The organism is Streptomyces sp. NPDC088400 (assembly GCF_044753355.1).
Classification (GTDB): domain Bacteria; phylum Actinomycetota; class Actinomycetes; order Streptomycetales; family Streptomycetaceae; genus Streptomyces.
In genome coordinates this window covers 611,618-724,252 of record NZ_JBIVMZ010000003.1, presented here as the reverse complement: position 1 = coordinate 724,252, position 112,635 = coordinate 611,618, and the positions used below count along the sequence as shown (strand labels likewise).

Annotated in this window: 106 protein-coding genes; 62 read left to right on the top strand and 44 right to left on the bottom strand. The window is 69.8% G+C overall.

All coding sequences use genetic code 11. The annotated features are described in order from the left end of the window. Positions 1 to 224: 224 nt before the first annotated feature. From ACIQD6_RS10765 to ACIQD6_RS10755, 3 genes are all read left to right on the top strand, one after another. Positions 225 to 1,250, top strand: a complete 1,026-nt coding sequence (locus ACIQD6_RS10765; RefSeq protein ID WP_401880548.1) for a LacI family DNA-binding transcriptional regulator — start codon at positions 225 to 227, stop codon at positions 1,248 to 1,250. A gap of 147 nt (positions 1,251 to 1,397) precedes the next feature. Beyond that, the gene (locus ACIQD6_RS10760; RefSeq protein WP_401880546.1) at positions 1,398 to 1,688 is read left to right on the top strand and encodes a hypothetical protein; all 291 of its coding nucleotides are present in this window, start codon (positions 1,398 to 1,400) and stop codon (positions 1,686 to 1,688) included. A 282-nt stretch (positions 1,689 to 1,970) separates the two neighbouring features. Next, positions 1,971 to 3,161 carry a thiolase family protein gene (locus tag ACIQD6_RS10755; RefSeq protein WP_401880544.1) on the top strand — a complete coding sequence of 397 codons (1,191 nt, stop codon included), beginning with the start codon at positions 1,971 to 1,973 and terminating at the stop codon, positions 3,159 to 3,161. Between the two features lie 259 nt (positions 3,162 to 3,420). On the opposite strand, the gene trxA is transcribed toward ACIQD6_RS10755, so the two are convergent. Then, complete coding sequence (trxA, locus tag ACIQD6_RS10750) at positions 3,421 to 3,831, bottom strand: thioredoxin (protein ID WP_401880543.1); 411 nt, start codon at positions 3,829 to 3,831, stop codon at positions 3,421 to 3,423. A 128-nt stretch (positions 3,832 to 3,959) separates the two neighbouring features. Here trxA and ACIQD6_RS10745 point away from each other — a divergent pair, with 128 nt between their 5' ends. Then, entirely contained in the window at positions 3,960 to 5,426 is a 1,467-nt protein-coding gene (locus ACIQD6_RS10745; protein WP_401880542.1) for a dihydrolipoyl dehydrogenase family protein, read from the top strand. Positions 5,427 to 5,525: 99 nt separating this feature from the next. On the opposite strand, the gene ACIQD6_RS10740 is transcribed toward ACIQD6_RS10745, so the two are convergent. Then, complete coding sequence (locus ACIQD6_RS10740; protein ID WP_401880540.1) at positions 5,526 to 6,884, bottom strand: M14 family metallopeptidase; 1,359 nt, start codon at positions 6,882 to 6,884, stop codon at positions 5,526 to 5,528. A 390-nt stretch (positions 6,885 to 7,274) separates the two neighbouring features. Between ACIQD6_RS10740 and ACIQD6_RS10735 the strand changes: the two genes are divergently transcribed. After that, positions 7,275 to 9,677: an alpha-L-fucosidase gene (locus ACIQD6_RS10735; protein WP_401880538.1), complete on the top strand. Its 2,403-nt coding sequence runs from the start codon at positions 7,275 to 7,277 to the stop codon at positions 9,675 to 9,677. A gap of 15 nt (positions 9,678 to 9,692) precedes the next feature. Here the strand turns inward: ACIQD6_RS10735 and ACIQD6_RS10730 are convergent, their stop codons facing one another. From ACIQD6_RS10730 to ACIQD6_RS10720, 3 genes are all read right to left on the bottom strand, one after another. Continuing rightward, a complete protein-coding gene (locus ACIQD6_RS10730) occupies positions 9,693 to 10,163 on the bottom strand; it encodes a hypothetical protein (RefSeq protein ID WP_401880537.1) in 471 nt (156 codons plus the stop codon). 67 nt (positions 10,164 to 10,230) lie between these two features. Beyond that, positions 10,231 to 11,640 (bottom strand): FAD-binding oxidoreductase, encoded by a 1,410-nt coding sequence (locus ACIQD6_RS10725; RefSeq protein WP_401880535.1) that lies wholly within the window; start codon positions 11,638 to 11,640, stop codon positions 10,231 to 10,233. Positions 11,641 to 11,785: 145 nt separating this feature from the next. Next, positions 11,786 to 12,151: a DUF488 domain-containing protein gene (locus tag ACIQD6_RS10720; RefSeq protein WP_401880533.1), complete on the bottom strand. Its 366-nt coding sequence runs from the start codon at positions 12,149 to 12,151 to the stop codon at positions 11,786 to 11,788. Positions 12,152 to 12,342: 191 nt separating this feature from the next. Between ACIQD6_RS10720 and ACIQD6_RS10715 the strand changes: the two genes are divergently transcribed. Then, on the top strand, positions 12,343 to 13,362 hold the full coding sequence (locus tag ACIQD6_RS10715; RefSeq protein WP_401880531.1) for an alcohol dehydrogenase: 1,020 nt from the start codon (positions 12,343 to 12,345) through the stop codon (positions 13,360 to 13,362). Between the two features lie 75 nt (positions 13,363 to 13,437). Here ACIQD6_RS10715 and ACIQD6_RS10710 read toward each other — a convergent pair whose 3' ends face one another. From ACIQD6_RS10710 to ACIQD6_RS10700, 3 genes are all read right to left on the bottom strand, one after another. Next, the gene (locus ACIQD6_RS10710) at positions 13,438 to 14,466 is read right to left on the bottom strand and encodes an L-idonate 5-dehydrogenase (protein ID WP_401880529.1); all 1,029 of its coding nucleotides are present in this window, start codon (positions 14,464 to 14,466) and stop codon (positions 13,438 to 13,440) included. 95 nt (positions 14,467 to 14,561) lie between these two features. Further along, positions 14,562 to 15,332, bottom strand: a complete 771-nt coding sequence (locus ACIQD6_RS10705; protein WP_401880527.1) for an SDR family oxidoreductase — start codon at positions 15,330 to 15,332, stop codon at positions 14,562 to 14,564. Beyond that, positions 15,329 to 16,345 (bottom strand): 2-hydroxyacid dehydrogenase, encoded by a 1,017-nt coding sequence (locus ACIQD6_RS10700; RefSeq protein ID WP_401880526.1) that lies wholly within the window; start codon positions 16,343 to 16,345, stop codon positions 15,329 to 15,331. The genes ACIQD6_RS10705 and ACIQD6_RS10700 overlap by 4 nt, the downstream gene beginning before the upstream one ends. 162 nt (positions 16,346 to 16,507) lie before the next feature. Between ACIQD6_RS10700 and ACIQD6_RS10695 the strand changes: the two genes are divergently transcribed. Continuing rightward, positions 16,508 to 17,275, top strand: a complete 768-nt coding sequence (locus ACIQD6_RS10695; protein WP_401880524.1) for an IclR family transcriptional regulator — start codon at positions 16,508 to 16,510, stop codon at positions 17,273 to 17,275. 49 nt (positions 17,276 to 17,324) lie between these two features. Here ACIQD6_RS10695 and nac read toward each other — a convergent pair whose 3' ends face one another. Then, positions 17,325 to 18,269, bottom strand: coding sequence for a nitrogen assimilation transcriptional regulator NAC (nac, locus tag ACIQD6_RS10690; protein WP_401880522.1), 945 nt, complete (start codon positions 18,267 to 18,269; stop codon positions 17,325 to 17,327). Between the two features lie 260 nt (positions 18,270 to 18,529). On the opposite strand from nac, the gene ACIQD6_RS10685 reads away from it, so the two are divergent. From ACIQD6_RS10685 to ACIQD6_RS10655, 7 genes are all read left to right on the top strand, one after another. Continuing rightward, positions 18,530 to 19,324, top strand: a complete 795-nt coding sequence (locus tag ACIQD6_RS10685; RefSeq protein ID WP_401880521.1) for a LamB/YcsF family protein — start codon at positions 18,530 to 18,532, stop codon at positions 19,322 to 19,324. Between the two features lies 1 nt (position 19,325). Further along, positions 19,326 to 20,105, top strand: coding sequence for an allophanate hydrolase subunit 1 (locus ACIQD6_RS10680; RefSeq protein ID WP_401880519.1), 780 nt, complete (start codon positions 19,326 to 19,328; stop codon positions 20,103 to 20,105). Next, positions 20,098 to 21,081 (top strand): biotin-dependent carboxyltransferase family protein, encoded by a 984-nt coding sequence (locus tag ACIQD6_RS10675; protein ID WP_401880517.1) that lies wholly within the window; start codon positions 20,098 to 20,100, stop codon positions 21,079 to 21,081. The genes ACIQD6_RS10680 and ACIQD6_RS10675 overlap by 8 nt, the downstream gene beginning before the upstream one ends. 73 nt (positions 21,082 to 21,154) lie before the next feature. After that, a complete protein-coding gene (locus ACIQD6_RS10670; RefSeq protein ID WP_401880516.1) occupies positions 21,155 to 22,522 on the top strand; it encodes an MFS transporter in 1,368 nt (455 codons plus the stop codon). 74 nt (positions 22,523 to 22,596) lie between these two features. Beyond that, positions 22,597 to 23,340, top strand: a complete 744-nt coding sequence (locus ACIQD6_RS10665) for an SDR family oxidoreductase (RefSeq protein ID WP_401880514.1) — start codon at positions 22,597 to 22,599, stop codon at positions 23,338 to 23,340. Between the two features lies 1 nt (position 23,341). Then, on the top strand, positions 23,342 to 24,556 hold the full coding sequence (locus ACIQD6_RS10660) for an aspartate transaminase (protein ID WP_401880512.1): 1,215 nt from the start codon (positions 23,342 to 23,344) through the stop codon (positions 24,554 to 24,556). A 57-nt stretch (positions 24,557 to 24,613) separates the two neighbouring features. Next, the gene (locus ACIQD6_RS10655) at positions 24,614 to 25,288 is read left to right on the top strand and encodes a 4-carboxy-4-hydroxy-2-oxoadipate aldolase/oxaloacetate decarboxylase (protein ID WP_401880510.1); all 675 of its coding nucleotides are present in this window, start codon (positions 24,614 to 24,616) and stop codon (positions 25,286 to 25,288) included. On the opposite strand, the gene ACIQD6_RS10650 is transcribed toward ACIQD6_RS10655, so the two are convergent. The 3 genes from ACIQD6_RS10650 to ACIQD6_RS10640 all read right to left on the bottom strand — a co-directional run bounded on the left by ACIQD6_RS10650 (position 25,257) and on the right by ACIQD6_RS10640 (position 29,710). Further along, positions 25,257 to 26,474 carry a PP2C family protein-serine/threonine phosphatase gene (locus ACIQD6_RS10650; RefSeq protein ID WP_401880508.1) on the bottom strand — a complete coding sequence of 406 codons (1,218 nt, stop codon included), beginning with the start codon at positions 26,472 to 26,474 and terminating at the stop codon, positions 25,257 to 25,259. The genes ACIQD6_RS10655 and ACIQD6_RS10650 overlap by 32 nt on opposite strands. A 150-nt stretch (positions 26,475 to 26,624) precedes the next feature. Beyond that, the gene (locus tag ACIQD6_RS10645; RefSeq protein WP_401880506.1) at positions 26,625 to 28,160 is read right to left on the bottom strand and encodes an amidohydrolase family protein; all 1,536 of its coding nucleotides are present in this window, start codon (positions 28,158 to 28,160) and stop codon (positions 26,625 to 26,627) included. 44 nt (positions 28,161 to 28,204) lie between these two features. Next, on the bottom strand, positions 28,205 to 29,710 hold the full coding sequence (locus ACIQD6_RS10640) for a M14 family zinc carboxypeptidase (RefSeq protein WP_401880505.1): 1,506 nt from the start codon (positions 29,708 to 29,710) through the stop codon (positions 28,205 to 28,207). A 347-nt stretch (positions 29,711 to 30,057) separates the two neighbouring features. Between ACIQD6_RS10640 and ACIQD6_RS10635 the strand changes: the two genes are divergently transcribed. From ACIQD6_RS10635 to ACIQD6_RS10595, 9 genes are all read left to right on the top strand, one after another. Continuing rightward, positions 30,058 to 31,779 carry a purine-cytosine permease family protein gene (locus ACIQD6_RS10635; RefSeq protein WP_401880503.1) on the top strand — a complete coding sequence of 574 codons (1,722 nt, stop codon included), beginning with the start codon at positions 30,058 to 30,060 and terminating at the stop codon, positions 31,777 to 31,779. Between the two features lie 228 nt (positions 31,780 to 32,007). Next, positions 32,008 to 32,745: a FadR/GntR family transcriptional regulator gene (locus ACIQD6_RS10630; protein ID WP_401880502.1), complete on the top strand. Its 738-nt coding sequence runs from the start codon at positions 32,008 to 32,010 to the stop codon at positions 32,743 to 32,745. Next, entirely contained in the window at positions 32,742 to 34,340 is a 1,599-nt protein-coding gene (locus ACIQD6_RS10625; protein ID WP_401880500.1) for an amino acid permease, read from the top strand. Before ACIQD6_RS10630 ends, ACIQD6_RS10625 begins: the two co-directional genes overlap by 4 nt. 2 nt (positions 34,341 to 34,342) lie before the next feature. Further along, positions 34,343 to 35,404 (top strand): asparaginase, encoded by a 1,062-nt coding sequence (locus tag ACIQD6_RS10620; protein WP_401880498.1) that lies wholly within the window; start codon positions 34,343 to 34,345, stop codon positions 35,402 to 35,404. 141 nt (positions 35,405 to 35,545) lie between these two features. Then, a complete protein-coding gene (aspA, locus tag ACIQD6_RS10615; RefSeq protein ID WP_401880496.1) occupies positions 35,546 to 36,949 on the top strand; it encodes an aspartate ammonia-lyase in 1,404 nt (467 codons plus the stop codon). 63 nt (positions 36,950 to 37,012) lie between these two features. After that, positions 37,013 to 37,279: a hypothetical protein gene (locus ACIQD6_RS10610; RefSeq protein WP_401880495.1), complete on the top strand. Its 267-nt coding sequence runs from the start codon at positions 37,013 to 37,015 to the stop codon at positions 37,277 to 37,279. Between the two features lie 149 nt (positions 37,280 to 37,428). After that, positions 37,429 to 38,301 (top strand): serine protease, encoded by an 873-nt coding sequence (locus tag ACIQD6_RS10605; protein ID WP_401880493.1) that lies wholly within the window; start codon positions 37,429 to 37,431, stop codon positions 38,299 to 38,301. Positions 38,302 to 38,550: 249 nt separating this feature from the next. Next, entirely contained in the window at positions 38,551 to 39,414 is an 864-nt protein-coding gene (locus tag ACIQD6_RS10600) for a helix-turn-helix domain-containing protein (protein WP_401880491.1), read from the top strand. A gap of 121 nt (positions 39,415 to 39,535) precedes the next feature. After that, positions 39,536 to 40,321, top strand: a complete 786-nt coding sequence (locus ACIQD6_RS10595) for an SAM-dependent methyltransferase (RefSeq protein ID WP_401880489.1) — start codon at positions 39,536 to 39,538, stop codon at positions 40,319 to 40,321. 250 nt (positions 40,322 to 40,571) lie between these two features. Here ACIQD6_RS10595 and ACIQD6_RS10590 read toward each other — a convergent pair whose 3' ends face one another. From ACIQD6_RS10590 to ACIQD6_RS10580, 3 genes are read right to left on the bottom strand one after another with little or no spacing between them, the layout of a single operon-like run. Further along, positions 40,572 to 41,222, bottom strand: a complete 651-nt coding sequence (locus tag ACIQD6_RS10590; protein WP_401880487.1) for an RraA family protein — start codon at positions 41,220 to 41,222, stop codon at positions 40,572 to 40,574. A gap of 2 nt (positions 41,223 to 41,224) precedes the next feature. Continuing rightward, positions 41,225 to 41,614: a RidA family protein gene (locus ACIQD6_RS10585; protein WP_401880485.1), complete on the bottom strand. Its 390-nt coding sequence runs from the start codon at positions 41,612 to 41,614 to the stop codon at positions 41,225 to 41,227. Then, positions 41,611 to 43,011 carry an MFS transporter gene (locus tag ACIQD6_RS10580; protein ID WP_401880483.1) on the bottom strand — a complete coding sequence of 467 codons (1,401 nt, stop codon included), beginning with the start codon at positions 43,009 to 43,011 and terminating at the stop codon, positions 41,611 to 41,613. Before ACIQD6_RS10580 ends, ACIQD6_RS10585 begins: the two co-directional genes overlap by 4 nt. Before the next feature lie 395 nt (positions 43,012 to 43,406). Here ACIQD6_RS10580 and ACIQD6_RS10575 point away from each other — a divergent pair, with 395 nt between their 5' ends. The 12 genes from ACIQD6_RS10575 to ACIQD6_RS10520 all read left to right on the top strand — a co-directional run bounded on the left by ACIQD6_RS10575 (position 43,407) and on the right by ACIQD6_RS10520 (position 56,069). After that, positions 43,407 to 45,137: a thiamine pyrophosphate-dependent enzyme gene (locus tag ACIQD6_RS10575; protein ID WP_401880481.1), complete on the top strand. Its 1,731-nt coding sequence runs from the start codon at positions 43,407 to 43,409 to the stop codon at positions 45,135 to 45,137. 160 nt (positions 45,138 to 45,297) lie between these two features. After that, positions 45,298 to 46,590 (top strand): M20 family metallo-hydrolase, encoded by a 1,293-nt coding sequence (locus tag ACIQD6_RS10570; protein WP_401880479.1) that lies wholly within the window; start codon positions 45,298 to 45,300, stop codon positions 46,588 to 46,590. A gap of 201 nt (positions 46,591 to 46,791) precedes the next feature. After that, positions 46,792 to 47,898 carry a phenazine antibiotic biosynthesis protein gene (locus tag ACIQD6_RS10565; RefSeq protein ID WP_401880477.1) on the top strand — a complete coding sequence of 369 codons (1,107 nt, stop codon included), beginning with the start codon at positions 46,792 to 46,794 and terminating at the stop codon, positions 47,896 to 47,898. Next, positions 47,898 to 49,337, top strand: a complete 1,440-nt coding sequence (locus ACIQD6_RS10560) for an aldehyde dehydrogenase family protein (protein WP_401880475.1) — start codon at positions 47,898 to 47,900, stop codon at positions 49,335 to 49,337. Before ACIQD6_RS10565 ends, ACIQD6_RS10560 begins: the two co-directional genes overlap by 1 nt. 83 nt (positions 49,338 to 49,420) lie before the next feature. Beyond that, complete coding sequence (locus tag ACIQD6_RS10555) at positions 49,421 to 49,930, top strand: MaoC family dehydratase N-terminal domain-containing protein (protein WP_401880474.1); 510 nt, start codon at positions 49,421 to 49,423, stop codon at positions 49,928 to 49,930. A gap of 2 nt (positions 49,931 to 49,932) precedes the next feature. Next, positions 49,933 to 50,364 (top strand): MaoC/PaaZ C-terminal domain-containing protein, encoded by a 432-nt coding sequence (locus tag ACIQD6_RS10550; RefSeq protein ID WP_401880806.1) that lies wholly within the window; start codon positions 49,933 to 49,935, stop codon positions 50,362 to 50,364. Between the two features lie 116 nt (positions 50,365 to 50,480). Beyond that, positions 50,481 to 50,744: an acyl carrier protein gene (locus ACIQD6_RS10545; RefSeq protein WP_401880472.1), complete on the top strand. Its 264-nt coding sequence runs from the start codon at positions 50,481 to 50,483 to the stop codon at positions 50,742 to 50,744. A 6-nt stretch (positions 50,745 to 50,750) separates the two neighbouring features. Beyond that, complete coding sequence (locus tag ACIQD6_RS10540) at positions 50,751 to 52,022, top strand: beta-ketoacyl-[acyl-carrier-protein] synthase family protein (protein ID WP_401880470.1); 1,272 nt, start codon at positions 50,751 to 50,753, stop codon at positions 52,020 to 52,022. Further along, positions 52,019 to 53,221, top strand: coding sequence for a beta-ketoacyl synthase N-terminal-like domain-containing protein (locus ACIQD6_RS10535; RefSeq protein WP_401880469.1), 1,203 nt, complete (start codon positions 52,019 to 52,021; stop codon positions 53,219 to 53,221). The genes ACIQD6_RS10540 and ACIQD6_RS10535 overlap by 4 nt, the downstream gene beginning before the upstream one ends. A 143-nt stretch (positions 53,222 to 53,364) precedes the next feature. Then, positions 53,365 to 54,081, top strand: a complete 717-nt coding sequence (fabG, locus tag ACIQD6_RS10530) for a 3-oxoacyl-[acyl-carrier-protein] reductase (protein ID WP_401880467.1) — start codon at positions 53,365 to 53,367, stop codon at positions 54,079 to 54,081. A gap of 84 nt (positions 54,082 to 54,165) precedes the next feature. Continuing rightward, entirely contained in the window at positions 54,166 to 54,900 is a 735-nt protein-coding gene (locus ACIQD6_RS10525; RefSeq protein ID WP_401880466.1) for a 2-hydroxychromene-2-carboxylate isomerase, read from the top strand. Between the two features lie 290 nt (positions 54,901 to 55,190). Further along, entirely contained in the window at positions 55,191 to 56,069 is an 879-nt protein-coding gene (locus ACIQD6_RS10520; protein ID WP_401880804.1) for an endonuclease/exonuclease/phosphatase family protein, read from the top strand. Positions 56,070 to 56,172: 103 nt separating this feature from the next. Here the strand turns inward: ACIQD6_RS10520 and ACIQD6_RS10515 are convergent, their stop codons facing one another. The 3 genes from ACIQD6_RS10515 to ACIQD6_RS10505 all read right to left on the bottom strand — a co-directional run bounded on the left by ACIQD6_RS10515 (position 56,173) and on the right by ACIQD6_RS10505 (position 60,360). Next, complete coding sequence (locus ACIQD6_RS10515; protein ID WP_401880464.1) at positions 56,173 to 56,883, bottom strand: hypothetical protein; 711 nt, start codon at positions 56,881 to 56,883, stop codon at positions 56,173 to 56,175. A gap of 42 nt (positions 56,884 to 56,925) precedes the next feature. Next, positions 56,926 to 59,214, bottom strand: a complete 2,289-nt coding sequence (gene pabB / locus ACIQD6_RS10510; RefSeq protein WP_401880462.1) for an aminodeoxychorismate synthase component I — start codon at positions 59,212 to 59,214, stop codon at positions 56,926 to 56,928. A 126-nt stretch (positions 59,215 to 59,340) separates the two neighbouring features. Further along, positions 59,341 to 60,360, bottom strand: a complete 1,020-nt coding sequence (locus ACIQD6_RS10505) for a diiron oxygenase (protein WP_401880460.1) — start codon at positions 60,358 to 60,360, stop codon at positions 59,341 to 59,343. Between the two features lie 77 nt (positions 60,361 to 60,437). Here ACIQD6_RS10505 and ACIQD6_RS10500 point away from each other — a divergent pair, with 77 nt between their 5' ends. The 4 genes from ACIQD6_RS10500 to ACIQD6_RS10485 all read left to right on the top strand — a co-directional run bounded on the left by ACIQD6_RS10500 (position 60,438) and on the right by ACIQD6_RS10485 (position 63,799). Next, a complete protein-coding gene (locus tag ACIQD6_RS10500; protein ID WP_401880458.1) occupies positions 60,438 to 61,730 on the top strand; it encodes a 3-deoxy-7-phosphoheptulonate synthase in 1,293 nt (430 codons plus the stop codon). A gap of 324 nt (positions 61,731 to 62,054) precedes the next feature. After that, positions 62,055 to 62,645, top strand: coding sequence for a hypothetical protein (locus ACIQD6_RS10495; RefSeq protein ID WP_401880456.1), 591 nt, complete (start codon positions 62,055 to 62,057; stop codon positions 62,643 to 62,645). Between the two features lie 191 nt (positions 62,646 to 62,836). Next, complete coding sequence (locus ACIQD6_RS10490) at positions 62,837 to 63,283, top strand: MarR family winged helix-turn-helix transcriptional regulator (RefSeq protein WP_401880454.1); 447 nt, start codon at positions 62,837 to 62,839, stop codon at positions 63,281 to 63,283. Between the two features lie 162 nt (positions 63,284 to 63,445). Then, the gene (locus ACIQD6_RS10485) at positions 63,446 to 63,799 is read left to right on the top strand and encodes a nuclear transport factor 2 family protein (RefSeq protein WP_401880452.1); all 354 of its coding nucleotides are present in this window, start codon (positions 63,446 to 63,448) and stop codon (positions 63,797 to 63,799) included. Positions 63,800 to 63,864: 65 nt separating this feature from the next. Here ACIQD6_RS10485 and ACIQD6_RS10480 read toward each other — a convergent pair whose 3' ends face one another. Further along, positions 63,865 to 64,329: a hypothetical protein gene (locus tag ACIQD6_RS10480; protein ID WP_401880451.1), complete on the bottom strand. Its 465-nt coding sequence runs from the start codon at positions 64,327 to 64,329 to the stop codon at positions 63,865 to 63,867. 296 nt (positions 64,330 to 64,625) lie between these two features. On the opposite strand from ACIQD6_RS10480, the gene ACIQD6_RS10475 reads away from it, so the two are divergent. After that, the gene (locus tag ACIQD6_RS10475; protein ID WP_401880449.1) at positions 64,626 to 66,020 is read left to right on the top strand and encodes an LCP family protein; all 1,395 of its coding nucleotides are present in this window, start codon (positions 64,626 to 64,628) and stop codon (positions 66,018 to 66,020) included. Positions 66,021 to 66,116: 96 nt separating this feature from the next. On the opposite strand, the gene ACIQD6_RS10470 is transcribed toward ACIQD6_RS10475, so the two are convergent. From ACIQD6_RS10470 to ACIQD6_RS10440, 7 genes are all read right to left on the bottom strand, one after another. Further along, a complete protein-coding gene (locus tag ACIQD6_RS10470; RefSeq protein ID WP_401880802.1) occupies positions 66,117 to 68,063 on the bottom strand; it encodes an APC family permease in 1,947 nt (648 codons plus the stop codon). Between the two features lie 628 nt (positions 68,064 to 68,691). Further along, positions 68,692 to 69,681, bottom strand: coding sequence for an ABC transporter substrate-binding protein (locus ACIQD6_RS10465; protein WP_401880447.1), 990 nt, complete (start codon positions 69,679 to 69,681; stop codon positions 68,692 to 68,694). 61 nt (positions 69,682 to 69,742) lie between these two features. Then, positions 69,743 to 70,495 (bottom strand): amino acid ABC transporter ATP-binding protein, encoded by a 753-nt coding sequence (locus tag ACIQD6_RS10460; protein WP_401880800.1) that lies wholly within the window; start codon positions 70,493 to 70,495, stop codon positions 69,743 to 69,745. A 98-nt stretch (positions 70,496 to 70,593) separates the two neighbouring features. Beyond that, positions 70,594 to 71,661, bottom strand: a complete 1,068-nt coding sequence (locus tag ACIQD6_RS10455) for an amino acid ABC transporter permease (protein ID WP_401880445.1) — start codon at positions 71,659 to 71,661, stop codon at positions 70,594 to 70,596. Positions 71,662 to 71,702: 41 nt separating this feature from the next. Continuing rightward, positions 71,703 to 72,659, bottom strand: a complete 957-nt coding sequence (locus ACIQD6_RS10450) for an ABC transporter substrate-binding protein (RefSeq protein ID WP_401880798.1) — start codon at positions 72,657 to 72,659, stop codon at positions 71,703 to 71,705. Positions 72,660 to 72,672: 13 nt separating this feature from the next. After that, positions 72,673 to 73,353: a GNAT family N-acetyltransferase gene (locus tag ACIQD6_RS10445; protein WP_401880443.1), complete on the bottom strand. Its 681-nt coding sequence runs from the start codon at positions 73,351 to 73,353 to the stop codon at positions 72,673 to 72,675. Next, positions 73,353 to 74,486, bottom strand: a complete 1,134-nt coding sequence (locus ACIQD6_RS10440; RefSeq protein ID WP_401880441.1) for an LLM class flavin-dependent oxidoreductase — start codon at positions 74,484 to 74,486, stop codon at positions 73,353 to 73,355. Before ACIQD6_RS10440 ends, ACIQD6_RS10445 begins: the two co-directional genes overlap by 1 nt. Before the next feature lie 687 nt (positions 74,487 to 75,173). Here ACIQD6_RS10440 and ACIQD6_RS10435 point away from each other — a divergent pair. Beyond that, positions 75,174 to 76,262 carry an amino acid ABC transporter permease gene (locus ACIQD6_RS10435; RefSeq protein ID WP_401880439.1) on the top strand — a complete coding sequence of 363 codons (1,089 nt, stop codon included), beginning with the start codon at positions 75,174 to 75,176 and terminating at the stop codon, positions 76,260 to 76,262. Positions 76,263 to 76,290: 28 nt separating this feature from the next. On the opposite strand, the gene ACIQD6_RS10430 is transcribed toward ACIQD6_RS10435, so the two are convergent. After that, on the bottom strand, positions 76,291 to 76,671 hold the full coding sequence (locus ACIQD6_RS10430; protein WP_401880437.1) for a VOC family protein: 381 nt from the start codon (positions 76,669 to 76,671) through the stop codon (positions 76,291 to 76,293). A gap of 151 nt (positions 76,672 to 76,822) precedes the next feature. On the opposite strand from ACIQD6_RS10430, the gene ACIQD6_RS10425 reads away from it, so the two are divergent. The 3 genes from ACIQD6_RS10425 (at position 76,823) to ACIQD6_RS10415 (ending at position 78,354) form a co-directional block, all read left to right on the top strand. Further along, on the top strand, positions 76,823 to 77,086 hold the full coding sequence (locus tag ACIQD6_RS10425) for a hypothetical protein (protein WP_401880435.1): 264 nt from the start codon (positions 76,823 to 76,825) through the stop codon (positions 77,084 to 77,086). A gap of 150 nt (positions 77,087 to 77,236) precedes the next feature. Beyond that, positions 77,237 to 77,635: a hypothetical protein gene (locus ACIQD6_RS10420; protein WP_401880433.1), complete on the top strand. Its 399-nt coding sequence runs from the start codon at positions 77,237 to 77,239 to the stop codon at positions 77,633 to 77,635. A 170-nt stretch (positions 77,636 to 77,805) separates the two neighbouring features. Beyond that, positions 77,806 to 78,354, top strand: coding sequence for an ATP-binding protein (locus ACIQD6_RS10415; RefSeq protein WP_401880431.1), 549 nt, complete (start codon positions 77,806 to 77,808; stop codon positions 78,352 to 78,354). Between the two features lie 203 nt (positions 78,355 to 78,557). Here the strand turns inward: ACIQD6_RS10415 and ACIQD6_RS10410 are convergent, their stop codons facing one another. Further along, the gene (locus tag ACIQD6_RS10410) at positions 78,558 to 79,037 is read right to left on the bottom strand and encodes a DUF5709 domain-containing protein (RefSeq protein ID WP_401880796.1); all 480 of its coding nucleotides are present in this window, start codon (positions 79,035 to 79,037) and stop codon (positions 78,558 to 78,560) included. A 135-nt stretch (positions 79,038 to 79,172) separates the two neighbouring features. Then, on the bottom strand, positions 79,173 to 80,318 hold the full coding sequence (locus ACIQD6_RS10405; protein WP_401880430.1) for a glutathione-independent formaldehyde dehydrogenase: 1,146 nt from the start codon (positions 80,316 to 80,318) through the stop codon (positions 79,173 to 79,175). Between the two features lie 361 nt (positions 80,319 to 80,679). On the opposite strand from ACIQD6_RS10405, the gene ACIQD6_RS10400 reads away from it, so the two are divergent. The 5 genes from ACIQD6_RS10400 (at position 80,680) to ACIQD6_RS10380 (ending at position 86,216) form a co-directional block, all read left to right on the top strand. After that, positions 80,680 to 82,038, top strand: a complete 1,359-nt coding sequence (locus ACIQD6_RS10400) for an NAD(P)/FAD-dependent oxidoreductase (RefSeq protein ID WP_401880429.1) — start codon at positions 80,680 to 80,682, stop codon at positions 82,036 to 82,038. A gap of 1 nt (position 82,039) precedes the next feature. Further along, positions 82,040 to 83,890, top strand: coding sequence for a transketolase (locus tag ACIQD6_RS10395; protein ID WP_401880427.1), 1,851 nt, complete (start codon positions 82,040 to 82,042; stop codon positions 83,888 to 83,890). A gap of 169 nt (positions 83,891 to 84,059) precedes the next feature. After that, positions 84,060 to 84,242, top strand: a complete 183-nt coding sequence (locus ACIQD6_RS10390) for a hypothetical protein (protein WP_401880425.1) — start codon at positions 84,060 to 84,062, stop codon at positions 84,240 to 84,242. A gap of 36 nt (positions 84,243 to 84,278) precedes the next feature. After that, positions 84,279 to 84,614: a WhiB family transcriptional regulator gene (locus ACIQD6_RS10385; RefSeq protein ID WP_401880794.1), complete on the top strand. Its 336-nt coding sequence runs from the start codon at positions 84,279 to 84,281 to the stop codon at positions 84,612 to 84,614. A gap of 192 nt (positions 84,615 to 84,806) precedes the next feature. Then, positions 84,807 to 86,216, top strand: coding sequence for an NADP-dependent succinic semialdehyde dehydrogenase (locus ACIQD6_RS10380; protein WP_401880423.1), 1,410 nt, complete (start codon positions 84,807 to 84,809; stop codon positions 86,214 to 86,216). 109 nt (positions 86,217 to 86,325) lie between these two features. On the opposite strand, the gene ACIQD6_RS10375 is transcribed toward ACIQD6_RS10380, so the two are convergent. Beyond that, a complete protein-coding gene (locus ACIQD6_RS10375) occupies positions 86,326 to 86,673 on the bottom strand; it encodes a tetratricopeptide repeat protein (protein ID WP_401880422.1) in 348 nt (115 codons plus the stop codon). Between the two features lie 134 nt (positions 86,674 to 86,807). Between ACIQD6_RS10375 and ACIQD6_RS10370 the strand changes: the two genes are divergently transcribed. Continuing rightward, entirely contained in the window at positions 86,808 to 87,773 is a 966-nt protein-coding gene (locus tag ACIQD6_RS10370; protein ID WP_401880421.1) for a pirin family protein, read from the top strand. Positions 87,774 to 87,935: 162 nt separating this feature from the next. On the opposite strand, the gene ACIQD6_RS10365 is transcribed toward ACIQD6_RS10370, so the two are convergent. Continuing rightward, positions 87,936 to 88,925, bottom strand: coding sequence for a LacI family DNA-binding transcriptional regulator (locus ACIQD6_RS10365; RefSeq protein WP_401880419.1), 990 nt, complete (start codon positions 88,923 to 88,925; stop codon positions 87,936 to 87,938). 137 nt (positions 88,926 to 89,062) lie between these two features. Here ACIQD6_RS10365 and ACIQD6_RS10360 point away from each other — a divergent pair, with 137 nt between their 5' ends. From ACIQD6_RS10360 to ACIQD6_RS10335, 6 genes are all read left to right on the top strand, one after another. Next, positions 89,063 to 89,893 (top strand): ABC transporter permease, encoded by an 831-nt coding sequence (locus tag ACIQD6_RS10360; protein WP_401880418.1) that lies wholly within the window; start codon positions 89,063 to 89,065, stop codon positions 89,891 to 89,893. Then, a complete protein-coding gene (locus ACIQD6_RS10355; RefSeq protein ID WP_401880417.1) occupies positions 89,890 to 90,678 on the top strand; it encodes an ABC transporter permease in 789 nt (262 codons plus the stop codon). The genes ACIQD6_RS10360 and ACIQD6_RS10355 overlap by 4 nt, the downstream gene beginning before the upstream one ends. Before the next feature lie 50 nt (positions 90,679 to 90,728). After that, a complete protein-coding gene (locus ACIQD6_RS10350; RefSeq protein ID WP_401880415.1) occupies positions 90,729 to 91,805 on the top strand; it encodes an ABC transporter ATP-binding protein in 1,077 nt (358 codons plus the stop codon). Continuing rightward, the gene (locus tag ACIQD6_RS10345) at positions 91,802 to 92,848 is read left to right on the top strand and encodes an ABC transporter substrate-binding protein (protein ID WP_401880414.1); all 1,047 of its coding nucleotides are present in this window, start codon (positions 91,802 to 91,804) and stop codon (positions 92,846 to 92,848) included. Before ACIQD6_RS10350 ends, ACIQD6_RS10345 begins: the two co-directional genes overlap by 4 nt. Next, positions 92,845 to 93,822: a nucleoside hydrolase gene (locus ACIQD6_RS10340; protein WP_401880412.1), complete on the top strand. Its 978-nt coding sequence runs from the start codon at positions 92,845 to 92,847 to the stop codon at positions 93,820 to 93,822. Before ACIQD6_RS10345 ends, ACIQD6_RS10340 begins: the two co-directional genes overlap by 4 nt. 196 nt (positions 93,823 to 94,018) lie before the next feature. After that, complete coding sequence (locus ACIQD6_RS10335) at positions 94,019 to 95,707, top strand: adenine deaminase (protein ID WP_401880410.1); 1,689 nt, start codon at positions 94,019 to 94,021, stop codon at positions 95,705 to 95,707. 86 nt (positions 95,708 to 95,793) lie between these two features. Here ACIQD6_RS10335 and ACIQD6_RS10330 read toward each other — a convergent pair whose 3' ends face one another. The 4 genes from ACIQD6_RS10330 to ACIQD6_RS10315 all read right to left on the bottom strand — a co-directional run bounded on the left by ACIQD6_RS10330 (position 95,794) and on the right by ACIQD6_RS10315 (position 98,117). Next, complete coding sequence (locus ACIQD6_RS10330) at positions 95,794 to 96,564, bottom strand: 2OG-Fe(II) oxygenase (RefSeq protein WP_401880408.1); 771 nt, start codon at positions 96,562 to 96,564, stop codon at positions 95,794 to 95,796. 26 nt (positions 96,565 to 96,590) lie between these two features. Continuing rightward, on the bottom strand, positions 96,591 to 96,971 hold the full coding sequence (locus tag ACIQD6_RS10325) for a tail fiber domain-containing protein (RefSeq protein ID WP_401880792.1): 381 nt from the start codon (positions 96,969 to 96,971) through the stop codon (positions 96,591 to 96,593). 2 nt (positions 96,972 to 96,973) lie between these two features. Continuing rightward, on the bottom strand, positions 96,974 to 97,513 hold the full coding sequence (locus tag ACIQD6_RS10320; protein WP_401880406.1) for a hypothetical protein: 540 nt from the start codon (positions 97,511 to 97,513) through the stop codon (positions 96,974 to 96,976). Between the two features lie 466 nt (positions 97,514 to 97,979). Beyond that, entirely contained in the window at positions 97,980 to 98,117 is a 138-nt protein-coding gene (locus ACIQD6_RS10315; protein ID WP_401880405.1) for a hypothetical protein, read from the bottom strand. Between the two features lie 26 nt (positions 98,118 to 98,143). Here ACIQD6_RS10315 and ACIQD6_RS10310 point away from each other — a divergent pair, with 26 nt between their 5' ends. Next, the gene (locus ACIQD6_RS10310) at positions 98,144 to 98,512 is read left to right on the top strand and encodes a hypothetical protein (protein WP_401880404.1); all 369 of its coding nucleotides are present in this window, start codon (positions 98,144 to 98,146) and stop codon (positions 98,510 to 98,512) included. A gap of 256 nt (positions 98,513 to 98,768) precedes the next feature. Continuing rightward, positions 98,769 to 99,470 (top strand): 2-phosphosulfolactate phosphatase, encoded by a 702-nt coding sequence (locus ACIQD6_RS10305; RefSeq protein ID WP_401880403.1) that lies wholly within the window; start codon positions 98,769 to 98,771, stop codon positions 99,468 to 99,470. 120 nt (positions 99,471 to 99,590) lie between these two features. Here the strand turns inward: ACIQD6_RS10305 and ACIQD6_RS10300 are convergent, their stop codons facing one another. Then, positions 99,591 to 100,247, bottom strand: coding sequence for a molybdopterin-dependent oxidoreductase (locus ACIQD6_RS10300; protein WP_401880401.1), 657 nt, complete (start codon positions 100,245 to 100,247; stop codon positions 99,591 to 99,593). A 203-nt stretch (positions 100,248 to 100,450) separates the two neighbouring features. On the opposite strand from ACIQD6_RS10300, the gene ACIQD6_RS10295 reads away from it, so the two are divergent. Beyond that, the gene (locus tag ACIQD6_RS10295; RefSeq protein ID WP_401880400.1) at positions 100,451 to 100,879 is read left to right on the top strand and encodes a hypothetical protein; all 429 of its coding nucleotides are present in this window, start codon (positions 100,451 to 100,453) and stop codon (positions 100,877 to 100,879) included. Positions 100,880 to 100,957: 78 nt separating this feature from the next. On the opposite strand, the gene ACIQD6_RS10290 is transcribed toward ACIQD6_RS10295, so the two are convergent. Beyond that, positions 100,958 to 102,424: a tetratricopeptide repeat protein gene (locus ACIQD6_RS10290; RefSeq protein ID WP_401880398.1), complete on the bottom strand. Its 1,467-nt coding sequence runs from the start codon at positions 102,422 to 102,424 to the stop codon at positions 100,958 to 100,960. Between the two features lie 447 nt (positions 102,425 to 102,871). On the opposite strand from ACIQD6_RS10290, the gene ACIQD6_RS10285 reads away from it, so the two are divergent. Next, positions 102,872 to 103,390 carry a trypsin-like serine protease gene (locus ACIQD6_RS10285; RefSeq protein WP_401880397.1) on the top strand — a complete coding sequence of 173 codons (519 nt, stop codon included), beginning with the start codon at positions 102,872 to 102,874 and terminating at the stop codon, positions 103,388 to 103,390. Positions 103,391 to 103,521: 131 nt separating this feature from the next. On the opposite strand, the gene ACIQD6_RS10280 is transcribed toward ACIQD6_RS10285, so the two are convergent. The 4 genes from ACIQD6_RS10280 to ACIQD6_RS10265 form a co-directional block, all read right to left on the bottom strand. After that, positions 103,522 to 104,295 (bottom strand): amino acid ABC transporter ATP-binding protein, encoded by a 774-nt coding sequence (locus ACIQD6_RS10280; RefSeq protein WP_401880395.1) that lies wholly within the window; start codon positions 104,293 to 104,295, stop codon positions 103,522 to 103,524. Continuing rightward, a complete protein-coding gene (locus ACIQD6_RS10275; protein WP_401880393.1) occupies positions 104,292 to 105,170 on the bottom strand; it encodes an amino acid ABC transporter permease in 879 nt (292 codons plus the stop codon). Before ACIQD6_RS10275 ends, ACIQD6_RS10280 begins: the two co-directional genes overlap by 4 nt. Next, a complete protein-coding gene (locus ACIQD6_RS10270; protein ID WP_401880391.1) occupies positions 105,167 to 106,042 on the bottom strand; it encodes an ABC transporter substrate-binding protein in 876 nt (291 codons plus the stop codon). Before ACIQD6_RS10270 ends, ACIQD6_RS10275 begins: the two co-directional genes overlap by 4 nt. A 193-nt stretch (positions 106,043 to 106,235) precedes the next feature. Further along, positions 106,236 to 107,180, bottom strand: a complete 945-nt coding sequence (locus ACIQD6_RS10265; RefSeq protein WP_401880389.1) for an aldo/keto reductase — start codon at positions 107,178 to 107,180, stop codon at positions 106,236 to 106,238. A gap of 84 nt (positions 107,181 to 107,264) precedes the next feature. Between ACIQD6_RS10265 and ACIQD6_RS10260 the strand changes: the two genes are divergently transcribed. Continuing rightward, the gene (locus ACIQD6_RS10260) at positions 107,265 to 107,897 is read left to right on the top strand and encodes a TetR/AcrR family transcriptional regulator (RefSeq protein WP_401880387.1); all 633 of its coding nucleotides are present in this window, start codon (positions 107,265 to 107,267) and stop codon (positions 107,895 to 107,897) included. A gap of 139 nt (positions 107,898 to 108,036) precedes the next feature. Here the strand turns inward: ACIQD6_RS10260 and ACIQD6_RS10255 are convergent, their stop codons facing one another. The 3 genes from ACIQD6_RS10255 to ACIQD6_RS10245 all read right to left on the bottom strand — a co-directional run bounded on the left by ACIQD6_RS10255 (position 108,037) and on the right by ACIQD6_RS10245 (position 110,885). Next, positions 108,037 to 108,498 carry a hypothetical protein gene (locus ACIQD6_RS10255; RefSeq protein ID WP_401880386.1) on the bottom strand — a complete coding sequence of 154 codons (462 nt, stop codon included), beginning with the start codon at positions 108,496 to 108,498 and terminating at the stop codon, positions 108,037 to 108,039. 198 nt (positions 108,499 to 108,696) lie between these two features. Then, a complete protein-coding gene (locus ACIQD6_RS10250) occupies positions 108,697 to 109,968 on the bottom strand; it encodes a glucarate dehydratase family protein (RefSeq protein WP_401880384.1) in 1,272 nt (423 codons plus the stop codon). Positions 109,969 to 109,970: 2 nt separating this feature from the next. Continuing rightward, the gene (locus ACIQD6_RS10245) at positions 109,971 to 110,885 is read right to left on the bottom strand and encodes a 5-dehydro-4-deoxyglucarate dehydratase (protein WP_401880382.1); all 915 of its coding nucleotides are present in this window, start codon (positions 110,883 to 110,885) and stop codon (positions 109,971 to 109,973) included. 370 nt (positions 110,886 to 111,255) lie between these two features. Between ACIQD6_RS10245 and ACIQD6_RS10240 the strand changes: the two genes are divergently transcribed. Beyond that, complete coding sequence (locus ACIQD6_RS10240; RefSeq protein WP_401880381.1) at positions 111,256 to 112,614, top strand: MFS transporter; 1,359 nt, start codon at positions 111,256 to 111,258, stop codon at positions 112,612 to 112,614. Positions 112,615 to 112,635 lie beyond the last annotated feature (21 nt).

The window sequence follows — 112,635 nt, the reverse complement described above, 5'->3', positions numbered from 1 at the left end:
TGTCGTCGTTGGCGTGATGGGTGTCGCGGTTGCCGCTGCCGGCATCGGAGAAGGGCCTCATCCGCACGACGTTAGATCCCGTCCACCGAGGTCCGTCGGCCGGGTCTCCACACCGGCCGGAAGGCCGCGGTGGACGGGGTTCTGGACCAACTGGCATCCGTTGTCGGTGATTAACCGGCATCCGCCGGACCGCGCCGTCGGCCGTCTGGAAGGATCCGGGAGCGATGAACCACTTACCTGAGCAGTTCTCCGCCGACCACCCCGTTCCGACCAGTGCCGATGTCGCACGACTGGCCGGAGTCTCGCGGGCCACCGTCTCGTACGTACTGAACAACACCTCGGCCGTACGGATCAGCGAACCCACCCGGATCAAGGTGCGCGAGGCCGCCGAACGACTGGGCTATGTGCCGCACGCCGCCGCCCGCAGTCTGCGGGCCGGGCACACCCGGATCGTGCTCCTGCCCTCGGGCCGAGTCCCCGTCGGGCGGTTCTACAGCCGCTTCTTCAACGAACTCCAGTGGGCCCTGCGCCGGCTCGACTACACCGTGGTGCAGTACGGCAGCCTGGGCCTCGACGGGGACGGGGCGGCCCGTGCCTGGGCCGAGTTGCGGCCCGTCGCCGTCGTCTCGCTCGGCGAGGTCACGCTGACACCGCAGGGAGTGGACACACTCAAACGGTCCGGCGCGCGAGCCGTCATAACGCTCGGGCCGGAACCGGTCGAGGGCGCCCACGCCCTGGTCATGGACCAGCGCGAGATCGGCAGCCGGGCGGTGGCCCATCTCATCGAGCGCGGCTACCGGCGGATCGGTGTGGTGATGCCGGACGAACCCGGGCTGGAAGTCTTCGCCGAGCTGCGCCTGACGGGCGCCCGCGCCGCCGCGGCCGGTACCGACGCGCGCATCGAACCGCTCCCGCTGGTGTACGAGGAGGAGCCGGCGGCCGGCCTCGCCGCCCGCTGGCGCGGGCTCGGCCTGGACGCCGTCTTCGCTTACAACGACGAGTACGCGATGCTCCTGATGCGGGCGCTTCTGGACGAAGGGATCAGTGTTCCGGGGGAGACCGCGGTGATCGGCTCCGACGATGTGCTGCTCGGCAGACTGCTGCGCCCCCGGCTCTCCACGGTGCATATCGACCTGGTGACAGGACAGCGGCTGGCGGACCTGGTGGACCGGGTCGTCCGTGACCCGGACGGGGAGCCGGAACGGCTCGACCTGATGGGGGCGCGGGCCGTCCACCGGGAATCCACCTGATCCGACCGGACGGTGACCGGGGGCGGAGCGCCGCCGGGAGCGGTGGTTCCGGACGGGACGCTTCGGGCGGAATGCTCGGGAGAGCGCCGCTCGGCACCGTCGGGCGGCGACATGCGGCTACCCGGCGGGGTGGCTAGCGTCGGCCGCATGACTACCGTTCCGCGGCGCTTCGAGATCCTGCTGGTGGCCGAGATCACCGACGAGCATCACCACGGCCCGCCCACGGCGGCGAACGCTCTGCGCTCGGCCGTCGTCGAGGTGACGGGCGAGACGGGATCCTCCGGCTACCCGCGCTACGCGGGCGAGGGCATGGAGGCGGACATCGACCCCGAAACCCGCACGGTGGAAGCGTTGTTGATCGACGGTGAGGAGCTCGACTACGGCCTGTCGGTCCGGGTGATCGCAGCCCCCGGCGGACTGACGCGGGGACCGGACTGACGGCGGGGACGACGTGGCCACGCTGCACGGCCGGCCCTTGCTCCGGCGGGCCGGCAGCCGGAGCGGGGCGGCGTCGGCGCCGTGACCTCAGGTCTTCAGGGCCTGAGAGCGTGAGGGCTTCACGGCGCGTTACGACGTGAGGCTTCGGGGCGGTTCTGCCCGTTGACAGCGGGCGCCGCCGGGCAGAGACTCGGGGGCGATCATGGTGAACCACGGTTCACCCGGCGAACAAGCCGGCGTGGTGTGTCGCCGTCCTCGGAGAGAAGCCGGAGCGGAGATCCGATGAGCATTCGCGACGTCTACATCGTTGACGCCGTCCGTACTCCGATCGGAAAATTCGGCGGCGCCCTGTCCTCCGTGCGCCCCGACGACCTCGCCGCGCATGTGGTGAAGTCGCTGGTGAGCCGCTCCCCGGAGCTCGATCCGGGCAGGATCGACGATGTGGTCCTCGGGGACGCGAACGGTGCCGGCGAGGACAACCGCGATGTGGCACGCATGGCCGTCCTGCTCGCCGGACTACCGGTGACCGTGCCGGGCGTGACCGTCAACCGGCTCTGTGGTTCCGGCCTCGAAGCGGTCATCCAGGCGGCCCGCGCGATCGCCCTCGGTGACGCGTCCGTCGTCGTGGCGGGTGGCGTCGAGTCGATGTCCCGGGCTCCCTGGGTCCTCCAGAAGCCGGAACGGGCCTTCCCGGCCGGCCACCAGCAGCTGCACTCGACCACCCTGGGCTGGCGCATGACCAACCCGGCGCTGCCCGAGGAGTGGACCGTCCCGCTCGGTGAGGGCGCCGAACTGATCGCGGACAAGCACACGATCACCCGTGAACAGCAGGACGCGTTCGCCCTCGCCAGCCACCGCAAGGCGGCGGACGCCTGGGCCGCGGGTCTGTACGACGGCGAGGTCGTCCCGTACGACGGTGTGGAGCTCGGCCGGGACGAGTGCGTCCGGGAGGGCGGCTCGATGGAGGCGCTCGCCAAGCTGAAGCCGGTCTTCCGTACCGACGGGACCGGGACCGTGACGGCCGGCAACGCCTCGCCCCTCAACGACGGAGCCGCCGCGCTGCTCCTCGTCGGCGAGGACGGCCTGCGCGAGACCGGGCGCGAGCCGCTCGCCCGGATCAGGAGCTCCGCGGTCACCGGCGTCGAGCCGCAGCTCTTCGGCCTCGGGCCGGTCGAGGCGGTCCGGCGGGCCCTGGCCAAGTCGGACCGTACCTTCGCCGACCTCACCACGTTCGAACTCAACGAGGCTTTCGCCGCCCAGTCGTTGGGCTGTCTCGCCGAATGGCCCGGTCTCGATCCGGCCGTCGTCAACCCGCGCGGCGGCGCCATCGCCCTCGGTCATCCGCTCGGCGCCTCCGGTGCGCGCCTCGCCGGATCCGTCGCCCATCAGCTCGCCGCGGCCGGTTCCGGTACGGGCCTCGCCGCGCTCTGTATCGGCGTGGGCCAAGGCCTCGCGCTCGTCCTGGAACGCTGACGGTCGGCGGCTGACGGGGGCACGCACACGGCCGGGGCCCGGTCGGCTCATGACTCGGGTCCCCGGCCGTGCCCGAGGTCTTCATGACGAACCCTGGCTAGGGTCTTTCGTTTGGATCAGGCCGGATCAGGGAGCGGGGTCTGGTGCCGTGGATCGCAAGGCGGAGGAGTGAGGCGACGCGGAGCGTCGTGGAGTGACGACAACGCGGCGAGGCGCGGTGCCAGGGCACGCGAGCCCGGCAAGATCCAAACGAGAGGCCCTAGGAGCCCTGGGCGCCCTGAGGGGTCTCGGCGCCTTCGGCGGCGGACTGGGCCTCGGCCTCGGCGACCGACTTGCGGACCTCGTCCATGTCCAGCGCGCGCGCCTGGCCGATCACGTCCTCCAGGGCCGTCTCGGGCAGTGCGCCGGGCTGGGCGAACACCGCGACATTCTCGCGGACGATCATCAGCGTCGGGATCGAACGAATGTCGAACGCGGCGGCCAGCTCCTGCTGCGCCTCCGTGTCGACCTTGGCGAACACGAGGTCGTCGTGACGCTCGGAGGCCTGCTCGTAGACCGGGGCGAACTGGCGGCACGGACCGCACCAGGAAGCCCAGAAATCGATCAGAATGAAGTCGTTCTCCGACACCGTCTGGTCGAAGTTCTCCTTGGTGAGTTCCACTGTGGCCATGGCCTGAATACCTCTCTCTGCTCTCCGGGTGAAGCCGCCTGCGACAACGGTGCGCGTCTTCGGCGTATTCCTGGCCCCTGCCCGAAGATCGTGTGGCCATGCGAACGGCACCGCACCAGACTGATCCCATGACGGAACCCATGGAGTACGACGTTGTGGTGGTGGGCGCGGGACCGGTCGGGGAGAACGTCGCCGACCGGGTCAGGGCCGCCGGGCTGAGCGTGGCGGTCGTGGAGAGCGAGCTGATCGGCGGCGAGTGTTCGTACTGGGCCTGTATTCCCAGCAAGTCCCTGCTGCGCCCGGCGCTCGCACGTGCCGAGGCCCGCCAGGTACCGGGGCTGCGTCAGTCCGTGCGGGGGCCGCTGGACGCCAAGGCCGTGCTCGCCCACCGTAACGAGTTCACCTCGGACTGGAAGGACGACGGCCAGGTCGAGTGGCTCGACGGCATCGGAGCCCGGATCTACCGGGGCCACGGACGGCTGGACGGCACCAAACGGGTCACCGTCACCGGCCGCGAGGGGGACGAACAGGTGCTGACCGCCCGCCACGCCGTCGCCGTGTGCACAGGCAGCCGGGCCGTACTGCCCGATCTCCCGGGGCTCGCCGACGCCAGGCCCTGGACGAGTCGCGAGGCGACCAGTTCCCAGGAGGTCCCGGGCCGGCTGGTGGTCGTCGGCGGGGGCGTGGTGGGCGCCGAGATGGCCACCGCGTGGCGGGCGCTCGGCGCGGAGGTCACGCTGCTGGTCCGCGGCGGCGGCCTGCTGCCGAAGATGGAGCCCTTCGCCGGAGAACTGGTCGCCGAGGCGCTGACGGAGGCGGGAGCCACGGTCCGTACGGGGGTCTCGGTCGTCGCGGTCGAGCGCGACGGCGGGAGGGGCCCGGTGACCGTGGCGCTGGGGGACGGCGAACGGATCGAGGCCGACGAGGTGCTCTTCGCCACCGGGCGCGCCCCGCGTACGGACGACCTGGGCATGGAGTCGGTCGGTCTGGAGACGGGCTCCTGGCTCGCGGTCGACGACAGCTGCCGGGTCGAGGGCATCGACTGGCTGTACGCGGTCGGCGACGTCAACCACCGTGCCCTGCTCACCCACCAGGGCAAGTACCAGGCCCGTATCGCCGGACCCGCCATCGCGGCCAGGGCACAGGACGCGTCCACGCCGGACTCGCGGGATCCGTCCACGCCGGACTCCGGCACCTGGGGCGCCCACGCCGCCACCGCCGACCACGTCGCCGTCACCCAGGTCGTCTTCACGGAACCCGAGGTCTCCTCCGTCGGACTCACCCTCGCCGAGGCCGAAGCGGCGGGCCACCGTGTCCGCGCCGTCGACTGCGACCTCGGCGCCGTCTCGGGCGCGGCCCTCTACGCCGACGGCTACCGGGGGCGCGCCCGCATGGTCGTCGACCTGGACCGGGAGATTCTCCGTGGGGTCACCTTCGCGGGCCCGGGGGTCGGGGAGATGCTGCACTCCGCGACGATCGCGGTCGTGGGGGAGGTGCCGATCGCCCGCCTGTGGCACGCGGTTCCGGCGTTCCCGACGATCAGCGAGGTGTGGCTGCGGCTGCTGGAGACCTACCGCGACGGCGACACTCTCTGAGCGATGTCACGTACGGGCGACCGCGTACGGGTGACGGGGCGCCCCGTGCGGATCAGGGCGCCCCGTCGGCCGGTCACTCGGTCGGCCGGTGGCACTCGCTCAGCAGTACTGCGATTCCTTGCCGATGGACCGGTACATGCAGTCCGAGTTCTCCAGCAGTTGCAGCACCGCGTCCCGGTTCCTGCTCGTCTCCCGGTCGATCACCTCGTCGGGCGGGTAGAAGCCGCCGCCCGAACTCGATGAGGGGTACATCTCGAAGGTGTACGCGAAGACCTTCTGCGAACCCCACAGCCAGTCGTCGATCGAGCCGTCCGTGATGTAGAGGTCACTGGACTGCTCCGGGGTGTAGCCGTTGCTGGCGGCCATCTTCCCGCCCACGGCGGCGAAGGCGTTCCGGTCGTCCGCCGTCATCCCGGTCGTGGTGTTGGCCGTGGTGTAGCCGAAGGGCCAGAGCACCAGCTCGCTGTAGGTGTGGAAGTCGATCGCGGCCTTCAGCTGCTGTTTGCCACCGACGACCCGGCTGCGTGCGAAGTTCGCCACGACCTTCACCTCGGGCGCGGACTCGGCCGCGCTGCCCCGGTAGGTGTCCGAGGACGCGCTGCCGGACGAGCCACCGCAGCAGCCCCACTGGTACGCCCAGTTGCGGTTGAGGTCCGTACCGACCGCGCTGGAGCCGGAGTTGGCCTGGCGGTTCTTGCGCCAGCTGCGGTACGAACCGGTGGCGATGTCGTACTCGCCGCCGTCCGGGTTGAGGTCCGGGACGATCCAGATCTCACGGCTGTTGACGATGTTGGTCACGCGCGAGTCGGAACCGTACCCGGAGGTGAACTGCTTCAGCAGATAGAGCGCCATCTCCACCGTGAGGTGCTCGCGCGCGTGCTGGTGGTGCGTGAACAGGACTTCGGGCTCGCTCTCGTCGGTGCCGACGTTGTCGCTGACCTTGACGGCGACGATGTTCCGGCCCTGGGAGGAGGTGCCGATGACGCGCTGGCTCACGATGCCGGGATTCGCCGCGACGACGGAGCTGATCTCGCTCGTCATCTCCGCGTAGTTGTGGTATTTCGAGTCCGCGGAGGGGAAGTCGAACGGCTTGACGACGCCGTTCACGGTGCGATCAGGGACGGCGCCCAGCGGCGTTGGCTCGTAGCCGAGTGCGCGGAGCTTCTTCGCCTGCGCGGGATCGGCGGAGACGACCACACTCTCGCTGTCCGACTCGTCGATCGTCACACCGGTCCTGGCGAGCGTGGTGCGTGTCGCGGAGGTGGCGTGCATCTGGATCTCGTACTGCTGGATGTCCTCGTCTGCGGCCGTCGCCTCGTCGGAGGCCGCCGGGGGAGCGGAACCGCCGTTGTCGGCCGTGGCCGTGGCGGTGAGGCCAAGTGCCAGGGTCAGCACGGTCGCCAGGGTGGCCGCCCGTCTGCGTCTGGTGCCGCCGCTTCCGCGGGTTCGGAGTCGCATGAAGTCTCCTGGGAGTGGAGTTGTGGGGGTGTCACCGCGACGTGGTGGGGGTCACTGCGACGCGCCCGGTGCGGGGTGGGAGGGAAGCGCGTGTGGTCTGTCCGGGGCCATCCTGAACGCATGGCATGACCCGGTCAATAGTGTGATGCGGATGAACAGTACTGGCAACTTCCGTGAAATAAAGGCGAGTTGGCGCGATGAGACCGGTGCTCATGTCGCCCGGGTGCGGGCGGGACCCATGGTCGCCCGCTTCCGGGTCTGCCGGGCAGCGGCGCGCCGAGGGGGGTGCCGTCGGCCCGCCATTCATCCGATGAGTGAGGGAAGGGGATCCGGAGATCGTCCTGATAGATGCATTGACAGCTACTTGTCATGCTCCAATCATCGGATCTCATGACTGAACTCCCCAGACGCCACCTGATCGGAATGACGGCAGGAGCGGCGATCGGCGCCGCTCTGATCCCCCCGGCCACGGCTGAAGCGAGTGCGCACACCGTGCCCACGGAGACGGGCGCGGACAAGGGCACGGGCGCGGATACGGACACGGAGGCGGAGAGGGAACGGCCGGGTGATGGCTGGGGCACGGTCCCGGCCGCGGTGCCGGTTCCGCTGGAGCGGTGGTTCGACAACGACGGCATTGACACCGAGGACGCCCGAGGGGGCGACTTCGACGGCTCCGGCTACACCTTCCCCGGTGAGGAACTCCCCTCCGGGGAAGTGGAGTTCGGCGGCATCGGCTATCTCTTCCCGACCGCCACGGCGGGGGCGAAGAACAACATCGTCGCCCTCGGGCAGCGCGTCGAGCTGCCCCCGGGCCGGTATCTGTCGGGCCACTTCCTTGTCGCGTGCAGCTACGGCGCGGCCTCGGGCGCCGTCACCATCCACTACGCCGACGGTTCCACCTCGGCCGCGGCCCTCGGCGGTCCCGACTGGTACGTGGGTACGGGGGGTCTGGCCGCCCCGTACCGCTACGGCCCCACCGGGGCCAAGGACCCGCACCAGGTTGTCATCGCCGCGTCCGAGATCGCCGTCGACCCGGCCAGGGAGGCGGTGGCGCTCACCCTGCCGGTCACCCGCCCCGCCGAACCCGACGCCTCATCGCTGCACATCTTCGCGATCTCCCTCCAACCGGTCGCCGAGGGGCGGGTGCTGGCGGTACGGGACGCGCACTCGACGTCCTCGTCGCTGGACCATGGCGCCCAGAGCGTCGAGGCCACGGTCGTCAACGCGGGCACGGTGGGCATCCTCGCCGCCGACGCGCTCAGCCTCTCCGTGGACGTCCCGGGCGCCCGTACCGTCGCACCGGCCACGGTCACCCGGCTCGCCCCCGGCGAGCAGGCCCGCGTCCGGATCGGGATCCGCCCCGGGCCCGGCACCGCGCCCGGGACCAGCCGGGACGGCCGGGTCGTCGCCCACGGCCGGGGACAGCAGGCCGCGCACGCCCGGCGCGCTCTCACCCTCGGGGTGCCCGACTATCGGGCCGCCGACGACTCCCTGAACACCCATCAGGCGCCGTACTGGTTCCAGGACGCGAAGTTCGGCATCTTCATCCACTGGGGGGTGTACTCCGTGCCCGCCTGGGCGCCGGTCGGTGTGCAGTACGCCGAGTGGTACTGGGCCCAGATGCAGGACCCGGCCAACCCGACGCACGCCTACCACCGGCAGACGTACGGCGAGTCGTTCGCCTACGACGACTTCATCCCGCGCTTCCGCGCCGAGAAGTTCGACCCGAGGTCCTGGGTCGAGCTGTTCCGGGACGCAGGGGCCCAGTACCACGTCCTGACCTCCAAGCACCATGAGGGCTTCGCCCTTTGGGACACCAAGGTCTCCGACCGCAACTCCGTGAAGATGGGGCCGAAACGCGACCTGATCAGGGAACTGTTCGACGCGTCGCGCCGCTACACACCGGAGTTGCACCGGGGCCTGTACTTCTCGATGCCGGAATGGTTCAACCCCGACCACCCCTGGCAGGGGCACGCGCCCCGCAATCCGTACACCCTCGAACCGGTGCCGTACACGGGGCACACAGCCGGCAAGGACTACATCAAGGATCTCCAGGCCCCGCAGATGCTGGAGTTGATCCACGGATACGACCCCGAGGTCCTCTGGTGCGACATCGGCGGCGACAACGACAGCCACCGGGTCCTGGCCGAGTACTTCAACCACGCCAAGAACCGGGCGCGCCCCGTCGAGGTGACCGTCAACGACCGCTCGGGCATCGGCCCGCACGACTTCACCACACCCGAGTACACGACGTACGACACCGTCGTCACCGCGAAGTGGGAGGCCAGCCGGGGGCTGGACCCGCGCTCCTACGGGTACAACCGGGCCACTCCCGACAACAGGTACATGACCACCGAGGAAGTTGTCCGCTCCCTCGTCGACATCGTCTCGAAGAACGGCAACTTCCTTCTCGACATCGGTCCACGGGCCGACGGCACGATCCCGGAGATCATGGAGCGTCGGCTGCGCGAGACGGGTCAGTGGCTGAAGGTCAACGGCGAGGCGATCTACGGCAGTACGTACTGGGCGAGAATGCCGCAGCTCGGCGAGGACCTGCGCTTCACGGTCCGGCAGAACAAGGCGTTCTACATCCACTCGCTCACCGAACCGGGCAGCACCCTGACGGTCGAGGCACCGGTGCCCATCAGGCCCGGCGACCGGGTGACACTGCTCGGCCACGGCCGGCCGCTGAGCTGGCGTACGACCGGCGGCAAACTGGTTGTCGACGTACCGGCGGCCGCGCGCGGTACCGGACGGTACGTGTGGGTGTTCAAGGTCGACTGGCGGTCCTGAACCACGCGTGCGACGTCACGTGGCGGGTGAACTGGTCGCGGGAGCGGGGTCGTTGATGCTGCGCAGTTGCTGGAGCTCGCCCCCGACCTTCGTACGGAGCTGCTTGAGGACGGCGGGCTTGGCACCGATGGCCCATTTCGGGCCGACGAGATAGGTACCGCCGTACATGCTCGCGGTGTCCAGCCACGTCTGTTTGAACTTCTCGGCGGGGAACGTGGTCACGATCCAGTTCCCCCGGGACGTCTTGCACACCCCTTCGCGCAGTTCGTCGGCCTCCATCCGGATATCGGCCTCGCAGCCTGTGAGAGAGGCGATCTTCTCGATGTTCGCGGGTGCCGGGGAGGGTACGCCGCTGGTACTCGGCTTGGGGCGGGCGGCGTTACGGGTGTCGGGCTGGTCGGCCGAGCAGCCCACGAGGAGCGCGGGCAGGAGGAGGGCCGCGAGGAGCGCGACGGCGCGCGGGGGGTGGGGGCGGTAGAGCGTCACCGGTTGTCCCTCGTTTCGCATGGTGGTTCGGGCGTCCGAAGGGATACGGATGGGAGGGCCGGTCCGTTCACGCGATCGGGAGTTCCCCGGCCGGGGCGGGCTTGATGTTGTGGTTGAGGCGGAAGACGTTGTCCGGGTCGTACTGGGCCTTCACGGCGGCGAGACGCCGGTAGTTCTCGGAGCCGAGCCCCGCGACCACGCGCTCCTCTCCCTCGCTCCCGATGAAGTTGAGATACACGGCACCGCTCGACCAGGGAGCGACATCGGCCCGCAGGTCACGGGCCCACTGCCTGCCCCGGTCGTCGTCGGCCGGGTTGTCCCACAGCCCGAAGGGGTGCACCACCCACGGCGCGCGACGCCAGGGCAGGGGGCGGTCCATGGGGCCACGGGCGACCGCGCCACCCTGCGGGAACAGCACATGCTGCGAGGGCGAGGGCACGATCATGTCGTCGGCGCGGGCGCAGAAACGGTCGACAGCTTCATCGGGGAGGCTGTCGAGGTGCTCGGCGGACCAGTAGTTCCGGTAGCCGGACGGGGCGTCGAGCATGCGTTGCAGCTCGGCGTACGGCAGTTCGGCGATCATCTCGGCCTCGTGACCGAGGCCCAGCATCGGCCGGGCCACCTCACGTGCCGCCGCCTCGTCGCCCGTGTACGTGATCAGCACAGCGCACACGAGCGTGCCCACCAGGCGCTCCGGTACGAACGGTTCGGGCGGCGCGGTGATGTATATCAGCCCTCCGCCGACCTCGTCCGGCGCCGATTCGATGAAGTCCCGGTAGGCGCGCAGGACTTCCGGTCCCGCCTCGGGCGCCCACAGCAACAGGTCGGCGGTCATCGCGGGCAGTGGATACAGTCGGAAAGTCAGCGAGGTGGCCACACCGAAGTTGCCGCCCCCGCCGTGCAGCGCCCAGAACAGCTCGGGGTTCTCGTCCTCGCTCGCGCGTACGGCGTTTCCGTCGGCGGTCACCAGCTCCACCGAGAGCAGATTGTCGCAGGCCAGACCAAACTTGCGGTCCAGCCAGCCGGTGCCACCACCCAGTGTGAAACCGCCGATCCCTGTGCTGGACACCCGGCCGCCGGTCGTCGCCAGGGCGTGCGGCTGTGTCGCCCCGTCGAGATCGCTCATCACCGCGCCGCCGCCGACCCGCGCGGTGAGCGCGTCGGCGGCGACCGAGACCGCGTTCATCCGGCGCAGGTCGATGACGAGACCACCGTCGCTGAGGGCCATGCCCGCGACGCTGTGCCCGCCGCCGCGGACCGCGGTCTCCAGACCGAGGCCGCGTCCGAAACGGATGGCCCGTCCGACGTCGGTCCCGGTCGCGCACTGGGCGATGACCGCCGGGCGCCGGTCGATCATCCCATTGAAGATCGCGCGGGCCTCGTCGTAGGACGTGTCCGAAGGCTCGATCACGTCGCCCTCGAGGCCCGCGCGGAGGTGGGCGAGAGCCGTGTCCTTCTCTACGTCACGCAGTGCCATGTTGTCCCCGCTTCCCGCGGGGAGGAGGCGCCCCCCGCTGTCTCGGGCGGCCGTTCTCACGTACTTCGACGGTAACCCCGGAGCCGTACCCCGGTCATGTGCAGGGCCAGGTGTCAACGGCACACCCGGACCAGGGACCGGCTGATCAAACCGAACCGCCCAGGCGCCGGAGCAGTGTCGGGATGTGACTGCGGTCCACGTCCTTCACCGCGGTCACCAGCGTGACCGGCTGCTTCCTGGCGATGGTCAGCAGGTGGTCCAGGACGTCCCGGTGCACGGCGTCGTCGAGTTCGTCCCTGTACCGGGACGCGAACTCCTCGTACCGGGAGGCATCTTGGTGGTACCAGGAGCGCAAGTCCGCCGACGGGGCGATGTCCTTGAGCCATTCGTCGATGTCAGCGCGTTCCTTGGACACGCCCCGGGGCCACAGCCTGTCCACCAGGACACGCGTCCGGTTCGCGTCGGCCGGGTCCGGGCCGTCGTACACCCTTCGTACGGCGAAGGTGTCCATCACGCGTCCCTCTCGATCCCGTGCCGGTCTCCGTGCCTTGTACCAGGCTCGGCCGGTGCCGCGTCCCCCGCAAGGTGGGGGGGACGCGTGGCCGTCGTGGTGCGGGTGCGGGTCCGGCGACGCAGGCTTGTCGGCATGAACAACTTTCCGACCACCGACACGTCCGCCCCACGGCACGCGGAAGGATCCAGATGAGCACCTATCGAGTCGCAGAGGCCGCCGACCCCGGCGGTCCGTTCCGGATCGTCGAGCGCGAGGTGCCACAGCCGGGCCCCGGCCACGTACGGGTCGCCGTGGACGCCTGCGGGATCTGCCACAGCGACTCCCTGTTCGTCGACGCCGGGATGCCGGGCGTCAGGTTCCCCCTGGTTCCCGGGCACGAGATCGCCGGACGCATCGAGGCGCTCGGCGAGGGAACGACGGGCCGGCAGGTGGGCGACCGGGTGGCGGTGGGCTGGTTCGGCGGCAGCTGCCACCACTGCACGCCCTGCCGGCAGGGTGACTTCATCGTGTGCGAGAACCTGAAGGTACCCGGATGGGCGTACGACGGGGGATACGCCGAGACCGTGATCGTGCCGGAGGACGCCCTGGCCCCGATCCCCGACTCGCTGGCGGCGACCGACGCGGCGCCTCTGGCCTGCGCGGGGGTCACCACGTACAACGGGCTGCGGCGCAGCTCCGCCCGGCCGGGAGACCTGGTCGCCGTACTCGGCATCGGTGGCTTGGGGCACCTCGGGGTGAAGTACGCGGCCGCCATGGGATTCGAGACCGTCGCCATCGCCCGCGGTGCCGGCAAGGCCGACTTCGCCGCGCGACTCGGCGCGCACCACTACATCGACAGCACGGCGGACACCCCCGTCGCAGACGCGCTCCAAGCGCTCGGCGGAGCCAAGGCCGTCCTGGCCACCGCCGCCAACTCCGAGGCCATCACGGCGACCGTGGACGGGCTGGTCCCCCGCGGTGAGCTGGTGGTGATCGGCGCGGACACCGAGCCGCTGGGAATCAGCCCGAACCAGCTCCTCCTCCAGGGCAAGATCGTCCGCGGTCACCCGTCCGGCACCGCGCAGGACATCCAGGACACCCTGGCGTTCAGTGTCCTGCACGGGATCGTGCCGATGGTCGAGGTCGTGCCCCTGGACGACGCCGATCAGGCATACAAGAAGATGCTCTCCGGCGCCGCCCGCTTCCGGATGGTGCTCACCAACCGCTGATGGGGCTCACCATCCGCTGACGCCCGCGCCCCCGGAACGGGTCCCCGTCCCCTGCGCCTACTCGGTCCCCTGTGCCTACTCGCTGTCCAGGTCCAGGAGGACCTTGGACGCAAGGGTCCGGTCTCCCGCGAGATCGAAGGCCGAGGCGGCCTCGGCCAGCGGGAAGGTGTGGGTGATGACGGGCTCGACGTCGAGCCCGTCGGCCAGCAGCGAGAGCGCCTCGTCGAAGTCGGCGTCGAAGCGGAACGAGCCGCGCACGGTGATCTCGCGGGTGACCACGGTGTTCCCCAGGAATCCGATCTCACCCGGCGGGAGCAGGCCCAGCAGCACCAGCGTGCCGCTGCGGCGTACCCGCTCGACGCAGGTACGGAGTCCGGCCGGCGCGCCCGAGGCCTCGATGGCGATGTCGGCGTCCTGCGCCCGTTCCTGCTCGTCCGGGCGGTCCGCCCGGACAGTGGTGGTGGCGCCCACCCGGGTGGCCAGCTCCAGAGGCTGTTCCAGGAGATCACTCACGATGATCTCGGCCGCGCCCGCGTGGCGCAGGACCGCCACGACGAGCAGGCCGATCGGCCCGGCGCCGGTGACCAGTACGCGCTTGCCCGCGACGTCCCCCGCGCGGCGCACGGCGTGCAGGGCCACGGACAGCGGCTCGGCGAGAACGGCCCGGCGCGGGCTCAGCCCGGCGGGCAGCGCGCGCACCTGGGCGGCGGGTACGACGATGCGCCGCGCGAAGCCGCCCTGGACATGCGGCGTGCGGGCCGCACTGCCCAGATAGCGGGAGTGGGCGCACACGTTGCGGTGGTCCTCGGCGCACTCGCGGCAGCTGTCGCACGGAGTCGCGGGATGGATGGCCACCGGGGTGCCGACGGCCGGGCCGTCCGCGCCGGGGCCGAGCGAGGCGACCCGGCCGACGACCTCGTGGCCGAGCACCATGGGCTCGCGCAGCTGGAAGTCACCGACCGCGCCCCGGTGGTAGTAGTGCAGGTCGGATCCGCAGATCCCGCCCAGCGAGACCGAGACGGCGATCTCGTCAGGGCCGGGGACGCCGGGGTCGTAGGCCTCGACACGCAGGTCTTTGGCCCCGTGGACGACGCAAGCTCGCATGGTGGGTGCTCCGGGGGTGTGGCGGCCGGTGGCCGGCGATGTGGTGACGGCCGCCGATGCTGTGGTGGCCGGTGGTGCGGGTGGCGACCGGGCCGTCAGAGGACGGAGAGCATGCCGCCGTCGACGTACAGGATCTGCCCGTTGACGAAGTCGGACGCGGGCGAGGAGAGGAAGACCAGCGCGCCGATCAGGTCCTCGACCTCGCCCCAGCGCCCGGCCGGGGTACGGCCGCGTACCCAGGCACTGAACTCCTCATCCGCGACGAGCGCGGCGGTCAGTTCGGTCCGGAAGTACCCGGGCCCCAGGGCGTTCACCTGGATCCCGGAGGGGCCGAGGTCCGCGCACATTCCCTTGGTGAGCAGCTTCAGACCGCCCTTGGTGGCCGCGTACGGCGCGATTCCGGGGCGTACGACCTCGCTCTGGAGCGAACAGACGTTCACGATCTTGCCCCGGCCGCGCGGGGTCATCCTGCGGGCGACCTCACGGCCCACCAGGAAGGCGCTGGTGAGATTGGTGTCGAGCAGGCGGTACCAGTCGTCGTCCGCGAAGTCGGTGAAGGGCGTGCGGTGTTGGGCGCCGGTGTTGTTGACCAGGATGTCGATGGGGCCCGCCCGGTCCTCGACCCGCGCGATGCCGTCGGCCACGGCGGCCGGGACCGTCACGTCGAAGGCCTCGGCCAGGACCGTGCCGCCGGTGAGGTCGGCCAGTTCCCGGCGGGTGCGTTCCAGCGCGGTCTCGTCACGGCCGTTGAGGACGACCGTGCAGCCGGCTTCCAGCAGGCCCTGGGCCAGCGCACGGCCGATGCCCCGGCTGGAGCCGGTGACCAGGGCGACGCGTCCGCCGATGTCGAAGAGCGGGTGACTCATGCGGGGTCCTTACGGGGAACGGGGCTGGACCCCGGGATCGCGGTGCGGGCCGGGTTCCCGCCCAGCACGTCGAGAATGTTGTCGGCGGCGAGGTCGACCATGTGGGCCCGGGTCGACTCGGTGGCCGAGCCGATGTGCGGAAGGGGCACCACGCGCGGGTGGCGGGCCAGGGCAGTGGGCTCCGGGCCCATCGGCTCGCGCGCGAAGACGTCCAGACCGGCCGAGTGGAGGGTGCCCGCGTCCAGCGCCTCAAGAAGGGCGTCCTCGTCGACGACACCCCCGCGAGCGGTGTTGACGAGGGTGGCGGTCGGCTTCATGGCACGCAGCTCGGCCGCCCCGATGAGATTACGGGTGGCGGGGCTGAGCGGGACGTGCAGGGAGATGATGTCCGACTCGGCGAGGAGGGTCGGCAGGTCGACCGCCACGGAGCCGTTCTCGTCCGGTGCGATGTCCCCCGTGCCGTCCGGGGCGGTGCTTCGGGAGTGGTGCAGCACCCGCATGCCGAATCCCTTCCCCCGCCGGGCCACGGCCTGGCCGATCGCGCCGTAGCCGATGATGCCGAGGGTCGCGCCGTACACGTCGAGACCGAGGTGGCCGCCCATGTCGAAGGCCTGCCACTCACCGCCGAGCAGGCTGTCGCGGGCGGTGCCGAGCCGTCGGCGCGCCATGAGGAGCAGTCCGAACGCCAGGTCCGCGGTGGTCTCGGCCAGCACGCCCGGGGTGTGGGTGATGACGATGCCGCGGTCGGCCGCCGCCTGCTGGTCCACCCCGTCGAACCCCATGCTGGCCAGGCTCACGACCTTCAGCGAGGGTCCGGCCGCGTCGAGCAGAGCGGCATCGACGGAGTCGTTGCCGAGGCACAGGATCCCGTCCACACCCGCGGCGAGCTCGTGCAGTGTTTCCGGGGCCGGCTTGCCGGGGCCCGGAGGACGTACCAGGTCCACCGCCGCACCCAGCCGGTCCAGGCCGCCCCCGGGAAGCATGGGACGGGTGGTGAGCACGCGCTGCGCCATACCCTCTCCTCTTTCCACTCAGTGAGAAATGAATCCGTTGAACGGAAACCATGGTGTTCATCGAGGTGGAGAGATGTCAACCATCGTGTTCTGCGGCGAGACCAAATCCACTGAATGGAAGCCATTTCCGTACAGTGGCAAACCGAGTGGTATTTTGGCGCCGTGCACACCAATGACGTACCAGCCGATGTAGTGGGCAGGGCCGTGCGCCTGCTGGTCCTGGTCGGCGGACACCCGCACGGCATCACGTTGTCGGAGCTGGCCCGTGAGAGCGGCGTCCCCGTCAGTACGTCACACCGGCTGGTGAACGCGCTGTGCCGGGAAGGCCTGGTGGAGTTCGAGTCGTCCGGCAAGCGCTACAAGCCCGGTCTGCGGCTGTTCCAGCTCGGCCAACGGGCGGGCCAGGCCTACGGGTTCGCGGGCACCGCCCTCCCGGTCATGCAGGAGGTGACGCGGGCGACCCAGGAGGCCACCCTGATGTCCGTCCTCGACGGGACGCGTCATCTGTACGTGCACTACGTGGACGGACCGCTCACGGTCGGGGTACGCAGCGAACCGGGCCGGCACGGCCCGCTGCACTGCACCTCGATGGGCAAGGTCCTGATGGCCTTCGCCGCCCAGGACGTCCGCGCCGACCTCCTGGACCGGGTGGAACTCACGCCCTACGGGCCGAACAGCATCACCGACCGCGAGGTGCTGCGCGAGGACGTACGGCTCGCCGCCGAGCGCGGCTATGCCACGGCCGACGAGGAGCACCACCAGGGACTGCGCGCCGTGGCCGTGCCCATTCTGCGTCCCGACGGCGGTGTGTTCGCCGCGCTGTCCACGGCCGCTCCCGCCTTCCGCCGCACCATGGACGACCTGGTCACGATGGTGCCGCTGCTCCGCTCGGCGGCCGCCGAACTGAGTGCCCGGCTGCCCCCTCGCTGAGAGGCGTTCACCGAAGGGCGTTCGCCGGGGGCGTCGCAGGGTCGGCTCTTCAGGTCCTGTCGCCCTGCCGGTCGGTCTGGACGAACGCGCCGATGAGCTCGTGGAAGACATCGTGCACGGCGAGCGCGGGCTCGGACAGCGGCTGGTGGTGCGAGAAACAGAGGGAGAGCGTCACCTCGATCGAGGGGCCGGTGATCCTGCGTACCGTGACGTCCCTCGCCTCACGCGTCGCCCGGGCCAGCGACCGGGGAAGCACCGTCGCCCCCATCCCCTCGACCACAGCGGCGACCAGAGTCGATGTCGATTCCGCCTCGCCGATGACTCTCGGTTCGACGGAGGCCGTCCGAAGGGCGTGGTCCATCACCTGCCGGATGGTGTGCGACGGGCTGGGCAGCAGCAGTTCGGCGCCCGCCAGCTCGCTCAGCGCGACCTCAGGGGCCTGCGCGTCCCCGGCCGGGGGATCGTGCGGTGCCGCGTCCGGCGCCGTGACCAGGAAGAGCTCCTCGGTGAGCATCGGCTCGAACTCGACGCCGCGCATGGGCCCGGATCCGTAGATGAACGCCATGTCCATCCGGCCGGTCATGATCGCTTCGCTCAGCACCCCGCCCGAGTTCTCGTTGAGGTGCAGAACGATGTCCGGATACCGCTCCCGCACCGCGCGGAGCAGCGGAAGCGCCAGCGCCGCGCCCGTGCTGCACGGTGCGAGGCCGACCGAGACCCGGCCGGCCGGTGTCCGGCCGCCGGTCCCGACGGCGGCGTGTGCCTGCTCGACCTGGTGCAGGATGAGCTGCGCGTGCCGGTAGAGGGCCCGGCCCGCCTCCGTGGGGACGACACCGCGCTTGCTGCGGATGAGCAGCTGCTGCTTGAACTGGGCTTCCAGGGCGGACACTTGCTGGCTCAGCGCGGGCTGCGCGACATGAAGGATGTCGGCGGCGCGCGTGATGCTTCCCGCGTCGACGATCTTTACGAATGAGTGGAGCCGTCGCGTGTCCATCGACCCTGACCCTCCGGTTCCGTGTCGGGGGCGGAGGCCAGCAGGATACGCGCCCCTCAGTGCCCATGTTCCCCGGCCGCCGGGTCCGCGAGCGGCTCCGCTGCCGACTCCGTGCGCTGCCCACATCGGCTGATCCATAAGCCCCGCGCGGGCCGATCCATAAGTGGCACCGATCACGTCACGCAGAACAGGTATTTGTCGGCGACGGGTGGCTGAAAGTAGCTTCCTCGTCATCCAACGTTCCCTCGCCGGAGGCCGCTATGACGCTTGCAGTTGATCTTGTCGCCGACCTCGGCGAAGGCTTCGGCGCGTACCGGATGGGCGACGACGAAGCACTGCTCTCCCTGCTCACCTCGGCAAACATAGCCTGCGGATTCCACGCGGGCGATCCCCGGATCATGGACGCCACGGTCCGCTCCTGTGTCGGCCGCGGTGTCGGCGTCGGCGCCCACCCCAGCTTCCCCGACCTCGTCGGGTTCGGGCGGCGCGCCATGGACCTGACACCGGACGAGGTACGCACCGACATGCTGTACCAGATCGGCGCCCTCCACGCCTTCGCCGTCGCCCATGGCACCCGCGTCGCGCATGTCGCGCCGCACGGACGGCTCGGCAACCTCGTCGCGGTCCGTGCGGACTACGCGCGGGCCGTCGTGGACGCGATCGCCTCCCTCGACCAGACGATCATCGTCCTCGCCCAGGACGGTGAGCTCGCCACGGCAGCGCGCGAACGCGGCCTTCGGGTCGGCATCGTCGGCATCGCCGACCGTGCCTACCAGGACGACGGCACCCTGGTGCCGCGCGGCGAGCCCGGCGCGGTCATCACCGCCCCGGAGGAGATCGCGCGGCGCACCGTCCGCATGGTGACCGAGGGCGTCATCCGCTCCGTGGGCGGCAACGACATCCCGGTCGAGTGCGACACCGTCCTGCTGCACGGTGACACCCCCGGGGCCGTCGCGTGCGCCCGCACCGTACGTGCCGCACTGGTCGACGCGGGCGTCGAGATCGCCGCGCTCGCGGACGTACTGGACCGAAACGCACGACGAGCGGCGGCCTGAGATGGATCTCGACGACTGTCCCGTCCGCGATGACCGGCCCGCCCACGAGGAGGGGCCCGGCCGCGCCGACCGGCCCGGTATCCACATCGCCGACTGCGGCGACTCCGCCGTGGTGGTCACCGCCACCGGGGCCGACGCCGACAGCCGCTGGCAGACCGTCCACGCCGTGGCCGACTCGATCGGCGCCGACGCACCCTTGGGCGTGTACGGCATCGTCCCGGCCTACGACAAGCTGCTCGTGGAGTTCGACTGCGCCGTCACCGACCACGAGGCCGTCACCCGCGCGGTCCGGGCCGCCCTGGCCGGGTCCGCCGCCGGCACAGCACAGCGCCCGGCGCCCCAGCACTTCACCGTGCCCGTCGTGTACGGGGGCGAGCACGGCCCGGACCTGCCCGTCGTCGCCGAGCAGCTCGGGCTGACCGAGCAGGAGGTCGTCGACCTGCACTCCGGCACCTCGTTCACGGTCCGATGTCTCGGCGCCCCGGCAGGCTCCCCGATGATGGACGGGCCGCCGTTCCCGGTCCCCGTACCCCGGCTGGCCTCGCCCCGTACGAGCGTCCCCGCCGGATCGATCGCGGTGGCGGGCCGGCAGGCCGTCATCTGCCCGATGCGCTCACCGGGCGGCTGGCCGCTGCTGGGACGCACCCCGCTGCGCATCCTCGACCTCACCGCGGACCCGCTGTGCCCCTACCGGCCCGGCGACCGCTTCCGGTTCGTGCCGATCAGCCCCGACCGGTGGGACGACTACGCCGGAGCCTCGCTGGAGGCGGCACATGGGTGAGACCCTGACCGTCCACAAGGCCGGTATCTCCGTGCTCCAGGACCTCGGCCGGTACGGCCGCTCCCGCTACGGACTCCCGCTCAACGGCGCCCTCGACCAGTACTCCGCGCAGGCCGCCAACGCGCTCACCGGCAACCGCCCGAGCGACCCGATGATCGAGATCACGGCACTCGACTTCAGCTGCACCCCGTCCACCGACGTCCTCATCGCCGTCACCGGCGCCCCCGCCGACCTGACCGTCGACGGCGTCCCGCAGGCGTGCTGGGAAGCGGTGGCCGTCCGCCCGGGCCAGACCATCTCCATCTCCCGGATCAGGGACGGGCTGCGCGTCTATCTCGCCGTACGCGGCTCCATCGAGGCACCCACCCTCCTCGGCAGCTGCGCCCCCGACACCGTGCTCGGCTTCGGCCGCTCCCTGAGCGACCACGACGAACTCGGCATCACCAACGCCTGCCCGCCCATCGACCACCCCGTCACCCGCATCCCCCTTTTCCGCCTGGGGGCACCCATACCCCGGGTCGGCGAGCCCTGGACCATCGACACCACCGAAGGTCCCGACGCCGCCGAATTCGGCACCACCGGTGAACTCCTCTACCGGTCGGAATTCACCGTCACCCCGCGGAGCAACCACATCGGCCTGCGCCTCAGCGGTCCCGTACCGCAGCGCGTCACCACCGGCGAAGTGCTCTCCCGCGGTGTTCCGGTCGGGGCCGTAGAAGTCCCCGCCGGAGACGAACTGCTCGTCCTGCACCGAGGCCGCGGGGTCACCGCCGGATATCCGGTACTCGCGGTCGTCACCTCAACCGGCCTGTCGGACCTGGGACAGGTCCGGCCGGGTCAGACCGTCCGCTTCCGCAAACGCACCGTCGCGGAAGCGGTCGCCGCTCACCGTCAGCGGCAGAACGCGCTCCAGGCACTCAGCCGACGGGCCACTGCTGTCTTCGACGCATTGAAAATCCCCGCCGTCACCCATTGACAGCGGTCGGAGCCGCCTCCCCGGCGGGCGCGTTCCCGCGCGCCCGGACAGCCTCTCCGCATTCGGAGGAAGCATGGCCACTACCGTCAACTCCAGCACCCCCAACCCGCCTGGAACCACAGGTGACTCCAGCACCACCGGATCCCCGGAAGCGCCCGTCCTCGACAGCAAAACCGTCAGGCGGGTCACTCTCGCCGGCTGTATCGGCGTCTTCGTCGAGCTGTACGACAACGGCATCTACGGATTCCTCGCCGGCACCCTCGCCCTGGTCTTCTTCCCCGGCCAGAGCGCCCAGGCGGCGATGCTGCTCACCTTCCTGACCTTCGGCATCCCGTTCTTCGTCCGTCCCCTGGGCGGCATCGTCTGCGGCTACCTGGGCGACCGTATCGGCCGTCAGCGGATGCTGGTCTTCGTCATCATGCTGATCAGCGCGGCCACCGCCGCGATCGGCCTGCTCCCCGGATACGCGTCGATCGGTATCGCGGCTCCGATCCTGCTGGTCCTGCTGCGCTTCGCGCAGGGCTTCTCCGTCGGTGGCGAGGCCGCCGGCGCGATGACCTTCCTCGCGGAGTACGCGCCCGAAGGCCGTCGCGGCCGGCTCACCAGCTACGCGCAGATCGCCTCGTTCACCGCGCTGCTCGTCGGTACCCTCACCGCCACCACCCTCAACGCCACCCTCAGCGAGGACGCGATGGTGTCGTGGGGCTGGCGCATCCCGTTCCTGCTGGCGATTCCCATGGGCCTCATCGGGTTCTACCTGCGCAAGCGGATCAAGGACACCCCGCGCTTCGAGCAGATGAAGGCGGAGAAGAAGCTCTCCAGCAACCCCATGCGCGAGGCGTTCTCCACCAAGGAGCACCGCAAAGCCGTCCTCCTCGCGATGCTCATCCCGCTGCTCAACGGCTCCGGCTACTACGTCCTGTTCTCGTACATGCCCACGTACCTGAACAAGGAGCTGCACTTCAGCGTCGTACAGGGCCTGATCGTCACCGCGTGCAGCCTCGTGGCCATCAACATCGCCATCCCGTACGCCGGACGGCTCTCCGACCGGCTCGGCCGCAAAAAGGTCATCGCCGGATCGGCCATGGCGATGGCCGTCCTCGGATACCCCTGTTACCTGCTGCTCACCCAGGGCTCCCTGGCGCTGGCGATCCTCGGCGGGATCCTCATGGCGATCGTGTTCGCCGGTCACACCGGTGTGATCCACATCCTGCTGGTGGAACTGTTCCCGACCCGGATCCGCTACTCCGCCTACGGCTTCGGCTACAACATCTCCGCCGCGCTCTTCGGTGGCTCCGCCCCCTTCCTGATGACCTGGCTCATCGGGCTGACCGGCAACACCCACATCCCGGCCTACTACGTCGTGGCCACCGCGCTCGGCACGTTCTTCGCGGTGCTGCGCATCCGGGAGACGGCCCACACCCCGCTGCGCGACGAGTAACCCTCCCGCCCCCGGACCGACTCCCCACCCCCCCCCGGCACCCGCACGACAGAACCACAGAGGAGAACACCCTCATGGCCTTTTCCGACTACAGGACCGCGCTGGTGACCGGTGCGTCGACCGGCATCGGTGCCGTCATCGTCGAGCGCCTCACCAAGCAGGGACTTCAGGTCCACGCCGTGGCCCGCAACGCCGACCGGCTCGCCGAACTCGCCGAACGTACGGGCTGTGTCCCGCACGCCGTCGACATCACGGACACCGCCGCGCTGGCCGAACTGCTCGAAGGCATCGAGATCGATGTCCTCGTCAACAACGCCGGGGTCTCCCGTACGGGCAACATCCTCAGCGCCGACGAGTTCGCCGTGGACGAGCAGATCGCGGTCAACATCCAGGCCGTCCTGCACCTCGTACGGCTGATCATGCCGGGCATGGTGGAGCGGGACCTCGGCCACATCGTCAACATCAGCTCCATCGCCGGCGTCTACAACTTCGGCGGCCACACCGTCTACCACGCCACCAAGGCCGCCGTGCACACCCTCTCCAGGCAGCTGCGCGTCGACGGTTACGGCAAGCGGATCCGGGTCACCGAGATCTGCCCGGGACGGGTCGAGACCGAGATCTTCGGCCGACTGCTCGGCGACATGGACAAGGCCCAGGAGCTGTACTACGACGGCTACGAGTCGCTGAAGCCGGAAGACGTCGCCGACGCCATCGAGTACGCCGTCGGCACGCCCCGGCACGTCAACATCGGACACATCGAGATCCTGCCGACCTTCCAGGTGCCCGGCGGTCTCAACTTCGAGAAGAGGGAGGGCTGAGGTGACCACCGCTGAAAGCTTCACCCCCGCCGCCCGGGTGCTCCGTATCAACGAGTCCCCGAGCACCGCGGCGGCGGCACGAGCCCGCGAACTGAAGGCCCAGGGCCGGGACATCCTCGATCTCACCGTCGGGGAACCCGACTTCGACACCCCCGAGAACATCAAACAGGCGGCGATCGAAGCGATCGGGCGCGGCGAGACCAAGTACACGCCGGTCAACGGCACCCCCGCGCTGCGCGACGCCATCGTCGCCCGGCTCGCACAGCACACCGGCATCACGTACGGCACCGACCGGATCACGGTGGGCGGCGGCGCGAAGCAGATCATCTTCCTCGCGCTGATGGCGACCGTCGACACCGGCACCGAGGTCATCATCCCGGCGCCCTACTGGGTGTCGTACCCCGACATGTGCCGCGCCAACGACGGCGAACCGGTCATCGTCCCGTGCCCGCGGGAGGACGGCTTCAAGCTCACCCCCGAGCGGCTGTCGGAGGCCATCACCGACCGCACCCGCTGGCTGATCCTCAACACACCGTCGAACCCGACCGGTGCCGCGTACACGGAGAGCGAGCTGCGCGCGCTGGCCGACGTACTGCTCGCCCATCCGCATGTGTCCGTGCTGACCGACGAGATCTACGACGAGGTCTGGTACGAGCAGACCGCCGCGCTCAGCATCGTCAGCGTCGAGCCAGGGCTGAAGGACCGGGTCCTGCTGGTCAACGGGGTCTCCAAGACCTACGCCATGACCGGCTGGCGGATCGGCTACGCCGCCGGACCGGCCGGGATCATCGCCGCGATCAACAAGCTCCAGTCGCAGATGTCCTCGTGCCCGTCCTCGATCAGCCAGGCGGCGGCGGCCGAAGCACTCAGCGGCGACCAGACGTTCGTCGCCGAGAGCGTCGCCGTCTACCGCGAGCGGCGCGACCGTGTGATCGGACTGCTCGAAAAGGTCCCCGGACTCTCCTGCACGGTGCCGAGCGGAGCCTTCTACCTCTTCGTCGGCTGCGAGGGCCTGATCGGCCGGCGGACCCCGGACGGCCGTGTCCTCGACACCGACCAGGACGTGACCCTGTATCTGCTGGAGCAGGGCGTGGCGGTCATCCACGGCGGGGCGTACGGAGCGTCCCCGTACTTCCGTGCCTCCTTCTCGACGTCCATGGCCGTCCTCGAAGACGCCTGCGGACGCATCGCCGCCGCCTGCGCCGCCCTGACCTGAACAGGCCTGTTCCGAACCCGTCCTGACCACCCTGTCCCCGAGCCGAGAGGACTTCCCATGCTTCATGTCTCCACCAAGGTCGACCGCCCCGATCCGGACCTTGTCGCGCGGCTGGCCGCGTACGGATCCGCCACCGTCCACGAGGCCCAGGGCCGCCTCGGCGCCCTCAGCTCGTCGATCAAACCGGTCGACCGCGCCATGTCGGTGTGCGGGCCCGCCTTCACGGTGCGGTGCGCTCCGCGCGACAACCTGATGCTCCAGGTCGCCATCGCCCACGCCCAGCCCGGCGACGTCGTCGTGGTCTCCGCGGGTGAGTACACCGAGGCGGGCTCCTTCGGCGACGTACTGGCCAACGCCTGCCAGGCCAAGGGCATCGCCGGGCTCGTCACCGACACCGGCGTCCGCGACACCGAGCAGCTCCGCGCGCTCGGCTTCCCGGTCTTCTCGTACAGCGTCTGCATCAAGGGCACGGTCAAGGAGACCATCGGGCCCATGAACGAGCCCGTTCTGATCGGCGGCGAACTGGTCCGGCCCGGCGACGTGATCCGTGGCGACGCGGACGGCGTCGTGGTCGTACGCCGCGAGGACCTGGCGTACGCGGTCGAGAAGTCGCAGGCGCGCGAGGAAGCGGAGGACGGCTTCATCGCCGATTACCGTGCCGGGAAGAGCACCATCGAGGTGAGCAACCTCGAAGGCGTGCTCAAGGCGAAGGGTCTGGTGATCGACGGCTGATCCCCCGGGCGGATCGCACCGCGTCCCGAGGCCCCGCCGGATCGGTGCGGCGGAGCGTGAGGATGGCGATGTCGTCCTGCTGCAGGCCGGCGGCGAAGCCGCGTGACTCGTCGTACAGCGACTGGGCGAGGTCGTGCGGCGACTGGGCGAGCCGTCCCGCGGCCGTCGGCCGTGCCCCGGCGGCCAGGCGTTCCTCCAACGGGAAGAGGGCGCCGTCGGGGGAGCGCGCCTCGGTCAGACCGTCGGTGCACAGCAGCAGTGTGGTGCCGGCGGGGAAGTCGAACCGGTCGACGGAGCGGGGGCCCGGCGCCAGTGAGTGGAGACCCAGCGGCAGGTCGGCGTCGCCGAGCGGTACGGACAGGGGCATGCCGGGGCCGATGAGACACGGGCGGGGGTGGCCGCAGTTGACCACCTCCACGCCCGGTGTGGTGTCGATGCCCAGGACGAGGGCCGTGACGAACCGTTCCGGCTCGTCGGTCTCGGCGGCGACGGCGTTGTGCCGTACGACGGCGTCCTCCAGAGCCTCGACGAGTCCGGTGAGTGTCGCCTCGCGGTGGGCCGCCTCACGGAACGAGCCGATCACGGCGAAGGCGACCCCGATCGCGGCCAGGCCCTTGCCCTGGACGTCACCGATCAGCACCCGGGTGCCGTAGGGCGAGGCGGCCAGATCGTAGATGTCGCCGCCGACGAGCTTGTCCTCCTGGAGCGGTTCGTAGACGCCGTCCATCAGTACCTGGCCGGTGAGCAGGGGCAGCGGCCGCAGGATGCTGCGCTGCATCGCGGTCGCGGTGGACCGCAGCCGCAGCAACTCGTTCTCGTGCCGGATCCGGTACCGGCAGCCCAGCACACTGAGCACGCCGAAGACCGCCGTGACCAGCACCGCCACGGCGGCGTCGCTCCGATGGTGCGGCTGGTAGATCAGTGACAGCGCCACCGTGGCCGTGGCCCAGCAGGCGGTGAACGTGGTCTGCGGCACGGTGCAGAACGCGGCGGCGAATGCGGGGAGGAAGGCGAGCAGCCCGCCGAGGCGTACCCCGGCGCCGGTCAGCACGTCGAGCGCCAGGATCAGTACCGTCAGTCCCACGAGCCACAGCAGTACGGCACCGTTCGACGGCCATCGAGTGCGGCGGTCGGCGGCCCGCCGGAGGTCGGCCGGCTCCGCACGCTCGTCCGCCCTGCTGGCCACACCGCACCCCCTCCGTCGCCGGGCTCTGGCTCCCACTCTCGGCCCCGGCCCCTTCGGACGCGAGCGGCGAAGGGCACGCGTGTGACCGCGACGCGGCCCGGCCGGGACCGTGAGTGGCCCGCCTCGGTCAGTGCGACAGACCGCCTCGGATCAATGTGACAGGTACGTCCACCCGCCCGCGAGCAGAGTGCCGTGCACCGGCATACGGCGCAGCACGGCCGGGTCCGCGGTGAGCGGGTCGGCGTCCACGACCACCAGATCGGCCCGGTCTCCCACCCGTACGGACCGGCGTCCGCGCGCCGATGCCGCCAGCGCCTGCGCCACCGACAGGCACTGCTCCGGGTGCCAGGCCGGGCGGGAGTCGTCGGTACGGTCGACGGCGTTCGCGATGGACCGCCAGGGATCGAGCGCGGCCACCGGGGCGTCGGAACCCAGCTCCAGCCGGGCTCCGGCGGCGAGCAGGTCCGCGAACGGGAAGGCCCGGTGCGTACGGCCGTGCCAGTGCCGGTCGGCGACGTCCCGGTCGTCGACGGCATGCGTGGGCTGCACCCCCAGGGTGACGTCGAGGTCGGCGAAGCGCGGCAGGTCCTCGGGCCGCAGGAGCTGACCGTGTTCGATCCGGCCCCGGCAGCGGACGGTTTCGAAGGCGTCGAGCGCCAATTCGTTGGCGTGGTCGCCGATGGCGTGGACCGCGGGCTCGATGCCGTGCGCGGACGCCCGGCGCATCACCCCGGCCAGGGACTCGGGCGTCACCCGGGCGATCCCGTACTCCTCGGGGTCTCCGGGCGCCGTGCCGGGATACGGGTCGTGGCACAGGGCCGTACGGGTGTTGAGGGAACCGTCGGTGAACAGCTTCAACGGGCCGGTCTCCAGCAGCCCGCCGGGGAGGTCCGGTGGCGCGGCGCCGGTCCGCAGCCCCCTGTCGATGGCCGCGTCCAGGTACTCGGGGTAGACGGCGGCGGCCACTCTGACCGGTACGGTCCCGCCCGCCATCCGGCGGGGCCAGTCGGTGAGATTGTCCGCCCACTCGAAGTCCAGGAGGCCCGTGATGCCGCGTCGGGCGGCAGCCGCGCAGGCATCCCGGACCCAGGTGTCTGCGGACTCCTGGGACACGGAGGACAGTTCGGCGGTGGCGTGGAGGCACTCGTCCTCGCGCAGTATCCCGGTGGGGTGGTCGCCCTGGCCCAGTGAGGCGAGAGCGGCGGAGTTGAGCCAGGCCGTGTGCAGGTCGGCGCCGACGAGGATGGTGGGGCGGTCCGGGACGACGGCGTCCAGCAGATCCTTGTGGGGGAGGTCCGGCCACAGGCCGTCCCGGAAGCCGTAGCCCGCCAGTAGCTCACCGGGCGACATTCCGGCGGCCCGTTCCCGTACGGCGTCCGTGGCGTCGCGGGCCGAGACGGTGCCCGCCAGGTCGAGACGGCGGCGGGCCACGGCCCACTGCACGATGTGCACGTGCGCGTCCCACAGGCCGGGCAGGAGCGTACGGCCGTCGAGATCGACGCCGGGCTCACCGACGCGTCGCGATGTCCCCGCCGGGTGGATCTCGCTGACGAGTCCGCCCTCGATCCGTACGTCGCACAGCGGCCCGCCCGCCCCGAGACGTACCCGGCGCAGTGTGCGCGGCGAGGCGGATGAAGTGGACGGGTCGGGTGAGACGGACGGGGAGGGTGGCTGGGGTGCGGTCACGGCTGCCTCCTGACGGCGCGCATGGCGGCGTAACGGATACGGGGTCACAGCGGGTTTCCGGCCCCCTCACGGCGGGCGGTCACCGGCTCCGGAACGGGAGTTGTCCGCACGTGGTCGGCGGCGCCCAGCAGCGCGGCGTACTGGATTCCGGCGAGCGTCGCGATCGGCAGGGGATCGCCCGTCACCGGCTCCGCCTCGTCCTCCCACGCGGTGTACGCGCGCAGCAGGTCCTGGTGGCACCGGCGTACGAGGGGGGTGGCGGTGCCCGCGGTCAGTTCGGCGCCCAGGGCGCGCAGCAGCATGCCGCCGAACCGGATACGGAAGCTGTGCACGGAGTGCCGGCAGGCGTAGCGCTCGGCGACGGTCGCGGGCCGGGCCTCCAGGCCGTCGGCGCGGGTCTTCTCCAGCGCGGCGATCTTGGGCAGCGAGGGCACGAAGTCCCGTACGGCTCGCAGGAACGGGGTCGGGATGGTCAGCTCCGGACCGGCGGCGTCGAGGATCGAGCCCAGCACCTCGCCGGTGTCGAGCAGCCCCTCCGCCCGTTGCCGCACGATGTCCGCGTAACTCTCCGGCAGGGGGGTGTTGTCGTCGGCTTCGGGGTGCCCCCAGTGCGGGACCTCGGTCGCGAAGTAGAAGGTGCCGTAGGCCTCGGTGTACGCGGCGCTCGAAGCCCCCGAGATCTCGGCGGCGGGGTCGGCTCCGAGGCCGTCCAGATAGTCGTACGCGTCCCGCATGTCGATGCAGCCGTACACGGCCGGCGCGTAGCGGGGAGCGTGCGCGGCCTCCGGTTCGCCGGTGGCCAGCGGGATACCGGCGGCCGCCGGGATGGCCTCCAGCAGTCCGTACAGTTCGGGCGCCGGCCGGTTGACGTAGTAATAGACGCCGCCCGCCTCGCAGTTGTGCAGTGTGGTGAGGAAGCGGGGCCGGGTGGCGTCCAGCAGCCGCATCAGGGCGAGGGTTTCGGGCAGGACGCGGTCGAAGTAGGCGTCGCGGTAGGAGAAGGGGAAGGTCCACTCGACCTGCTCGTCACCGGCGGGACGGTAGAAGTGGCGTCCGTAGAGCCGCTTGTCGGTGGGGTCACGGAACCAGCCCTCGTTGAGCCGGGCACCGTCCGGATCGATGCACGGCACGATGTGCCACTCGCCGCCGAAGTGTGACCGCAGTCCGTCGTTCTCGCACAGTTCGGTCGCCAGGTGCAGGGCGGTGACGGCGCCGACGGGCTCGTTGGGGTGCACCCCGCCGACGACGACGAAGTGAGGTACGGAGCCGGTGTCCGCGTCGGTGCTGGTTTCCGTAGGGGCGCCGGTGTCGGCGGGGGCGTCGCGGTCTTGCACGGTGAAGCAGTACAGGGGTTCGCCGAGGCGGCTGGTGCCTATCCGCCGCTCGGCGATCCGTCGCGGATGCAGCGCGGCCAACGCCCTGAAGGAGGAAAGGAGTTCGTCCATACCCGGGTAGGTGTCCGTCGTGGGTACGGTCCCGGTGCGCCGGATCCATTCCTCCGGGGTGGCGCCGGACGCGGAGGCGGACTGCTGAGAGGTGGCGCTTGCCATGAGGGTGCGGCTCTCCGGGTGTCGTCGGGAAACTGTGTCAACGCAAAGATAGGCGTGCCCGGATCCGCGTCCAGAGACGTGCCCGGATCCGCGTTCGGAGGCGTGCCCGGATCCGCGTCCGGAGGCGTGTTCGGTGAGGCACCGGCCCAGCGCTGCCTGTACGGCCCTCACCGCGGTTGTCCACGTCCTCACCTCGGGATGCGGCCGGCAGCAACTCCTCACCCACTTCGGTACATCGCCCGCCACCGCGCACGGACGCGTTTCCGGCGGTGAACGCCGCCCCGCCGGAAACGCGTCCGACATCTGCGAGCTGTCGGCGGGAAACACACGCTGCCTACTGTCCCGCCATGGACACAGGGCTGCACGCACAGTCGGACACGGTGGACGACCCGCCGGCCGGCGGTCCTCCCGAGGGGCCGTCGGCTCTCGCCCCGAGCGAGACCGGCGCAGGGACCGGCACGGACCGGGCCGCCGACGAGACGCTGGAGGACTACACCCTCCGGTTCGCCCCGCGCTCGTACCGCCGTTGGACGCCGATGGTCGTCGCGACCACCGCGCTGGGCGGGATCGCGTATCTCGCCGACTTCTCCATCGGCGCCGGTATCGGCCTCGCCCACGGCACCGGGAACGCGCTGGCCGCGATCGCCGTCGCCGCCGCGGTCATCTTCATCACCGGCTTCCCGCTCGCCTACTACGGAGCGCGCTACAACATCGACCTGGACCTGATCACCCGTGGCTCCGGCTTCGGCTACTACGGGTCCGTCCTGACCAGCGTCATCTTCGCCAGCTTCACCTTCATCTTCTTCGCCCTCGAAGGCTCGATCATGGCGCAGGGGCTCAAACTGGGCCTGGGACTGCCCCTGTGGCTGGGATACCTGGTCTCGACCCTCATGGTGATCCCCCTGGTCATCTACGGGATGAAGGCGCTCAGCAAACTCCAGGTCTGGACGACTCCCATCTGGCTGCTGCTGATGGTGGGGCCGCTGGTGTACCTGATAGCCACCGACCCGGGCACGGTGAACCGTTTCCTCTCGTACGCGGGAACCGACGGCGACGGGGGCGTCAACACCGCGTCCGTGCTGCTGGGCGCGGGGGTGTGTCTGTCGCTGATCGCGCAGATCGGCGAACAGATCGACTATCTGCGCTTCATGCCGCCGAAGACCGAGGCGAACCGGCGCGGCTGGTGGGCCGCGGTGATCATGGCCGGTCCCGGCTGGGTGGTGCTCGGTGCGCTGAAGCAGGCCATGGGGGTCTTCCTGGCGGTATACATCCTGTCCGAGGTGGGACCGGTGGCGGCCACCGAGCCCATTCAGCAGTTCCGGGGCGCCTTCGACGCGATGATGCCGTCCTGGCTGGTCGTTCCGCTCGCCGTGGTCCTGGTGGTGATCAGCCAGATCAAGATCAATGTCACCAACGCCTACTCCGGTTCGCTGGCGTGGACCAACTCCGTCACCCGGGTCACCAAGCACTACCCGGGCCGGATGGTCTTCGTGCTGGTCAATCTGGCGTTCGCGCTGATCCTGATGGAGGCCGACATGTTCAGCTTCCTCAACAACATCCTGGGCTTCTACTCCAACTGCGCCATCGCGTGGGTCGTCACCGTCGCCACCGACATCGGGGTGAACAAGTACCTGCTCAAACTGTCCCCGCACGCCCCCGAGTTCCGCCGCGGCATGCTCTATGCCGTCAACCCGGTGGGTGTGGTGGCCTTCGTCGCCGCTTCCGGTCTGTCGATCGCCATGTACTTCCACGCGCTGGGCGACACACTCCAGCCGTACTCACCCGTCGCCGCCGCCCTGATCGCCTTCGTCGTCACACCGCTGATGGCCGTGGTCACCAAGGGCCGTTACTACCTGCGGCGGGTGGACGACGGGATCGACGAGCCGCTGCTCGACGCGGAGGGCAATCCCGCCGCGACGACCTACGAGTGTCATGTGTGCCGGCAGGAGTTCGAACGCCCCGACCTGGCCGCCTGCCGTACCCATGACGCGGTGGTCTGCTCGCTGTGCCTGAGCACCGACAAGGCGGGCGACCACCTCCTCCCGGCGGAGCCCGCCACCGCCGGATGATCCGCTCGCGCACGGCCTGATCGGTTCTTCCTCAGCCTGATCCGCTCTTCCCCGGCCCGGTGGCAGCTGCCACCGGGCCGGAGGTGCGTGACGCCCCCCGCGGGCGGGGACAGGCTTCTGCCGGGCCTTCCTGACCGTGCGGCGGTGTGACCTGCCCCGGCCGTCGCCGCGCATAAGAGGACGTCACACCCCTTGACAGTGTTCTCCCGGGCGTTCCAGGATGCCCGGGTGAACCTGTCAGACAGCCAGACAGCTGGCGATGTACCCCGGCGGATCAGCGCGATGGAAGCGGTCCTGACCCACTTGCGCGCCGCCATCGAGTCGGGCGAGTACGCGGTGGGGGAGAAGCTCCCCTCCGAAGCGGAGCTCTGCCGCCGCCTCGAAGTGAGCAGGCCCGTCCTCCGTGAGGCGCTGCGCGCCCTGCAGACGATGGGGCTCACGGTGTCCCGTACCGGCAAGGGCACCTTCGTCGTCGCCAACGGTCCGGTAGAGGATCCGACCTTCGGCGACTACGCGGCGAGCGACCTCGTGGAGGTGCGCCGGCACGTCGAGATCCCGGTGGCCGGGTACGCGGCCTTGCGGCGTACCCCCGAAGATCTCGACCGTCTCTCCCACCTGCTGGAGCGGATGGAGCGCGAGACCGACACCACGGCGTGGGTGGCGATGGACACCCTCTTCCATCTCACCGTCGCCCAGGCCGCCCAGAACCCGGTCTTCCGCAGGGTCATAGAGGAGATCCGGGACGCGCTGGCCCGCCAGTCGGCGTTTCTGAACGAGCTCGGCGGGCGGCGTGAGCAGTCGAACCAGGAGCACCGGGCGATCGTCGAGGCACTGATCGACCGCTCCGAGCAGGACGCCGTCGAGGCGATGACACACCATCTCGCACGCGTCGAATCGACGCTGACCAGCATCGTGCGGCCTCCCCACCGCACGGTTTCCCCCACAGAAGGCGAAGACCAGACGTGAGCGACCAATTCCTCAAGCAGGCGGACGAGAAACCGCAGGACCAGCGGCAGGAGACGGCACAGCACACCGCGCACGTCGACGCGGGTGACGCCGGATACAGCAAGTCGCTGAAGTCCCGGCACGTCAACATGATCGCCATCGGCGGGGCCATCGGCACCGGGCTGTTCCTCGGCGCGGGCGGCCGTCTCGCCAGCGCCGGTCCGTCCCTGGCCGTGGCGTACGCGGTGTGCGGTGTGTTCGCCTTCCTCGTGGTGCGGGCACTGGGAGAGCTCGTACTGCACCGGCCGTCCTCCGGGGCGTTCGTGTCGTACGCCCGTGAGTTCCTCGGCGAGAAGGGGGCGTTCGTCGCGGGCTGGATGTACTTTCTGAACTGGGCGACCACCGGAATAGCCGACATCACGGCGGTGGCGACCTACACGCACTACTGGGGCATGTTCACCGACGTCCCGCAGTGGGTGATCGCCCTGATCGCCCTCGCGGTCGTGCTGACCGTGAACCTCATCTCCGTGAAGATCTTCGGCGAACTGGAGTTCTGGTTCGCGATCATCAAGGTCGGGGCGCTGGTCGTCTTCATGCTGATCGGCATCTTCCTGCTGGTCACGCAGCAGCCGGTCGACGGTCACACCCCCGGCCCCTCGCTGATCACGGACAACGGCGGCTTCTTCCCGGCCGGAATGCTCCCGATGCTGCTGGTCATCCAGGGCGTCGTCTTCGCGTACGCCTCGGTCGAACTGGTCGGTGTCACGGCGGGCGAGACCGCCGAACCCGAGAAGATCATGCCGAAGGCCATCAACTCGATCATGTGGCGCGTGGCCCTCTTCTACGTCGGCTCGGTCGTGCTGCTCACGATGCTGCTGCCGTGGGACGCCTACTCGGGCAAGGAGAGCCCGTTCGTCACCGTGCTGTCCAACATCGGGATACCGGCGGCGGGCGGCGTGATGAATCTCGTCGTGCTCACCGCCGCGATGTCCAGCCTCAACTCCGGCCTCTACTCCACCGGCCGCATTCTGCGCTCGATGGCGATGTCCGGCTCCGCGCCGAAGTTCACCGGCGTGATGAGCCGCACCCAGGTCCCGTACGGCGGCATCCTGCTCACCTCCGCCGTCTGTGTGCTGGGCGTGGGCCTCAACTACGTCGTGCCGAGCGAGGCGTTCGAGATCGTGCTGAACTTCGCGGCGATCGGCATTCTGAGCACCTGGGCCATGATCATGGTCTGTCACCTGCTCTTCTGGCGGAAGACACAGGCCGGGCAGCTCGAACGCCCCAGTTACCGGCTCCCCGGTTCGCCGTGGACCGAGATCGTCACCCTGTGCTTCCTCGCGTCCGTACTGGTCCTGATGTGGGCCGACGGCGGGGCCGGCCGGACGACCGTCCTGTCCCTGCCCGCCATCGCGGCGGCGCTGGTCGTGGGCTGGTATCTGGTACGGGGCCGGGTCGGGAGCGTACGGGACGCCGCGGCGTACGCGAAGACCGGCAGCACCAACAGTGTGACCGGCAAGCACAACAGCAACACCGACATTACGAGCGGTACCGGCAGCGCCGACAACACCGGCAGCGCTGACGGCACCGACGGCACCACGAACACCGAGAGCTGAACATGAGCCACACCACCGCACCGCGCACCGCCCCGCGACCCGTCCACGCGGAGCCGCCCGCCATCCGCGAACCGGCCCACGTCCCCGTCGCCCATGTGGTGCGCGAGGGCATCGTCGAAGGCGTCCATTACGGCTCGGTCGTCGTGCTCGCGGCCGACGGCAGCGTGGAGTTCGAGGCGGGCGACATCGAAGCCGCCTTCTATCCGCGCTCCGCGCTCAAGCCCGTCCAGGCGGTCGGCCTGCTGCGCGCCGGACTGCTGCCGCCGGACACCGAGTCGCTGGCCCTCACCGCGGCCAGCCACTCCGGCGAGGACCGGCACCTGGCCACGGCCCGGCGCATCCTCAGCGCCGCCGGGCTGACCGAGGACGACCTGCGCAATGTCCCCGACCTGCCGTACGGCACGGCGATGCGCGAACGCTGGCTGCGCTCGGGCTTCGGACCCACCCGGCTCGCCCAGAACTGCTCGGGCAAGCACGCCTCGATGCTGATGACGGCCAAGGCGAGGGGCTGGCCGCTGGAGAACTACCTGGACCCCGGGCACCCGCTCCAGTGGCAGCTCGCCGTGACCGTGGAGGACCTCACCGAACAGAGCATCGCCCGGGTGACCCTGGACGGATGCGGGGCGCCGCTGTTCTCCGTCTCCCTGCACGGCCTCACCCGGGCCGTCGCCCGGCTCGCCACGGCCGCGCCCGACACCGACGAGGGCCGGGTCGCGGACGCGATGCGCGAACACCCGGAACTGGTGTCCGGCACCGGGCGGGATGTCGCCCTGCTGATGCGCGCGGTGCCGGGCCTGATCGCCAAGGACGGATTCGAGGGCGTACAGATCGCGGCGCTGCCGGACGGACGGGCTGTCGGCGTGAAGATAGCCGACGGCGCCGACCGCGCCCGGATGCCCGTGACGGCGGCGGCCCTCGCCCGGTGCGGAGTCGACCCCCAGGTCCTCGCCGCCTTCGCCCGTACGCCGGTGCTCGGAGGCGGGAAGGAGGTCGGCAGCCTGCGTGCGGCGGGCGCGCTGGCCTCCCTTCCCACCGGATCCGACCGCTCCGCGCGGCCCAGGTAGCGCGTCCGGCCCGAAGGGCCGGCCCTTCCGCCGAAGGGCCGGCCCCTTCCGTCATGTGACGGAGACCCGCTCCACATTCGCGAGACCGTTCCGCATACGCGGGACACCACCCTCACCACCTCACGAAGGAACACCTGCGCCATGACTGCCGGCCACCGCCGTGAACACGACCTGCTCGGCGACCGCGACATACCCGCCGACGCGTACTGGGGCGTCCACACTCTGCGCGCCTCGGAGAACTTCCCCATCACCGGTACGGCCATCGCCGCCTACCCGCATCTGATCAACGCGCTCGCCGCGGTCAAGGAGGCGGCGGCCCGCGCCAACCAGGACCTCGGACTGCTCACCGGCGAGAAGGCCGACGCCATCGCCGCCGCCTGCCGGGAGATCCGGGACGACGGCCTTCTGCACGACCAGTTCGTGGTGGACGTGATCCAGGGCGGCGCCGGTACGTCGACCAACATGAACGCCAACGAGGTCATCGCCAACCGGGCGTTGGAGATCCTCGGCCACGGCAAGGGCGACTACGGCCACCTGCACCCGAACGAGGACGTCAACCTCAGCCAGTCGACCAACGACGTCTATCCGACCGCGGTCAAGGTCGCCACGATCATCGCCGTACGGGAACTGCTCGACGCGATGACGGTCCTGCGCGAGGCGTTCGCGGCCAAGGCCGAGGAGTTCCGCGACATCCTCAAGATGGGGCGCACCCAGCTCCAGGACGCGGTGCCCATGACCCTGGGCCAGGAGTTCTCCGCGTACGCCGTGATGCTGGAGGAGGACCAGGGCCGGCTGGCCGAAGCGGTCCTCCTCGTACACGAGATCAACCTCGGCGCGACCGCCATCGGCACCGGCCTCAACGCCCCCAAGGGGTACGCCGAGGCCGCCCGTCACCACCTCGCGGACATCACCGGTCTGCACCTGGTCACCGCGGCGAATCTGGTCGAGGCGACCCAGGACTGCGGGGCCTTCGTCCACCTGTCCGGAGTGCTCAAGCGCATCGCCGTCAAGCTCTCCAAGAGCTGCAACGACCTGCGTCTGCTCTCCTCGGGACCGCGCGCGGGCTTCGCGGAGATCAACCTGCCGCCGGTCCAGGCCGGTTCCAGCATCATGCCCGGCAAGGTCAATCCGGTGATTCCCGAAGTCGTCAACCAGGTCGCCTTCGAGGTGATCGGCAACGACGTCACCATCACCATGGCCGCCGAGGCGGGTCAGCTCCAGCTCAACGCCTTCGAACCGATCATCCTGCACTCCCTGTCGGAGAGCATCACCCATCTGCGTGCCGCCTGCGTCACCCTCGCCGAGCGCTGTGTCTCCGGCATCACCGCCAACACCGAGACGCTGCGCGCGACCGTGGAGAACTCCATCGGGCTCGTCACCGCGCTCAACCCGCACATCGGCTACACGGCCGCGACCGACATCGCCAAGGAGGCACTCGCCACCGGGCGCGGCGTCGCCGAACTGGTGCTGGAGCGCGGGCTGCTCCCGGCCGAGCGGCTCGCCGCTCTGCTGCGCCCGGAGGTGATCGCGGGCACGGACAGGTAGGCCACACGTATGCCCCGGCCACCGGCCGCGTGTCCTCCGGGGCCGCCGCGCGTTACACCGGCCATGAACGTGTATCGATTTCTCACCAGCGCGGCCACTGCCGCGGCCGGCACCGCGCTTCTCGCCGCCGTCGCCCCCTCCGCCCAGGCCCTCGAATTCGGCAACACCCTGAGCAGCGCGGCGCAGACCGCGGCGACCGTGGCCGAGAAGGCCGAGCCGGTCGTGGACGGGGTCGTCGGGGGCAAGGTCAACCAGAAAGTGGGCGCCGTGAAGGGTGTCGTGAAGGCGGGGGCCGACGCGGTGAAGGCCGGCAACGACCTGCTCAGCTGAGTGCGTTGATGGGGGCGGCGCCGACACCGGCGTCGCCCCCATCGGTGTGCTCGAACGGCCCCTCTGTGAGGCGTGGTTGCCCGTTGGCGTGCATGCGTCAACAATGCCCATGACAAACCGAAGGAACTTCGGTCACAGAGGGGACCCCCATGAGAAAGCCTCTCCTTGGTGCGCTTCTCGCCGCCCTGCTCCTCGGAGCCGGCGTGGCACCCGCGTTGGCCACAAGCCATGACGCGAGCGCGCCCACCAAGACCGCCCAGGCCGGCTCCGTACCCCAAGCCAAGGTCCAGGCAGTCGACTTCGCCGGAACAGTGGCACTCAGCAACTGTTCCGGCTCCGTCGTCCGTACACCCGATTCACAGCCGACCGACCCCGCCCTGGTGCTGTCCAACGGACACTGTCTGGAGAGCGGCTTCCCCGCCGCCGGCCAGGTGATCACCGACCGGGCGTCCTCCCGCGGCTTCACTCTGCTGAACTCCTCGGGCGGCAGCGTCGGGACCCTGCGAGCGAGCAAGATCGCGTACGCGACGATGACCGACACCGACATCTCGCTGTACCAACTCACCAGCACCTACGCCCAGATCCAGAGCACGTACGGAATCACCGCGCTGGAGCTGAACGCCGCCCGCCCGGCACAGGGCTCCGCGATCAAGGTCGTCTCCGGCTACTGGAAGCGGATCTACACCTGTAACGTCGACGGCTTCGCCTACCGCCTCAAGGAAGGCGACTGGACCTGGAAGGACTCCGTCCGCTACACCTCCGCCTGCAACACGATCGGCGGCACCTCCGGCTCGCCCGTGATCGACAACACCACCGGCAAGGTCGTCGCCGTCAACAACACGGGTAACGAGGACGGCGGCCGCTGCACGCTCAACAACCCGTGCGAGGTCGACGCGAACGGCACGGTCACCGTGCGCCAGGGCATCAACTACGCGCAGGAGATCTATCAGATCGTGCCGTGCGTCGGTACGGGCAACAAGATCGACCTGAGCCGTACGGGCTGCGCCCTGCCCAAGCCCTGACGGCCGGAACGTACGTACGGCAGCGCCGCCAGGGGAACCGGCGGCGCTGCCCGCGACGGTGCCGGGCGCATAGCGGTGCCGGGCCCCGCGACGGTGCCGGGCCCACGGTGGTGCCGGGCGCCGCGTCGGTGCCGGTCGTCGGTGTCAGGACGCCGGCGGAATCCACCGCGGGTCCGTCAACAAGCCGCCCTCGTACATACGTTGCTGTGGCAGACTGCCCGGTATGCCGTTGGCGCGTGGGGGTGGGGTGTGAGCGAGCCGCGTTCTGCCCCGACGATCGGGCAGCTCGTTCTCAGCAGACAGCTGCGGATCCTGCGGGAGAAGGCCGGACTGAGCCGGGAGCAGGCCGGCCGGCTGCTGCGTGTCACCGCCGCCACCGTCCGCCGGATGGAGACGGCCGACGTCGCGCTCAAGATCCCGTACGTACAGGTCCTGTTACCCGCGTACGGCGTGCCCGACGCGGAGGCGGAGATCTTCCTGCGGCTGACGGACGAGGCGAACAAGCCGGGCTGGTGGCAGCGATTCCACGACATTCTCCCGGACTGGTTCAGCGCCTACGTCAGCCTCGAAGAGGCCGCCATGATCATCCGTAGCTACGAGCCGCACTTCGTGCCGGGGCTGCTCCAGACCGAGGAGTACGCGCGCGAGGTCCTGACCACGGGGGCCCTGGGGCGTACCGCCGACGCCGCGCGGATCGAGCGTCATGTCGCGCTGCGCCTCAAGCGCCAGATGTTGCTCACCCGCCCCGAACCCCCGGTGTTCTGGGCCGTGCTGGACGAGACGGTGCTGCGCCGGCCGGTGGGCCCGGCGCCGGTGATGCGGAGGCAGATCGACCATCTGCTGGCCGCGACAGAGATGCCGAACGTGACGCTCCAGATCGCCGAGTTCGCCGTCGGCCATCACCCCGGTACGTACAGTCCGTTCGTGCTGTTCCGCTTCGACGCCCCCGAAGTCTCCGACATGGTCTACATCGAGTACCTGACCGGCGCGCTCTACCTCGACGAGGACGGCGAGGTCTCGGAGCACATGGAAGTGATGGACCGGATGGTGACGCACGCGGAGTCCGCCGGGCGCACCAGACAGCTCCTCGCCGATTTCCGCAGGGATCTCTGAACGCTCGTCCCGTCCCCGTCCGTACCCGTCCATGACGAGACACGCATCAGGTACGCGTCGGACAGGCGGCAGGCCCCCTTCGGGCAGGCGTCGGTACCGCATCGACCCATCGGAGTTCGGCATGACCACCGGTACGCCCAGGCCCCAGGTCGACACGAGCAAGCCGCACCCGGCACGGGTGTACGACTACCTGCTCGGAGGTAAGGACAACTACCCCGTGGACAGGGAGGTGGGGAAGCAGCTGCCCGACCTCGGTAAGCGCAGCGCCCGGCAGAACCGAGCCTTCATGCACCGTGCCTCCGCCTGGCTGGCCGGCAACGGCACCGACCAGTTCCTCGACATCGGAACCGGCATACCGACCGCACCGAACCTGCACCAGGTCGTCCAGCGGATCAATCCGAAGGCCCGGATCGTCTACACCGACAACGACCCCATCGTCCTGCGCCACGCGGAGGCCCTGCTGATCAGCACGCCGGAGGGCGGCACCGACTACGTCGAGGCGGATGTGCGGGAGCCGGAGGCGATCCTCGACCACGCCCGTACGTTCCTGGACTTCAGCCGTCCCGTAGCCCTGTCCCTCGTCGCCCTCATGCATTTCGTCCCGGACGAGAGCGACCCGTACGGCATCGTCCGCACCCTTGTCGACGCGCTTCCGTCCGGCAGTCATCTGGTGCTCTCCCACGGCACCTTCGACTTCCACCCGCAGGTGGCGAACCAGGTGACCGGGGCGTACGACAGGGGCGGCATCGACCTGCGGTTCCGTACCCACTCCGAGGTCGAGCGGTTCTTCGACGGTCTCGACCTCGTCGAGCCGGGGCTGGTGACGGGCCCTGAGTGGTACAAGGACACCCCCGCTCCGGAGAGTGAGGAGAACGCCGTCTACGTCGGAGTCGCCCGCGTCGGTTAGGGCCTCTCGTTTGGATCTTGCCGGGCTCGCGTGCCCTGGCACCGCGCCTCGCCGCGTTGTCGTCACTCCACGACGCTCCGCGTCGCCTCACTCCTCCGCCTTGCGATCCACGGCACCAGACCCCGCTCACTGATCCGGCCTGATCCAAACGAAAGACCCTGGGTTCCGCTTCCCGTACGCCGGTCCGCACCGGGCCCGGACCGGCATACGGGGCCGGTGTGCGAGACCGGTGTACGGGGCCGGTGTGCGGTCAGCCGAGGAAGAGGAGGTCTTCCAGCGGCTCACCTTCCGCGATCCGGCGGACGATGCCGGGTTCCGCCGCGTCCGAGCGCTCCGCCGCGTCCAGTACGCCGGCCAGGACGTCCGGCGCCAGGGCGATCACACCGTTGGCATCGCCGAGGATCACATCGCCCGGTTCGATCCGGACGCCCCCGACGACGACGGGTACCTGCCGCTGTCCGCGCGCGCCGTCCAGTCTCTTGGTCGTCAGGCAGGTGGTGCCACGGGCGTGGACGGGAAGGCCGGTCCGGGGATCGGCGAGCGCGTCGCTGTCGGTGACCGCGCCGTCGACGAGGATGCCCGAGGCACCACGGGCCCGCACCGCGGCCGCCGTCACAGCGCCGACGACCGCGTGCGTGTGATCCCCCCGCGCGTCGATGACCAGTACTTCGGAGGGGCGCAGCTCGACGATCGCCCGGTTGACCGTCGCGGCGTCCGGTTCGTCGAGCCGGAGTGTGGCGGCGGTCCCGATCATGCGCTGTGCGAGACCGATCCGCCGGAGGGACAGATCGATGAATCCGTCCTCCAGGAAGTGACCGAGCGTCGGGAAGTCGACACCCGCGGCGCGCGCGAGGAGTTGGGCGGTGCGGCCGGTGTCACCTGCGTCGTTTCGTGCGGTCACGGTCACGCGCCCTGCTCCGCCTTGACGACGGCGATGCAGTCGATCTCCATCGAGACCCCCCAGAGCCCCACGCACACGGTCGTCCGCGCCGGGCGATGACCGGCGAAGAACGTCGCGTACACCCGGTTGTAGGTGTCGAGTTGGTCGTGCGAGCTGAGGTACGTATTGACCTTCACGATGTGGTCGAGACCGGATCCCGCCGCCGTGAGTACGGATTCGAGGTGGCCGAGTGTCGCGCGTACCTCGTCCTCGAAGGTGCCGGTCTCCTGCCCCGGGGCCGCCGGAATCTGCCCGGTGGTGAAGACGAATCCACCGGCCGACGTCGCCTGGACGTAGGGGCCGACGGCGGCCGGGACGCCCGGAGCCGATACGAACCGTTCGATGTCGCTCATGCGTTGACCTCATTGTGCGAAGCGGGGGATTCCGCGTCCACCTCGTCGATGTTCCCGAATCGCGTTTCGGAGAGAAGGAAGAGAGCGATCAGAGACACCAGAGCGGCGGCGAGTATGTACCAGGCGATGGAAGAACTCTCACCGGTGAGCGACAGGAGCCCGACGGTGATCGCCGGTGTCGCGGCGGATCCGAGCAGACCGGAGAGCATATAGGCGACCGAGAGTCCCGAATACCGGACCCGGGTGCCGAAAAGCTCCGCGAGGAATGTCGCGATGGGGCCGTAGTTGGCGGCGAACGCGACGGTCATCAGGGCGTACGCGACGAATACGAGAGAAGACGATCCCGTGTCGAGAAGCCAGAAGAAGGGGAAGGCGAGGACCGCCTCCGCCGCGATTCCGGCGTAGATGACAGGCTTCCGGCCGAAGCGGTCGGAGAGGCGGCCGAAGAGGGGAATCAGCGTGAAGGCGATGGCACACGACGCCATCACCACCCACAGCATCAGATTCTTCGAGTGCCCGAGTTCCTGGGTCCCGTAGCTCACGCCGGACGTGATCATCAGGGTGAAGGTCGAGCCTGTGGAGAGCGTGGCGACGCCGCCCAGCAGGACCTGGCGCCAGTACTGACGCATCAGGACGAAGAAGGGGATCTTGGCCTTCGCGCCGGCCTGCCTGACGGCCTGGAAGGTCGACGTCTCCTCGATGTGCAGCCTGATGTAGATGCCGACGCCGACGAGAACGGCGGAGATCAGGAACGGGATCCGCCAGCCCCACGAGAGCAGTTCGGCGGTGTCGGTGTTGGACGCCACCACCAGGAAGACCGCGTTGGCGAGCAGGGTTCCGATCGGGACACCGATCTGGACCATGGAGCCGAAGAAGCCGCGCCGGTGGGAGGGCGCGTGCTCGACCGTCATGAGGACGGCGCCGCCCCACTCGCCGCCGAGGGCCAGGCCCTGGACGACGCGCAGGCCGAGCAGGATGAGGGGCGCGGCGACCCCGATGGTGTTGTAGTCCGGCACGAGACCGATCGCGAACGTCGCGATTCCCATCATCATCAGGGAGGTCAGCAGCATGGATTTCCGGCCCACCCGGTCACCGAAGTGCCCGAAGAGGATGGCACCCACCATCCGCGCCAGATAGGCGGAGGCGAAAGTGAGGAAGGCGAGGAGGGTGCCGATCGTGCCGTCCAGCTGAGGGAAGAAAATCTTGTCGAACACGAGCGCCGAGGCGGTACCGAAGACGAAGAGGTCGTACCACTCGACGGTGGTACCGATCACGCTCGCGACGGCGATCTTCCGCATCTTCCGCGGTTCGGGCTGGGCTCCGACGGTCTTCTCGGGGGTGGCCGGTCCGACAGCGCTGGGCTCGGGGGCGGTCGGATCGGGCGTACGGATCGTCATGGAGAGCTCCGTTTCGAGCACGGGTCATCGACGGCTCTGCTTGCGCGGAATGGATGGGCCAACTTTGTGGTGCGCCCCGGGTGACCGCAAGGAGCATTCGTACAGTGTTGGGGGCGATCGAGTGTTCACATGCCCATCGGCTCACGTGGGCGACTCGGCCCATGGGCTCGGCGTACTCATCTCGGGTTCAGGAGCTGAGGCGAGAACGCAGGGAAGTGTGTCGCGGGCCGTGCTGTGAGGTAAATGTCCTGTTACGGCCTGATGGGGTAGGCCCGTGATGTTCATCTGCACACTCAACGCCCACGAATTCGGTGAGTACGGCAGGTGCCACCGAAGGGGTCGGACCAGACAATGGAAAGGAAATCGCAGCCCCGACGAAGGAATGAGCAACGACCGTGAATGTCGAATCTCCCTCGCGGCCCGTCTCGGCCGGACATCTGATCGTCGCGCAGCTGGAGCGAGAGGGCGTCCGGCGTGTGTACGGGGTTCCCGGGGAGTCGTATCTCGACGTACTCGACGGTCTGTACGACTCCGACATCTCGACGGTCGTGACGAGACACGAGGGCGGCGCGGGGTTCATGGCGCTGGCGGAGGGGCGGCTGACCGGGCTTCCCGGTGTCGCGCTCGTGACCCGGGGCCCCGGAGCGGCGAACGCGTTCATCGCCGTACACACCGCGCATCAGGACGCGACACCGCTGGTCCTGTTCGTCGGTCTGATCCCCGTGCCGGACCGGGGCCGGGAGGCGTTCCAGGAGTTCGATCTCGCCGGATGGTTCGGCAGCACGGCGAAGAAGGTCGTCACGCTGGACGACCCCGCGGCCGCGGCCCGTGTCGTCGCCGACGCCCTGCACACGGCCCGCAGCGGTCGGCCCGGCCCTGTGGTGATCGGGCTCCCGGAGGATGTCCTCACCTACCCGGCCGGTACGTCCGGCACCGTGGAACCGCTCTCCCTGGCCCGTCCGCGCGCGTCCGAGTCGGCGCTCAAGGAGGTGGCCGGCCGCGTCGAACGGGCCCGTCGGCCGCTCATCGTCGTCGGAGGCGAGGGATGGACCGCGGAGAGCGGTGAGAATCTCGTCCGGTGGGCGGCGGCGCGCTCCATTCCCGTGGTCTCCGACTTCCGCTCCTACGACGCGGTGCCCCACGAGATCGACGGTGGCAACGCCTTCGTGGGATCTCTCGGGTACGGCCGTGGCGATCACACGGCGGGGCTGCTGGACGAGGCCGACCTGACACTCTTTCTCGGGGCTCCGCGCGCCGATGTCATGAGCGACGGCTACCGTCGTGGCCTCGACTCGGAAACGGTCCTGGTCCTCCCCGGAGACGCACTCGGACACGCGGGCCGTGTCGACCAGTTGATCCAGGCGGACGCCCCGGCCTTCGCGCTCGATCTCGCGACGTCACCCGTGTCGACGGGGGCGGACGAGGGCTGGTTCCGGGCTGCCCGGGAGGCGTTCCTCCGCTTCGGCACACCCGTGTCTGTTCCTTCGTCTGCCTCGTCGTCCGAGCCCGTCCCGTCGTCCGAGCCCGCGTCACCCGCGTCGGAGGCAGGGGCGCCCACCGGGACGGGGAACGCGTACGTCGACATGACGGCGGTGATGGGCGTACTGCGCGCGGAACTCGCGCGCGACGCCGTCATCACCTTCGGCGCCGGCAACCACGCGCTGTGGCCCGCCCGGTATCTGCCGCACCGCTCACCGGCATCGCTCGTCGCGCCGCGCAACGGGGCGATGGGGGTGGGGATCCCGGCCGCCGTGGCCGCGTCCCTCGCGTTTCCCGGGCGCGAGGTCGTGTCCGTCGCGGGCGACGGCTGCTTCATGATGAACGGGCAGGAACTGGCGACGGCTGTGGGATACGGCGCGTCCCCCATCGTGCTGGTGGTCGACAACGGCTGTTACGCCACGATCCGGCAGCACCAGGAGGGCACGTACCCCGGTCGTCCGTCCGGCACGCATCTGACCAACCCGGATTTCGCCGCCTGGGCCCGGTCGTTCGGGGCCTTCGGCGAGACCGTGACCTCAGCCGCCGACTTCCGTGACGCGTTCCTGCGCGCCCGCGCGAGCGGCCTTCCCGCCGTGCTCCACCTGTTCCAGGACCCGTCCGTGCGCGCCCCGTCCACGGAGGCCTGAGCGGCGTCCCACCCGTACCCGCGCCGATCCCACCCGTACGTCCGCGCCGGCCCCCACCCGTACCTCCGGCCACCACTTCCTCGTCCGCTTCGTCACCGCGTGACCAGGGGGCGGGAGCCGGCGGCCCGGCGTCACATATCCGACCCGAGAAGGACCCACCATGAAGTCCACGAACGCGCCCACCGACACCCCGAGCACCACGCCCGGTCCCGAACTCCGCCCCATGGACGAGAGTTTCGTCAAGGACTTCGGGACCATGAGCACCTTCGGAGCCACGGCCACGGGCGGTGTCGACCGCCAGGCGGCGAGCCCTGCCGATGTGAGCCAGCGGCTCTGGTTCGCCGGACTGCTCGAATCGCACGGCCTCCGTGTCGAATACGACCGGATCGGCAACCAGTTCGGACTGCTGGAGCGCGTTCCGGGAGCGCCTTATGTCGTGGTCGGATCGCACATGGACTCGCAGCCGACCGCGGGCCGCTTCGACGGCGCGTACGGCGTTCTCGCCGCGGCGCATGCGGCGTTCCGGCTGGCCGAGGAGTGGGAACGCACCGGCGACGTCCCCCTGTTCAACATCGCCGTCGTCAACTGGTTCAACGAAGAGGGCTCGCGCTTCGTCCCGTCCATGATGGGCAGCTCGGTCTTCACCGGAAAACTGCCGCTGGAGAAGGCTCTCGCGACGCTCGACCGCGACGGTGTCTCGGTCCAGCAGGCGATGGAACCGACCGGGTTCCTGGGCGACGGCGACGGCCCGACCGCGGCGTTCTGCGCCGAGATCCACATCGAGCAGGGCCGGAACCTGGAGAACTCGGGCACGACGATCGGTCTGGTGACCTCCAGCTGGGCGGCGAACAAGTACGAGTTCGTGGTGAACGGCGACCAGGCGCACTCCGGCGCGACGCTGATGGAGGACCGCCGTGACGCGCTGCTCGGCGCGTCCATGCTCGTCGTCGCGGCCCGCGAGATCGCCGACCGCTTCCCGGGCGTCCTGCACACCTCGGTGGGACAGCTCGACGTCTACCCCAACTCGCCTGTTGTCGTGGCCTCCCGCGTCTCCCTCCTGCTCGACCTCCGCTCCGCCGACGAGTCGGTGCTCACCCGGGCCGACGAACTCCTCCACGAGAGGATCACGGAGATCGAGGCGACCGCCCGCGTCACGGTCGAGCGCCACCACTCGCACAGCTGGGGAGTCAATCCCTATCAGGCGGACGGGGTCGAGCTGGCGCGGCGTTGTGTGGAGCGGCTCGGCCTGTCCCACGCCGATGTCATGACGGTCGCCGGTCATGACTCCATCAACATGAAGGACGTCGTGCCGACCGTGATGCTCTTCGTCCCGTCCTCGGAGGGCATCTCGCACAACGAGCTCGAATACAGCACGGACGAAGACATGCTCGCCGGCCTCTCCCTGCTGACGGAGGTGGTACGCGGCCTGGCCGCGGGCGAACTCACCGCGTGAAGCGCGCCATGTGAAGCGTGCAACCCGTGAATCCGGTCGGCGCCGTGCGCTGTTCAAGGTGTGCGCATTCCTTGACTGTGCATGTATTGCTGTGTCAGCATGGCACTCACGAACCTCACTTCACCCTGCCGCGTTCCGCGTGTGTGCGGCCGTGACGGGTGACGCGTGAGTGCCGATGCTTTTCCGGTGGGAAGGACGCAGATGCCGAACCACAGTCCCGACGTCCGGGTTCTCGACTGCCCGGCAGACGAGACTCCGGATGCCCAGGAGCTGCTCGAAGCGGCTATGCAATGGCACTTCGGTCCGGAGACGGGGTCGCCCTTCTGGCTCGAACGGGCCAAGAAGCTCGACTTCGATCCGCGTACGGACGTGCACACCGCCGATGACCTCACGTTGTTTCCCAACATCGTCAACGAACTGCGCGATGTCCGTGTGGAAGACCTGATCCCGCGCGGATACGGCTCGTTCACGGATCTGTACGGCGTGTACGAGAGCGGTGGCACGACCGGTGCGCCCAAGCGCGTGGTCTGTATGAACGACTGGATGGAGCGCTGGCTGGCCTTCAGCCAACGGAAGCTGGACGAGCGCGGCTGCCCGCGCGGTGTCAACTGGCTGGCTCTCATGCCGGACGGCCCGCACATCTTCGGGGCCGCGCTCCGCGAGGGCGCGCGCAGGAGCGGTGGCATTCTCTTCACGATCGACATGGATCCCCGGTGGGTCAAGAAATGCATCGGCGGCGGCCGGGCCGAGGAAGCGGGCCGCTACGCCGAGCACCTGGTCGACCAGGCCGTATTCCTGCTGGAGACCCAGGACGTCGGCGTCCTCATCACCACACCGCCCCTGCTGGAACGGCTCGCGCGGAACGAGCGGCTGGTCGAGCTCATCAACGAGAAGGTGTCCCACATCCAGTGGGGCGGAGCGCACATGGACGCGGACACCCGGCACCTGTTCCGTACGGAAGTATTCCCCGGCATCGAGTTACAGGGTGCCTACGGCAGCACGATGATCCTGGGCGGTTCGCTCGAACGCGTCGACACCACGGGCGAGGACCGCTGTGTCTTCGACCCGTTCTCGCCGTACATCTCCTTCTCGGTGATCAACCCCGGGACGGGCGAGAATGTGGCGTACGGCGAACGCGGCCAGGTCGTGATGAACCACATCAGCAAGGGGATGCTGCTGCCGAACAACCTCGAACGGGACACGGCCATCCGTATGCGGCCCCCGGAGGGGCAGTTCGGGGACTCCGTCACGGAAGTCGGCCCCGTCGCGAGCTTCGATGACGAAGTCGTCATCGAAGGGGTCTACTGATGGAACCGCCGAACCCGCAACTGCCGATACCGCAACCGCCGAACCAGCAACCGCCGGACCAGCAACCGCTGATCCAGCTCGAAGCGTTGGGCCGCAACGGCCCCTTCCGCGCCCGCAACCGTACGACCGTGTCCGATGTCGTCGGTACGCCCCTCGCCGAACTGAGCCTGGTGCCTTCCCTGTACGTGCGACGGAGCCTCGCCGCACTGCGCGCCGCACACCCACTGCCCGCCACCGAGCGGACCGCCGCGCTGACACGGGCCGGCCGGCTCTTCGCCGACGCGACCCTGGGCGGAGTGTCCCCCGGGGAGTACCGCGACCTCGTCAGCCGCTGCTCCGGGCTGCCGGTCTCCGTCGTGGCGTCCGCTTCCGCGATTGTCGCGGACGCCGCTGCGGAGGCCCGGAACACCATACTGCAGGCCCGTCCGAGTGGCGCGGTCGACCGCTGGGACGCGCCGTCGACCAGGCAGGGGCAGGCGGTGTGGACCCGGCGCGGGAACGTCTTCGCCGTGCACGCCGCGGGCAACCACCCCGGGGTGCACGCCCTGTGGCTGGAGGCCCTCGCCCTCGGCTACCGCGTCGCCGTACGGCCCTCGCAGCGCGAGCCCTTCACCCCGCACCGGCTGGTCACGGCCCTGCGCGAAGCGGGCTTCGGCCATGACCACATCGTCCTGCTGCCCACCGACCACACGGTGGCCGACAGCATCATCGAAGGCGCCGATCTGGCCCTGGTGTACGGCGGCGACGAGGTGATGAGGAAGTACGGCGCCGACCCCACGGTGCTTCCCCAAGGACCAGGCCGGTCGAAGATCCTGCTCACGGGTGAGGACTGGCGGGACCATATGGATGTCGTCATCGACTCGGTCGGCGCCGAGGGCGGAACGGCGTGCGTGAACGCCACCGCGGTCTTCGCCGAGACCGACACCGTCGACACCAGGGCGGTGGCAGAGGAGACAGCCGCCCGGCTCGCGGCGATCCCCAGTCTGTCGGCGGGGGACCCCAAGGCCGTCCTGCCCGTCCTGCCGGTGGCGGAGGCCCGCGCCGTCGAGCGCTACCTTCTGCGCGTCGCCGAGGGCGCCACCGCCCACCTCGGCGGGGACGGCATCGTGGACGAACTGGGCGACGGCAGCGCGGTTCTGCGGCCCGCGGTCTTCCGGCTGGACCGTGCCGACGCCCGGCAGGCCGGGACAGAGCTGGGTTTTCCCTGCGTCTGGGTGGCGCCGTGGTCGGCGGCCGACGGCATCGGGCCGCTCAGGAACACACTGGTACTCACGGCGATCACCGATGACACACCGCTGATCGAACGGCTGGTGGACGAACCGACCATCAGCAATGTCTACGTCGGCGACCATCCGACGCACTGGATGCGCCACGGTATTCCGCACGACGGCTATCTCGCGGAGTTCCTCATGCGGAGCAAGACCGTCATCCGCGACTGACCCGCGACCTGATCGACCCGCGACCTGACTGACCCGCGATTGAGCCGCGACTGATCCGCGACGCATGACCGACGGGGGTGGACATGGCACTCAACCACGACTTCACCGGGCGCGTTCAAGAGCCGCCCGGCATCTACGAAGTGAGCCGGGAGAAGATCCGCGACTACGCACTCGCGACCGGTGACGCCCGCCCGGCCTATCTGGATCCGGAGGCGGCGAAGGCCCTCGGCTACCCGGACGTCATCGCACCACCGTCTTTCGCCGTCCTGCTCTTCTTCCGCTTCGGCGGCTGGCCGCTGTACGACCCCGAATTCGGGAAGCGGAAGGAACCGGTGTGCGTGCACCGGGCGCAACAGGTCATCCACCGGCGGCCCATTCAGGCCGGAGACCGCCTGGTGCAGACCACACGCGTCGATGACATGGCCGTCCTGGGCCCGCACGAGCAATGGACGATGACGCACACCATCGACACGGTCGACGGGGAACACGTCTGCACGGTCGTCAACACCATCCTGTCCCGCGGCACGGCGGAACCCGATCCGGCGGAACCCGGTCCGGGAGCGGCTCGTACGGCAGAGACCAAGGGGGCATGACAGTGGCCGCACGCGTCGATTACGACGACATCGAGGTCGGTACCGAGGTCCCCGGGCAGCGGTTCACGGTGAAACGGGTCGACCTGCTGCGTTTCTGCGGCGCCTGCTCGGACTTCACCATGACGCACTGGAACGAGCGCGTCGCCAAGTCCGTCGGCCTCCCCGATGTCATCGCCCACGGCACCTTCACCATCGCCGAGGCCGTACGCATTGTCACCGACTGGACCGAGGACCCCGGCACGCTGCTCGAATACTCGGTCCGGCGCTTCTCCCGGCCGGTCGTCGTCCCCGACGACGAGGACGGCGCCACGGTCGACGTGACCGGATACGTGGAGAGGAAACTGCCCGGCCGACGGGCCGTGATCCGGCTGTCGGCCGTATCGGGCGGACACCAGGTCATGGCCGGAGCGCGGGCCGTCGTCCAACTCGCCTGACAGCGACGGCGCGTGACGACGCGCGAAGACATGCGCGGAAACAGCACGAGGGCATGCGCGGGAACAGAGAGACCAGGAACAGAGAGACCAGGAACTGAGAGACGAGGGACACAACCATGACAAGCCCCAGCATCGACGCCGACCGGGCGAGCAGGATCAAGGAAATCGTCACCGACATCCTTGAGATCGAGCCCGACGACATGACGCTCACGAGCCTGTTCAAGGAGGACCACGACGCCGACTCGCTGCTCGCGATAGAGATCCTCGCGTCGCTGGAGAAGAACTTCAGGATCACCATCGGGCAGGACGACCTGGCGCGCATGGTGAACCTCCAGGGCGTCAACGAGGTGGTGGCCGAGGCCGCCGCCAAGGCACGGTAGGCCGCGATGACGTGGCCGGACACCTCTCCGACCTGGCCGGACGTCTCCCCGCCGCGACGGGTCGTCGTCACCGGCCTCGGCGCGGTGACCAGCATCGGGACCGGCGTACGGGACTTCCTCGCCGGGCTGCGCGCGGGGCGCAGCGGAGCCAAGCCCATCACCTCCTTCGACGTCACGGGCTTCGAGCACTCCCAGGGCTGCGAGATCGACGACTTCGCCGCCGAGGACTTCGTCTTCCGTCTCCCGCTGAGTGAGTACGGCCGGGCCAGCCATTTCGCGGCGGCCGCCGCCCGGATGGCCGTCGACGACGCGGCCCTGCCGGTCGAGGTACTGCGCGAGGCCCGGTCACTGGTCACCGTCGGCACCACGGACGGGGAGTCCCGCGACCTGGACCGGCTCGTCCAGCAGGAGGTCGCCGGCGGGCCCGAGCGGATGGACCCGGAGGTCGCCCGGCGCGTTCCGGCCGGGAAACTGTCCGTGGCCGCCGCCCGCGAACTCGGTCTCGTCAACGTCGAGGCGGTGACCCTGCCGACCGCCTGCGCGGCGGGCAACTACGCGATCGGCTATGGCTACGACGCGGTGCGTACCGGAGAGGTCGACTTCGCCCTGTGCGGTGGCGCGGACGCCGTATGCCTGAAGACGTTCGCCGGCTTCTACCGGCTCGGGACCATCGCCCCGGAGCAGTGCCGGCCCTTCGACCTGCACCGGCAGGGCATACTGACCGGCGAAGGCGCGGGTATCCTGCTGCTGGAGAGCCTGGAATCGGCGCTCGGACGCGGCGCGCGCATCCACGCGGAAGTGCTCGGTTACGGGCTCAACTGCGACGCGGACCACCCCGTCGCGCCGAACTCGGACAGCTTCGCCCGCTGCGTACGGCTGGCTCATGACAACGCGGGGATCTCCGCCGACGACGTCGACCTCATCTCCGCCCACGGCACCGGTACGAAGGCCAACGACGTCAGCGAATCCCGCGCCATGCGGCAGGTCTTCGGGGACAAGACCCCGCGCACCGTATCGATCAAGTCGATGATCGGCCACACCATGGGCGCGGCCAGCGCGTTGGCCGCCATCGCGTGCACACTCGCCATCCGCGAGGGCTTCATCCCGCCGACCATCAACCACACCGAGACCGACCCCGAGTGCGACATCGACTGCGTGCCCAACGTGGCCGTCGACGCCGACCTGCGCGTCGTACAGAACAACGCGCTGGCCTTCGGCGGAAACAACGCGGTGCTGATGCTCGGCCGGTACGAACCCGACGGGGGAGGCCCACAATGACCGGACGGCCCGTCATGGGAAGCGTCATGGGAAACACCGCCACCGCGGCAGGCGCGGCAACGACGGCCGCGGACACGGCGACGCCGCGGCCCGGCCCGTACATCTCCACCTGGTCGGCCGTCTCCGCCTTCGGTATCGGCCGCGTGGAGTTCAGCGAGGGCGTACGACGCCGGGAGCCCGCGCTCACCGGCCTCGGCCCCGACGAGGGACCGGCCGCCATGGCGCGGGCCGGACTCGTACCGAACGGCGAACCCCGCGCATTGCTGGGCCGCAAGGGAACCCGCTCCATGGACCGGGCCACAGGGCTGGCCGTCGCCGCCGTGGGCCGGCTGCTCGACGACGGCACGGGCGGCCGTATCGACGGGCTGGACGACAACACCGCGCTGGTGCTCGGCACTTCGAACGGCAGCGTGCGCAGCATCATGAGCTTCACCCGTGACGCGCTGACGGAGGACAAGCCGTACTTCGTCGATCCGGCCCGCTTCCCGAACACCGTCATGAACTGCGCCGCCGGGCAGTCGGCCATCCGCCACGGGCTGCGCGGCCCCAACGTGACGGTCGCGGGCGGTCGCGCCTCCGCGCTGCTCGCCCTGAACCACGCCCGCCGCCTCCAACGCTCGGGCCGCGCCCGCAGTGTGGTCTGCGGCGCGGTGGAGGAGTACTCCCCGGAGCGTGCCTGGCTCGACTGGCACGCGCAGGGCGGCCGGCAGGCACCGGTCATCGGCGAGGGAAGCGCCGTACTGCTGCTGGAGAGCCTGGAGTCGGCGACGGCGGGCGACCGCGCTGCGCTCGCCGAACTGGCCGCGGTGCGGACCGCGTTGCCGGCTCATGAGGCGGACATCGCCACCGTACTGGCCACGTGCCTCCGACAGTCACTCACGGCCGCCGGGATCGTCGCCTCCGACGTCTGGGCCGTCGCGCCGACGGGGGTACGGGGCGACCTCGGCGCGTACGAACGCGCGGGCCTGGCCGACGTTTTCGCCGGACGCGTCCCCCGCGAGGTGGTGTGCTCCGAACTGCTCGGTGACACCTACGCCGCTTCGGCCGCCTTCCAGATCGTCAGCCTCCTCAGCCTCGCCGAACGCGACGCGGACGCGGCGGGACGGGCGGGGCTGGTGACGACGGTGGACGCGGACGGGGTCGTCGGCTGCGCTGTGCTGCTCTTTCCGCACCGCGCCACCACCGACCAACGGCCCTGAGAACGGGACGTGGAGGAGAGGTACGGATGGACAACGGACAGCGGTCCGGAGAGCGGCCGGGACAGAGCTCCGGCCGACAGGGTCCGGCACAGCGACAGGGTCCGGCACAGCGACAGGGTCCGGGGCAGCGGCCCGTCGCCCTGGTGACCGGAGGCTCCCGCGGTATCGGCCGCGCCGTCGTCCGCAGGCTCGCCGAGGACGGCCACGACGTGAGTTTCTGCTACCGGTCGCGGTCCGAAGAGGCACGGGAGGCCGAGAAGGAGGCCGAGGAACACGGAGCCAGGGTCCTCTCCCAGGAGACCGATGTGACGGACCCGGTGGCCGTACGCGCACTCGTCCAGGACACGGAACAGCGGCTCGGGCCCGTCGACGTACTGGTCACCTCGGCCGGAGTCACCCGCGACAAGCCGCTGGTGACCATGGCGGAGGAGGACTGGCACAGCGTGCTCCGGGTGAACCTGGACGGCACGTTCACGGTCTGCCACGCCGTCATCCTGGGGATGATGAAGCGCCGGCGCGGGGTGATCCTCACCCTGTCGTCCACCGCCGGGGTGTACGGCAACCCGACACAGACGAACTACTCCGCCTCCAAGGCCGGGATCATCGGCTTCACCCGCGCCCTGGCCAAGGAAGTGGGCGGGTACGGCGTCCGCGCGAATGTCGTGGCCCCAGGCTTCATCGAGACCGACATGACGGCCGTGCTGGCGGAACGCCAGCGGAAGAAGGCGGTCGACCGTATCCCACTGGGGCGTTTCGGCGGCCCGGACGAGGTCGCGGACCTGGTCGCGTATCTCGCCTCAGCACGCGCCTCGTACATCACCGGAGCCGTCCTCCAGGTCGACGGTGGTCTCACCATCTGATGCCCCAGCCCATCTGATGCCGGCCCATCTGATGCCCCGGCCGGCGTCGGGTTCGGTCCGGCCGGTCCTCAAGGAGCTTCCCTCATGGCAGTGACCCGCCGACCCCGGTCGCGCCCCCGTCCCCTCGTCTACTTCTCCTTCCGAAGTCCGTACTCCTGGCTGGCCCACCACGATCTGACGCGCCATCACCCCGAGGCGGCCCGTGCGGTCCAATGGCGGCCCTTCTGGGAGCCGGACGGGGAGAGCGAACGCGGGCTGGCAGAGACCGGTGGCCGCTTCATCTACACGCCGATGTCCCGTGAGAAGCACCTCTACATGCTCGGCGACGTGCGCCGGCTGGCCAACCGCCGTGGGCTGAAGGTGAGTTGGCCCGGCGACCGCGACGCCTGGTGGGAACCGTCCCACCTCGCCCATCTGGTGGCCGAGGCGGAAGGCAGAGGGCCCGAGTTCATCGAGCGTGTCTACCGGGCGCGCTGGCAGGAGGGGCTCGACATCTCGGACCGCAGGACCGTCGGGAAGCTGGCGGCCGACGTCGGGGTCTCGGCGGCGGCCGAGCGTGCCACCGACGACCCGGACCTCCGTCGGCGCGGTGTCGAAGCCCTCTCGGACGTGGACCACGACGATGTCTTCGGTGTTCCGTTCTTCATCAACGGGCGCCAGAAGTTCTGGGGCCTCGACCGGCTCGCGGACTTCCTCGCCACTCTCGACACCGTCGACAGCCCTGACGCCACCGCTCCGCCCGTCGGGGACCCACCGGATCCGGCGCCGCTGTCCAACCCGCGGTCGAGCGACTACGGCCACGCCGGCGGCTGCGGCTGACGCCCGGCCCGGTCCGTTCTCCCGGCAAGCCGGCCTTGCGGACGGGAACCCCCACCACCGGGTCGCGCGTCGTAACGGGCAGCGTCGTGATCATGGCCACGGGGCAAGGACGGGGCCGAACAGATGGGTGAGACGTGGTGGAGCGGGCGACGAGCCGTGTGGAGCCGGAACCGGAGCCGGAGTCGGGGGCGGCGGCGCCTCAGCGGCGGGACGGCCGGTGGAGTTGGGGCACGGACGCGCGGGCCCGTTCATCCTGGTCGCGCGGGCGGGGTCTCGCCGCGCCAGCCGTACTGACCGCCGGTCTGCTGGCGTTCCACGCCGCCGTGCCCAACACCGCGGGCCACCTCGGCAGTCTGCTGGAGGCGTTCCTGCCGTGGCTCGGCCTGGCCGTTCCGGTGCTGCTAGTCCTGGCGCTGCTGCGCCGCTCGGCCACCGCGCTGGTGGCCGTGCTGCTCCCCGCGGCCGTCTGGGCGGGGCAGTTCGGCGGGCTGCTGCTGCCCGCGGACGACGGCGCGCACGACATCACGGCGGTGCAGCACAACGTCAGTGACGAGAACACCGATCCCGCGGGCACCGCGACCGCCCTGGCCGAGGCCGAACCGGATCTCGTCGCCCTGGAAGAGCTGGTCCCCTCCGCGTTGCCCGCCTATGAGAAAACCCTGGCGCCGGACTACCCCTACCACGCGGTCAAGGGCACGGTCGGACTCTGGTCGAAATATCCGCTGTCGGACGTTCGGTCGCTGGACATCAAGCCGGCGGGGATCGGCGAGGGCTGGAGCCGTGGGCTGCGGTCCAGTGTGCGTATGCCGCAGGGCGAGATCGCGGTGTACGTCGCCCACCTGCCCTCGGTCCGCGTCCGGTCGAGCGGTCTGGAGTCCGATTGGCGGGACGAGAGTGCCGGCCTGCTGGGCGCGGCCATCGCCGCCGAGAAGCTGGACAGGGTGATTCTGCTGGGTGACCTCAACAGCACGGTGGACGACCGCGGACTGGCCCCGGTCACCTCGCGGATGAACACGGCGGAACGGGGCCTCGACTTCAGCTGGCCCGCGGCCTTTCCCGTGTCCCGGATCGACCACGTCATGGCACGCTCGGCGACCGTCACCGACATCCGGACTCTCCCCATGACCGGCAGCGACCATCTTCCGGTGGTCGCCCGCCTCAGGCTCTGACGGTCGCCGCCTCAGGTTCTGACGGTGCCGGGGCGATGTTCCTGGATGCTGGTCGCCGCCCGCCTCAGGTTCCGATCCCTCGCGAGCGCGCGGCTCGGGTCTCTCAGCGGATCAACAGCGCCGGGCAGACCCGGACCACCGCGATGCCCCGGTCCGGGCGCCCCAGCCGGAAGCGCACCTTCCCGTGCAGCACCGTCCCCGAGGCGGCGCGGCCACCCGTCAGCTCCTCCCCGGGGAAGAGCGTGAAGGTCCATCCGCCGCCGACCTCGCAGTCCGGCGGTTCGCCGCCGGACTGGAGCACCCGCGCGCCCCAGATCTGGCGCACCATCAAGTCACGGGTGTCGACCCCGTTCACGGTGAAGGCCTTGACTCCGTGCCCGTCCCGGATATCGGCGTAGCTGCCGAAGTGCAGACCGGCGGGGCCGGTGATCGTGGCCACCGGGGTCCAGTCGGTGCCCTGCCGAACCGGCAGCGCGCCGGCGGGGAGGGCCTTGTCCACGACATCGGCCGTGGGTTTTCCGACCTGGTCCCCGCGCATGGCCGGATCCACGGCCCCACGCGTGTCGAGCTTGGCCGGATCGGGCACCAGCAGCACACCGTAGGTGGCTTCGCCGGCGAACCGGGCGTCCTTGAAGTGCCCGCGCAGGGCGTCGACGGCTCGCCGGGCCCGCTCCCAGCGCTTGGCGGAGATGGTCTTCTGGAGATACGCGGCTGTCGGCACCGGCAGCCCCGCCGCGCCGAGTCCTTCGCGTACGGAGGCACATGTGTTCCAGCCGGACTTGGCCAGCAGTTCGATCTGCTCGTTCGCGAACACCGCAACCTCCGGTGGGCCGTGGGTCATTACCGGCTCGTCACGCTATCGGCTGTCGTCCGCGAGCTTGGGGAGCGCCACTCGGGAAGCGGAAGCGGGAGCGGGAGCGGGAGTGGGAGCCGGTGAGAGGGAGTCGGCGGGAGTGCCGGCGGGCGTCTGCGCGGAAGTCACGGAGGGCGGCGACGGCAACGGCAGCGCGCGCAGCGTGGCCTCGGCCTTGAGCAGCATCTCGTCGTACTCCGCCACCGGGTCCGAGTCCAGGACGATCGCGCCGCCCGCACCGACCGTCAGCTCGTCCCGCCACCGTACGGCCGTGCGAATGACGATATTGAGGTCCGCGCTCCCGGAGAAACCGAGGTAGCCGAGGGCGCCCGCGTACACGCCCCGCGCCTGTCCCTCCAGCGAGTCGATGATCTCCAGCGTGCGGAGCTTCGGCGCCCCGGTCATCGAGCCGCCGGGGAAACACGCCCGTACGCAGTCGATCGCACCGGTGTCCGCGCGCAGCACACCGCGGACTGTGGAGACCAGTTGGTGCACCGTCGCGTAGGACTCCGTGGCCATGAACGTCGGTACGTTCACACTGCCCACTTCGCAGACCCGGCCGAGGTCGTTGCGGAGGAGATCCACGATCATCAGATTCTCCGCGCGTGTCTTGGCGTCGGTCCGCAACGCGTCACGCAGCGCCTTGTCCGTCCCGGGATCGGGGTCACGCCTCGCCGTGCCCTTGATGGGCTTGCTCTCCACGACGCCGTCGCGACCGACCCGGAGGAACCGCTCGGGGGACGAGCTGAAGACCGTGAGTTCGCCCAGGCGCAGCAGCGCGGAGTACGGAGCGGGGTTGAGCCGGCGGAGCCTGCGGTAGTAGGCGAGGTCGTCGGCCGGCGCGGGCAGCCGGACGCTGTTGGTCAGGCATATCTCATAGCTCTCGCCCGCGCGCAGCTGTCGGCGGCACTCCTCGACGTCGGCCAGATACCGCTCCCGCGGTCGCGCCAGCATGCGGGCGACGTCCGGCCGCGCCGGCACCGGGGGAGCGGTGACCCCCGTGACCGTACGGGCGTCGGGCACGGCGTCCGGCAGACCGGCCAGCCGCGCGGCCGTACGGTCGGCCCAGGACAGCGCGGCGCCGGACTCTCCCTCTTCGGCCATCGCTACGACGTACGTCCGGCCCTCCACGTGGTCGACGGCGACGAAGCGGTTGACCCGCAGCCATACCGCGTCCGGCGTCGGTGCCCGGTGGGCGGCGGTCGAGCCCGTATCGGCCTTGAGCTCGTAGCCGAAGAACCCGACGTAGCCGCCGGTGAAGTCGAACGGCAGCTCGTCGGCGCCGTCCACGCGCTGTTCCAGCCGGTCCCTGAGCACGTCGAAGACATCGCCCGACTGGAGATAGGGGATACCGCCCGACGGTTCGACGATCACCGCGCCGTCCCCCACGCGGTAGGTGAGGACTTCACCGCCCGCGCCCTCGGCGTCCCCCAGGAACGAGAACCGCGACAGCCCTTCCTCGACCAGCGCGCTGTCCAGCCAGAACGCCCGGTCGCTCGCCCCGTGCAGCGCGAGGAACGCTGCCTCGGTGTCGATGTGCCGGTCGATACGGCGCGTATGGAGGCGCAGTCCGGTGGGGTCCGGGGAGCTGGAGCGGGGCTCGGTGGAGTCCAGCTCGGTGGAGTCCGGCTCGGTGGAACTCCGCTCGGCTCCTGAGGAGCGGCCCTCCTCGGGGCGGGTGTCGGGACGCGTACGGGAAACCGCGCGCCGCCCCGAACGCACCGCCAGATCACGGAAGTTCGACACCAGCTCGGCGCCGTACTCCGTGCTGATCGACTCCGGATGGAACTGCACGCCCCACAGCGGGAGTTCACGATGAACGAGGCCCATGATCACTCCGTCCTCCGCCCACGCCACCGCTTCCAGCTCCGCCGGGATCGGCTCGGCGACACACAAGGAGTGGTAGCGCACCGCGGTGAACCGCTGCGGAATCCCGGCGAAGAGCCCCTCACCGGTGTGATCGACGGTGGTCAGATGGCCGTGCCGGGGCTCCGGGGCGCTCTCCACGCGCGCGCCGCCCAGCAGCCCGATCCCCTGATGCCCCAGGCAGATTCCGAGAGTGGGCAGCTCCGCCCGCCGCAGCAGATCGCGGGAGTGGCCGAAGTCGCGGTGTTCGTGCGGCCGGCCGGGGCCGGGCGAGACGACCGCGCAGTCGAACCGCTGGAGATCGAGCCCGGCCCACTCCGGGGCATCGTTGCGTACGACCGTCGGCTCCACGCCGTAGACCCCGGCGATCAGTTGATAGAGGTTGTACGTATAGGAATCGTAGTTGTCGACGAGCAGTGTGCGCATGGCCCCTCTCAGGGTCGGACGGTCGTCTGCGGCGGCGTGCGGGCGCCGGGATACGGGGAGCGCCGGAAGTTCCGGCAGCGGAAGGAGCGGAAGGAACGGCGGGAGTCCCGGGAGCCCCGGGCCCGGTCAGCCGGTCGAGACCGTGGACCAGTCGAAGGGGATACGGTCGAGGACTTCCATCTCGTCGCACAGTCGGTGCAGCGCCCCGAAGTCCTGGAGCAGGCGCCGACGGGACGCGTCGTGCTCGACGTCCAGCACCATGTTCCGTCCGCCCTCCACCCCCACCAGGTCGACGATCCGGTGCCAGGTGCGGAAGTCGTTGGCCGCGAACGCCTCCATGCCGTCGGCGAGGGCCGCGAGGAACAGGTCGCGCCGCGGCGGGGCGAGGCGCGCGTACGCCGCCTTGGCTATCTCGTCCGCGATGGACGCGTGGCAGTGCTCGTCCCGGTTGTGCAGAGCGGCGGTGGTCCGGTTGATCGGCTGGATCACCTCGTTGTCCGCGATGAGGTCCAGGTACGCGTTGATGGAGATCTCGGCGACGGTGGTGTAGGCGAGCGTGTCGATCTCGCGGTGGCCCGCCTCCGACGCCAGCGCCATCCGCTGCCCGTACCGCCGGGCCTTGTAGCCGAGCGGCAGCGCCGAATCGGGCATCCGCCAGCCCCGCCGCCGTCGGGTCACCGCGCTCGCGTTCAGGTGCATCAGCGTGTGGTACTGCTCGTCGACCATCGCCTGGGTCACCGCGACGGTCATCGTCTCGCCCAGACCGGTGTCGAAGACATCTGTCATCAGCAGTCCGAAGCCGGGATTCACCACGTGCTGTTCGATGTCCATGACGTTCTTGTTGAACGCAATCCAGGCCCACGCGCGCAGCTTCGCCCTGGTCTCGTCGTCCAGCGCGCGGTACGTCGGGTGGTCGTGGAACGGCAGCAGGCTGTCCGGGTAGTCCGGGCGGTCCGGCTCGAACAGGTCGTCCAGTACGGGTTCTTGCCGCTTGACCGCGGCGCGTCGGTGCCAGTTTCCGGAGAGCCGGCCGATCACGGCGTTCTCCACCGGATCCTGCGGATCGTACGCGGGTAACTCCGCCCGCCCTCCGCCGTTCACCTCGCCACCACGACCATGTCCGGTACCGTGCAAATCTAGACTCATGCATACATTGTACTGCCCTATACTTTTGGGCAGTAGCCCCGGAGTCGAACGGACCCCGTACGAGAGGTGATTGAGTGATGCGGACAGGAGTCTCGCCTCCGGTGCCCGGCACCCCGAGCCCCTGGCACCCGGGCCGCCGACCGCGACCGCGGGCACAGCAGCCGCCCGGCTGGCCGGAGAGCGCCGGTCTGCGGGAGATCCGGAAGCGGCTCGGCGCCCGCCCGCCGCTGGTGACCCCGGCGGAAGTGGCCGGTCTGCGACGGCGGCTGGCCGGTGTCGCGTCCGGCCGTGGCGTGGTGATTCAGATGGGGGACTGCGCCGAGACCTTCGCGCTGCCCACGCCGGCCGACTCGGCCCGCACGGTGGCGCTGGCGCGTACGGCCGCGTCCCTGGTCGAGGAGCGGCTGGGTGTGCGGGTGGTCAGTATCGGCCGCATCGCGGGGCAGTTCTCCAAGCCCCGTACCTCGCCGACCGAGGAGGTGGACGGCGTACAAGTACCGTCCTTCAGGGGTGACTTGGTCAACGCGTCCGCGCCGGACGAACTCTCCCGCCGCCCCGAGCCGCGCAGGCTGCTCTGGGGGTACGAACATGCCGCGCGCACGCTGTCCCTGCTGCGCCGCGCCGGAGCGGACGGCGGTCCCGGGCCCGGCTCCGAGGTCGGCCCCGCCTCCTTCCCCGCGCGCGCCGTCGCGCCCGGACCCGTGCTGTGGACCAGTCACGAGGCGCTGATCCTCGACTACGAGGAGCCCTTGACCCGGTGGGACGCCGCAGGTGAGGCGTGGGTCCTGTGCTCGACGCACTTCCCGTGGGTGGGGGAGCGCACCCGCCATGTCGACGGCGCCCATGTGCGTTTCCTCGCCGAGGTGGCCAACGCGGTCGGCTGCAAGGTCGGTCCGGGTATGACACCGGAGGAGATCGTCCGGCTCGCCGGGATCCTCGACCCCGACCGCCGGCCCGGAAGGCTCGCGCTCATCGCGAGGATGGGAGAGGGGCGCGTAGGGGCGGTGCTGCCGGGTCTGGTGGAGGCCGTGCGCGGGGCGGGACACCCCGTCAGCTGGCTGTGCGACCCCATGCACGGCAACACCGTCCGCGCCTCCAGCGGGCACAAGACCCGGCATATGAGCGCGGTGCTCGCGGAGATCACCGGTTTCGTGGCGGCCGTTCGGAGCGGGGGCGGCAGGCCGGGCGGGCTTCATCTGGAGAGTACGGCCGAGTCCGTCACGGAATGTGTCGGAGGCCGCTCCGGAATCCTGGAGAGCCAGGTGCCCGACGCCTATTACACCGCCTGTGACCCGCGGTTGAATGCCGATCAAGCTCTCGAAGCCGTCGCGTACTTCGCTGATGCTCTGGTGAACTCGAGTGGCGTCTGAGCTGGTTCACGTCATCACCAGGCCAACAGCGAGTCAACCAAGCCCCCGAGAAACCGCGGTGCAGTACAGTTCATAGGAGATGAGGACAGGCCGGGTGCGTTGACCGTATTCTGGACGGGGAATTTCATGACCGTACAACCTCCTATTGACTCGGATGTGATCCTTTCGCCATGGCCGTTACGGGCCGAGTCGAGGGCGACTCAGGTCCGTCAGTTATTGGCGCGTGCCGGTGTACAGCCGGGGGAGCGAATACTGGATATAGACGGCCAACTGTGCGAGCGAGGAACGTCGCGACCACAGCTTGAGGAATTCAGGATCCACGCGGTGCGCGAGAGTGACAGCACCGGTGGGTCCTTCGGTATTTCGGGCCCCCGGTTCGACGCGCTGGTGGCGCTGGACTGCTGGCCGTCGGTTTCGGTCCCGGCCGCGCTGCGCGCCTGGCGCCGGCTGATCGAGGCCGGGCGGGGTGTCATCGTCGTCGCCGGAACCGATACCGGGACCGATACGGGGACGGGCGCCGGGGCCGACGCACGGACAGCGCCGGAGCCCGGAATGGGGGCCGGTGCTGCGGCGAAGGCCGAGGCCCGGCGCGCCTCACAGCAATGGGCCGACGAGTTGAGAGAGGGAGGATTCGAGATCGAGCTGATCGCCAAGTCCCCCGTGACGTCGCACCATTACGAGGCGCTGGCGCAGTCGGCGCGCGGCGCCCGCGCCGCTCTACGCGCGGTGCTCGGGGCCGGGCCGGCGAACTCGTATCTGACTCATGTCGAGCGGCTGGAGGACAGCGTGCGTCTGTCGCGGTCCGAGCGGTTCGAGATCATCGCGCGGGCACCGGGCGGAACCGCTGTCCCGCGAAGCGGCGAGGAACCGCGCCGCTATGGGAATGTCAAAGCGTCGGCGCGCTGCCGAACATGACTCCCGCGCCCGGTGGGTGTGGTGCTCTCGCTCCCGCAGGGCATACCAATGTCCTGCCGGGGTAAGATGTATGCAATGTATAGTGACGCGCAACTAATGCGCGCAACTTTACAAGCTTGCTGAGGGCTTGCGCATCTATTCGAGACGCTACTTCTCGGTGCGGCTTCTCAGTCGTCGGGAGGATGGTGGCCATGAAGAGAGCGATGTCCGAACGTCACGCCAGCGACCAGGAGCAGGGTGCCTGGAACCAGCTCGCGATGTTCCACGCGCGCGTGTCCGCCATGGTGGGACGCTCGTTGCAGGATCGATTCGGGCTTTCCCTCACGGAGTACAGCGCGTTGGAGGCGCTCGCCGAGGCCCCGGGGGCCGATGGGCTCCGTATGCAGGTGCTCGCGGACACCGTCGGCCTGAATCAGAGTTCCGTCAGTCGCCTGGTCGCCCGGCTGGAGCGGGAGGATCTTGTCGAGCGGAACCTGAACCAGCGAGACCGGCGCGGCGTATTCACCACCATTACCCAGGCGGGACGCGAGATGCTGGGCGAAGCGATGCCCGTGTATTCGCAGACGCTCGCCGCCGCATTCGACAGATTGGGCGCCGACCCGGAACTGCGGGAACTGGTCGAGCGAATCGGCCGGTGAGCCGTGGGCCGTTCGGTTCCCGGCCCGTTCCCGGCCTGTTCCCGGCCCGTCGGTATTCGGGCGGGAAATCGATGGTTCGGCTCCCTTCCTGTTGCTGTGGTATGTCGCGCGTGCGAGCCTGGTTCGGGTGTCCTGAAGGACTAGGGAAATAGGGGTTCGATCATGACTGCGCCGGATGCTGTCGAGCGGTATTACGACGCCTGGATCAATCGAAAAGGCGACATGACCCACGTTCCGCTCGCGGAGGACTTCACCTTCGTGGGACCCGTCGGTTCTTTCGATTCGCCCGAAGGATTCCGGGCAATGGCTGCCCAGTTCGGACCCATTGCCCAGGACTTCACGGTCCGTCACCAGTTCTCCGACGGTGATCTGGTGTGCTCGATCGTGGAATGGCACCTCCCGCAGGTGCCGGGCACGACCACCGCCGCCGAACTGCTCACGGTCGAGCACGGCGCCCTCGTGCGTGCCGAGGTCATCTACGACGGCGAGCAACTGCGCAAAGTCGCCGCCGGGTGACGGCGGATCGATGCCGCCCCGAGTGCCGGACACCGGTGCTCGGGGCGGCATCGATCCCGGCGGAGTCAGAGGGGCTTCGCCGCGCGCCGCCCGCGCCGGTGGGGATAGGTGAGCAGCAGAAAGACCGTGGCGACGACAGCGACCGCCTCGGCGACAGCGGTGAGTCTCTTGTCGCCGTACCAGAGGGGCTCGTACATGTTCGGGATCGGGCCCAGCTCACCGACGTCGATGTAACGGTAGACCAGCAGGAGCGCGAGGCCTCCCGCCGCGACGGCCCAGGCGAAGAGGTCGCCCGGCACCCGGCGCCAGACCAGGACGACCAGCGCCGCGAGCGCGGCCAGGCCGGCCTCGATACGGAAGAGCGTGCCCTGGCTGATGCTCGCGGAGACGGTGTCGTACTGGTCGGCCAGCTGCGCGTGCAGGTAGGCGTCCACCGCGAGGCCGGCCGCGGCCAGGACGCGGGCCGCTCCCCTCAGCAGCCGGAGCGTCTGCCCACGACGAGAAGGTACGGCGGAGGTGTCTGCTGACATCGCGTCTCCTGTTGCACCGGGGCGGCACTTCTCGAACACGGCGTAAAGATCCGTAAGGACCCCTGAGGGCATCACCCACTACACGGCACCCCCGGGGACGGGGCCACTGGACAGAGCCGTCCGGCGTACCCGCCGCCACGGCCCGCCCCGTCCGATATCTCCAGCGTCACGATGACCCGGCGCACCGTGCCCAGCGGGCCAGGTCCGCTGTTCTCCAGGTGGAAGTTCGACGGCGCGCCGCCGTGATCCGTACCGAGCACGGCGGCCGTGATCGACGCAGTGAGGAGCCTGACGCAGTGAACGCAGCAGCAATGAGACGGATGGGCCGGCCCGTCCCGCCGTCACACGGTGGGCAGCGCCGACGGCCGCCGCGTACGCGCGTCGGGCTGTGGATCGCCCTGGCCGCCGCCTGCCTGGTGCTGGGGACGGCCGGGACGGGCGGCTGGTTCTACACCGAGCTCAGCGGCAACATCCGCGGCGCGGGCGTGGACGACGCGCTCGGCGACAACCGGCCCGGAGCCACCAGGGGCGGAGAGAACATCCTGGTCATCGGCTCCGACAGCCGCCGGGGGCTGGGCGGGGCCTACGGCAGGGGCCTGACCACGATGCAGTCCGACACCCTGATGCTGCTGCATGTCGGCGGAAGCGGTCGGTGGGCCACCGTGGTGTCCTTCCCCCGTGACTCCTGGGTACGGATCCCCGCCTGCGAGCAAGGCAACGGCACCTCGTCCGTACCGCACCACTTCAAGATCAACGCCGCGTTCGCGATCGGCGGCGCCACCGGCGACACCGCCAAGGCCGCCGCCTGCGCGATCAAGACCGTCGAACAGAACACACGCGTACGGGTCGATCACTTCATGATCGTGGACTTCCAGGGGTTCACCGGCATGGTCAACGCCCTTGGTGGCGTCGAGGTCTGCCCCACGCGGCCCATCCACGACAGGAGAGCGCATCTGGACCTCCGGGCGGGGTGCCAGACGGTCAAGGACGACCAGGCTCTCGGCTATGTACGGGCCCGCTACAGCCTCGGTGACGGAACGGACATCGGCCGTATCGGCCGTCAGCAGGAGTTCATGCGGGCCCTCACCACCAAGGCAAAGGCCAGGCTGTACAACCCCAAGGCGCTGTACGGCTTCCTCGACTCGGCCACCAAGTCACTGACCACCGACCCCGATCTGGCGGGACTCCGGCCTCTCTACGAACTGGCCTCCGGCGTCAAGGGCCTCCCCACCGACCGGATCGAGTTCCTGACCGTGCCCCACTACCCCCGGGCGCGGGATGTGCCCGGGGACATGGCCAATGTGGTCTGGAACCCGCCCGCGGCCCGGCAGTTGTTCACCGCGCTCACGGACGACCGGGAGATGACCGGGGCCCGTCTCAGGAAAGCGGCCGGCCAACTGCCCCCGGCCGCGAACACCGTTCCGGTGGCGGTCCTCAACGGCACCGACACCACCGGTAAGGCCCGTGCGGTCGCGGGCCAGTTGAGCGAGCTCGGCTTCCGGATCACCGCCACCGGCAACGCCCCCGAACCGGTGGGACGGAGCACCCTCACCTATCCGGAAGGCCTCGCAGGCCAGGCCAGGGCCCTGGCCGAGAGGATCCCCGGACTCGACCCCACTGTCTCCGACCGGGCCGTCCCCGGCACCGTGACTCTCACCATCGGCCCCGACCTGCCCGTACTCCGTGGGTGACCACCGGGTCCGCCGCTTCGACCCGGCGGGCAGGTCGACCGGTGGGCAAGTCGACCACGTGGTAAAGGAGTCGGGCATTTTCTTCGCGGCCCCGTTTCATGGACCACCGTCGTGCACATGGAAGGGCACGGTGGTCACCACGATCTTCGGCAGGGGCCGCAAGGCACGCCGCAGTCGTCCCGCCAGATGGCTGTGGAGCACACGGTGCCACCGGTGCCGTACGACGATCTCCGGGAGAATGACGGTGATGGTCAGGTCCGGGCGTTGGCGGTGCAGCGACTCGATGTAACTGATCAGCGGCGCCACGACCGCCCGGTAGGGGGAGATCACGATGCGCAGCGGGAGACGGTCGCCCCACAGGTGCCAGCTCTCGCGGAAGCACTCGGCGTCCTCATCGCTGGGGCTGACGTGCAGGACGAGGACGGGCTGCTGGAGGGACGCCGCATAGGCCAGCGCGCGCATGCTCGCCTGGTGCAGCGCGTCGATCGGGACGAGGGACAGGTGGCGGATCTCCTCGGGGGTGTCTTCGCTCTCCGCGTCCTGGTCACCGCCGGACGGCGCCGACGGCGCGGAGGGCGCGGACGGCGCGGGCGGCGCGGGCGGTACGGACGGCGCGGGCCGGTCAGAAGGCTGTGCGGGGCGGGCGCGCGGCGCGGGCTCCGCCGGTGCGTGGGCGTCGGGCAGTGGCGAGATCGTACGGCTGGGAATCTCGATCGTCTGCGGGTGAAGCCGCAACGCCCGCCGCACCATGTCGTAGTGGCGCCGGATGCGCGTCGTCACCAGAAGGAACCCGGCGACGGCCAGAATGGCGAGCCACGCGCCCTCCGTGAACTTGGTGATTCCGGCCGTGATGAAGACGACAGCCGAGAGCAGCGCGCCGGTCGCGTTGAAACACAGGCTCTTGCGCCAGTGCCGGTCGCGCCTGCGCCACCAATGCACCACCATGCCGCTCTGCGACAGGGTGAAAGCGAGGAACACACCGACGGCGTACAGCGGAATCAGCGTCGCGGTCTTGCCGTCGAACGCGACATAGACCACCGCCGCGGCCACGGACAGCACAATGATTCCGTTGCTGAAGGCCAGCCGGTCTCCCAGCCGCAGGAAGATTCTCGGCGCCTGGCTGTCGCGCGCCAGCAGGAACAGCACCCGGGGGAAGTCGTTGTACGCGGTGTTCGCCGCGAGCAGGAGCACCAGCGCGGTCGCCGCCTGGGTAAAGACATACATGCCGCCCGACCCGAAGCTGTGATGGGCCAGTTGGGACAGTACGGTCTCCTGCGACCGCGGGACGACACCCTCCAGATACACCATGGCGACCGTGCCGGCGAACAGCGTGATGAGCAGCCCGATCATCCAGGACAGGGTCGTACGCGCATTGCGCCATGCGACGGGCCGGAAGGCGGGCACCGCGTTGGAGATCGCCTCGATACCGGTCATCGCCGTCGAACCGGAGGCGAAGGCCCGCATCACCAGCAGCAGGCCGACGCCCTCGGTCGCGTGGAGCGGCGGGGTCGGCAAAGGCTCGAAGCCCCGGCCGGCCGCCTCGTACACACCGGTCGCCACCAGCGCGAAAATGGCGATGATGAAGGCGTACGTGGGCGCGGCGAACAGCGCGCCGGCCTGCCGGACGCCCCGCAGGTTCCCCGCGAGCAGGACCGCGATGACCAGCACGCCGATCAGGACGACATCATCGGCCAGTTGGGGGAGCGCCGAGGTGACCGCCGCCATCCCGGACGAGACGGAGACGGCGACCGTCAGGATGTAGTCGGTCATCAGGCCGGCCGCGGCCATCAGCCCCGGTACGCGGCCGAGATTGTCCGTCGCGACGATGTACGATCCGCCGCCGTGCGGATACGCGCGGATCGTCTGGCGGTACGACAACCCGACCGCCAGCATCAGGAAGACGATCGCCAGGGACACCGGAACCGAGTAGCCGAGCCCCGCGGTACCGCCGAGCACCAGCACCGCCAGCAAGGCCTCGGGGCCGTACGCGACCGACGACAGCGCGTCCGCAGAGAGAACCGGCAAGGCCACGATCTTGCGCATGCGCTCGCGCGCGATCGCCGTACTCCTCAACGGCGCCCCCAGGACCGCCCGTCGCAGGTGGGTGCCGAAACTCCTGGCCCGGCCAGTGCCTTCCCCGTCGGTCTCCACCTCGCCCACGTCCGCACCGGACGGCCTCCCGCCGAACGGGGGCACACGTACGAAACGGCCGAAGCGGGCGGGCACGATCTGCGCGGGCTCGGGATAGCTGCCGACATCGGGATCCACCGGCAGCGCATCGCGCCACGCGTCCGGAGCGGCGGACACCCGACCCCACTCCCGCCCCACCAGCCGCAGCAGCATGGACTGCTCCGCGTCGGGCTTCTCCACGACGACCGGCGCGCCGGCGGTGTCACCGGCCGTGTCCCCCGGGTCCTGGCGGCGCCGTCCGTCTTCTCCTTGATTGACCGTCACGCTCGCGAGTCTCTGCGGGGAGCCCGGGTGCCGGTCGCTCCTGGGGCGGACGACACACGGGCGGGAACGCCGACAACCCGTTCGGGCGTACGGCGAGTGAGGGCACGGCCGCCAACCCGGCCCCCCGGCCACAGGTACGGCCGGAGGCAGGCCGGAGGTACGGCCGAAGGGGCCGGATCGCGCGGGCATGCGGGTCGTCAAGGTGGAGTCGGGCAGCCTACGAGGCAGTCTTCGGCAGCCCCACGGGGTTGAGCTCCGAAGAGGGCACCGCCTCGTTCGACAGTCCCCAGCGCTTCAGGACCTTCCCGTACGCGCCGTTCCTGACCACGGTGTTGAGCGCCTCGTGAACCGGCTTGATCAGGCCGTTGTCCTTCTTGGTGGTGGCCGCGATCTTGCCCTGCACGGCGGTGCCCGCTCCCGAGAACGTACCGACGATCTCGGTCTGCCCGGTGGAGGCCGCATGGTAGGCGGCGACCGGGTTCGGGCCGAGATAGGCGTCGAGGCGTCCGGAGCCGAGCGCCAGATAGTAGTCGCTGGTGTTCTGGTAGATCTTGATGTCGGTGGGCTTACGCCCCTTCCGTACGTTCTCCTTGCTCCAGTCGACCAGCAGTTTCTCCTGGTTGGTGCCGGAGGAGACCCCGATGCTCCTGCCCGCCACGTCCTTCGGGCCCTTCACCCGCCAGCCGGTGCCCTTCTTGGCCTCGAAGGCGATGTTGTCCAGCCGATAGGTCGCGAAGTCGTACTTCTCCTTGCGCTCCTCGGTGACGGTGATGTTGCTGAGGCCGACGTCGTACTTGCCGCTGTCGAGACCGACGAAGATGTTCGCCCAGTCGACCGGGTTGTAGTGCAGCTTGAGCCCGAGCACATCCGCCACCAGTGAGGCGATGTCCGGTTCCACGCCGATCACGGTCTTGTCGTCGGTGGCGTAGAAGGTCAACGGGGGTACAGAACCAGCGGAGTTGACGACTTCCAGGGTGCCCCGCTTCCGGATCGACGCCGGCACCAGTGCGGCGATGGAGTCCACCTTGGCCGTGGTGACGCGCTTCTGGTCGGGGCCCAGGTTGATCTGGAGGCCGTTCTTCCCACCGCCCTTCGCGGCGACTTCGTCCGTGGTGCCGTCGGCGGAGTTCCCGCATCCGGTGAGCGAGAACGCGGTGACGAGGCCGAGCAGGGCGGCGGAGGCGCGGAGGATACGTCGGGGTGGCACGGAGGAGCTCCTTTTTCGAAGGCGGGAGTCGCGCGAGAGGTCCTGTGACCCAGGACCTGGGTCACAGGACCTTGGACAGGAATGCCTTGGTGCGTTCGTGCTGGGGACGGTCGAGGACCTCGGCGGGCGGGCCCTGCTCGACGATCACTCCCTCGTCCATGAAGACGACGGTGTCGGCGACCTCACGGGCGAAGCCGATCTCATGCGTGACGACGATCATGGTGGTACCGGTACGGGCCAGATCCTTGATCACATCGAGGACCTCACCCACCAACTCGGGATCCAGCGCCGAGGTTGGCTCGTCGAAGAGCAGCACCTTCGGCTCAGGTGCGAGCGCGCGGGCGATGGCCACGCGCTGCTGCTGGCCACCGGAGAGCTGCCGCGGATAGGCCCCAACCTTGTCGGTGAGCCCCACCCGCTCCAGCAGCCGCTCGGCCTGTTCGACGGCGGTCCTACGGGGTCGGCGCAGCGCCGAGACCGGGGCCTCGATGATGTTCTCCACCACGGTGAGGTGCGGGAAGAGATGGAAGTTCTGGAAGACGAATCCGATGTGCAGGCGCTGCTTGAGGACCTCCCGCTCCTTGAGTTCATGCAGCTTGGAGCCGGAGCGGCGATAACCGATCAGCTCGCCGTCGATGCTGACGTACCCCCGGTCCAGCCGTTCGAGATGGTTGATGGCGCGCAGCAGCGTCGACTTTCCGGAGCCCGAGGGGCCGAGTACGACGGTGACCTCTCCGGTGCGGACCTGGAGATCGACCCCGCGCAGCACCTCCAGCGCGCCGAAGCTCTTGTGGACGCCGCGCACATCGACCATCAGAGCGCCGTCGGCGTACGGATCGGAGCCGGCGTACGGATCGGAGTCGGCGGCCGGATCGGCGTGGGGGATCAGGGAAGGCGACTGGGTGTCGGTGCTCATCGTGGGAAACCTCCGGTGGCGGCAGTGGCCCGCATCCTGCGGGTGAAGGCGCGGGCCCGCTGGAACGGGGTGGGCGGGGGCGTGCGTTCCGCACCGCGAGCGAAGTGCCGCTCCACGTAGTACTGGACGATGGTCAGCAGGGTGGTCAGCAGGATGTACCAGACGGTGGCGACCATCAGCAGGGGAACGACCCGCCCGTTACGGCCGTAGATCACCTGCACCTGGTAGAACAGCTCCCCGATGGCCATCACGGAGACGATCGAAGTGCCCTTGAAGAGGGAGATGACCTCGTTGGCGGCGTTGGGGAGGATGCCGCGCATCGCCTGCGGCAGCAGGATGCGGCGCAGTTGGCGCCGCCGGGGGATGCCCAGGGCGGCGGCGGCCTCCAACTGCCCTGCGTCGACCGAGATGATCCCGCCGCGGATGATCTCCGCGGCATAGGCGGCCTGGTGCAGCGCGAGCCCGATGACGGCGGCGGAGAGGGCGCCGACCAGGTTCATCGTGTCGAAGCTCCACAGGACCGGGCCGAAGGGGATGCCGATCCCCAACTCCTTGTAGAGATAGGCCAGGTTGAACCAGAACAGCAGCTGCACGATGAGCGGGATGGAGCGGAACGCCCAGATGTACGTCCAGGCGACCGTCTGCAGAATGACGCTTCTGCTCAGCCGCATAAAGGCGAGGACGATGCCGAGTGCGAAGCCCAGGACCGTTCCGTAGGCGGTGAGTTGGAGCGTCACCCAGACGGCCTTGAGCACGGTGTCGGTGGACAGATAGAGGAAGAAGGTGTCCCATTCCCAGCCCGGGTTGGTGACCAGACCGTGGATGAACTGCGCGACGACGACAAGGGCGGCCACGCCGGCCACCCAACGCCAGTAGTGACGTGCGGGAACGACCTTCAGCGCGGCGGGGTCCCCGGAGGAGAGGTTTTTGGAGGAGGGGTCCCCGGAGGGGAGGGGCCCGGAGGCGGGATCGGCGCCGGACGGTGCCGGTGGTCCGGACGGCCGGACCTTCCCGGGCGGTTCGGGCGCCGACCGGGTGGCGGCGGTGCCGGTGGGGGATGTCATCGGGGGCTCCTGTCGGTACTTCTCTACTTCTTCTGCTTCGTCTACTTCTTCTCGGGCGGGCTGATCCGGGACTCCTCGATGGCGGAGTCCTTCGTTCCCCACTTGTCGACGATTCGGGCGTAAGTGCCGTTGTCGATCAGCCTGTTCACGGCTCCCTGGAACGCCTTGAGCAGCGGGGAGTTCTTCGTGAAGGCGAAGCCCACGTCGAGCCGGTGGAATTCGTTCAGGAACCTGACCCCGGCCGCCGGCTGGTCCGCCTGATAGCGCAGGCCGTTGATCGTCGACATGACCACATCGACCCGGTTCTGCTGGAGGCTGGTGAGCAGTGCCCCGTTGTCGGAGTACACGTTGACCGTGTACGGCTTCTTGCCCGCGTCGGCGCAGACACCCTTCCGGGAGTTGAGGGTCGTCTCGAAAGTGGTGCCCGCACCCACTCCGACGGTCTTGCCGCACAGCTGGTCGAGCCGGGTCACCTTGGCGAGGCTCTTGTCGTCCTTCCGGACGGAGAACCCCTGACCGTCATTGATGTAGGTGACGAAGTCGATCGTCCGGCGGCGCTCGTCGGTCACCCCGAAATTTCCGGTGCCCACGTCGTACTTGCCACTGCCGAGCGCGGGCAGGATCGTCTCGAAGCCGGCCTCCTGGCGCTCCAGCTCCAGTCCCAGGAGCTTGCCCACGGCATCGGCGATGTCGATGTCCTGGCCTGCGGGCCGACGGCTCGACGCGCTGGGGAAGTAGGCACTGGGCGGCGCCCCCACGGAAGTAGCGATCCGGAGCGTCCCCCGCTTCCGTACGTCCTCGGGCAGCAGCTTCGCCAGTGAGGCGTCCTTCTTCAGCGACGCGGTGACATTTTCCGACGGGGCGGGCGCGGTACCGTCCGCGGTCTCCTGCCCGGACGCCGCGTCCGTTCCGCACCCCGCCAGGGCAGGCAGGAGCAGGGCAACCGTCAGCGCGGCGGTCACCGCGTGGCGCACGGGCCGGTGACGGCTCGGGATCAGGGTGTGCACGGGGTCATGCCTTTCTTCCGGCGGAGACTGAACTTCCGGTGGAGGCCGATCTTTCGGTCGAAGCCGATCTTTCGGTCGAAGCCGATCTTTCGGTGGAGAACGAGGAACGGTCGGAGAGGTGTTTTCCGGAGAGGTGTTTTTCGAAGGCGAGAGGGCCGATGGTCTCCGGATCGGCGCTCGTGTCGAACAACGGTGTGTATCCGGTCGTCAGATACAGCCCCCGGGCCTCCGGCTGGCGCGGTCCGGTGGTGAGGTAGATCCGGCGGTAGCCGCGGGCGGCGGCGACACGTTCCAGCTCCGCGACCACCCGCCGGGCCAGCCCGCGCCGCCGATGCGCCGAGTGGGTCCAGATCCGCTTCAGCTCGGCGGTGGGGCTGTGGGTGACGTCGGTGGAGTCGGTGTCATGGGTGTCGTGGGTGGAGTCGGTGCGGCCGGTGCCTTCGGTGTGGCCGTAACGGCGGAACGCCCCTCCGGCGACCGGCTCGCCGTGCTCCAGCAACAGCAGCAGAACCCCGTGCGGCGGGTCGAACTCCTCTGCCGGGTAGCGGGCCAACTCGCCGTGCGCGTCCTTGCCGTAGCGTCTGGAGTACTCGTCCCCCAGCTCCCGCAGCATCGGGCGCGCCAGCGGGTCCGACACGCCGGTCCGCAACCAGGTCAGACCGCCGGGTTCGGCTACGGAGGTCATCAGCCGGCCTCCACCAGGGTCTGCGGGCCACGGGCCGCGCGCTCCGCGTCCCGCTTGGCGACCTCTTCGCGCACCAGCGGAATGACATGCCGGCCGAAGTCGATGGCGTCGCCCAGCAGGTCGTACCCGCGGGCGGAGATGATGTCCACACCGAGGTCGTAGTAGTCGAGCAGTGCCTGGGCGACCGTCTCCGGTGTGCCCACCAGGGCGTTGGAATTGCCCGCGCCCCCGGTGGCGGTGGCGGTCGGGGTCCACAGCGCCCGGTCGTAGCGCTCACCCGCCTCCGCGATCGAGATCAGGCGCTGCGACCCGGCGTTCTCCGGCTCTCCCCGACGGTGATGGCGCACCACGGCCGCCTCGCCCTTCTCCTTGCGGGCCTTGATCGCGGCCACCGTCCGGTGCGCCTTCTCCCACGCGAGCTCTTCCGTCGGAGCGATGATCGGCCGGAAGGCCACCTGGATACGGGGCGCGGTCGTGCGGCCGGCCGCACGCGCGGCGGCCCTCACCGCCTCGATCTGTTCGGCGGTCCTGTCCAGCGGCTCACCCCAGAGGGCGTAGATGTCCGCCTCGGCGCCTCCGGCCTCGTACGCGGCGGCCGACGATCCACCGAACGACACGTCCGGCCGCGGCTGTTGGACGGGGAAGACGTCGCTGACGAAGTCGTGGAACCGGTAGTGCTCGCCCTCGTGGTCGAAGGCCTCGTGCGACGTCCAGATCCGCTTGACGATCTCGATGTACTCGCGGGTACGGGCGTAGCGCTGGTCCTTGGTGAGTGTGTCGCCCTCGCGCCCCTGCTCATGGTCGTTGCCACCGGTGATGAAGTGGACCGTGAGTCGGCCGTCGCTGATCCGGTCCAGGGTGGCGAAGGTCTTGGCGGCGAAGGTCGGATACGAGACGTTCGGCCGGTGCGCGAGCAGGATCTGGAGTCTGTCCAGGCGGGAGGCGATGTACGCGGCGGCCGGTGCGGGGTCGGGCGAGCCGGAACCGTACGCGAACAGCACCCGGTCCCAGCCGTGGTCCTCATGGGCGCGGGCGAGCTTGAGCGTGTACTCCTTGTCGAACGCGGCGCCGGAGCGGGGATTCGTCTCCGACCCGTCGTGGGTGGCGGCGATACCGAGGAACTCCACAGGCATGGCGGACCTTTCGTGCGGGGGAGCGAGGAGAAGCGGATCGAGAGGGCAGGCCGAAGCGACCCCGGACGGACCGCGGGACACGGTGGAAGTGGAACTGGGGCGCGTGTGACGGCTGGAGGCTCGCCGACAGGCGGACGTGACGGGCGGGCAGGCGTGATGACGGCAGATGTGACGGACGGCCAGGCGTGATGGCGCGTGGAGCGTCACATCAGAGGTGCGGCGGCAGCGTGCGCCCGGTGTGAGGTACGAAGAACTCGGCCCGCGACGGGGTCACCGAGGGAGGGAAGGGCCGGTCAGGCGGCCCGCTGCCGGGTCAGGCGCAACAAGAGGCGGACCACACTCGACCGAAGTCGATGTGACCGCGGGTGACCAACGGCAACTGCTTCTGCATGGAGCCAATTGAGCACGGTACGTTCGCCGAAGTCAACACGCGCTCGCTCTGTGGGCGGAAGTCGACTGGAGTTCGCTCTGCGCTCTGCCGTTCCGCGGCGGGCGTGGACGCTTCTTGACAGACACACGGCATCCGCCCGTACGATCGAGACGCGTGCGGTTCCGTGTGAAGACGGAGGCGCACCGGCCGTGTTGAGGGACGCGGTTCGCGTGATGACGCCGTGGTGACGCCCGGATCTTCCGGACCGACCGCATCAAGCCGAACCACCGCCGACCGTCTCTCCCGCCGGAGCCCTCATGTCCGTATCGCCCTCGCCCGATGGCCTGCGCGTATCCGATGCCCTGCCCGTGTCAGGGGCGTTGCCCCCGAAGACGGACGCCACCCCGCAGAGGACACCCCCGCCGCCTGCCTCTTCGCCCCCGCCCCCGCCCCCATCCCCGTCCTCATCCCTTTCGGGTACCGACGAGGCCCCGCGTATCGTCCCCCGCCGCCACCCCGGCCGGTGGCTGTCGGCCGCCGTGGCCCTGCTGGCCCTCGCGATGGCCGTCAACTCGGTCATCCGCAACGAGAGGTTCCAGTGGAGTGTGGTGGGCCAGTACTTCACCACCCCCGCCGTACTCGACGGTCTGCTGCTCACCCTCTGGCTGACCGCCGCCGTGATGGTGCTCGGATTTCTCCTCGGAACGGTGTTCGCCGTCATGCGGCTGTCCGCCAACCCCGTTCTGCGCACGATCAGTTGGGGGTACGTCTGGATCTTCAGGTCCACCCCGCTACTGGTGCAGCTGCTGTTCTGGTTCAACATCGGCGCGCTCTATCCGACCCTGGGCCTCGGCATCCCCTTCGGCCCCGAATTCGTCACCTTCAAGACCGTGAACCTCTTCGGCGCCGGCCTCACCGCCCTGATCGGCCTCACCCTGCACGAGGCGGCCTACGCGGCCGAGGTGGTACGTGGCGGGATCCTGTCCGTCGACGCCGGCCAGACGGAGGCGGCCGCCTCGCTCGGGCTGAGCCGATGGCGGGTACTGCGCCGTGTCATCGTGCCGCAGGCCATGCGCTCGATCGTCCCCACCGCCGGCAATATGCTCATCGGCACTCTCAAGGGGACCAGCATCGTCAGTGTCCTCGCGGTCCAGGACCTGCTGTTCTCGGTGCAGTTGATCTACAACCGTACGTACCAGGTCATCCCGCTGCTGATGGTGGCGACCATCTGGTACGTCATCGTCACGACGGTCCTGTCCGCCGGTCAGTTCTACATCGAGCGCCACTACGCCCGTGGCGCGGCACGTGAGTTGCCGCCCACACCCCTCCAGCGGCTGCGCCGCCGGATCCTGGCCCTCGGCGCACGGCTCCGTACCGCGAGCGCCCTCGACGCGAAGCCGCTCTGACGGGCTCCCCCTATGACGACTACGGTGGTCAGGGGCGGACGGACAGAATGAAGGAGTGCCCGGCCGGATCGGAGTAGATCCGTGTGTCGCGCGGTCCGCCGTTGTCCTTGGTGTCCAGCGGCCTGGCCCCGAGGCTGATCGCTTCACGCTCCGCCTCGTCGATCTCTTCCCGTGACACCAGTATTCGCAGATGCGCCTGCTGGGAACTCTCGGGGCGCGGCCAACTGGCGGGCGCGTGGCCGTGATCCTTGCGGATCGCCAGATGGACCCCGGCCTGGCCGACGATCTCCACGAAGTCCGGATCCTTGCCGATCCGGGTCTCCGCGTCGAAGAACGTCGAGTAGAACTCCGCCAGTTCGACGGGTTCGGCACTGTCGAGTACGAGCACACTTGTCTTCGCGACGGTCATGTCCCAGCGTCTACCCCCGGGCCCGGCCCGCACGCGTGGCATCGGTCCGTACACGGTCCGTACAGGGCCCGTCAGGCTGATTGCCGGAGGAGTGGGCGGGTAGCCGCCCCGCCGCGAGAACGTGACGCGACGGCATGAGGAGAGGAGACGTGTGAGCGATCGACACACGGTGGGCCCGGGGGAGCAGGGGCGCACCGTCCCCAGGGACATGCCTGATCAGCAGGCCACGACGGGCCCCGATCCGCTGGATCCCGGTCCCCTGGAATCGGAATCCGCCGGGAGTGAGGAACCGGACGTCGGCGACCCCGACCATCGGATTCCCGACGCGGACGAGGCCGGAGCGGGCCGACGCGGCAGTCCGAACTCGGGCGCGGTGCACCCGGAGAAGCCGGTACCGGACGAGTCACCCGGTTGACGGTTGACGGTTCACGTGCCACCGCGGCCACCGTCGGCACCGCTCGGGGCGCACCGCTCCAGTCGCACACTCGCGGCACCGGGGAGAGTCTGGAAGCGATCACGCCATCGCCGGGACACCTCGGGAGACCCCGGTACACCCCGTGACGGTATGGGCGCGGCAGGAGAGAGGAAGTTCCACGTGAACAGTGCGGACCATCCCGATACGCAAGTCGTGGTGGCACTCAGCGGCGGGGCGAAGGAGGACGCGCACATCGTGTTCGGTGTGCTCGGTACGGCCTTCGCCTCGGACCGCGCGGCCGACGACGCCCCGCAGGAACTGCCGGGGGAGCGGCCGACCGTCTGGACCGCGACCTTCGACGTGGCCGACGCGCACTCCGAACCCGGCCCCGCCCGGCTGACGGCGCCGGTCACGGCCAGCGTCCAGGGCGGCTACACGGCGGTGGAGAGCCTACGGAAGGCTCTGGCCTCTGCTTTCACGGTCCGTGTCGTCGGAACGGCCTCCGGCGACCAGGAGGAGGAAGTCCAGCTGAGGCTCGAATCGCGGTAGCCACCGGCCACCCGGGCCCTGTGTCACTCCGCCGTTCGTGTTGCGGTTCCCGCGCGGCGGAGTCACGCTATGAGTGACCCAGAAGTGGTTATCGCTCACGCTTCGTGCTCGGGGGTCGTTGGTTCAACGTGGTGAAGCCTGTGGGCCTCTCTGTGTGAGGAGCCTGGACCATGACAGTTCCACTCGAACGTCACTACGTGGTGGAATTGCACGCCTCTGAGGAGCGCGTTTCGGAGATACGGCGCAGCGTCGCCGCAGTCCTTCGGTACTGGAAACTCGAACCGCAGATCGGCCCCGTCTGCAAGGGCGTCGACGAACTGCTGGCCAATGTCCGCCGTCATGTCGGTGACGACAACAGGTGCGTGGTCGAACTCCGCTGGGCCGGCCGGCATCTCACCGTCTCGGTCGAGGACGACGGCCCGCGGATGCCGCGGCTGCTCACCGCCGGCGGGCGCGGGCTCGGCCGGGTGGCCGCGCTGAGCGACAGCTGGGGCACCTGCCCCACCGCCGAGGGCAAGGTCATCTGGTTCACCAGGAGTGTTCGCACGCCTCAGAACGTCCCGCGTACGCCCTGGGTCCCGCTCACAGGCATCGACGCGGCGCAGCGGAGTCCGGTCCCGGCGCCCGCACCCGTCCCTGTCCTCACGGCGGCCGTGCCGACCACCGTCCCGGCCGTCCTCCAGGCCCGTGCGCCGGCCTACGTTCCGGCCTTCGCCTGACGACTCGATCGCCTGACGACGCGACAATCGGCGAGGCGACAGCGAAGCCCCAAGCGCCGCGCACCGGACGGGATTTCACCCACGTCCGGTGCGCGGCGTCCGGTGGGCGGCGCTCACGTCATGTGTGTCCCGGCGTCATGTGTGTCCCGGCTGTGCTCGTACGGAACGTACTCGGGCTCCACGGAACCTACTCTCCACGGAACCTACTCGGGTCCCGCCCCGGCTTCCGCATCTGCCTCCGCCTCGTCCGGGTCGGGAACGAGATGCACCGCGGCCTCCTCCGCCGACGCGGCGGCGCCGTCGATACCGACGTCACTGGCGATCATGTCCTTCTCGGCGTCCTCGTGGGCACCCTCGTCCGGAGCCACCAGCCGGCCGGACCGGTCGTCGCCGACCTCGTCGTCCAGCGTCTCGCCCTCGCCGTACGGAAGGTCTCCGATGCCGTCCCCGGAGGGACCCGTCCGGTCGGGAATCTCCTCCGCGAGCCGCTGGTCCAGCGATTCACCGGCCCGCTGCTCGGCGGGCGTTGTGCCTGTGTGCTCCACACCCAGCGGACGCTCGGGCGGGGACCAGCCCTCGTCGAAGGGGTCGGCACCCCGGTCGAGGAGTGTGTCCTCGGGGTCGAGAATGCCCTCGTCCTCGGTGACCTCGCCGTCGTCCGGCTGGTACACCTCGTCCCCCATCGGCTCGTCGCTGTCGCCGCTCACGTCGTTCTCCTCGCTCTGTGTGTGCCACGTGCCTCCGTCATCCGCGCCTGTTCAGTCCGTACCTGTTCAGTCCGCGCCTGTTCAGTCCGCGCCTGTTCAGTCCGTGGCTGTTCAGGCGGCCGGGTGCAGCAGCACCTTCGTCCAGCCGTCGTCACGGGCATCGAAGTGCCGGTACCCGGAGGGAGCCTCGGCAAGCGGCAGTTCATGGGAGACGATCCACGACGGAGTGGCATTGCCCTGCTCGATGAGACCGCACAACTGCCGGTTGTACGCCTTGACGTTGCACTGGCCCGTGCCCATGGTCTGTCCCTTGAACCAGTGCAGGCCGTAGTCGAAGGCGACCTCGCCGTCCTGGTAGAGACTGTCGGGGCTGTTCGGGTCCTGCGGGACGAAGACACCCACCACACCGATACCGCCGGTGAACCTGACCGAGTGCACCAGGTTGTTCAGGGTGGCGTTGGGGTGTTCGATGCCCTCGACGTCATGGGCCTGATAGCCCACGCACTCACAACCGCGGTCCGCGCCGGCGCCGTTGGTGATCTCGTTGACCCGGTCGACCGCCGACCCTTGCGAGTCGTCGATGGGGATGGCGCCGATCTGCTCCGCCAGTGCCAGCCGGTCCCGGTGACGGTCGACGATCATGACCTTGCCCGCGCCCTTCAGCGTCGCGGAGAGCGCGGCCATCAGGCCCACCGGCCCGGCCCCGTAGATCACGATCGACTCACCCGCCCGCAGACCGGCGAGTTCGGTGGCGTGCCAGCCGGTGGGGAAGATGTCGGAGAGCATGACGTAGTCGCTCTGCCTCTCCCGGGCCTCCTCCGGCAGCACCAGACAGTTGTGGTCGCCGTACGGCACCCGCAGCAATTCGGCCTGACCGCCGTTGTGCGGGCCCATGCCCGCGAAGCCGTAGGCGGCGCCCGCCATCCGCGGGTCCGGGTTGGTGGTGAGACAGTACGCGGTCTTGCCCGCCTCGCAGTTGCCGCAGAAACCGCAGGAGATGTTGAACGGGAGACAGACCAGATCGCCGACGCGCACCCGGTCGACACCGTCCCCGACGGCGATCACCTCACCCATGTTCTCGTGACCGAGGACCCGCCCGGTCTCCATCTCGGTACGCCCTTCGTACATATGCAGATCCGAACCGCAGATGTTCGTGGTCGTGACCTTCACCAGGACATCGGTGGGCCGCTCGATCCGGGCATCGGGCACATCTTTGACACTGACGTTGCGCGCACCGTCGTAGACGAGAGCTTTCATGACGCGATCCCTTGCCTTCCGGCATGCCCCGGCGTCGTATCACAGCCGGTGATCCACTTCACGGACGGTGAGATTCCGGGGGCACGCGAGTGGTCGGGGCAGTGCTTGTCGCGGCCGTGCTCGCTCGCGCTGCCTGCCCAGGGGCGGCTCATCCGCTTCGTCCACCCTCCCACCATTCACTGCCGTGTCAAACGGCAGGTACGGCCCCGTGCCGCACGTTATGGCCCACGCACCGGGGCGTCATGGCCCACACACACCGGGGCGTACCACGAGGGCCCCTCTCCGGGGGTTTGTCGCCGCCCTCGGCGGGCACGTGACCCATGATCCGTGCGACCCGAAAAGTAACCCTCCGGAGTCGAACGTGAGCCGAGAACGCATCGTCATCGTCGGGGCCGGGTTCGCCGGCTACCAGGCCGCCCGTACACTCTCCCGCCGGCTGCGGGACAGGGCCGAGATCGTCCTGCTGAATCCGACGGATTACTTTCTCTACCTCCCGCTCCTGCCCCAGGTGGCGGTGGGAATCCTGGAGCCCCGCCGGGTGGCGGTCTCCCTGACCGGCACACTGCCGTGTGTACGGCTCGTCCTGGGCGAGGCGGGCCATGTCGACCTGGAGGCGCGGCGCGTCGGCTACACCGGACCGGAGGGCGAGCGGGGCGAGCTGGCGTACGACCGGCTCGTCCTCGCCGTCGGCAGTGTCAACAAACTGCTGCCGGTCCCCGGCGTCGCCGCGTACGCACACGGCTTCCGCGGCCTCCCGGAGGCGCTCTATCTGCGGGACCATGTGACGCGTCAGATCGAACTGGCCGCCTCCGCCGACGACCGGGCGGAGCGCACCGCCCGCGCCACCTTCGTCGTGGTCGGCGCCGGCTACACCGGCACCGAAGTCGCCGCTCAGGGCAAGGTGTTCACCGACGCGCTGGTCCGTAAGCAGTGGGCCTGGGACCCGGCGCGAAAGCCTCGCTGGCTGCTCCTCGACATCGCTCCCCGCGTCCTGCCCGAGCTGGACCGCAGGCTCTCCACCACCGCGGACCGGGTCCTGCGCGGGCGTGGCGTGGATGTCAGGACCGGCACCTCCGTCAAGGAGGCGGGACCGACCGGGATCACCCTGGACGACGGCGAGTTCATCGAGACACACACCCTCGTGTGGTGTGTCGGTGTACGGCCGGACCCACTGGTCTCCGAGATCGGACTGCCCGTCGACCAGGGGCGGTTGCGGGTCGACTCCCAACTCTCCGTGGTGGGCCACCCCGAGGTGTTCGCCTGCGGTGACGCCGCGGCCGTACCGGATCTCACCAGGCCGGGGAAGTTCACCCCGATGACCGCTCAACACGCGAGCAGGCAGGGCAGGATGGCGGGTCACAACGTGGCCGCCTCGCTCGGCCACGGCCGGCGGGGAACGTACAAACACAACGATCTGGGATTCGTCGTGGACCTCGGCGGAGTCAAGGCGGCGGCCAATCCCCTCGGGGTGCCACTGTCGGGACCGCTCGCGGGGGCCGTCACACGCGGCTACCACCTGGCGGCCATGCCGGGGAACCGGGTGCGTGTCGCCGCCGACTGGCTGCTCGACGCGGTGCTGCCGCGCCAGGCCGTACAGCTCGGACTCGTCCGCTCGTGGACGGTGCCGCTCGAATCGTCATCGCCCGAACTGGCGAGGGTCCCCGGAGCCCCCGAACAGCCCGGCGCACGTGGAAAGCCCGGCGCAGCCAAGGAGGAGTGACATGAACAGCGAGCAACTGACCGAACTGGCACAGCAGTTGAGGGTCGATTCCGTACGTGTCGCCGATAAGGCGGGATCGGGACACCCGACCTCGTCGATGTCCGCCGCCGATCTGATGGCGGCCCTGCTGGCCAACCACCTGCACTACGACTTCGAACGCCCCTCCCATCCGGGCAACGACCGGCTGATCTTCTCCAAGGGGCATGCCTCGCCGCTGCTGTACTCCATGTATCTGGCGGCGGGAGCGATCGACGAGGACGAATTCCGCACCTACCGCACACTGGGCAGCAGGCTCGAAGGCCACCCGACCCCGGACCTCCCGTGGGTCGATGTGGCCACCGGTTCGCTGGGCCAGGGACTGCCCGTGGGGGTCGGCATGGCGCTCGCGGGCCAGCGGCTCGGCCATGCGCCGTACCACGTGTGGGTGCTCTCCGGCGACAGCGAGATGGCCGAGGGCTCCGTGTGGGAGGCGATCGAGCACGCGGGGGACCAGCACCTGGACTCGCTGACCCTCGTCATCGACGTCAACCGCCTCGGCCAGCGCGGCCCCACCCGCCACCAGCGGGACCTGGACGCGTACGGCCGCAGGCTGCGCGCGTTCGGCTGGCACACCATCGAGATCGACGGCCATGACATGGACGCCGTCGACGCCGCCTTCAACGAGGCCCGGTCGACGCTCCGGGTGCCGACCGCGATCATCGCGGGTACCCGCAAGGGGCAGGGCGTCGCCTCCGTCGAGGACCGCGAGGGCATGCACGGCAAACCGTTGCCCGACGCCGAGAGCGCCATCGAGGAACTGGGCGGGCGACGCTTCATCCGGGTGCCGGTGACCAAGCCGGCACCGCCCGGCACACCCGCCCGTACCGCCCGGCACCCCGCCACCGTCGAACTGCCGCGTTACGACGTGGGCGACTCGGTCGCCACCCGTGACGCGTACGGCAAGGCGCTCGCGGCCCTCGGCTCGGCCCGGGGCGATGTCGTCGTGCTGGACGGCGAGGTCAGCGACTCCACCCGTACGGAGTTCTTCGCCAAGGAGCACCCGGACCGGTTCTTCGAGTGCTACATCGCGGAGCAGCAACTGGTGGCCGCCGCCGTCGGTATGCAGGCGCTGGGACATGTCCCGTACGCGTCGACCTTCGCGGCCTTCCTGACGCGCGCCCACGACTTCGTACGGATGGCGGCCGTCAGCCGGGCCTCGATCAATGTCGTCGGCTCGCACGCGGGTGTCGCGATCGGCCAGGACGGACCGTCCCAGATGGGCCTGGAAGACCTGGCGATGTTCCGTGCCATACACGGCAGTACGGTGCTGCACCCCTGCGACGCCAACCAGACGGCATGGCTCGTGGCCGCGATGCACGACCTGACGGGCGTCCGCTACCTGCGCACACTGCGGGCGAAGACCCCGGTCGTCTACGGCCCCGACGAGCAGTTCCCGGTCGGCGGCAGCAAGGTGCTGCGCCGCTCGGACGCCGACCGGGCGACACTGATCGGCGCCGGCACCACGGTCCACGAGTGTCTCAAGGCGGCGGACCTGCTGGCGCGGGAGGGCATCCCCGTCCGGGTGATCGACCTGTACTCGGTCAAGCCGGCCGACGAGCCGACACTCCAGGCCGCGGCGTCCGACACGGACTGCCTGGTGACGGTGGAGGACCACCACCCGGAGGGCGGCATCGGGGACGCGGTGGCCGAGGTGTTCTCCGACGGCCGCCCCGCACCGCGGCGGCTCGTGCGGCTGGCGGTGGGCGACATGCCGGGCTCGGCGACGCCGGAGGAGCAACTCCGGGCGGCGGGCATCGACGCGGAGTCGATCGCGGCGGGGCTGCGGCTGCTGACGGGGAAGATCATCCGCTGACGGGCGTGACGCGGGACACGGCGCGCGGTACGGGCCGTTCTGTCGCTGTCCTGTTTGGGAGCGAGTCATTGGGTACGCGAAGGACGAGCGCCCGCGACAACGGGCGCACCACGACTTTCGCAAGAGCGAGCACGACGCGACAGCGAGCACGAGAAGAGAAGGAGGCAGCATGAGTACCGACCACGGCCGACGGCGCGTACGGGACGCCGCCCACCGGCCCACCGAACGCGAAGGCCGGATACGTACCTGCGTGTCGGCGCGTGCGACACAGCGCGAATGCCGGGCGAGGCAGGCCCGGAAGGGGCACGAGACGGCGGACCAGGACTGGAACGTAGTGCGGGGAGAGGACTGAGTGACTGTGCGGCCGACCACAACAGCCGAGCTGGACATGGGACCGGACACGGGATACGACGCGGACACCTGGCAGTGGCTGCGCCACGCGGCGTGTGTCGGTGTCGACCCTGAGCTGTTCTTCCCCGTCGGGGACTCCGGTCCGGCCTCCGAGCAGGCGGAGCACGCCAAGGAGGTCTGCCACAGCTGCCCCGTGGAGCGGGAGTGCCTCGAATGGGCGCTGACCACCAACCGTACGTCCGGCGTGTGGGGCGGCACGGACGAGGACGAGCGGCGGCGGCTGCGGCGCCGCTCCGACCGGCGCAGGGCTCCGCAGAGCTCCTCGACCCGCGCCCGGCAGTCCTCGGCTCCCGGTGGGTCGCGGCGTCCGTAGACCGGATCCGGGGACCGCGTTCGTACGCCTACCGGTCCGTACACCTTCCCGTCCGTACACCTTCTGGCCCGTACACCTTCCGGCCCGGACACTTTCCGGTCGAACACCCTTCGGTCCGTCGCCCGGGGCCCGTGTTGCGGGTCGGGACAGGTCGCGGAAGGGTCGGAGTGTCGAATCGAGGAGGAGTCGGCCATGCCCATCGCGACGGTGAATCCCGCCAGCGGAGAGACGCTTCTGTCCTTCGACCCGCTGGGAGCCGGGGAGATCGAGCGCCGCGTCGCGGCTGCCGACAGTGCGTTCCGGACGTATCGCACCACCGGGTTCGACGAACGGGCACGGCTGCTGAACCGCGCCGCCGACCTCCTGGAGCAGGACGCGCCGGAGATCGCCCGCACCATGACCACCGAGATGGGCAAGCCGGTCGCGGCCGCCCGTGCGGAGGCCCTGAAGTGCGCCAAGTCGATGCGCTGGTACGCGGAGCACGCCGAGGAACTGCTGGCGGACGAGCGTCCCTCCGACGCGGACGTGAAGGACTCCGGCGCCGCACGCGCGAGTGTCCACTACCGGCCGCTGGGTGTGGTTCTCGCGGTGATGCCGTGGAACTTCCCCCTCTGGCAGGTCGTACGGTTCGCGGCCCCCGCTCTCATGGCCGGCAACGTGGGCCTGCTCAAGCACGCTTCGAACGTTCCGCAGACCGCGCTCTACCTGGAAGACCTGTTCCGCCGGGCCGGATTCCCGGTCGGCTGCTTCCAGACGCTGCTGGTCGGCTCCGGCGCGGTCGAGGCCATCCTGCGCGATCCCCGGGTGGCCGCCGCGACCCTGACCGGCAGCGAGCCGGCCGGCCGCTCGGTCGCGGCGATCGCGGCCGACGAGGTGAAGAAGACCGTCCTGGAACTGGGCGGCAGCGACCCGTACGTCGTCATGCCCTCGGCGGACATCGAGCGGGCGGCGAGGACCGCGGTGACGGCCCGGGTGCAGAACAACGGCCAGTCCTGCATCGCCGCCAAGCGCTTCATCGTGCACGAGGACGTCTATGACGCCTTCGCCGAGCGATTCACCGCCGGGATGCGGGACTTGACCGTCGGCGACCCGCTGGACGAATCCACCGACGTCGGGCCGCTCTCCAGCGAACAGGGCCGCACCGATCTGGAGGAGCTGGTCGACGACGCGCTGAGCGGGGGAGCGACCGCGCTGTGCGGCGGACGGCGTCCGAAGGGGTACGAGCAGGGCTGGTTCTACACCCCCACCGTGCTCGCCGGCATCACCGGGTCCATGCGGATCCACCGCGAGGAGACGTTCGGCCCGGTCGCCACGCTCTACCGGGTCGCGGGCCTGGACGAAGCGGTGGCACTCGCCAACGACACACCGTTCGGGCTGAGTTCCAACGTATGGACACGGGACGAGGAGGAGATGCGCCGGTTCGTACGGGACCTGGAGGCGGGCGGTGTGTTCTTCAACGGCATGACGGCCTCGCATCCCGCGCTACCGTTCGGCGGTGTGAAGCGTTCCGGTTACGGGCGCGAGCTGTCGGCCCACGGCATCCGCGAGTTCTGCAACATCACCACGGTCTGGTACGGCGCCGAACCGGACAACGGCTCGTAGTTCTCGTAGTTACGGCCGACTTGAACGCGACATGAGCCCGGAGGCGTGCGGCGGGCGGCCCGGTCCGGACAGCCGTCCGGCCCACCGCCGCACTCCGGGCGTCGACCGTTCACCCGCCGGGGAGCTCGCCGGACATCGCGGCGGCCATCCGCAGATGCGGCGCGGCCTCCGCCGACCGGCCCTGGCGCTCCAGCGTGCGGCCCAGCATCAGGCGTGCGTACCGCTCCACCGGGTCACGCTCGACGACGGCCCGCAGCTCGGCCTCCGCCTTCGCCAGCCGCGCCGAGTGGTAGTAGGCACGAGCGAGCAGCAGCCGAGGGGCGACCTGCTCCGGGACCTCGTCCACCAGCCCGCCGAGGATGCGGGCGGCCGTCACGTACTCCTTGGCGTCGAAGAACAGCCGCGCGCGGTCCCAGCGCTCGGCGGCGGTTCCGTACTCGTAGTACGTGTTCTCCACGTGCCCTCCTCCATAGCCTTCGACCGGCTTCGATTGCCTTCGGTGATGTCAACAGTGGAGGGTGGTTGAACATTCCACTACCGATTTCGTGTGGATGCTGCCCCCACGGGTGCCACGGGAATAGGTTGGGTGCCATGAGTAATCTTGATCGTCAGGCGTCCCCCACCGTCTGCGGTGGCCGAGGCTTCGTCGTCGCCGAACCGGTGCGCGAGCTGCTGAGCCCGCGCCGGGTCCAGTTGGGCGAGTCCACCGAGGTCCGCCGCCTGCTGCCCAACCTCGGGCGCCGCATGGTGGGTGCCTGGGCATTTGTCGACCACTACGGTCCCGACGACATCGCCGACGAGCCCGGAATGCAGGTGCCGCCGCACCCGCACATGGGGCTCCAGACCGTCAGCTGGCTGCACGACGGCGAGGTGCTGCACCGCGACAGCCTCGGCAGCCTCCAGACCCTCCGCCCGCGCGAGTTGGGCCTGATGACATCAGGCCGGGCGATCTCCCACTCCGAGGAGAGCCCCCGTACACACGCCCGCTTTCTGCACGGCGCCCAACTCTGGGTGGCACTCCCCGACGCGCACCGCGAGGTCCAGCCGCACTTCCAGCACCACGCCGAACTCCCCCTGGTCACCGCGCCCGGCCTGACCGCCACCGTCATCCTCGGCGCACTCGACGGCGCGGTCTCGCCCGGCACGACCTACAGCCCGATCGTCGGCGCGGATCTGGCACTCGACGCCGGCAGCGAGACCCGCCTGCCGCTCAACCCCGATTTCGAGTACGCGGTCCTGGCCATGTCCGGCGAGGCCGACGTCGACGGAGTGCGCGTACTGCCCGGCTCGATGCTCTACCTCGGCTGCGGCCGCTCGGAACTACCCCTGCGCGCCGCGTCCGACGCGGGCCTGATGCTCCTCGGTGGCGAGCCCTTCGAGGAAGAGATCGTCATGTGGTGGAACTACATCGGACGTTCGCACGAAGAAATCGAGAGGGCCCGCAAGGACTGGATGGAGAGCTCCCGCTTCGGAGAGGTGACGGGCTACGACGGCGACCGGCTGCCTGCTCCGGAACTGCCGCCGGTGGCGCTGAAACCGCGGGGCCGGGTGCGCTGACCTGGGCTGGGCGACATGTGCCGGGCACGCCCCCTCAGCCGCCGAACCCTCCTGACCGGGCGACGGTGGCATTCCCCGGGAACCCGAGCGCCCAGCGGATTCCCGGGGACAACGAGCAGTCACGTCAAGATCTGTCTCCCGGATACCGCCCCACCGGCCTCCCTACCTGGTCTCCGGACCGGTGGCGCGAGCGGTGGAGCCGCCGACGATCAACTCGGTGGCGATGCGCAGCCGTCGGGCGCGCTTGGGAGGGTTCGCCTCCTGGAGCAGGCGGACCGCCGCGATTCCCGCCTCTTCGAGCGGGACCCGTAGCGCCGTGGTGTCGGGCCGGTCCGTGCTGATCGCGGTCAGGTCGTCCGACGCGGCCAGGCTGATGTCCTCGGGAACCCGCACACCGGCGTCACGCAGCCCCAGATGCAGGCCGAGCAGAAGGTAACTGCTGTACGCCACCAGCGCGGTGACGCTCCGTTCGGCGGCGACGCGCTCGGCGACGGCCAGTCCCGCGTCGATCCGGGGGCCGACGGGGCCGAGTACGGTGAGGTCGACACCACTGCGGCGGGCGGCCTCCTCGACCGCGCTGTTGCGTCGTTCGGCCATCCACGAGCCGTCCGGGCCGCCCACGTAGGCGATGGCCCGGTGACCGAGGCCCGCCAGGTGCGTGACGATGTCCGCGACGCCGCCGGGGGTGTCGATCAGGACGCCCGGCACCGCGGGCACGGTGCGGTCCACGGTGACGACCGGCAGCTTCGAAGTGAACCCCCTGATCGCCGAGTCCGGGCTCACCGGGGCGATGAAGACGAGCTTGTCGACGCGTGAGGCGAGCTTCCCCGCCAGCTCGTGCTCACTGCTCTGTGAACCCTCGGAGACGGCGAGCAGGATGTTGTCGCCGTGCTGGGACAGCGCACGCTGCACGCCGGTCACGATCGGGGCGAAGTAGGGGTTGGCGAGGCTCGGAACCAGAACGCCGACCAGGCCGGTCCGACCGGTGGTCAGCGCCCGGGCGCTCGCGTTGAACTCGAAACCCATGGTCCCGGCAGCGGCCAGCACCCGCTCGCGCGTATCCGCCGCGACCATGTCGGGCCTGCTCAGCGCGCGTGACGCGGTCGCCTTGGACACTCCCGCCGCGCGTGCGACGTCTGCCAGCGTCACCATCTCGCCCCTCAGTGTGTGCGTAACGGGATCTTTACACGAGTGCGTTGACGCCTCGATCCGGACGAAAGTATTGTCCGCGTCGACCGGTTGCTGCAACCGGTTGCAGCAACCGGTTGTAGGAATCTCTGAGAGGAGGTGTGTCTGTGTCCCGGAAGGCCACTTTGGGGCTGCTGCTCGCGCCCGGCCTGGCCCTGCTGGCCTTCGGCTTCGCGTTCCCCTTCGTCGTGACGCTCTTCGCGCCGCCCGCCGCCGAACACCCCGACGTGCTCGGCAAGCTGGGCGCCATGCTCACCGACAGCTACGTACTGGGTGTGCTCGCCCGGACCGTACGCGTGGCCGTCACCGTCACCCTCGTCTGTCTGGTCTTCGGCTTCCCGACGGCCTATCTCATCGCCCGTGCTCCCAAGAGCCGCCAGGGCCTGCTGCTCGCGCTCGCGGTCTTCCCGCTGCTGCTCAGCACAGTGGTGCGGACCTTCGCCTGGCTGGTCATCCTCGGACGCAACGGCCTCATCAGCGATGCCGTCCTGGCGACCGGACTCACCGACCGTCCGCCCGAGCTGCTCTACACGGAGTTCGCCCTGGTCGCCGGCCTCACCCAGCTGTTCATGCCGCTGATGATCCTCACCTCGTACAGCTCGCTGTCGCATATCGACCCCGGCCTCGAGGACGCCGCCCGCGGCCTCGGCGCGAGCCCCGGACGGGCCTTCCGGCAGATCGTGCTGCCGCTCGCCCTGCCCGGCGTACTGGTGGGGGCGACCCTGGTGTTCGCCGGAGCGGTCACCGCCTTCACCACACCGCTGTTGCTCGGCGGTTCCCGCAACCGGACCCTGGCGACGCTGCTCTACGACTACGCGAACGTGAAGCTGGACTGGGGCGGGGCCAGTGCCGTCGCACTCATCATGACCGTACTGGTGCTCGTGGTCGGCTGGGCCTCGGGCAGGATATCGGCGAAGGTGGCCACGTCGTGATACGCCGACGCCCCGTTCTCTCCCTGCTGGCCGCCCTGGCCATGGCCTTTCTGCTCGGGCCCATCCTGCTGGTCGTCGCCATCGGCTTCTCGTCCGGAGACACCGTCGAGTTCCCGCCGCCCGGCCTCTCGCTGCGCTGGTTCGACCAGGCGCTGTCCAACGCCTCTTTCCAGCAGGGCCTGTTGACCAGTCTGCTGGTGGCCTCGGGGTCGACGCTGTTCGCGCTGGTACTGGGCATCCCCGTGGCCCTGGCCGTGCAGCGCCACACGTTCCGCGGCCACAAGACGGTCGAGACGCTCTTCCTCTCACCCGCGATCGTCCCCGAACTGGTCCTGGGCTTCGCGCTCTTCCAGCAGCTCATGGTGACCATGCGGATCACCGCGCTCGGCGCGCTGCTGATCGGCCACACGGTCCTGCTGCTGCCCTACGCGGTACGCGTCACAGGCGCCTCGCTCGCCCTGTCGGACCCCGCGCTGGAAGAAGCCGCCAGAGGCCTCGGCGCCGGACCCCTGCGGACGTTCTTCACGATCACACTGCCGGTGATGGCGCCCGGCATCGTATCGGCGGCCGTGCTGTCCTTCCTCACCTCCTTCAACAACGTCCCGCTGTCACTGCTGCTCAAGGGGCCCGGGATCACCACGCTGCCCGTCGAGATGCTCAATTACGTCCAGTTCTCCTACGACCCCGTGGTGGCAGCGGTGAGTACTCTGCTGCTCGCCGCCACGGTCGGCGCGGCCCTGCTGACGGAGCGCCTCGTCGGATTCAACAAGGTCTTCAGCCAGTGACCACAGCACCCGAGCCAGTGAGCACAGTACGCGACGACAGGAACACGACGATGACTCCAGTGGTTCAACTCGACGCCGTATCGCGGGAGTTCGCGGGCACGGCAGCGGTACGGGAGCTCGATCTGACCGTACGCCGCGGGGAGTTCACTGCGCTGCTCGGCCCCAGCGGCTGCGGCAAGACCACCACCCTGCGCATGATCGCCGGATTCCTTGAGCCCACCGCGGGCCGCGTTCTGCTGGAGGGCGAGGACGCCACCAGGCTCCCCCCGGAGCGCCGCAACATCGGCATGGTCTTCCAGTCGTACGCGCTCTTCCCGCACATGACCGTCGAGAAGAACGTCGCCTTCGGACTGAAGATGCGGGGCATCCCGGACGGCGAGCTGCGCACCCGGACGGGCGAGGCACTGGAACTGGTCGGCCTGTCCCACCTCGCGGGCCGCAAGCCCAAGCAGCTGTCCGGCGGCCAGCAGCAGCGCATCGCACTGGCCCGCGCCATCGCCGTACGCCCCTCGGTGCTCCTCCTCGACGAGCCCCTGTCCAACCTCGACGCGCGGCTGCGCATCCAGATGCGCCAGGAACTCGCCCGTATCCAGAAGGAGACCGGGCTCACCGCGATCCTGGTCACCCACGACCAGGAGGAGGCCCTGGAGCTCGCCGACAACATGGTCATCCTCGATCAGGGCACGGTCGCCCAACAGGGTGCGCCGCGCGAGGTGTTCCGGGCCCCTGCCAGCCGCTTCGTCGCCGAATTCCTCGGTTACGAGAACTTCGTCGAGCTGCCGGACGGCCGTACGGTCACCATCCGGCCGGAGCATGTCGAGGTGCTCAGCCCCGAATCCCCCACGGCCCCCGAGCCCCACACGGCCACCGAGCCTCCCACGGCCTCCGAATCCCACACTGCCTCCGAACCCCGCACGGCTTCCGGCGGCACCACGGTGGACGCCGTGCTCACCGCCGTACGCTTCCGCGGCACCGACTGCGTCGTCACCGCCGTATCCCAGGGCCGCACCGTCCTGGCCACCAGCAGCGACTTCGAACTGCGCACCGGCCGGCAGGTGCGTCTCCATCTCCCCTCCGCGCACACCATCGACCTCCCCCGGACGAAGCAGGAGCTGCCCACCTCATGAGACGACTCGCCACCACCGCCGCCGCCACCCTGCTGGTCCTCCCCCTGGCAGGCTGCGCCGGATCGGCCTCGGGGGAACAGAACCCCAAGAAGCTGACCGTCTCCACCTTCGGCTTCGGCGCCGACCTGTTCGAGAAGAACATCGTCAAGCCGTTCGAGAAGGAGACCGGCATCGACGTCGAGGTCGAGAGCGGCGACAACGCCGAGCGGCTCACCAAGCTCAAGATCAACAGCACCGCCCCGACGGTCGACGTCGCCATGATCTCCGACCTGTTCGCCCAAAGGGGCCAGGAACAGGGCCTGTTCGACAAGATCGACCCGCAGGCTGTCCCCAACCTCACGAAGATCCACGACTTCGCCAAGAACCAGGACGGCTACGCACCCGCGTACACGTACCAGCTGCTCGGCATGCTCTACCGGACCGACAAGGTCCACAAGGCGCCCGGCATCAAGGACCTCTGGAAGGCCGAGCACAAGGGCAGGATCGCCGTCCCCGACATCTCGACCAGCGCCGGAATGCCCTTCCTCTACGCCACCGGAGCGACCTACGGCTCGGGCCCCGAGGACACCGACACGGCGTTCAAGAAGCTCTCCGCCAACTCCCCCAACGTACTGAAGTACTTCAGCCGCAGCACCGAACTCGTCAGCCTGCTCGACCGCGGCGAGGTGGAGATGGCTCCGGCGCTCGACCTGTTCGCCATCGACCCGGTCAAGGCGGGCAAGCCGATCGCCTGGGCGCCCCTCGACAAGGGCCGGTACGTGGTCTCCAACACCGCGCAGCTGGTGAGGGGCGCGCGCAACAAGGCAGGCGCGGAGAAGTTCATCAACTACCTGCTGTCGGCGAAGGTCCAGGAGAAGGCCGCGGCGACCTTCCACGACAAGCCGGTCAACAAGGACGCCACGATTCCCGCGGCGATCACCGACGTGGTGGGCGACGCGGCGACCGACCCCACGGCGGCCGGCTTCACCGTCCCCGACCTGAAGCTGGCCGTGAAGAACAACGACGAGTGGGTCGACCGCTTCCAGCGCGAGGTGTCCGGGTGACACGCCCGCAGCCGGTCGTCATCGACTGCGACCCCGGAATCGACGACGCCGTCGCACTGCTGCTGGCCTTCGCGTCGCCGGAACTCGATGTCACCGGCATCACCACCGTCGCCGGGAACGTCGGGATCGGGCAGGTCGTCGACAACGCGCTGCGGCTGTGCGATCTGATCGGTGTGGACGCGCGGGTGCCAGTGGTACGCGGGCATGCGGGGCCCATCGCCCGTGCCGTGCGCATCCCGGACGAGCCCGTGCACGGCGCGGGCGGGCTCGGCGGCGTACATCTCCCTCCGTCGGCGCGTACGCCGCACCCGGCGCACGCCGTCGCATGGCTGGCCGCACGGCTGCGGGACGGAGGGCCCGCGGGAACCACCGTGATCGCCACCGCGCCGCTCACCAACATCGCCGCGCTGCTGCACGCCCACCCGGAGGCAGCCTCGTCGATCAAGGAGATCGTGCTGATGGGCGGGGCGGCCTTCGCACCGGGCAATGTCACGCCGTCGGCCGAGTTCAACTTCTTCGCCGACCCCGAGGCCGCGCGGTTCGTGACCGAGGCCGGGGTGCCGCTGCGGATCGTCGGGCTCGACGTGACCCGCAAGGCGCTGACGACCCGGGCCGACATCGAACAGCTGCTGGCCGACGGCGCGCCCGCCACCGGTGCGGCAGGCCGGATGCTCGACCACCTCGCCACCCGGTACGAGCGGCGCCACGGCGTCGCCGCCTGCGCGGTCCACGACGCGTTGGCAGTGGCCGTCACGGTACGCGCCGACCTGATCGAGTGGACCGACGCCTGGGTGACGGTGGAGTGCGGCGGCGAGTTCTCCCGCGGCAAGCTGATCGCCGATGTGCACGGACGCACCGGGCTGCCGCACAACGCCAAGGTGGCCACAGGCGTCGACACCGACGCCTTCCGTGCCTTCCTCGTCTCCCGCCTGCTGCGCCACTACGGCGCCGGCGCCCACGAGCCCATTCGCTGAGGCCGATATCGGGCCTCCGTCGCGATCCGCCGACACCGACACGTCCGCCGACCCTGCCGAACCGAAGCCGACGACCCACGCTCACCGCCGAAGCCGACGACCCACCTCACCGCCGAACCCGACGACCGACGCTCACCACCGAACCCGACGACCCAACGCTTATCACCGAAGCCGCGACCGAACGAGAGAACCGTCGATGCCTGCGCCCAGCCACTGCGACCTGCTGATCCGCGGAGCCCGCGTGGTCTCCGTACACACCGGGGAACAGACCGCTGCCGATGTCGCCATCACCGGCGACCTGATCCGCGCCCTGTTGCGCCCCGGCACACAGATCGACGCCAACCAAGTCATCGACGCCGACGGCCTTTTGGTGGCGCCCGGTTATATCGACGCGCACATGCACATCGAGAGCTCGCTGCTCGCACCGCGCGAGTTCGCGCGGATCACGCTGCCCCGCGGCACGACTACGGTGCTCGCCGACCCGCACGAGATCGTCAACGTCGCCGGGCGCGAGGCGATGGCCTGGATGATCGAACAGGGCCGCGGTGCCCAGCAGTCCATGCACTGGGCGGTGCCCTCGTGCGTGCCGGCCCTGGAGGGCTTCGAGACGGCGGGTGCCGCGCTCAGCGCCGCCGACATCGCCGACATGCTGGACTGGGAGGGTGTCACCACGCTCGGCGAGGTGATGGACTACAGGGCCGTCGTGGACGGCAGCCGCCGGATGCGTGAGATCGTCGCCGCGGCGCGTGCCAAGGGCGTACGACTGGACGGGCACTGCCCCAATCTCTCCGGCGACGACCTGGGCGAGTACCTGTGGGCGGGCATCGACTCCGACCACACCAAGAACTCCCCGGAGGTCGCGGTCGAGAAGGCCCGGCTCGGCATGTTGCTGATGCTCCAGGAGAAGTGCCTCACCCCGGAGTTGGTGAGCAGACTCGCCATGCTGCCGGTCCAGCCGGACTTCTGCCTGGTCACCGATGACCTCGCGGCGGACGCCATCGTCGAACGCGGCCACCTCGACCACATCGCGCGGGTCGCCGTCGGTGCCGGTATGGACCCGTTGACGGTACTCCGCGCGCTGACCCTGCACCCGGCCCGTCGCCTCGGCCTGGACGACCGCGGAGTGGTGGCCCCCGGACGGCGTGCGGATCTGGTACTGCTGCGCGACCTGGCCGATTTCACGCCGGTCACGGTCGTCTGCGGGGGCGAGCCGGTCGAGGAGAGCGCCCCCGCACACCTGTCCGGCAACCCCTTCGCCGACTCCGTCCACCTCGACCCGCTGGACGCGGACGGCTGTGCCTGGACGGTGGACCTGCCGGACGGCGAGCACGTCTTCCGGGCCCTGCGGGTCAATCCGGTGGACACGTTCACCGAGCCCGCCGAGGTCGCCCTTCCGGTGCGGGACGGCGTTGTGCGATGGGAGGGCCGTACCGCGGTACTGGCGGTGTTCGAACGCCACCACCGCAGCGGGCGGCGCACGATGGCTCCCGTGGTCGGCTTCGAGCTGTCCGACGGAGCGGTCGCCACCACGTACGCGCACGACAGCCACAACCTGACGGTGACCGCCACGACGTCCGCGGCGCTGCGAGAGGCCGCCAACCGTGTCATCGCCTCACACGGTGGGATCTGCGTGATCGCCACGGGCGATCAGCCGGTGCACTTGCCGCTGCCGGTGGCCGGGGTCCTGTCCGACCGTCCCGCTGAGGAGGTGTCCCACGGCGCGGCCGCGATCCGCGACGCCCTGCACCGCTGGGGCTGGGTGCACCGGAACGCGTTCATGTCCATTTCGACCATGACTCTCCCGGTCTCCCCGCAGGTGAAGCTGACCGACCTGGGGCTGGTACGGGTGGTCGACCGGGCCTGGGAGCCCGCTGTCCTGACGTGAGCACCGCGCCGGCCGATCTCTCGCTTGAAGATCGTCTCCCCGGCCCGACGGCTCGGGCCTGTACGGCTCGGGTCGATGTGAACGTGTCAGAGGCTGCCCTGGACGAGTGAGTCCGAAGTCCCGGCCGCCGGGCGGTGCACCGCCGCCTTGTCCGTCGCGGGGGCAGGGGCGCACAGCCAGCCGTTGACGGCGAAGCGGCTGTCCGCGTGCCGTTTGCTCGGGCAGCTCACCGGCCGTACCTCGTGCCAGGCGGTGGGCCGGAAGAACACGATGCTGTCGTGCTCGGGCTGCCAGTCCCGCCAGGTGCGTTCCTCCCACTTCCCGGTGGTCCTGGTGTGCAGAGGCAGGGCGGCGTCGAACACCCGCAGCTCGCCCCCGCCGAAAGGCCGGGGTGTGCGATGCAGGTAGTACACGAATGTGAGCAGACGCCGGGGAGCGAACTCGGCGCTGGTGTCCTGGTGCGGCCGGTAGAAGTCGCCGTCGTTGTGCACGTTGAGGCTGTAGCTGGGTTCGGTGTACCGGCAGGAGACTCCCAGCGTGTGCTCGACAGCCTCCACCACCTCGTCGACGGCCGACATCAACTCGGGCGCGGCGAAGTCCTGGTACGACCGGGACCGGCGGAAGCCGGGGTCCAGCTCCCGGTCCCGGATCAGGGAGGGCTTCAGCATGCTGTCGGTGGAGGCGATGGCGCGTTCCAGCAAGGTGCCCGCCGTACGCTCGCCCAGGAACTGGGTGATACGGCAGACCGTCACCGGAAGTCGCCAGATCGCGTCCGTACACACCGGAGAGTGTTGATCCGTCGCCTCGGACGGTTCCGTCGTGGTGTCGTCTCGTGCCGAGGTGCCCTGTCTGGTCATGGTGTTCTGCCTTCCGGAACGCGAGGTCACGTGGCCTCCGGCGGGTGTACGCTCGCGGCTTTTCGCAGACGAGCCACTTCGGCCGAGAGTTCTTCCACACGGCGGTGCAGGGCCTGGACGCACACCAGGGAGACGCCCAGGCCGTCGACGACGGGGATGGTGGTGTCGTCCTGGTTGAAGCCGAAGGCGGCGTGCCAGTCCTGGGCCATCGGCCCGAGGTGGCGTACGTCTTCGGGTTCCCAGAGGTAGCGCCAGGTACTGACGGGCAGCGCGGCCACGGTCTCCAGGACCGTGTGGCCGTTGACCGCGCCGGCCGGGGCCACAGCGTCCTTCTCCCGTGCGCCGGTCCGGCGAAGGGCCGGGCCACGGTGGTCGGCCGCGCGGGACCGCCGGTGGAAGATCCGCATCGTCACCGGCTCCAGTCGACCGGGACCACGTCCTGCTTGAGCCCGCGGTCACTGCAGACGCTGCACGGGGCTCCCGGGACACCGGGGCCCTGGTCGATGCCGATGGTGATCGCTCCGTGGGCCCCGGCCGGAGCGTGGATGCCGTCGCCGACCATCGCGGCTTCGTAGCCGCCCAGCAACTCCTGGACGGTTCCGACGCCCAGGTTCTCCGGTGCGGTGATGGCGGCCACGCCGTCGTAGTCGGTGTAGGCCGCCCCCAGGGTCCGGCCGCCGATGGTGGCGAACACGATCCTGACGCCGCGGAGGGGCTCTCCGGTCACCGCGTCGGCCGCCATCGCGTGGATGTTCTCCAGTTGCATCTGGGTGACATTCAGGGAGGCCTGGCTGGCCGTGAGCCTGGTCGGCTTCAGGCTGGGGCACTCGGACCCGCTGCACGGCGCGGCCGAGGGGGCCGCCGCGGACGCGGGGACAGTACTTCCCGCGCCCAGCGACGCCAGAGCCGCGGCCAGTACCGCGACGGTCTTGCGACCTGCAAAACTCATGTCCACTCCCATGGGAACTGCCCGAGTGCGAGTCCGTACCGGCGCAATGACGGCCTGGACGGCCCGGGCGCGTGCGGCACGCGACGGGTGCCGCCTCTGTCGGACGGCGTGACCGACCGTATCCACGCCCGTCCGGTCCAATTGGCTGACTATCACCAGTTCGCGCGATCTGATGAACGGCCAGCAGGATGGTGACGAACGCGATCGATGCGGACAAACTCATGAGCGATTACCGAAGGGCAGGGACTTCGGGCTTGCTCGCCCGGTAGTACTACGTCAGACAGCCACCGCCGTCACATCCTGGGGCCATCGGGTGGGGTACGCCCGGTCTCAAGAGCCGGTTCGCTTCTGTGGTCTCGTTTCCCCTGGCCGGGCGCCTCGTTGAGCTGATCTCGGTCGGGGCGGAGGATTGTGGGCGCGGCTGGGCGGGCCGTTCTTGTGCGCTCAGTGGCCCGTGGGTCCCGGATCAGGTCAGCCTCTGCGTCGCCTCCGTCTGTCGGCGTGCCGCCTCCTTCATGAAGGACACGATGGCCGCCAGTTGCTCGTCCGTGTATTGCTCGCACAGCTCCCGCAGTGAACCGACGAGGTCGGCGAAGTAGTGCATGTTGCGGCCGCGAACTCCTGGTTGAAGTGCAGCACCACCTTGCGGCCGTCCTCGGGGTGCGGGGCCTTGCGCAGGGCGTTCTTGTCCTCCAGGCGGCCGACGAGGGTGCCGTGGAGCTGGCCAAGGCGCTGCGTGATCTGCCCACGATCGAGGGTGCCTTCGCCGCGTACGAGGCGCTGCGCCGCCCTCGCGTCGAACGGATCGTGAAGCAGGCCGCCCGGGTCAACAACAACAAAGCCGCGGGACCGGTCGGGCGGATCCTCCGCGACCTGCTGATGCCGCTGCTCCTGCCTCGGCTGGCGAACGGCGAGCAAACGCGGCAGACGTACGGCCACCACATCGACTGGTCCACCTCGGCGGCCGCAGCCGAGGGCGGCGGGCTTGCGCGGAACTGAGCGCACGCATGCGGAGGGCGGTAGCTTCTCGTTCACCTTCGGCCGGAGAGTCCGACGAGGTGCGGGGCACGATGGTCTCGACGTACGTACGCGGTATGCCGTCGAGGGCGCCCTCGGGTGCGGCCATTGAGAAGGTGTGTCGCTGCGGACTGCCTGCGCGACGCAGGCAGCCGGAGGTGTCGCATTCCGAGACCGTTGATGTGATGCGTAACACTCTCTGGGCGTCTCGGGGCGGGCGTGCGCGATCATGAACGGAATGGACGCTCGTCTCCTTGGTATCGCTGAGCTGGTCGAAGCCCCGTCCGTGGCGGTCGTGGTCGACGTCATGCGTGCTTTCACCGTGGCTGCCTGGGCCTTTGCCCAGGGGGCGGAGAAGATCGTTCTTGCTGAGTCGCTGGACGACGCCCTGGCGCTCAAGGCTCGCCACCCGGACTGGGTGGCGCTCAAGGACGGTCCGCCCGCGCCCGGGTTCGACGCCGTCAACTCGCCGGGCCTGCTGCGGTCTGTTGACCTTGGCGGACGGACCATTGTGCAGAAGACCACGGCAGGAACGGTCGGCGCCCTCGCGGTCAAGGAGGCGTCGCTGGTGCTGTGCGCCGGCTTCGTGGTGGCGGAGGCAACGGCTCGGCTCTTGCGGACACGCAGGAGTGACCGTGTCACGTTCGTGGTCACTGGCGAAGACGGGCAGGCCGATGAGGACCTGGCGTGTGCTCAATACATCGCTCGGAGGGTCACCGAGGCTGGGACAGATGCTGCTGAGTTCCTCCGCCGCGCTGCCGAGTCGCGTGCCGCTGCCGAGCTGGCGGAGGGTGTGCGTCAAGGAGTCCATCCCGATGATGTCGCACTCTGTCTTGAGCTCGACCGGTTCCCCTTTGCCATGGTGGCGACCTTGGAAGGCTCGCTCATGGTTCTGCGTCAGTGCGCCATGCCTTCGCTGACCGAGGATGCCCCGGCCTGATCGTTGGTGAGGGGCGCGGCCCAACTCTCACTGTGCGAGAGCCAGTTACCCCGAGACATCATGATCCGCGATCGTTGAGGACCGGCACCGGATCGGCAACCGCCTATTCCCCGGGGCAGCTCAGGAACCCGCCGGAGTGGGTCCGTCGTCTTCTCGCTCCTGGTCCTGCTCCTGGTAGGAGTAGCGCTGCTGCTGCCAGGGGTCGGCGATGTTGTGATAGCCGCGTTCCTCCCAGAAGCCGCGCCGGTCGGCCGTCATGTACTCGATGCCACGCAGCCATTTGGGGCCCTTGTAGCTGAAGAGATGAGGGACGACCAGGCGCAGGGGGAAGCCGTGTTCGGCGGTGAGGTGCTCGCCGTTGTGGTGTGTGGCCATGAGGGTCTCGGGCGAGGTGAAATCGCTGAGGCGCAGGTTGGCGGAGTAGCCGTACTCCGCCCAGGCCATGACGTGCGTGACCTCCGGTGCCGGCGGGACCAGGTCCAGTACGGACGCGGCGGGGATCCCGTACCACTCGTGCCCGGTGGACGTCGGGCCGCTCGCGCAGTGCAGATCGGCGACGACCGTGACGCGGGGAAGCGCGGCCAGATCGTCGAAGGCCCACTCGTGCACCTCGCCGGAGGCGGTGGCGCCGAAGGTGCGCAGGTTCCAGCGGTCGGGCCGGAAGCGGGGGACGGGGCCGTAGTGCGAAACGGGCCAGCCGTGCACGGGACGCTGCCCGGGAGGGATGCGATCGGAGGTTTCGGCTCCGGAGGAAGACTCACCGGCCACGGTCTGCACCCTCTCTGCTGATCTCGTCCGATCTCGTCCTGTCGGGCTACGTTCCCGTGCAGCGTAAGCGCTCACTCCTCACGACGCCGTGGCCGGGGCACACCACGGGTGCGCCGCGGCGGCAGGCCGACCGGGTCGGAAGTGGCCTCACCGCACCTGCGGCCACAGGACCGTTGCTGACCGGGTGCTTCGGGCCGACGCGGGGGCGTACTGTGCGCCGAGCGGCCGGGTCCGTCGCGACGGACCCGGCCGCACCACGGCTGAGCGACCGCCGGCTCGGCGAAGTCGTGGCCGCGGCCACCCCTCTCGGGTCCGGCATCGGGGGCAGGACGGCGGAGCTCAAGGTGGGCGGGACCCGGGTCTTCGTCAAGCGAGTCCCGCTGACGGACATCGAGCTGCGGAACCATCTGCCCGACAGCGTGCGTGGCAACGTGGAGCACGAGACGTTTCTGCGCGACTGGATCGCGGGTGACAGTTCCGAGGGGGCCCCGCCCGCGATCGCCGCGATCATCGACCGGCACGCCCGGGCCGCCATGGTGCTGGACGCGTTCCACCACCGCCTGCTCACCGCGAGCAAGCGGACACCGTATCCGGCCGCCGGGATTGAGCGGGCCAGGCCGGGTGGTCGTTCTGCGACGTAGGGGCGGGCGAGGCCGGCCGGGCAGCAGACGGTCTCCGCGGTCTGGTGCGCTGCGCCCATGCGCAGCCGCTTCTCGCCATCAGGCGGCGGGCGGGCGGAGACCGGCCACCGCCCATTTCGCCCGCGTGGACAGCCGGCTGAGTGCCTTCGCCGACTCCTTGCCGATGCCGTCCAGCAGGAGCCTGCTGTGTTCCATCGTCGTACGTGCGAGTTCCTCGTCACCCGCCTCGACCGCTGCGAGCGTCAGCTCCAAATGCTGCTCCGTGATCAGTCGGCCGAGCCCCAGACGGTGCCACTGGGGCACCTCTCCGTCCGGTGTGGTGCCGTCGGCGCCGACCGCGGCCCGTGCCCGCTCCAGCGCCCGCCCCGCGGCCGCGAGATCGCCCTTGCGGCGCTCCAGGCGGGCGAGGACACAGGCCTCCGAGGCCCGGTCCCGAGCCGTGTCCTGAAGCGAGAGGAGGTTGAACTGGGCACGGGCCGCCTGGGCGTGGTCGCCGATACGTTCCAGCGCGCGGCTCAGCTCCCGGAGCCGGTCCGCGTCCGGGCCCGTGTCGTCCAGCATGCGGATGAGCGCGACCCGGGCGTGTTCGAGACGACCCTGCCGGTGGGCCAGGTCGATCCAGGTGAACTCGCTCTCCGCGATCACATCCCGACCGTGCCGCTTCGCCTCCTCGGCGCGGGCCCACTCCACGGCGCCGGCGCTGTCGGTGACCTGCCCGGCAGTGGCCGACCGCAGCAGTGGAACGTCCCTGTCCTGCCCGTACGAAGCCACCAGTACCGCGGCCGACCGGCGCTCCTCGTACCACTCGGTCCGCGCGGCGCTCTCGTGCTCCAGGAGGAAACGCAGCAGCGGCAGGTCGCCGTCACGGCGGTCGTACCGCGCCGCGCGCAGCACACCCGCCCGCAGTATCGGATCCGCGGCCGCCTCCTCCCACGCGCCGAGGTCGCCGGAGCGCATCCGTTCCAGCGCCTCCCGTCCCGGGCCGAGGACGATGTCGCGCAGGGGCTGCCGGAAGGACTCGTCCAGCCGGTACGCGCAGAGCTCGTGGGAGTTGAGCAGGACGAAGTCCGGCTCGGTGCGCCTGGTGGCCGACTCCGACATGGCGAGGAGTTCGACCAGCGGCCGGTGCGGCAGCCCCAGACCGCTGATCAACGCCGCTCGCCGCGCGTCCAGGTCGGGAACGAACTCCTCCCGCGCTTCGTCGTCCGCCGCACGTATTTCGGCGAGCAGGCTCTCCTCGTCCAGCTCGGCGGAGATGTTCTCGCACCATGCGGGCAGCCTGACGAGGATCTCGAGAGCCTCGCCGACACTGTCGGCGAGCAACGAGGCGTCTCCCTCGGAGGACGCGTGGAGCACGGCGGTTCCCCCGCACAGGAAGTACGTACCACCGGCGTCGTCGCCGGCGATCGGCTCCAGCGACGCACCGGACGCCAGGTGCACCTCCTCGACGTGGTACGCACTGTCCACATCGAACTCGAACGGAAACGCGGCCAGTTCGGCCAGATCGGGGCGGGTGCGCAGGAGTTCCAGAACACGGTCGGTCATATGGTCGAACCCTAACGAGCCTCCCACAGGAACATCCGGCACAGGTGACGGACCGAAGCGCCACAACGTGCCCTCGGAGCTTGATGTGCTTCGCAGGGAGGCTTGTGCCAGCCGGGTACCGGCCGTGAGTCTCCCCGCCACAGGGCCAGGGCGTCCGTCAGTAGACCGCTCGCCTTCTCCACGCGTCCGCCGTCGCGTGCGCGGGCCGCCTCGCCGATCAGGGACTCCGCCTGCAGCGCGTCCAGTGCGGACGAGGGGGCCGTCAGCCGGTAGCCGTTCCCCGCTGAGACCAGCACGGTCGGTGCCGAAGGGGCCCGTTCCAGGAGTCTCCGCAGTTGCCTCGGGGAACCGCGCCTCGGGCAGGTCTCCCGCGAGAACGACTGGTCCCCCTGGTGGGGTGGGGCGCGGATCTGGCAGCCTCGCGCAGGCTGCACCTCCGGCTTCGGTGTGACCGACAGTTCGGGAGTGGAGTATCTGCTCACCGCGGGGCATTGCGGCGACTTCGGCGACCCCTTCACCACGGGCGGGGGTTCCTGCATCGGCACCCCGTCCAAGATCAACAAGACCCACGACATCATGCTCGTCCAGAGCTCCGACGTCACCAACTTCATCTACACAGGGAACTCGAACGACAACGTGGGTGTGCGCGTCGACGGCTGGGACTGGGTCTACCCCGGCGAGTTCCTCTGCGAGTCCGGCGCCACCAGCGCCGGGGTCGTCGGCGGTGCGATCTGCAATATCAAGGTCCTCTTCTTCTACAACGACTCCGAGGACCTGGTCGAGGCCGAACAGATGAACGGCCAGACGGCCGCCCGGCCCGGTGACAGCGGCGGGCCCCTCTACTCGGCCTCCGCGAGCGGCGGCGCCATAGCCAAGGGCACGGCTACCCGCTCCGCCGGCGCCCGCCTCGGCTTCCAGGACTTCGGCACCGCCTGGCGGGACTTCGGCATCTGGATCGCCTCCTGACCCTCACGCCTTGACCCTCGCGACGCACCCGGAACCGGAGGGCGGTTGCCGAACCCGGCAACGGCAACCGCCCTCCGCCACGGCATGTCCCGCTGGGCCCTGCCCACAAGGACCCCTTGCGCAAGGACTCCTTACAGCCGCCCCGCCTCGACGATCCTCCGCAGGAACCGCTGGGTGCGCTCCTCCCGAGGGCCGCCGAAGACCTCCTCCGGAGTGCCGCGCTCCAGCACCACTCCGGCGTCCAGGAAGCAGACCTGATCGGCGACCTCACGGGCGAAAGCCATCTCGTGGGTGGCGATGACCATGGTCATGCCCTCGTCCTTCACCTCGCGTACGAGGCCGAGCACCTCGCCCACCAGCTCCGGGTCCAGCGCGGCCGTGATCTCGTCCAGGAGCAGCAGTCGGGGGCGTACCGCCAGCGCCCGTACGATCGCCGCCCGTTGCTGCTGTCCGCCGCTGAGCCGGTCCGGGTACTCGTCTGCCTTCGCCCCGAGCCCGAGCCGTTCCAGCAGTTCGCGGGCGCGTTCGTCGGCCTCCGACCGGGAGAGGCCGTGGACGCGCTGTGGGGCCAGCGTGATGTTCTGCAGAACGGTCAGGTGCGGAAAGAGGTTGTAGGCCTGGAACACCACCCCGATCCGGCGGCGCACCGTGTCCGGGTCGGTCCGCGGATCGGTGATCTCCTCGCCCTCCAGCCAGATGGCCCCGTCATCGATCTCCTCCAGGAGGTTGGCGCAGCGCAACAGGGTCGATTTCCCGGACCCCGACGCGCCGATCAGCGCGGTCACCGTGTGCGGGGCGACCTCCAGGTCCACGTCCCGCAGCACCAGCGAGGTGCCGAACGACTTGCGAACCGCCTCCATCCGCAGCACGGGAGCCCCCGGTGCGGCGGCCGGTGCCACGCTCATACGATTCCTCCCTGTGCCCGCCGCCGGTCCATCCGGGCCGTCACCCAGTCGGTGAGCCGGGTCATCGGGATGGTCAGCGCGACGAAGACCAGACCCGCGACGACGTACGGGGTGTAGTTGAAGTCCTTGCTCGCGATGATCTGCGCCGCGTACACGGCGTCGACGGCGCCGGCGATCGACACGAGACCGGTGTCCTTCTGGAGAGACACGAGGTCGTTGAGGAGCGGCGGCACGACACGGCGCACCGCCTGGGGCAGCACGACGAAGCGCAGCGCCTGGCCGCTGCTGAGTCCGAGGGAGCGGGCCGCCGCCCGTTGTGAGGGGTGCACGGACTCGATGCCCGCCCGGAAGACCTCCGCGACGTACGCCGAGTAGGTCAGTACGAGGGCGCTGCCGCCCAGCAGCACGGGATCGGTGGTCACCCCCTGGAGGCGCAGCGCGGGCACTCCGAAGACCACCATCAACAGGCAGATGATGAGCGGTAGTCCACGGAAGAAGTCCGTGTAGGCGGTGGCCAGCGCCCGCACCGGGAAGAACACCGGCCCGCGCAGGGTGCGTGCCACCGCCAGCAGCAGGCCGAGCACCAGCGCGGCGACGCCGCACACCGCCAGCAGCCGCAGATTGAGCCACAGGCCCTCCAGGACCTGCGGGAGCGCCACGCGCGCGTAGTGGGCGCTGAAGAACGTCTCCTTGGTGCGGGCCCAGCCCGGGGAGTTGGTGATCAGGACGAACAGCACGGCGCCCGTCACGAGGGTGCTGATCGCGGCGATCGCCGTCGCGCGCCGGGTGCGGGCACGGCGGTGACGTTCGCGGGCGATGCGGCGCTCCGAAGGGACGTAGACGTCCTCACCGCCGAGTGTCTTGTGCGGTGTCATGTGAGCACCGGTGCGTCGACGGCCTCGGAGAGCCACTTCTTCTCCAGGGCGGCGAGAGTGCCGTCCTTCCGGAGAGCGTCCACGGCGCCGCTCACACAGGAGGTGAGCTCGCTCTCCCTGTCGAGCACGAGACCGAACTGCTCGGAGTTGTCCGGGGAGTTCGGGAACTGACCGACGACCTTCGCCTCGGGCACCTCGGCCCCGGTGATGTAGAACGCGGTGGGCAGGTCCACGACGATGGCGTCCACCTGGCCGCTCTTCAACGCCAACTTGGCGAAGTCGTTCTTCTGGTAGACGGCGGGCCGCTGGGTGGGCTTCACCAGATCATTGATGAAGTCGAGGCTGGTGGTGCCCACTTGGGCGCCCAGCTTCACGCCCTTGAGGTCGGCCGTGCTCTTCGCCTTCGCGGCCTTCGACGATTTCAGCGCGACCACGGCCTGGCGTACGTCGTAGTAGCCGGAGGAGAAGGCGACGGCCTTTTTGCGCGCCTCGCTGATGGAGACCTGGTTGATGTCGAAGTCGAACTTCTTGGCGCCGGGCGCGAACGAGCTGTTGAACGGCACGTTCTGCCAGACCACCGCATCGCGGCCGTAGCCGAGCCGGTCGGCCACGGCATACGCCACCGCCGACTCGAATCCCTTGCCGTTGGACGGCTTGTCGTCGGCGAACCAGGGGGCGTACGCGGGCTTGTCGGTGCCGACGGTCAGCTTCCCCGGTACCTCGGTGGCGAGCCCGCCGGGTACGCAGGACTTCGTCGCGCCCTTCTCGCCCGACGCTTTCTCCTCCGGTTGCGGGGAACAGCTCGTGAGGGCGGCGCAGAGGGCGACGACGGAGCAAAGGGCGGTGGCCAGGGAGCGGTTGAGGAAATGCATAGCGGGAGACTTGCAGTGGCCGGGCCCGTCTGTCGAGATGACGTGGCCGCTGTCCGTATGGTGGAAATGGGTGTTGCGGTGGCTTGCCTGGCTGCTCCGGAGGCCCGCGTCGCCCGCCGGTACGCCGGTGTTGTGCTCGCCACCCGCGGTGGAACCCCCACCTTCCGTCCCTTTCCGTACGAACTGGCTTGAGTTACCCGAGTGTTGTGTCCGCCGAGCGCGTCGGGACGGCGTCGAGCGCGGCGAGCGTCGCGTCGTCGAGCACGATCGTGGCCGCGGCGACGTTCGCTTCGAGGTGCTCCAGGTTCGCGGTGCCGGGGATGAGATGTACGTTCGGGGAGTGCCGAAGCAGCCAGGCGAGGCCTACCTGCGACGGAGTGCTGCCGAGGGACCGAGCCGCGGCGCGGACCGCCGGCTCGTCGGTCACCTTCGGGATGCCGGGGAACGCACCGCCGAGCGGGAAGTACGGTACCCAGCCGATCCCTTCGGTGACGCAGGCCTGGAGCATGTCCTCGTCGTCGCGCGTGACAAGGCTGTAGGCGTTCTGCACGCAGACGATGCCCGCCGGGATCGCCCGGCGCAGTCCCTCCAGTGTCACGCTGCTCAGACCGATCGCGCCGATCTTCCCCTCGTCGCGCATCGCCGTCATCACCCCGAGCTGGTCGTCGAAGTCGACCACCTGGTCCCCCTCGGCCAGGAGACCGGGCCCGGCGTCCATGCGCCGCAGGTTCACGACCGGGACCTGGTCGACACCGAGGCTCCTGAGGTTGTCCTCGACGCTCGCCCGGAGTTCCTCGGGCCGTTGCGCCGGACGGAGCGGGGCGGGGCCGCCGGGGCTGGGGTCGGCGCCGATCTTGCTGACGACGAGGACGCCGTCCTCGGGGCGGAGCGCTTCCTGGATGAGGCCGTTGGCGAGACCGTCACCGTAGAACTGGGCGGTGTCGATGTGGTCGACGCCGAGCTCGACCGCGCGGTGCAGCAGCGCGATGGCGGCGCGCCGGTCGCCGCGCAGGCGTTCGAGCTGCATCGCCCCATATCCGATACGGGAGACGGTCCGGCCGGCGAGCGGGCCGGGGCCTCCCGGACGCGGTACGCCGGTGGCCGTGACCTCGGGGGAAGGAGTGCTGCTGGGTGCCATGCGAGCCCCGTCCTCGTGCGATGATGAGGGAAACGGAGGTCCCTCCGTTCATTGGACTGTAGCACTACCGGAGGTGCCTCCGTTTTGAGTCCGCCCGAACCGATACCCACCGACGCCCAAGCCGGCTCGCCCGCCGCGGACCGGCCGGTCCGCGCCGACGCGCGACGCAACCGCGAGAAGCTCGTCGCTGTCGCGCGGGCAGCTTTTGCGGCTGCCGACGACACGGTCCCGCTTGAGGGGATCGCCCGCGAGGCAGGGGTCGGAATCGGTACGCTCTACCGCCATTTCCCCACCCGCGAGGCACTCGTCGAGGCTGTCTACGGCGCGGAACTCGACGATGTCGCCACGAGCGCGCCCGCTCTGCTCGACGAGTTCCCGCCCGAGATCGCGCTCCGTGCGTGGATGGACCGCTACGCGGTGTTCGTCGCGACGAAGCGCGGGATGATCGACACGCTCCGCACCGGCTGGGCCTCGGGACGCATGGCGACACCGGCCACACGGGAGCGCATCACCGCCGCGATCCGGGTGATCCTCGCGAAGGGAGCGCGAGCGGGTTCGCTTCGCGCGGATGTCGAGCCCGAGGACGTCACCACGATGCTCCTCGGAGTGTTCCTCTCCACGGCAGCCGGCGGTACTCCGGAGCAGACCGGTCGACTCCTCGACCTCGTTGTCGACGCGCTGCGCCCGAAAGACGAAGGGAGCGGCACCACCGGCTGAGCGCCCCCCGTACGGTGACACCGCCTCGCCGTCCAGGAGTTCAGGCGCCGCGCTGCCCGAAATTCATTCTCCTCCCGTGCAAGAGATGCCTCAGCGCTGTCGGAAGCGTGGGGGAGGGGCGAACCGTGACCGCGCGCGATCAGACCTCTTCGGGCGACTCGGGGCGCAGCAGCGGATGCACGATGCCGGGGAACACCCGGACCCGGACGACCGGCTCCGCCGCCCCGCCCTGGATCACGGTCTCGGCGACGCCCCACGGGCGGCCGGTCAGCTGGACGTTCAGGGTGTACGAGGACGAGCACCCGGTGCATTCGTACCGGTCCGCCCAGGTCTCCACGTCCGTGACGCTGCCGGGGTACCGCTTCACATGCCGGTGCCGCGCGTGGCAGTGGTCGCACTTCTCACCGGGCTCGCAGGTCCCGCCGCACGGACAGGGCACGTCGAAGGAGTCCGCCGGCCGCCAGCGCTGGATGAGTACGGCCTCCCGGGTGGCGCCCATGTCCTTCATCGCCTTGAAATTGCGGGCGGCGACGTTGTACGACTCACCGGTCGCGGCCATCCGGTCCCGGATGACGTCCTTGCGTCCGCGGTTCGTCGTCATGCTGCTCCTCCTGGGGTCACGCAGCCCACCAGGAGGCCCACGGGAATCGGTACACCTTCACGGTACCCGTATCGGCGGCCCGCTCCCTACGGAGTGATCGGCCACGGGCCGAGAGCTCCGGTCGTACGGCTCAGGCCAGCCGGAGCGCCCGTGTCACCCTCGGCGCCCCGCCGGGCCTGAATCCTTCCTTCTCTTCCCTTACCAGCGCGGGATGGTGGCCCGGTAGGTCGGGTGAATGGTGCGCATGTAGCCGGTGTCATCCCTGTTGCGCAGACCGCTGGTCAGGTACTGCTCGTGCAGGGTCCCCAGGGCGTCGCGGTCGAGCGTGACGCCGAGGCCGGGACTGGTGGGCACCGCCACCGAGCCGTCCTTGAACGACAGGACACCGGGCTCGATGACGTCCTCGGTCTTCCACGGCCAGTGGGTGTCACAGGCGTAGGTGAGGTTGGGGGTGGCCGCCGCGAGATGGGTCATCGCCGCGAGGCTGATGCCCAGATGCGAGTTCGAGTGCATGGACAGGCCCATGCCGAAGGTGTCGCAGATCCCGGAGAGGAGTTTGGAGCGGCGCAGTCCGCCCCAGTAGTGGTGGTCGGAGAGGATGACCTGCACGGCGTCCACCGCCACCGAGGAGTGGAGCTCGTCGAAGGCCACGACGCACATGTTGGTCGCCAGCGGCATCGACACCTCGCGGGCGACGGCGGCCATGCCCTCGATGCCCGGTGTCGGGTCCTCCAGATACTCCAGCACACCGTCGAGTGCCCGGCCGACCTCGATGGAGGTGGGCACCGTCCAGGCGGCGTTCGGGTCGAGCCGCAGCGGGTGGTCCGGGAACTCGGCGCGCAGCGCCCGTACTGCCTCGACCTCCTCCTCGGGCGGCAGGACCCCGCCCTTGAGCTTGATCGCGGTGAATCCGTACTCGTCGACCATGCGCCGGGCCTGCGCCACCACCCCGTCGGGATCCAGCGCCGCGCCCCACTCGTCCGGGTCGGCACCGGGGTGGCTCGCCCACTTGTAGAACAGATAGGCGCTGAAGGGCACCGACGCGCGCACGGCGCCGCCGAGGAGATCGGAGACGGGCCGGCCGCACGCCTGCCCCTGGATGTCGAGCAGCGCGACCTCGAACGGGGAGTGCACCCGGTCGACGGTGCTGCTGGTGGTGACCATCCCGGTCAGACCGGAGCCGCCGACACCGCCGACCCGGGCGATGACCTCGCCGACGCGCCGGTGCAGTTCCTCGGTGGCGTAGACGTCGAGTCCGACGATCCCCTCCGCCACGGCCTGGAGCCGTTCCAGATGCCTGGCGTCGGCGTAGGTCTCGCCGAGTCCGGTGAGCCCGCCGTCGGTGCGCACTTCGACGATCGCGCGCAGGGCGAACGGTTCGTGGACACCGACCGAGTTGAGGAGCGGCGGGTCGCGGAAGGCGACGGGCGTGATGGTGACGGCGGAGATCCGCAGCTGTTCGGCGCTCATGGTCACGCGCTCCTTACGAGTTCGAGTCCTCGCTCCAGGAGCGCGGAGAGTTCGTCGAGGTCTTCCCGCGTGGGGTCGGTCAGCGGCGCGCGGACCGACCCGACGTCCAGGCCGCGCAGCCGTACGCCGGCCTTGACCAGGGAGACCGCGTATCCGGGAACCTTGTCGCGCAGGGCGACCAGCGGGTGGAAGAAACCGGCCAGGAGGGCGTCGACCTGCTTCTCGTCGCCCGTGGTCACCGCGCGGTGGAAGGCCAGGGAGATCTCGGGGGCGAAGCAGAAGACGGCGGACGAGTACAGCGGGACGCCGATGGCCCGGTAGGCGGGGACGGTCGCCTCCGCGGTGGGGAGCCCGTTGAAGAACTGGAAGGGCTTGCCGCGCTCGCGCAGCGATTCGCGGATGGCGACGACGGTACGCGCCAGGGTTTCGATGTCGCCGACACCGTCCTTGAATCCGACGACCTGGTCGATCGCGGCGACTTCCATGGCGGCACGGGGGCTGAACCGGGCGTTGGCCCGGTTGTAGACGATGAGGGGCAGCCCGGCGGCCTCAGCGACCTCCCGAACGTACCGCACCAGTCCGTCCTGGTCCGCGTTGACCAGGTACGGCGGCAGCAGGAGCAGTCCGTCGGCGCCGTTCTCGCGTGCCGCTCCGGCGAGATCGATCGCCGTCGGGAGCGGGCCGCCGACCCCCGCGAAGACGGGGACCGCCCCGTCCACCGCCTCGACCGCGGTGCGTACGACGTCGGTGTGCTCCCGCGGCGACAGCGCGTGGAACTCTCCGGTGCCGCAGGCGGGGAAGACCGCGCCCGCACCGGCGGACACACCCGCCCGTACATGCGTTCCGAGGGTTCGCGGATCGATAGAGCCGTCGGGTGCGAACGGCGTGACCGGAAAGAACAGCACTCCGTCAAGCATAAGACTCCGTTCACGTATGTAACCGTGATCCATGATGATGTAAGCGTCAGTAAATTTAGGACGCACTGCGGGAACCGTCAAGCGATCGCGTCGTCACGTACCGCTCCTGACGTGGCCGATCCCTTCAAGTAAGTGCCCGGTGCGGCCTGCTGAGATTCCGTGGGGAAGTCATTGACCCGGTGGACACGCGACCGTAACGTGTCCACACGTATAACGCCGGTTCACATACATGTACATCACTAGGCGCCACCCCGGTCGGGGTGCGGTGCGACCCCTCGCCCTCGCGAGCGGAGTCCGGCCCGCGCGGTCAACGGAGCGGGCCCCAGGCACATCTGTCATGCCGTCACGGCAATTGAAGTGGGAGACAACGATGGTCCCGCAGCCTTTTGCGAAGAGTCCCGAGAGCGAGCCCGACGCCGAAAGTCGCGCGGTCGGCAAATTCCTGCGCCGCATGCTGCCCATTCTGGTGCTGATGCTCCTGGTCAACCAGATGGACCGGACGAACGTCGGTTTCGTCCAGGACGAGCTCAGGGCCGACGTGGGGGTGAGCGCCACCGCCTACGGTCTGGGCGCGGGCCTGTTCTTCATCGGGTACGCCCTCTTCGAGGTGCCGAGCAACATGCTGATGGAGCGCTTCGGCGCCCGGGTCTGGCTGACCCGCATCATGATCACCTGGGGCCTGGTGATCCTCGCGATGTGCTTCATCCACAACGTGACGATGTTCTACGTCCTGCGGTTCATCCTCGGTGTCGCGGAGGCGGGCTTCTTCCCCGGCGTGCTCCTCTACTTCACCCAGTGGCTGCCGGACTCCAGCCGGGGCCGGGCCAGCGCGATCTTCCTGGGCGGTTCCGCCACGGCCTACATCGTGACCGGTCCGATCACCGGGGCGCTGCTGGAACTGCACGGTGTGGGCGGATTCGCCGGCTGGCGCTGGATGTTCGCGCTCGAAGGGGCCTTCTCCATCCTGGTCGGGTTCGTCGCCGGATTCTTCCTCGTCTCCCGTATCGGTGACGCCCGCTGGCTCACCCAGGAGGAGAAGGACGCGCTGAGCTCGGCGGTCGCGCGTGACCAGGAGTCCCGCAGCCGGGCCCCCAAGGTGTCGCGGTTCCGCCTGCTGCTCCACCCTCAGGTCGCTCTGCTGACCGGGGTCTTCTTCGCCATGGCCCTCACCGGCTACGCGATCACCTTCTGGCTGCCGAGCCTGGTGGCGGAGATCGGCGGCCTCTCGCCCTTCCAGATCGGTCTGCTGTCCGCCATCCCGTGGATCTGCGCGGTGATCGCCATGTACACGATGAGCCACTTCACGGACCGCGCCCCGGACCGCAGGCCGTATCTCGCGGTCTGTCTGATCCTGTCGGCGACGGGCGCCTTCCTCGCCACCCTGGGCTCCCCCTGGTTCGGTCTGCTCGCCCTCACCCTGGCCGCGGTCGGCGGAAAGTGCGCCGCCACCCTGTTCTGGCCGATGGCGCAGGCCGGGCTCGACCTGAAGATCGCCGCGGCCGGGCTGGCGGTGGTCAACTCGCTCGGCAACCTCGGTGGGTTCGTCTCACCCACGCTCTTCGGCTATCTCAAGGACACCACCGGCAGCACGAACGGAGGTCTGTACGCTCTCGCGGCGGCGTCCGTGCTGGCGGTCCTCGGCGTCGCCTTCATCAACCGGCCGGGCGGCCCGGCGCGTACCGAAGAACCGGCGGTTCTCGGGCCGTTGGCGACCGACGAGGCGCGGTGAGCGCGCGACGCGGGGGAGTGC

Excerpts from the sequence above, each read along its gene's own strand:
- ACIQD6_RS10610 (WP_401880495.1), top strand. The coding sequence starts at position 37,013 with ATGAACGTGTATCGATTTCTCACCAGCGCGGCCACTGCCGCGGCCGGC.
- ACIQD6_RS10540 (WP_401880470.1), top strand. The coding sequence starts at position 50,751 with ATGACGTGGCCGGACACCTCTCCGACCTGGCCGGACGTCTCCCCGCCG.
- ACIQD6_RS10380 (WP_401880423.1), top strand. The coding sequence starts at position 84,807 with ATGCCCATCGCGACGGTGAATCCCGCCAGCGGAGAGACGCTTCTGTCC.
- ACIQD6_RS10335 (WP_401880410.1), top strand. The coding sequence starts at position 94,019 with ATGCCTGCGCCCAGCCACTGCGACCTGCTGATCCGCGGAGCCCGCGTG.
- ACIQD6_RS10595 (WP_401880489.1), top strand. The coding sequence starts at position 39,536 with ATGACCACCGGTACGCCCAGGCCCCAGGTCGACACGAGCAAGCCGCAC.
- ACIQD6_RS10345 (WP_401880414.1), top strand. The coding sequence starts at position 91,802 with ATGAGACGACTCGCCACCACCGCCGCCGCCACCCTGCTGGTCCTCCCC.
- ACIQD6_RS10505 (WP_401880460.1), bottom strand. The coding sequence starts at position 60,360 with ATGAGTCTAGATTTGCACGGTACCGGACATGGTCGTGGTGGCGAGGTG.
- ACIQD6_RS10720 (WP_401880533.1), bottom strand. The coding sequence starts at position 12,151 with ATGGACACCTTCGCCGTACGAAGGGTGTACGACGGCCCGGACCCGGCC.
- ACIQD6_RS10725 (WP_401880535.1), bottom strand. The coding sequence starts at position 11,640 with ATGGCACTGCGTGACGTAGAGAAGGACACGGCTCTCGCCCACCTCCGC.
- ACIQD6_RS10685 (WP_401880521.1), top strand. The coding sequence starts at position 18,530 with ATGACGCTTGCAGTTGATCTTGTCGCCGACCTCGGCGAAGGCTTCGGC.
- ACIQD6_RS10570 (WP_401880479.1), top strand. The coding sequence starts at position 45,298 with ATGAAGTCCACGAACGCGCCCACCGACACCCCGAGCACCACGCCCGGT.
- ACIQD6_RS10430 (WP_401880437.1), bottom strand. The coding sequence starts at position 76,671 with ATGACCGTCGCGAAGACAAGTGTGCTCGTACTCGACAGTGCCGAACCC.
- aspA (WP_401880496.1), top strand. The coding sequence starts at position 35,546 with ATGACTGCCGGCCACCGCCGTGAACACGACCTGCTCGGCGACCGCGAC.
- ACIQD6_RS10240 (WP_401880381.1), top strand. The coding sequence starts at position 111,256 with ATGGTCCCGCAGCCTTTTGCGAAGAGTCCCGAGAGCGAGCCCGACGCC.
- ACIQD6_RS10470 (WP_401880802.1), bottom strand. The coding sequence starts at position 68,063 with ATGCGCAAGATCGTGGCCTTGCCGGTTCTCTCTGCGGACGCGCTGTCG.
- ACIQD6_RS10420 (WP_401880433.1), top strand. The coding sequence starts at position 77,237 with ATGGGCGCGGCAGGAGAGAGGAAGTTCCACGTGAACAGTGCGGACCAT.
- ACIQD6_RS10565 (WP_401880477.1), top strand. The coding sequence starts at position 46,792 with ATGCCGAACCACAGTCCCGACGTCCGGGTTCTCGACTGCCCGGCAGAC.
- ACIQD6_RS10555 (WP_401880474.1), top strand. The coding sequence starts at position 49,421 with ATGGCACTCAACCACGACTTCACCGGGCGCGTTCAAGAGCCGCCCGGC.
- ACIQD6_RS10480 (WP_401880451.1), bottom strand. The coding sequence starts at position 64,329 with ATGTCAGCAGACACCTCCGCCGTACCTTCTCGTCGTGGGCAGACGCTC.
- ACIQD6_RS10330 (WP_401880408.1), bottom strand. The coding sequence starts at position 96,564 with ATGACCAGACAGGGCACCTCGGCACGAGACGACACCACGACGGAACCG.
- ACIQD6_RS10680 (WP_401880519.1), top strand. The coding sequence starts at position 19,326 with ATGGATCTCGACGACTGTCCCGTCCGCGATGACCGGCCCGCCCACGAG.
- ACIQD6_RS10280 (WP_401880395.1), bottom strand. The coding sequence starts at position 104,295 with ATGAGCGTGGCACCGGCCGCCGCACCGGGGGCTCCCGTGCTGCGGATG.
- ACIQD6_RS10365 (WP_401880419.1), bottom strand. The coding sequence starts at position 88,925 with ATGGTGACGCTGGCAGACGTCGCACGCGCGGCGGGAGTGTCCAAGGCG.
- ACIQD6_RS10525 (WP_401880466.1), top strand. The coding sequence starts at position 54,166 with ATGGCAGTGACCCGCCGACCCCGGTCGCGCCCCCGTCCCCTCGTCTAC.
- ACIQD6_RS10460 (WP_401880800.1), bottom strand. The coding sequence starts at position 70,495 with ATGGTCGATGTGCGCGGCGTCCACAAGAGCTTCGGCGCGCTGGAGGTG.
- ACIQD6_RS10390 (WP_401880425.1), top strand. The coding sequence starts at position 84,060 with ATGAGTACCGACCACGGCCGACGGCGCGTACGGGACGCCGCCCACCGG.
- ACIQD6_RS10405 (WP_401880430.1), bottom strand. The coding sequence starts at position 80,318 with ATGAAAGCTCTCGTCTACGACGGTGCGCGCAACGTCAGTGTCAAAGAT.
- ACIQD6_RS10605 (WP_401880493.1), top strand. The coding sequence starts at position 37,429 with ATGAGAAAGCCTCTCCTTGGTGCGCTTCTCGCCGCCCTGCTCCTCGGA.
- ACIQD6_RS10305 (WP_401880403.1), top strand. The coding sequence starts at position 98,769 with ATGGACGCTCGTCTCCTTGGTATCGCTGAGCTGGTCGAAGCCCCGTCC.
- ACIQD6_RS10250 (WP_401880384.1), bottom strand. The coding sequence starts at position 109,968 with ATGAGCGCCGAACAGCTGCGGATCTCCGCCGTCACCATCACGCCCGTC.
- ACIQD6_RS10755 (WP_401880544.1), top strand. The coding sequence starts at position 1,971 with ATGAGCATTCGCGACGTCTACATCGTTGACGCCGTCCGTACTCCGATC.
- ACIQD6_RS10265 (WP_401880389.1), bottom strand. The coding sequence starts at position 107,180 with ATGGCACCCAGCAGCACTCCTTCCCCCGAGGTCACGGCCACCGGCGTA.
- ACIQD6_RS10760 (WP_401880546.1), top strand. The coding sequence starts at position 1,398 with ATGACTACCGTTCCGCGGCGCTTCGAGATCCTGCTGGTGGCCGAGATC.
- ACIQD6_RS10325 (WP_401880792.1), bottom strand. The coding sequence starts at position 96,971 with ATGCGGATCTTCCACCGGCGGTCCCGCGCGGCCGACCACCGTGGCCCG.
- nac (WP_401880522.1), bottom strand. The coding sequence starts at position 18,269 with ATGGACACGCGACGGCTCCACTCATTCGTAAAGATCGTCGACGCGGGA.
- ACIQD6_RS10580 (WP_401880483.1), bottom strand. The coding sequence starts at position 43,011 with ATGACGATCCGTACGCCCGATCCGACCGCCCCCGAGCCCAGCGCTGTC.
- ACIQD6_RS10370 (WP_401880421.1), top strand. The coding sequence starts at position 86,808 with ATGAGTAATCTTGATCGTCAGGCGTCCCCCACCGTCTGCGGTGGCCGA.
- ACIQD6_RS10640 (WP_401880505.1), bottom strand. The coding sequence starts at position 29,710 with ATGGCAAGCGCCACCTCTCAGCAGTCCGCCTCCGCGTCCGGCGCCACC.
- ACIQD6_RS10500 (WP_401880458.1), top strand. The coding sequence starts at position 60,438 with ATGCGGACAGGAGTCTCGCCTCCGGTGCCCGGCACCCCGAGCCCCTGG.
- ACIQD6_RS10545 (WP_401880472.1), top strand. The coding sequence starts at position 50,481 with ATGACAAGCCCCAGCATCGACGCCGACCGGGCGAGCAGGATCAAGGAA.
- ACIQD6_RS10445 (WP_401880443.1), bottom strand. The coding sequence starts at position 73,353 with ATGACCTCCGTAGCCGAACCCGGCGGTCTGACCTGGTTGCGGACCGGC.
- ACIQD6_RS10350 (WP_401880415.1), top strand. The coding sequence starts at position 90,729 with ATGACTCCAGTGGTTCAACTCGACGCCGTATCGCGGGAGTTCGCGGGC.
- ACIQD6_RS10395 (WP_401880427.1), top strand. The coding sequence starts at position 82,040 with ATGAACAGCGAGCAACTGACCGAACTGGCACAGCAGTTGAGGGTCGAT.
- ACIQD6_RS10415 (WP_401880431.1), top strand. The coding sequence starts at position 77,806 with ATGACAGTTCCACTCGAACGTCACTACGTGGTGGAATTGCACGCCTCT.
- ACIQD6_RS10585 (WP_401880485.1), bottom strand. The coding sequence starts at position 41,614 with ATGAGCGACATCGAACGGTTCGTATCGGCTCCGGGCGTCCCGGCCGCC.
- ACIQD6_RS10765 (WP_401880548.1), top strand. The coding sequence starts at position 225 with ATGAACCACTTACCTGAGCAGTTCTCCGCCGACCACCCCGTTCCGACC.
- ACIQD6_RS10290 (WP_401880398.1), bottom strand. The coding sequence starts at position 102,424 with ATGACCGACCGTGTTCTGGAACTCCTGCGCACCCGCCCCGATCTGGCC.
- ACIQD6_RS10455 (WP_401880445.1), bottom strand. The coding sequence starts at position 71,661 with ATGACATCCCCCACCGGCACCGCCGCCACCCGGTCGGCGCCCGAACCG.
- ACIQD6_RS10655 (WP_401880510.1), top strand. The coding sequence starts at position 24,614 with ATGCTTCATGTCTCCACCAAGGTCGACCGCCCCGATCCGGACCTTGTC.
- ACIQD6_RS10410 (WP_401880796.1), bottom strand. The coding sequence starts at position 79,037 with ATGGGGGACGAGGTGTACCAGCCGGACGACGGCGAGGTCACCGAGGAC.
- ACIQD6_RS10255 (WP_401880386.1), bottom strand. The coding sequence starts at position 108,498 with ATGACGACGAACCGCGGACGCAAGGACGTCATCCGGGACCGGATGGCC.
- ACIQD6_RS10665 (WP_401880514.1), top strand. The coding sequence starts at position 22,597 with ATGGCCTTTTCCGACTACAGGACCGCGCTGGTGACCGGTGCGTCGACC.
- ACIQD6_RS10710 (WP_401880529.1), bottom strand. The coding sequence starts at position 14,466 with ATGCGAGCTTGCGTCGTCCACGGGGCCAAAGACCTGCGTGTCGAGGCC.
- ACIQD6_RS10740 (WP_401880540.1), bottom strand. The coding sequence starts at position 6,884 with ATGCGACTCCGAACCCGCGGAAGCGGCGGCACCAGACGCAGACGGGCG.
- ACIQD6_RS10315 (WP_401880405.1), bottom strand. The coding sequence starts at position 98,117 with ATGCACTACTTCGCCGACCTCGTCGGTTCACTGCGGGAGCTGTGCGAG.
- ACIQD6_RS10535 (WP_401880469.1), top strand. The coding sequence starts at position 52,019 with ATGACCGGACGGCCCGTCATGGGAAGCGTCATGGGAAACACCGCCACC.
- ACIQD6_RS10705 (WP_401880527.1), bottom strand. The coding sequence starts at position 15,332 with ATGAGTCACCCGCTCTTCGACATCGGCGGACGCGTCGCCCTGGTCACC.
- ACIQD6_RS10385 (WP_401880794.1), top strand. The coding sequence starts at position 84,279 with ATGGGACCGGACACGGGATACGACGCGGACACCTGGCAGTGGCTGCGC.
- ACIQD6_RS10490 (WP_401880454.1), top strand. The coding sequence starts at position 62,837 with ATGAAGAGAGCGATGTCCGAACGTCACGCCAGCGACCAGGAGCAGGGT.
- ACIQD6_RS10320 (WP_401880406.1), bottom strand. The coding sequence starts at position 97,513 with ATGAGTTTTGCAGGTCGCAAGACCGTCGCGGTACTGGCCGCGGCTCTG.
- ACIQD6_RS10440 (WP_401880441.1), bottom strand. The coding sequence starts at position 74,486 with ATGCCTGTGGAGTTCCTCGGTATCGCCGCCACCCACGACGGGTCGGAG.
- ACIQD6_RS10435 (WP_401880439.1), top strand. The coding sequence starts at position 75,174 with ATGTCCGTATCGCCCTCGCCCGATGGCCTGCGCGTATCCGATGCCCTG.
- ACIQD6_RS10485 (WP_401880452.1), top strand. The coding sequence starts at position 63,446 with ATGACTGCGCCGGATGCTGTCGAGCGGTATTACGACGCCTGGATCAAT.
- ACIQD6_RS10620 (WP_401880498.1), top strand. The coding sequence starts at position 34,343 with ATGAGCCACACCACCGCACCGCGCACCGCCCCGCGACCCGTCCACGCG.
- ACIQD6_RS10270 (WP_401880391.1), bottom strand. The coding sequence starts at position 106,042 with ATGCATTTCCTCAACCGCTCCCTGGCCACCGCCCTTTGCTCCGTCGTC.
- ACIQD6_RS10245 (WP_401880382.1), bottom strand. The coding sequence starts at position 110,885 with ATGCTTGACGGAGTGCTGTTCTTTCCGGTCACGCCGTTCGCACCCGAC.
- ACIQD6_RS10735 (WP_401880538.1), top strand. The coding sequence starts at position 7,275 with ATGACTGAACTCCCCAGACGCCACCTGATCGGAATGACGGCAGGAGCG.
- trxA (WP_401880543.1), bottom strand. The coding sequence starts at position 3,831 with ATGGCCACAGTGGAACTCACCAAGGAGAACTTCGACCAGACGGTGTCG.
- pabB (WP_401880462.1), bottom strand. The coding sequence starts at position 59,214 with ATGCGCACACTGCTCGTCGACAACTACGATTCCTATACGTACAACCTC.
- ACIQD6_RS10675 (WP_401880517.1), top strand. The coding sequence starts at position 20,098 with ATGGGTGAGACCCTGACCGTCCACAAGGCCGGTATCTCCGTGCTCCAG.
- ACIQD6_RS10700 (WP_401880526.1), bottom strand. The coding sequence starts at position 16,345 with ATGGCGCAGCGCGTGCTCACCACCCGTCCCATGCTTCCCGGGGGCGGC.
- ACIQD6_RS10715 (WP_401880531.1), top strand. The coding sequence starts at position 12,343 with ATGAGCACCTATCGAGTCGCAGAGGCCGCCGACCCCGGCGGTCCGTTC.
- ACIQD6_RS10560 (WP_401880475.1), top strand. The coding sequence starts at position 47,898 with ATGGAACCGCCGAACCCGCAACTGCCGATACCGCAACCGCCGAACCAG.
- ACIQD6_RS10670 (WP_401880516.1), top strand. The coding sequence starts at position 21,155 with ATGGCCACTACCGTCAACTCCAGCACCCCCAACCCGCCTGGAACCACA.
- ACIQD6_RS10275 (WP_401880393.1), bottom strand. The coding sequence starts at position 105,170 with ATGACACCGCACAAGACACTCGGCGGTGAGGACGTCTACGTCCCTTCG.
- ACIQD6_RS10745 (WP_401880542.1), top strand. The coding sequence starts at position 3,960 with ATGACGGAACCCATGGAGTACGACGTTGTGGTGGTGGGCGCGGGACCG.
- ACIQD6_RS10635 (WP_401880503.1), top strand. The coding sequence starts at position 30,058 with ATGGACACAGGGCTGCACGCACAGTCGGACACGGTGGACGACCCGCCG.